Origin of the sequence: Streptomyces sp. NPDC051822 (assembly GCF_044452745.1) — a bacterium.
In the GTDB taxonomy this organism is placed as follows: Bacteria; Actinomycetota; Actinomycetes; order Streptomycetales; family Streptomycetaceae; genus Streptomyces.
In genome coordinates this window covers 168,036-268,330 of the sequence record NZ_JBITBZ010000013.1, presented here as the reverse complement: position 1 = coordinate 268,330, position 100,295 = coordinate 168,036, and the positions used below count along the sequence as shown (strand labels likewise).

95 protein-coding genes (1 of these 95 only partly in view) are annotated in these 100,295 nt (G+C 72.4%); 38 read left to right on the top strand and 57 right to left on the bottom strand.

The features are described from left to right. Positions 1-618 precede the first annotated feature (618 nt). Positions 619-1,617, top strand: coding sequence for a tryptophan--tRNA ligase (gene trpS, locus ACIA8N_RS32250; RefSeq protein WP_365784839.1), 999 nt, complete (start codon positions 619-621; stop codon positions 1,615-1,617). On the opposite strand, the gene ACIA8N_RS32245 is transcribed toward trpS, so the two are convergent. Then, positions 1,584-2,627 carry a helix-turn-helix domain-containing protein gene (locus tag ACIA8N_RS32245; RefSeq protein WP_365784841.1) on the bottom strand — a complete coding sequence of 348 codons (1,044 nt, stop codon included), beginning with the start codon at positions 2,625-2,627 and terminating at the stop codon, positions 1,584-1,586. The two genes, trpS and ACIA8N_RS32245, sit on opposite strands and share 34 nt — an antisense overlap. A gap of 45 nt (positions 2,628-2,672) precedes the next feature. On the opposite strand from ACIA8N_RS32245, the gene ACIA8N_RS32240 reads away from it, so the two are divergent. Next, positions 2,673-3,269: a cysteine hydrolase family protein gene (locus tag ACIA8N_RS32240; RefSeq protein WP_365784843.1), complete on the top strand. Its 597-nt coding sequence runs from the start codon at positions 2,673-2,675 to the stop codon at positions 3,267-3,269. 23 nt (positions 3,270-3,292) lie between these two features. On the opposite strand, the gene proC is transcribed toward ACIA8N_RS32240, so the two are convergent. The 5 genes from proC to ACIA8N_RS32215 all read right to left on the bottom strand — a co-directional run bounded on the left by proC (position 3,293) and on the right by ACIA8N_RS32215 (position 6,699). Then, the gene (gene proC, locus ACIA8N_RS32235; protein ID WP_365784845.1) at positions 3,293-4,102 is read right to left on the bottom strand and encodes a pyrroline-5-carboxylate reductase; all 810 of its coding nucleotides are present in this window, start codon (positions 4,100-4,102) and stop codon (positions 3,293-3,295) included. 84 nt (positions 4,103-4,186) lie between these two features. Next, positions 4,187-4,924, bottom strand: coding sequence for an ABC transporter permease (locus ACIA8N_RS32230; RefSeq protein WP_030554592.1), 738 nt, complete (start codon positions 4,922-4,924; stop codon positions 4,187-4,189). Then, positions 4,921-5,760 (bottom strand): ABC transporter ATP-binding protein, encoded by an 840-nt coding sequence (locus ACIA8N_RS32225; protein ID WP_365784847.1) that lies wholly within the window; start codon positions 5,758-5,760, stop codon positions 4,921-4,923. The genes ACIA8N_RS32230 and ACIA8N_RS32225 overlap by 4 nt, the downstream gene beginning before the upstream one ends. Before the next feature lie 88 nt (positions 5,761-5,848). Further along, positions 5,849-6,364, bottom strand: a complete 516-nt coding sequence (locus ACIA8N_RS32220; protein WP_365784849.1) for a hypothetical protein — start codon at positions 6,362-6,364, stop codon at positions 5,849-5,851. 35 nt (positions 6,365-6,399) lie between these two features. Continuing rightward, the gene (locus tag ACIA8N_RS32215) at positions 6,400-6,699 is read right to left on the bottom strand and encodes a peptidase (RefSeq protein WP_365784851.1); all 300 of its coding nucleotides are present in this window, start codon (positions 6,697-6,699) and stop codon (positions 6,400-6,402) included. A gap of 156 nt (positions 6,700-6,855) precedes the next feature. On the opposite strand from ACIA8N_RS32215, the gene ACIA8N_RS32210 reads away from it, so the two are divergent. Next, a complete protein-coding gene (locus tag ACIA8N_RS32210; RefSeq protein ID WP_365784853.1) occupies positions 6,856-9,027 on the top strand; it encodes a serine/threonine-protein kinase in 2,172 nt (723 codons plus the stop codon). 84 nt (positions 9,028-9,111) lie between these two features. Here ACIA8N_RS32210 and ilvD read toward each other — a convergent pair whose 3' ends face one another. The 4 genes from ilvD to ACIA8N_RS32190 all read right to left on the bottom strand — a co-directional run bounded on the left by ilvD (position 9,112) and on the right by ACIA8N_RS32190 (position 13,575). Next, entirely contained in the window at positions 9,112-10,965 is a 1,854-nt protein-coding gene (gene ilvD / locus ACIA8N_RS32205; RefSeq protein WP_365784855.1) for a dihydroxy-acid dehydratase, read from the bottom strand. 122 nt (positions 10,966-11,087) lie between these two features. After that, positions 11,088-11,699, bottom strand: coding sequence for a TetR family transcriptional regulator (locus tag ACIA8N_RS32200; RefSeq protein WP_030554585.1), 612 nt, complete (start codon positions 11,697-11,699; stop codon positions 11,088-11,090). Then, the gene (locus tag ACIA8N_RS32195) at positions 11,696-12,532 is read right to left on the bottom strand and encodes a sugar phosphate isomerase/epimerase (protein ID WP_365784857.1); all 837 of its coding nucleotides are present in this window, start codon (positions 12,530-12,532) and stop codon (positions 11,696-11,698) included. The genes ACIA8N_RS32200 and ACIA8N_RS32195 overlap by 4 nt, the downstream gene beginning before the upstream one ends. A 110-nt stretch (positions 12,533-12,642) precedes the next feature. Beyond that, positions 12,643-13,575: a Ppx/GppA phosphatase family protein gene (locus ACIA8N_RS32190; protein ID WP_365784859.1), complete on the bottom strand. Its 933-nt coding sequence runs from the start codon at positions 13,573-13,575 to the stop codon at positions 12,643-12,645. Between the two features lie 206 nt (positions 13,576-13,781). On the opposite strand from ACIA8N_RS32190, the gene ACIA8N_RS32185 reads away from it, so the two are divergent. Then, complete coding sequence (locus ACIA8N_RS32185) at positions 13,782-14,537, top strand: hypothetical protein (RefSeq protein ID WP_365784977.1); 756 nt, start codon at positions 13,782-13,784, stop codon at positions 14,535-14,537. Between the two features lie 9 nt (positions 14,538-14,546). Here the strand turns inward: ACIA8N_RS32185 and ACIA8N_RS32180 are convergent, their stop codons facing one another. Continuing rightward, on the bottom strand, positions 14,547-16,358 hold the full coding sequence (locus ACIA8N_RS32180; RefSeq protein ID WP_365784860.1) for a hypothetical protein: 1,812 nt from the start codon (positions 16,356-16,358) through the stop codon (positions 14,547-14,549). A gap of 161 nt (positions 16,359-16,519) precedes the next feature. Between ACIA8N_RS32180 and radA the strand changes: the two genes are divergently transcribed. Continuing rightward, complete coding sequence (radA, locus tag ACIA8N_RS32175) at positions 16,520-17,923, top strand: DNA repair protein RadA (RefSeq protein WP_365784862.1); 1,404 nt, start codon at positions 16,520-16,522, stop codon at positions 17,921-17,923. A 276-nt stretch (positions 17,924-18,199) separates the two neighbouring features. Beyond that, a complete protein-coding gene (gene disA / locus ACIA8N_RS32170; protein ID WP_365784864.1) occupies positions 18,200-19,324 on the top strand; it encodes a DNA integrity scanning diadenylate cyclase DisA in 1,125 nt (374 codons plus the stop codon). Between the two features lie 34 nt (positions 19,325-19,358). On the opposite strand, the gene ACIA8N_RS32165 is transcribed toward disA, so the two are convergent. Continuing rightward, positions 19,359-20,219, bottom strand: coding sequence for a hypothetical protein (locus tag ACIA8N_RS32165; RefSeq protein WP_365784866.1), 861 nt, complete (start codon positions 20,217-20,219; stop codon positions 19,359-19,361). Positions 20,220-20,476: 257 nt separating this feature from the next. Here ACIA8N_RS32165 and ACIA8N_RS32160 point away from each other — a divergent pair, with 257 nt between their 5' ends. The 6 genes from ACIA8N_RS32160 to cseC all read left to right on the top strand — a co-directional run bounded on the left by ACIA8N_RS32160 (position 20,477) and on the right by cseC (position 25,908). After that, positions 20,477-21,148 (top strand): phosphatase PAP2 family protein, encoded by a 672-nt coding sequence (locus tag ACIA8N_RS32160; RefSeq protein ID WP_365784868.1) that lies wholly within the window; start codon positions 20,477-20,479, stop codon positions 21,146-21,148. Between the two features lie 70 nt (positions 21,149-21,218). After that, a complete protein-coding gene (locus ACIA8N_RS32155) occupies positions 21,219-22,253 on the top strand; it encodes an A/G-specific adenine glycosylase (RefSeq protein ID WP_365784870.1) in 1,035 nt (344 codons plus the stop codon). A 174-nt stretch (positions 22,254-22,427) separates the two neighbouring features. After that, on the top strand, positions 22,428-23,000 hold the full coding sequence (locus ACIA8N_RS32150; protein WP_365784872.1) for a SigE family RNA polymerase sigma factor: 573 nt from the start codon (positions 22,428-22,430) through the stop codon (positions 22,998-23,000). Then, the gene (locus ACIA8N_RS32145; protein WP_365784874.1) at positions 22,988-23,797 is read left to right on the top strand and encodes a hypothetical protein; all 810 of its coding nucleotides are present in this window, start codon (positions 22,988-22,990) and stop codon (positions 23,795-23,797) included. The genes ACIA8N_RS32150 and ACIA8N_RS32145 overlap by 13 nt, the downstream gene beginning before the upstream one ends. Positions 23,798-23,880: 83 nt before the next feature. Then, on the top strand, positions 23,881-24,582 hold the full coding sequence (gene cseB, locus ACIA8N_RS32140) for a two-component system response regulator CseB (protein ID WP_365784876.1): 702 nt from the start codon (positions 23,881-23,883) through the stop codon (positions 24,580-24,582). 9 nt (positions 24,583-24,591) lie between these two features. Then, positions 24,592-25,908 carry a two-component system sensor histidine kinase CseC gene (gene cseC, locus ACIA8N_RS32135; protein WP_365784878.1) on the top strand — a complete coding sequence of 439 codons (1,317 nt, stop codon included), beginning with the start codon at positions 24,592-24,594 and terminating at the stop codon, positions 25,906-25,908. 69 nt (positions 25,909-25,977) lie between these two features. Here the strand turns inward: cseC and ACIA8N_RS32130 are convergent, their stop codons facing one another. After that, the gene (locus ACIA8N_RS32130; RefSeq protein ID WP_365784880.1) at positions 25,978-27,561 is read right to left on the bottom strand and encodes an MDR family MFS transporter; all 1,584 of its coding nucleotides are present in this window, start codon (positions 27,559-27,561) and stop codon (positions 25,978-25,980) included. Positions 27,562-27,663: 102 nt separating this feature from the next. Here ACIA8N_RS32130 and ACIA8N_RS32125 point away from each other — a divergent pair, with 102 nt between their 5' ends. After that, a complete protein-coding gene (locus ACIA8N_RS32125) occupies positions 27,664-28,233 on the top strand; it encodes a TetR/AcrR family transcriptional regulator (protein WP_030554563.1) in 570 nt (189 codons plus the stop codon). Here ACIA8N_RS32125 and ACIA8N_RS32120 read toward each other — a convergent pair. After that, positions 28,230-28,964, bottom strand: a complete 735-nt coding sequence (locus ACIA8N_RS32120; RefSeq protein WP_365784882.1) for a M23 family metallopeptidase — start codon at positions 28,962-28,964, stop codon at positions 28,230-28,232. The two genes, ACIA8N_RS32125 and ACIA8N_RS32120, sit on opposite strands and share 4 nt — an antisense overlap. A gap of 477 nt (positions 28,965-29,441) precedes the next feature. On the opposite strand from ACIA8N_RS32120, the gene ACIA8N_RS32115 reads away from it, so the two are divergent. Beyond that, the gene (locus ACIA8N_RS32115; protein WP_365784884.1) at positions 29,442-32,396 is read left to right on the top strand and encodes an NACHT domain-containing protein; all 2,955 of its coding nucleotides are present in this window, start codon (positions 29,442-29,444) and stop codon (positions 32,394-32,396) included. Between the two features lie 69 nt (positions 32,397-32,465). On the opposite strand, the gene ACIA8N_RS32110 is transcribed toward ACIA8N_RS32115, so the two are convergent. After that, complete coding sequence (locus ACIA8N_RS32110) at positions 32,466-34,988, bottom strand: ATP-dependent Clp protease ATP-binding subunit (RefSeq protein ID WP_365784886.1); 2,523 nt, start codon at positions 34,986-34,988, stop codon at positions 32,466-32,468. Positions 34,989-35,462: 474 nt separating this feature from the next. On the opposite strand from ACIA8N_RS32110, the gene ACIA8N_RS32105 reads away from it, so the two are divergent. Further along, positions 35,463-36,053, top strand: coding sequence for an SCO3374 family protein (locus ACIA8N_RS32105; RefSeq protein WP_365784888.1), 591 nt, complete (start codon positions 35,463-35,465; stop codon positions 36,051-36,053). Here ACIA8N_RS32105 and ACIA8N_RS32100 read toward each other — a convergent pair. The 10 genes from ACIA8N_RS32100 to ACIA8N_RS32055 all read right to left on the bottom strand — a co-directional run bounded on the left by ACIA8N_RS32100 (position 36,032) and on the right by ACIA8N_RS32055 (position 44,103). Beyond that, on the bottom strand, positions 36,032-36,367 hold the full coding sequence (locus ACIA8N_RS32100) for an Lsr2 family protein (RefSeq protein ID WP_030219825.1): 336 nt from the start codon (positions 36,365-36,367) through the stop codon (positions 36,032-36,034). The genes ACIA8N_RS32105 and ACIA8N_RS32100 overlap by 22 nt on opposite strands. Positions 36,368-36,547: 180 nt before the next feature. Then, positions 36,548-37,093: an amino-acid N-acetyltransferase gene (locus tag ACIA8N_RS32095; RefSeq protein ID WP_030219827.1), complete on the bottom strand. Its 546-nt coding sequence runs from the start codon at positions 37,091-37,093 to the stop codon at positions 36,548-36,550. A 10-nt stretch (positions 37,094-37,103) separates the two neighbouring features. Next, positions 37,104-37,523 (bottom strand): BlaI/MecI/CopY family transcriptional regulator, encoded by a 420-nt coding sequence (locus ACIA8N_RS32090; protein WP_365784891.1) that lies wholly within the window; start codon positions 37,521-37,523, stop codon positions 37,104-37,106. Between the two features lie 136 nt (positions 37,524-37,659). Continuing rightward, entirely contained in the window at positions 37,660-37,839 is a 180-nt protein-coding gene (locus ACIA8N_RS32085) for a hypothetical protein (RefSeq protein ID WP_030554556.1), read from the bottom strand. Between the two features lie 14 nt (positions 37,840-37,853). Beyond that, positions 37,854-38,429: a hypothetical protein gene (locus ACIA8N_RS32080; protein ID WP_365784979.1), complete on the bottom strand. Its 576-nt coding sequence runs from the start codon at positions 38,427-38,429 to the stop codon at positions 37,854-37,856. A 211-nt stretch (positions 38,430-38,640) separates the two neighbouring features. Beyond that, positions 38,641-39,447 (bottom strand): type III pantothenate kinase, encoded by an 807-nt coding sequence (locus ACIA8N_RS32075; RefSeq protein WP_030219841.1) that lies wholly within the window; start codon positions 39,445-39,447, stop codon positions 38,641-38,643. Next, the gene (gene nadC, locus ACIA8N_RS32070; protein WP_365784893.1) at positions 39,447-40,466 is read right to left on the bottom strand and encodes a carboxylating nicotinate-nucleotide diphosphorylase; all 1,020 of its coding nucleotides are present in this window, start codon (positions 40,464-40,466) and stop codon (positions 39,447-39,449) included. The genes ACIA8N_RS32075 and nadC overlap by 1 nt, the downstream gene beginning before the upstream one ends. After that, the gene (locus ACIA8N_RS32065; RefSeq protein ID WP_365784895.1) at positions 40,467-42,161 is read right to left on the bottom strand and encodes an L-aspartate oxidase; all 1,695 of its coding nucleotides are present in this window, start codon (positions 42,159-42,161) and stop codon (positions 40,467-40,469) included. Then, positions 42,158-43,228 carry a pantoate--beta-alanine ligase gene (gene panC / locus ACIA8N_RS32060; RefSeq protein ID WP_365784897.1) on the bottom strand — a complete coding sequence of 357 codons (1,071 nt, stop codon included), beginning with the start codon at positions 43,226-43,228 and terminating at the stop codon, positions 42,158-42,160. Before panC ends, ACIA8N_RS32065 begins: the two co-directional genes overlap by 4 nt. Continuing rightward, entirely contained in the window at positions 43,225-44,103 is an 879-nt protein-coding gene (locus tag ACIA8N_RS32055; RefSeq protein WP_365784899.1) for a DUF2520 domain-containing protein, read from the bottom strand. The genes panC and ACIA8N_RS32055 overlap by 4 nt, the downstream gene beginning before the upstream one ends. Positions 44,104-44,339: 236 nt before the next feature. On the opposite strand from ACIA8N_RS32055, the gene ACIA8N_RS32050 reads away from it, so the two are divergent. After that, the gene (locus ACIA8N_RS32050) at positions 44,340-45,572 is read left to right on the top strand and encodes a threonine aldolase family protein (protein ID WP_399416848.1); all 1,233 of its coding nucleotides are present in this window, start codon (positions 44,340-44,342) and stop codon (positions 45,570-45,572) included. 129 nt (positions 45,573-45,701) lie between these two features. Here ACIA8N_RS32050 and ACIA8N_RS32045 read toward each other — a convergent pair whose 3' ends face one another. Then, on the bottom strand, positions 45,702-45,908 hold the full coding sequence (locus ACIA8N_RS32045; protein WP_365784903.1) for a hypothetical protein: 207 nt from the start codon (positions 45,906-45,908) through the stop codon (positions 45,702-45,704). Positions 45,909-46,055: 147 nt separating this feature from the next. Here ACIA8N_RS32045 and ACIA8N_RS32040 point away from each other — a divergent pair, with 147 nt between their 5' ends. Beyond that, a complete protein-coding gene (locus tag ACIA8N_RS32040; RefSeq protein WP_399416847.1) occupies positions 46,056-47,144 on the top strand; it encodes a DUF5937 family protein in 1,089 nt (362 codons plus the stop codon). Positions 47,145-47,175: 31 nt separating this feature from the next. On the opposite strand, the gene ACIA8N_RS32035 is transcribed toward ACIA8N_RS32040, so the two are convergent. Together ACIA8N_RS32035 and ACIA8N_RS32030 are read right to left on the bottom strand one after the other, a co-directional pair. Continuing rightward, positions 47,176-47,856 (bottom strand): response regulator transcription factor, encoded by a 681-nt coding sequence (locus ACIA8N_RS32035; RefSeq protein ID WP_365784905.1) that lies wholly within the window; start codon positions 47,854-47,856, stop codon positions 47,176-47,178. 18 nt (positions 47,857-47,874) lie between these two features. Next, positions 47,875-49,077: a sensor histidine kinase gene (locus ACIA8N_RS32030; RefSeq protein WP_365784907.1), complete on the bottom strand. Its 1,203-nt coding sequence runs from the start codon at positions 49,075-49,077 to the stop codon at positions 47,875-47,877. 88 nt (positions 49,078-49,165) lie between these two features. On the opposite strand from ACIA8N_RS32030, the gene ACIA8N_RS32025 reads away from it, so the two are divergent. Both ACIA8N_RS32025 and ACIA8N_RS32020 read left to right on the top strand, forming a co-directional pair. Beyond that, entirely contained in the window at positions 49,166-50,206 is a 1,041-nt protein-coding gene (locus ACIA8N_RS32025; RefSeq protein ID WP_399416851.1) for an SAM-dependent methyltransferase, read from the top strand. Positions 50,207-50,276: 70 nt separating this feature from the next. Continuing rightward, entirely contained in the window at positions 50,277-51,419 is a 1,143-nt protein-coding gene (locus ACIA8N_RS32020; RefSeq protein ID WP_365784911.1) for an NADH-quinone oxidoreductase subunit D, read from the top strand. 69 nt (positions 51,420-51,488) lie between these two features. Here ACIA8N_RS32020 and ACIA8N_RS32015 read toward each other — a convergent pair whose 3' ends face one another. From ACIA8N_RS32015 to ACIA8N_RS32000, 4 genes are all read right to left on the bottom strand, one after another. Further along, a complete protein-coding gene (locus ACIA8N_RS32015) occupies positions 51,489-52,628 on the bottom strand; it encodes a hypothetical protein (protein WP_365784913.1) in 1,140 nt (379 codons plus the stop codon). A gap of 130 nt (positions 52,629-52,758) precedes the next feature. Further along, a complete protein-coding gene (locus ACIA8N_RS32010; RefSeq protein WP_365784915.1) occupies positions 52,759-53,736 on the bottom strand; it encodes an ABC transporter substrate-binding protein in 978 nt (325 codons plus the stop codon). 18 nt (positions 53,737-53,754) lie between these two features. After that, a complete protein-coding gene (locus ACIA8N_RS32005) occupies positions 53,755-54,486 on the bottom strand; it encodes an ABC transporter permease (protein WP_365784917.1) in 732 nt (243 codons plus the stop codon). Positions 54,487-54,490: 4 nt separating this feature from the next. Beyond that, complete coding sequence (locus tag ACIA8N_RS32000; RefSeq protein WP_365784919.1) at positions 54,491-55,177, bottom strand: ABC transporter permease; 687 nt, start codon at positions 55,175-55,177, stop codon at positions 54,491-54,493. A gap of 152 nt (positions 55,178-55,329) precedes the next feature. Between ACIA8N_RS32000 and ACIA8N_RS31995 the strand changes: the two genes are divergently transcribed. Further along, the gene (locus tag ACIA8N_RS31995) at positions 55,330-56,301 is read left to right on the top strand and encodes an ABC transporter ATP-binding protein (RefSeq protein WP_365784921.1); all 972 of its coding nucleotides are present in this window, start codon (positions 55,330-55,332) and stop codon (positions 56,299-56,301) included. A 24-nt stretch (positions 56,302-56,325) separates the two neighbouring features. Here ACIA8N_RS31995 and ACIA8N_RS31990 read toward each other — a convergent pair whose 3' ends face one another. Next, on the bottom strand, positions 56,326-57,438 hold the full coding sequence (locus ACIA8N_RS31990) for an alpha/beta hydrolase-fold protein (RefSeq protein ID WP_365784923.1): 1,113 nt from the start codon (positions 57,436-57,438) through the stop codon (positions 56,326-56,328). A gap of 165 nt (positions 57,439-57,603) precedes the next feature. Between ACIA8N_RS31990 and ACIA8N_RS31985 the strand changes: the two genes are divergently transcribed. The 6 genes from ACIA8N_RS31985 (at position 57,604) to ACIA8N_RS31960 (ending at position 62,493) form a co-directional block, all read left to right on the top strand. Further along, a complete protein-coding gene (locus tag ACIA8N_RS31985; protein WP_365784925.1) occupies positions 57,604-59,448 on the top strand; it encodes a phosphatidylglycerol lysyltransferase domain-containing protein in 1,845 nt (614 codons plus the stop codon). A gap of 50 nt (positions 59,449-59,498) precedes the next feature. Further along, positions 59,499-60,359: a dihydropteroate synthase gene (gene folP / locus ACIA8N_RS31980; protein WP_365784927.1), complete on the top strand. Its 861-nt coding sequence runs from the start codon at positions 59,499-59,501 to the stop codon at positions 60,357-60,359. Further along, positions 60,356-60,877 (top strand): nuclear transport factor 2 family protein, encoded by a 522-nt coding sequence (locus tag ACIA8N_RS31975; protein ID WP_365784929.1) that lies wholly within the window; start codon positions 60,356-60,358, stop codon positions 60,875-60,877. Before folP ends, ACIA8N_RS31975 begins: the two co-directional genes overlap by 4 nt. 120 nt (positions 60,878-60,997) lie before the next feature. Further along, complete coding sequence (gene folB, locus ACIA8N_RS31970; RefSeq protein ID WP_365784931.1) at positions 60,998-61,357, top strand: dihydroneopterin aldolase; 360 nt, start codon at positions 60,998-61,000, stop codon at positions 61,355-61,357. Further along, entirely contained in the window at positions 61,354-61,953 is a 600-nt protein-coding gene (gene folK, locus ACIA8N_RS31965; RefSeq protein WP_365784933.1) for a 2-amino-4-hydroxy-6-hydroxymethyldihydropteridine diphosphokinase, read from the top strand. Before folB ends, folK begins: the two co-directional genes overlap by 4 nt. A gap of 60 nt (positions 61,954-62,013) precedes the next feature. After that, entirely contained in the window at positions 62,014-62,493 is a 480-nt protein-coding gene (locus ACIA8N_RS31960; protein WP_365784935.1) for a DUF3180 domain-containing protein, read from the top strand. Between the two features lie 5 nt (positions 62,494-62,498). Here the strand turns inward: ACIA8N_RS31960 and ACIA8N_RS31955 are convergent, their stop codons facing one another. The 8 genes from ACIA8N_RS31955 to dacB all read right to left on the bottom strand — a co-directional run bounded on the left by ACIA8N_RS31955 (position 62,499) and on the right by dacB (position 70,907). Continuing rightward, positions 62,499-63,023: a hypothetical protein gene (locus tag ACIA8N_RS31955; protein ID WP_365784937.1), complete on the bottom strand. Its 525-nt coding sequence runs from the start codon at positions 63,021-63,023 to the stop codon at positions 62,499-62,501. Positions 63,024-63,044: 21 nt separating this feature from the next. Next, on the bottom strand, positions 63,045-63,491 hold the full coding sequence (locus tag ACIA8N_RS31950) for a hypothetical protein (RefSeq protein WP_365784939.1): 447 nt from the start codon (positions 63,489-63,491) through the stop codon (positions 63,045-63,047). Positions 63,492-63,562: 71 nt separating this feature from the next. Further along, positions 63,563-64,168, bottom strand: a complete 606-nt coding sequence (folE, locus tag ACIA8N_RS31945; RefSeq protein WP_365784941.1) for a GTP cyclohydrolase I FolE — start codon at positions 64,166-64,168, stop codon at positions 63,563-63,565. Positions 64,169-64,269: 101 nt separating this feature from the next. Then, the gene (gene ftsH / locus ACIA8N_RS31940) at positions 64,270-66,288 is read right to left on the bottom strand and encodes an ATP-dependent zinc metalloprotease FtsH (protein ID WP_365784943.1); all 2,019 of its coding nucleotides are present in this window, start codon (positions 66,286-66,288) and stop codon (positions 64,270-64,272) included. Between the two features lie 171 nt (positions 66,289-66,459). Continuing rightward, the gene (gene hpt, locus ACIA8N_RS31935; protein WP_030219931.1) at positions 66,460-66,999 is read right to left on the bottom strand and encodes a hypoxanthine phosphoribosyltransferase; all 540 of its coding nucleotides are present in this window, start codon (positions 66,997-66,999) and stop codon (positions 66,460-66,462) included. A gap of 41 nt (positions 67,000-67,040) precedes the next feature. After that, a complete protein-coding gene (tilS, locus tag ACIA8N_RS31930) occupies positions 67,041-68,039 on the bottom strand; it encodes a tRNA lysidine(34) synthetase TilS (RefSeq protein ID WP_365784945.1) in 999 nt (332 codons plus the stop codon). 208 nt (positions 68,040-68,247) lie between these two features. Next, a complete protein-coding gene (locus ACIA8N_RS31925) occupies positions 68,248-69,387 on the bottom strand; it encodes a zinc-dependent metalloprotease (RefSeq protein ID WP_365784947.1) in 1,140 nt (379 codons plus the stop codon). A gap of 104 nt (positions 69,388-69,491) precedes the next feature. Further along, on the bottom strand, positions 69,492-70,907 hold the full coding sequence (gene dacB / locus ACIA8N_RS31920; RefSeq protein WP_365784949.1) for a D-alanyl-D-alanine carboxypeptidase/D-alanyl-D-alanine-endopeptidase: 1,416 nt from the start codon (positions 70,905-70,907) through the stop codon (positions 69,492-69,494). A 102-nt stretch (positions 70,908-71,009) separates the two neighbouring features. Here dacB and ACIA8N_RS31915 point away from each other — a divergent pair, with 102 nt between their 5' ends. Together ACIA8N_RS31915 and ACIA8N_RS31910 are read left to right on the top strand one after the other, a co-directional pair. After that, positions 71,010-71,501, top strand: coding sequence for an inorganic diphosphatase (locus tag ACIA8N_RS31915; RefSeq protein WP_024758444.1), 492 nt, complete (start codon positions 71,010-71,012; stop codon positions 71,499-71,501). Positions 71,502-71,618: 117 nt separating this feature from the next. Beyond that, positions 71,619-73,289, top strand: a complete 1,671-nt coding sequence (locus ACIA8N_RS31910) for a threonine/serine exporter family protein (protein ID WP_365784951.1) — start codon at positions 71,619-71,621, stop codon at positions 73,287-73,289. Between the two features lie 30 nt (positions 73,290-73,319). Here the strand turns inward: ACIA8N_RS31910 and ACIA8N_RS31905 are convergent, their stop codons facing one another. Next, entirely contained in the window at positions 73,320-74,039 is a 720-nt protein-coding gene (locus ACIA8N_RS31905; RefSeq protein WP_365784953.1) for a VTT domain-containing protein, read from the bottom strand. Between the two features lie 152 nt (positions 74,040-74,191). On the opposite strand from ACIA8N_RS31905, the gene ACIA8N_RS31900 reads away from it, so the two are divergent. The 3 genes from ACIA8N_RS31900 (at position 74,192) to ACIA8N_RS31890 (ending at position 77,477) form a co-directional block, all read left to right on the top strand. Further along, on the top strand, positions 74,192-74,560 hold the full coding sequence (locus tag ACIA8N_RS31900) for a YbjQ family protein (RefSeq protein WP_030554503.1): 369 nt from the start codon (positions 74,192-74,194) through the stop codon (positions 74,558-74,560). 161 nt (positions 74,561-74,721) lie between these two features. After that, a complete protein-coding gene (locus tag ACIA8N_RS31895; protein ID WP_365784955.1) occupies positions 74,722-76,011 on the top strand; it encodes an ion channel protein in 1,290 nt (429 codons plus the stop codon). A 47-nt stretch (positions 76,012-76,058) separates the two neighbouring features. Continuing rightward, positions 76,059-77,477 carry a glutamate decarboxylase gene (locus ACIA8N_RS31890; RefSeq protein WP_365784957.1) on the top strand — a complete coding sequence of 473 codons (1,419 nt, stop codon included), beginning with the start codon at positions 76,059-76,061 and terminating at the stop codon, positions 77,475-77,477. Positions 77,478-77,481: 4 nt separating this feature from the next. Here ACIA8N_RS31890 and ACIA8N_RS31885 read toward each other — a convergent pair whose 3' ends face one another. From ACIA8N_RS31885 to ACIA8N_RS31855, 7 genes are all read right to left on the bottom strand, one after another. After that, positions 77,482-78,765 carry a sialidase family protein gene (locus ACIA8N_RS31885; RefSeq protein ID WP_365784959.1) on the bottom strand — a complete coding sequence of 428 codons (1,284 nt, stop codon included), beginning with the start codon at positions 78,763-78,765 and terminating at the stop codon, positions 77,482-77,484. Between the two features lie 92 nt (positions 78,766-78,857). Continuing rightward, positions 78,858-79,622, bottom strand: a complete 765-nt coding sequence (locus ACIA8N_RS31880; protein WP_359205631.1) for an ABC transporter permease — start codon at positions 79,620-79,622, stop codon at positions 78,858-78,860. Then, complete coding sequence (locus ACIA8N_RS31875; protein WP_365784962.1) at positions 79,619-80,593, bottom strand: ATP-binding cassette domain-containing protein; 975 nt, start codon at positions 80,591-80,593, stop codon at positions 79,619-79,621. Before ACIA8N_RS31875 ends, ACIA8N_RS31880 begins: the two co-directional genes overlap by 4 nt. 92 nt (positions 80,594-80,685) lie before the next feature. After that, complete coding sequence (locus ACIA8N_RS31870) at positions 80,686-81,348, bottom strand: PadR family transcriptional regulator (RefSeq protein ID WP_365784964.1); 663 nt, start codon at positions 81,346-81,348, stop codon at positions 80,686-80,688. A gap of 47 nt (positions 81,349-81,395) precedes the next feature. Continuing rightward, positions 81,396-81,935, bottom strand: a complete 540-nt coding sequence (locus ACIA8N_RS31865; protein WP_365784966.1) for a DinB family protein — start codon at positions 81,933-81,935, stop codon at positions 81,396-81,398. Between the two features lie 116 nt (positions 81,936-82,051). Continuing rightward, on the bottom strand, positions 82,052-83,509 hold the full coding sequence (locus tag ACIA8N_RS31860) for an aldehyde dehydrogenase family protein (RefSeq protein ID WP_365784968.1): 1,458 nt from the start codon (positions 83,507-83,509) through the stop codon (positions 82,052-82,054). 85 nt (positions 83,510-83,594) lie between these two features. After that, the gene (locus ACIA8N_RS31855) at positions 83,595-84,467 is read right to left on the bottom strand and encodes a helix-turn-helix transcriptional regulator (protein ID WP_365784970.1); all 873 of its coding nucleotides are present in this window, start codon (positions 84,465-84,467) and stop codon (positions 83,595-83,597) included. Between the two features lie 351 nt (positions 84,468-84,818). Here ACIA8N_RS31855 and ACIA8N_RS31850 point away from each other — a divergent pair, with 351 nt between their 5' ends. After that, positions 84,819-85,328: an ATP-binding protein gene (locus ACIA8N_RS31850; RefSeq protein ID WP_030209330.1), complete on the top strand. Its 510-nt coding sequence runs from the start codon at positions 84,819-84,821 to the stop codon at positions 85,326-85,328. Between the two features lie 94 nt (positions 85,329-85,422). Here the strand turns inward: ACIA8N_RS31850 and ACIA8N_RS31845 are convergent, their stop codons facing one another. Both ACIA8N_RS31845 and rpmG read right to left on the bottom strand, forming a co-directional pair. Continuing rightward, positions 85,423-85,635: a DUF397 domain-containing protein gene (locus ACIA8N_RS31845; RefSeq protein WP_030209327.1), complete on the bottom strand. Its 213-nt coding sequence runs from the start codon at positions 85,633-85,635 to the stop codon at positions 85,423-85,425. Positions 85,636-85,848: 213 nt separating this feature from the next. After that, positions 85,849-86,013 carry a 50S ribosomal protein L33 gene (rpmG, locus tag ACIA8N_RS31840; RefSeq protein ID WP_030209324.1) on the bottom strand — a complete coding sequence of 55 codons (165 nt, stop codon included), beginning with the start codon at positions 86,011-86,013 and terminating at the stop codon, positions 85,849-85,851. 64 nt (positions 86,014-86,077) lie between these two features. Between rpmG and rpmB the strand changes: the two genes are divergently transcribed. Beyond that, positions 86,078-86,314 carry a 50S ribosomal protein L28 gene (gene rpmB, locus ACIA8N_RS31835; protein WP_030209322.1) on the top strand — a complete coding sequence of 79 codons (237 nt, stop codon included), beginning with the start codon at positions 86,078-86,080 and terminating at the stop codon, positions 86,312-86,314. Next, positions 86,314-86,619 carry a 30S ribosomal protein S14 gene (rpsN, locus tag ACIA8N_RS31830; protein ID WP_365784973.1) on the top strand — a complete coding sequence of 102 codons (306 nt, stop codon included), beginning with the start codon at positions 86,314-86,316 and terminating at the stop codon, positions 86,617-86,619. The genes rpmB and rpsN overlap by 1 nt, the downstream gene beginning before the upstream one ends. Positions 86,620-86,699: 80 nt before the next feature. On the opposite strand, the gene ACIA8N_RS31825 is transcribed toward rpsN, so the two are convergent. From ACIA8N_RS31825 to ACIA8N_RS31815, 3 genes are all read right to left on the bottom strand, one after another. Next, a complete protein-coding gene (locus ACIA8N_RS31825) occupies positions 86,700-88,847 on the bottom strand; it encodes an FUSC family protein (protein ID WP_365784975.1) in 2,148 nt (715 codons plus the stop codon). 869 nt (positions 88,848-89,716) lie between these two features. Continuing rightward, on the bottom strand, positions 89,717-90,859 hold the full coding sequence (locus ACIA8N_RS31820; protein ID WP_365782015.1) for a DUF2786 domain-containing protein: 1,143 nt from the start codon (positions 90,857-90,859) through the stop codon (positions 89,717-89,719). Beyond that, positions 90,856-91,305, bottom strand: coding sequence for a helix-turn-helix domain-containing protein (locus tag ACIA8N_RS31815; protein WP_365782013.1), 450 nt, complete (start codon positions 91,303-91,305; stop codon positions 90,856-90,858). The genes ACIA8N_RS31820 and ACIA8N_RS31815 overlap by 4 nt, the downstream gene beginning before the upstream one ends. A 73-nt stretch (positions 91,306-91,378) precedes the next feature. Between ACIA8N_RS31815 and ACIA8N_RS31810 the strand changes: the two genes are divergently transcribed. From ACIA8N_RS31810 to ACIA8N_RS31800, 3 genes are all read left to right on the top strand, one after another. Beyond that, the gene (locus tag ACIA8N_RS31810; protein WP_365782011.1) at positions 91,379-92,197 is read left to right on the top strand and encodes an NAD(P)H-binding protein; all 819 of its coding nucleotides are present in this window, start codon (positions 91,379-91,381) and stop codon (positions 92,195-92,197) included. Between the two features lie 70 nt (positions 92,198-92,267). After that, positions 92,268-93,164, top strand: coding sequence for an ABC transporter ATP-binding protein (locus tag ACIA8N_RS31805; protein WP_365782009.1), 897 nt, complete (start codon positions 92,268-92,270; stop codon positions 93,162-93,164). After that, positions 93,158-95,278 carry an ABC transporter permease gene (locus ACIA8N_RS31800; RefSeq protein WP_365782007.1) on the top strand — a complete coding sequence of 707 codons (2,121 nt, stop codon included), beginning with the start codon at positions 93,158-93,160 and terminating at the stop codon, positions 95,276-95,278. Before ACIA8N_RS31805 ends, ACIA8N_RS31800 begins: the two co-directional genes overlap by 7 nt. 130 nt (positions 95,279-95,408) lie before the next feature. Here the strand turns inward: ACIA8N_RS31800 and ACIA8N_RS31795 are convergent, their stop codons facing one another. Both ACIA8N_RS31795 and ACIA8N_RS31790 read right to left on the bottom strand, forming a co-directional pair. Beyond that, positions 95,409-96,017 carry a GNAT family protein gene (locus ACIA8N_RS31795; RefSeq protein WP_365782005.1) on the bottom strand — a complete coding sequence of 203 codons (609 nt, stop codon included), beginning with the start codon at positions 96,015-96,017 and terminating at the stop codon, positions 95,409-95,411. Between the two features lie 87 nt (positions 96,018-96,104). After that, the gene (locus ACIA8N_RS31790; RefSeq protein WP_365782003.1) at positions 96,105-97,034 is read right to left on the bottom strand and encodes an NADP-dependent oxidoreductase; all 930 of its coding nucleotides are present in this window, start codon (positions 97,032-97,034) and stop codon (positions 96,105-96,107) included. Positions 97,035-97,447: 413 nt separating this feature from the next. Between ACIA8N_RS31790 and ACIA8N_RS31785 the strand changes: the two genes are divergently transcribed. Then, complete coding sequence (locus ACIA8N_RS31785; RefSeq protein ID WP_365782001.1) at positions 97,448-99,139, top strand: bifunctional 3'-5' exonuclease/DNA polymerase; 1,692 nt, start codon at positions 97,448-97,450, stop codon at positions 99,137-99,139. Between the two features lie 48 nt (positions 99,140-99,187). On the opposite strand, the gene ACIA8N_RS31780 is transcribed toward ACIA8N_RS31785, so the two are convergent. Continuing rightward, positions 99,188-100,295: the 3' portion of a hypothetical protein gene (locus ACIA8N_RS31780; protein WP_365781999.1), read on the bottom strand. Its footprint extends 170 nt past the window's final position; only the last 1,108 of its 1,278 coding nucleotides appear in the window; the start codon falls outside the window, past its right edge — the gene reads right to left on this strand; it ends in the stop codon at positions 99,188-99,190.

Genomic DNA, 100,295 nt, shown 5'->3' with positions numbered 1-100,295 from the left:
GAACCTCGCCATCCGAAGATGGACGGGGTATCAACTAATCTGGCGTTGATTTTTGGCACGCTGTTGAGTTCTCAAGGAACGGACGCTTCCTTCGTTCCTGTTTCCAGGCCCTCCGGGCGCTTCCTTCGTTTCCGACTCTATCAGATCCTTTCGGCGTCTGATTCCCGGTCAGCGGGATTTGTCTTTCCGGCTGTTGGGCCGTTCCGACGAGTGAGACTTTAGCGGATTCCCTGCCTCCGACGCTAATCGGAGGCTGCGTCCAAACTTCGAACGCGGATTCCTCATTTCGCAAAAACGCACGGAAGCAGAACGGCACGGCAAAGCACCATCAGTTCTGTGGATCTTGCGGGATGGCTGTCCGGGGCCGACCGGGGTCGGTGCTCACGTCGGACAACTCGGAGAACCTTACGGACCGGGTAATCCCGTGTCAACCCCGGCCCTGGGGCGTAGCCTCTGCCTATGACTACGCGTGCGCACACCACCCAGTGGTGGGCCGCCTGACGGCGGCCCGCACTCGCGCATGCACCACGCGGCCGCCGCCTCGGCGGCCGTTCGCGTATCCCCCTCCGGGAGGCGGCCGTCGGGTCGGCGCCCAGGAGAAGAGGGAGAACGAACGCGATGACCAGGATCTTCAGCGGGGTCAAGCCGACCGGGCACCTGACGCTGGGCAACTACCTCGGGGCCGTCCGGCGGTGGGTCGAGGTCGATCAGCATCGGGCGGAGGCGCTGTTCAGCGTCGTGGACCTGCATGCGCTGACCGTGGAGCACGATCCGGCGCGGGTCCGTCGGCTCAGTCGGCAGGCGGCCACTCTGCTCCTCGCCGCCGGACTCGATCCGCAGCTGTGCACCTTGTTCGTACAGAGTCATGTGGACGAGCACGCGAGGCTGTCGTACCTGCTGGAGTGCACGGCCACGGACGGCGAGCTGCGGCGGATGATCCAGTACAGGGAGAAGAGCGTCCAGGCGCAGGCCTCGGGGCAGGGGGTGCGGCTGTCGTTGCTGACGTATCCGGTGCTGATGGCGGCGGACATCCTGGCGTACGGGGCCGAGGAGGTGCCCGTGGGTGAGGACCAGACGCAGCACGTGGAGCTGACCCGGGACCTGGCGGTGCGGTTCAACCAGCGGTACGGGCACACGTTCACGGTGCCGAGGGCGACGCGGCCGGAGGTGGCGGCGCGGGTCATGGATCTTCAGGACCCCACGTCGAAGATGGGGAAGTCCCACGCGAACGGGGCCGGGATCGTCTATCTGCTCGATGACGCGGAGACCGTGCGGCGGAAGATCATGCGGGCTGTCACGGACAGCGGGCGGGATGTGGAGTACGACCGGGAGGCCAGGCCCGGGGTCGCGAACCTGCTCGATGTGATGGCAGCCGCGACAGGTGGGAACCCCGAGGAGCTGGCCGGTGTATTCAAGACGTACGGAGCGTTGAAGAAGGACACGGCGGACGCGGTCGTCGAGCTGCTGAGGCCCGTGCGGGAGCGGCATGCCGAGCTCGCGGCGGACCCCGGCTTCGTGGATCAGGTGCTACGGGACGGGGCCGAGCGGGCCCGGGGAGCGGCGCGGCCGCTGGTGGACCGTGCCTATCGGGCGATCGGGCTGCTGCCTGCCGGGTGACGGAAGGCGTTGCGGTAGTCGCGCGGGCTGGTGGCGAGGTGCGAGGCGAAGTGCTGGCGCATCGTGACCTCGCTGCCGAAGCCCGCGCGGCGGGCCACCTCGGGGAGGGGGTGGTCGGTGAGTTCGAGGAGTTTCTGGGCGGCGGCGACGCGCTGGGTGATGAGCCAGTGCAAGGGGGTGGTTCCGGTGGTGGCCTGGAAGTGGCGGGCGAAGGAGCGGGGGGACATGCCGGCGCGGGCGGCCAGGGTCGCGACGGTGTGGGGCTCGTCGAGGTGGGCGAGGGCGTGGGCGCGGACGTCGGCGAGGGCGTCGGCGTCGCGGTCGGCGCGGGGGGTGGGGTGCTCGATGAACTGGGCCTGGGTGCCCGTGCGGAAGGGGGCGGTGACCATCGAGCGGGCGATGGAGGCGGCGGCTTCGGCTCCGTGGGCGGTACGGACGAGGTGGAGGCAGAGGTCGATGCCGGCGGCGGTGCCGGCGGAGGTCCAGACGCCGGTGTCCTCGACGAAGAGGGCGTCGGGTTCGACCTGGATCTCCGGGTGGCGGGCGGCCAGGGTGTCGGCGAGGTGCCAGTGGGTGACGGCGCGGCGGCCGTCGAGGAGTCCGGCGCGGGCGAGGACGAAGGCCCCCGCGCAGAGCGAGGCGACCGGGGTGCCCGCGGTGTGGACGCTGCGGAGGGCGTCGAGGACGGGGGCCGGGATGTCGGCGTCGGGGTCTTCGATGCCGGGGACGAGGACCAGGTCCGTGGGGGTGAGCTCGTCGAGCCAGGTGAGCGGGCGGTCGGGGGTGAGTGTGAGGCCGCCGCGCAGCGGGATGGGGGTGCGCGGGTCGGCGGCGGTCCTGCGGAGCTCGAAGGGCGGGACACCGCGGAGGGTGCGGTCGCTGTCCCAGACCTCGGTGATGACGGAGAGGTCGAAGGCGCGGATGCCGGGGAAGGCGAGGAGTGCGATGCGCTGGGGCCGGGGTGCGGGGGTGGTCGCCACGTTTGGCAGTAAACCATCGATCGCTGTCATGCACCCCTCTGGGAGACGGGGCGGGCCGGCGGAAGGATCGGGGGTATGGAGATCGCGGAGAACGCAGCGCTGGTTGTCATCGACGTACAGAAGGGCTTCGAGGAGGAGTTCTGGGGGAAGCGGAACAACCCGGCCGCGGAGGGGAACATCGCGGTTCTGATCGACCTGTGGCAGGAGACGGGGCGCCCGGTCGTCTTCGTGCGGCACGACTCGGTGGAGGGCTCGCAGTCGCCGCTGCGGAAGGGCTACGTGGGGAACGACTTCAAGGACTTCGTCGAGGAGCGGCGCGGGAAGGGTGCCGGGCCCGAGCTGCTGGTGACGAAGTCCGTGAACTCGGCCTTCTACGGGGAGCCGTCGCTGCAGGAGTGGCTCACCGGGCAGGACGTCGCGCAGATCGTGATCGTCGGGATCCAGACGAACATGTGCAACGAGACGACGGCCCGGATGGGCGGGAACCTCGGCTTCGACGTGGTGTTCCCGCTGGACGCGATGCACACCTTCGACCTGGAGGGGCCGTTCGGATGGTCTCGGAGTGCCGATGAGCTGGCGCAGGCGACGGCCGTGTCCCTGCACGGGGGGCGGTTCGCGAAGGTCGTGTCGACGGAGGAGGTCGTGAAGGGGGCGTCCGCCGGGGTCCGGTGACCCCGGCGGGGGGAGCAGGCTGCTCAGCTGTTGCCGGAGGCGAGTTCGCGGCTGCGGTCGCGGGCGGCTTCGAGGGCGGCGATGAGGGCGGCGCGGACGCCGTGGTTCTCCAGCTCGCGGATGGCGCTGATGGTGGTGCCGGCCGGGGAGGTGACGGCCTCGCGGAGCTTGACCGGGTGCTCGCCGCTGTCGCGGAGCATCACGGCGGCGCCGATGGCGGCCTGGACGATGAGGTCGTGGGCCTGGGCGCGGGGGAGGCCGAGGAGGATGCCGGCGTCGGTCATGGCCTCGACGAGGAAGTAGAAGTAGGCCGGGCCCGAACCGGAGAGGGCGGTGGCCGCGTCCTGCTGGGACTCGGGGACGCGGAGGGTCTTGCCGACGCCGCCGAAGATCTCCTCGGTGTGGACGAGGTGCTCGGGGGTGGCGTGGCTGCCGCCGGAGATGACGGACATGCCTTCGTCCACGAGGACGGGGGTGTTGGGCATGACGCGGACCACGGGGGTGCCGTTGGTGAGGCGGTCCTCGATGAAGGAGGTGGGGATGCCGGCGGCGGCGCTGATGACCAGGCGGTCGGCGGCGACGTGCGGGGCGAGCTCGTCGAGGAGGCGGCCCATGTCCTGGGGCTTGACGGCCAGGATGAGGGTGTCGGCGCGCTTGGCGGCCTCGGCGTTGGTGACGGTCTCGACGCCGTAGCGGGCGCGCAGTTCCTCGGCGCGTTCGGCGCGGCGGGCGGTGACCAGGAGGTTCGCGGGGCGCCAGCCGGCGCGGATCATGCCGCTGAGGAGCGCTTCACCGATCTTGCCGGTGCCGAGGACTGCGACGGTCTGGGTCATGGCTCTGTTCACCTCGACGGAGGGGGTACGTGTCGTCATCCTCGCACCGGCGGGCCCGGTGGTGCGCGGGTGTCCGAGGGGCGGTCACGCGGTGCGGCGGCGGAGGGTGGCCGCGCCGAGGCCCAGGACGAGGAGGGCGCAGCCCGCGACGACGAGGGCGTCGCGGACGAAGTCGCCGGTGACGTCGGGGTGGCGGAGGACCTGGTTCATGCCGTCGACGGCGTACGACATGGGCAGGACGTCCGAGATCGCTTCGAGGGCGGGGGCCATCCGGTCGCGCGGGGTGAAGAGTCCGCAGAGCAGCAGCTGGGGGAAGATCACCGCCGGCATGAACTGGACGGCCTGGAACTCGGAGGCGGCGAAGGCGGAGACGAAGAGGCCGAGGGCGGTGCCGAGGAGGGCGTCGAGGAGGGCGACCAGGAGGAGGAGCCAGGGGGATCCGATGACGTCGAGGCCGAGGAACCAAACGGCGAGGCCGGTGGCCAGGGTGGACTGGACGACGGCGAGGAGTCCGAAGGCGAGGGCGTAGCCGGCGATGAGGTCGGCTTTGCCGAGGGGCATGGCGAGGAGGCGTTCCAGGGTGCCGGAGGTGCGTTCCCTGAGGGTGGCGATGGAGGTCACCAGGAACATCGTGATCAGCGGGAAGATGCCGAGGAGGGAGGCGCCGATGTTGTCGAAGGTGCCGGGGCTTCCGTCGAAGACGTACCGGAGCAGGAAGAGCATCAGGCACGGGACGAGGAGCATCAGGGCGATCGAGCGGGGGTCGTGGCGCAGCTGACGCAGGACGCGGGCGGCGGTGGCCAGGGTGCGGGCGCTGCTCATGACCGGGGCTCCTCGTGGGTGGTCGGGGGGTGCGGGTACGCCGCTCGGGCGGCGGCGGCGTCGACAAGGCGGAGGAAGGCCTCTTCGACGGTGGCGGTGTCGTTGCGTCGGCGGAGGGCTTCGGGGGTGTCGTCGGCGAGGATCTCGCCCTCGCGCATGAGGAGGAGCCGGTGGCAGCGTTCGGCTTCGTCCATCACGTGGGAGGAGACGAGGAGGGTCGTGCCGCGGTCGGCGGCGATCTGGTGGAAGAGGTTCCACAGGTCGCGGCGGAGGACGGGGTCCAGGCCGACGGTGGGTTCGTCGAGGACGAGGAGTTCCGGGGTGCCGAGGAGGGCGACGGCGAGGGAGACGCGGCTGCGCTGGCCGCCGGAGAGCCGGCCGGCGAGGGAGTCGGCGTGCGAGGCGAGGTCGACGTCGGCGATGGCCCGGTCGACGGCCGTGCGGCGGTCGTGGCGCAGGGCGCGGCCGGGGAGCAGGACGGCGGCGAAGTAGTCGAGGTTCTGGCGGACGGTGAGGTCGTCGTAGACGGAGGGGGCCTGGGTGACGTAGCCGATGCGGGAGCGGAGGGCGGGGTCGCCCGCGGGGCGGCCGAGTACCTGGAGGGTGCCGTCGACCTTGGCCTGGGTGCCGACGACGGCGCGCATGAGGGTGGACTTGCCGCAGCCTGAGGGGCCGAGGAGGCCGGTGATCCGCCCGGCCGGGACGGTGAAGTCGAGGCCTCGGAGGACGGTGCGGTCGCCTCGGACGGCGGTGAGGGCGTGGGCGGTGATGGCCGGTTCGGCGGCGGGTTCGTCCTCGGCCCTGGCGGCGGCCTCATCCGCCGGGTAATTCATCATGTGATGAATAGTGCGCCTGGGGGTGCCGGTCGTCAAGGACCGTGCGGTCGGCGACGGGGGCTTCGCGGGGGTGGGCTACGCGGTGGGGTTACCTGCGCTTGGGCTTCTTGCGGGCCGAGGGGTTGCCCGTCCGGGTGCCCCGGCGCTTCTCGTAGCGCGTGAGGGCCGTCTCGTACTCCGCGCGGCGCAGCTTCTCGCCGGGGGCCTCGACGAAGCAGCGGAAGCAGTAGGCGAGGAGCGAGCCGATGAAGCCGATCGCCTTGAGGCTGCGCAGGGAGTCCTCGCGGGCCGGGTCCGCGGGCCGGCGGAGGAAGCCCTCCCAGGTCTTGCGGAAGGCGATGGCGCTGCAGACCGCGAACATGACGACGACCAGCGTGTTGACGATGCCGCCGACGTCCGCGATCTCCAGGCCCTCATAGGCGAAGCGCAGGACGAAGCCGGACGCGACGGCGGCGGCGAGCGCGCCCACTGCCAGGCCGGCGCGGCGCAGCGCGTAGTGGCCGCTGTGGTCGACCCAGGTCGTGCCGAAGAAGCGGATCTCTTCGGGCCGGGGACCGGCGGGGGTGCCGCCGGTCGTGCTGGGGCTCTTCTCTTCGTCGCTCACGAGGTCGATTATCCCCGGGGCGACGGAGGAGGGTCTCAGGCGCAGCGCGCCGCGACGAAGCCGTCGCTGCCCGTGCGCACGTAGGCGTCGGAGACGTACTCGCCCGGCGCTATGTTGTCCCAGATGCGTGTGGTGCCGTACGGGCCGCTGATCCACTCGCCGTACTTCTGGCAGGAGATCGCCACGGTGGCGTCCAGGGGCAGGACCCGGACGATCGGGTACTGGGTGCTCGGGCCCGAGCGCACGTTGATCCGGTAGCCCGGCGCGACCGCGTAGCGCGTCGCGCTCAGCGTGGTCACGGCGTCGTCGGTCATCTTCTTCTCGTCCGTACCCATGGTGTTCTCCCCCTGGCGCAAAAGCGCTCCACTGAGTTTCACTCTCCGCGACGCGCAGGCTAGCAAGCCCCACCGACATCGGGTGCCCCATGGACTAGGCTCCGTCGGGTCGCGCGGGTGCGCGCCAGGTGACGGTGAATCACACGGGGGTGGGCGATGCCGCCGTTGCGCGGTACCGGTGCCGACCGGGAAGCGGAGGGGCCCGAGTTCGCGGGCGGCTACCGTCTCCAGGCATGTCTGGGCTCCGGCGGCATGGGGGTCGTACACCTCGCGGCCTCGGCCTCGGGGCTGCGGCTCGCGGTCAAGGTCGTGCACGCACGGTATGCGGAGGACCCCGAGTTCAGGGCGCGTTTCCGCCAGGAGGTCGCCGCCGCCCGCCGGGTCAGCGGAGCCTTCACCGCACCGGTCGTCGACGCCGACCCGGATGCCGTGCGTCCCTGGATGGCCACCCTCTACGTACCCGGTCCCACGCTCGCCGACCAGGTGAAGCGGAACGGCCCGCTGGCCCCCGCCGAGCTGCGCCGGCTCACCGCCGGGCTCGCGGAGGCCCTGCGCGACATCCACCGCGCCGGGGTCGTGCACCGCGATCTGAAGCCGAGCAACGTCCTGCTCACCGACACCGGCCCCAAGGTCATCGACTTCGGCATCTCCCGGCCCGTCGACAGCGACCTGCGCACCGAGACGGGCAAGCTCATCGGCTCGCCGCCGTTCATGGCGCCGGAGCAGTTCCAGCGGCCGAGGGAGGTCGGGCCCGCGGCGGACGTGTTCGCGCTGGGCTCCGTGCTCGTGCACGCGGCGACCGGACACGGACCGTTCGACTCGGACAGCCCGTACATCGTGGCGTACCAGGTCGTGCACGACGAGCCGGATCTGACGGGGGTGCCGGCGGAGCTGGCGCCTCTGGTCGCCCGCTGCCTCGCCAAGGATCCGACCGAGCGGCCGACGCCGGGCCAGATCATGGCGGCGCTGCTGCCGCCCTCGTACGCGGCGGAGGCCTTCATACCGGCGCAGCGGAGGCGGCCCGCCCTGCCGGAGGGGGAGGCCGGGGCCGGACCCTCCGCCGCGTGGGACGCCGACACGCCGGTACGTGCTCCCGCGCCTCCCGAACGCCGCCGGAGCCCGCGCCTCGGCCTCCCGCGCCTGCGGCCCCGCCTGACCATCGCCGTCGCCGCCGCGCTCGCCCTGACCGGCGCCGGCCTCTACACGGCCCTGAGCCCCACGGCACCCGGCGACCACAGAACCCGCACCCGCCCGGCCGAGGTGGCCACCGCCTTCGCCGGCTGGCAGACCACCCTCCAGAAGCACGGCCCCACGGCCGCGCCCGCGTGCGGGCACGGCGGGGGCGCGCTGTACTGCTCGGCCCGGGGCGTCGGCCTTGCCCGGCTCGACCCCGTCACCGGCCGGGTCCTCTGGTCGCGGACCGCCCCCGTCAAGGCGGAGTCCCCCACCGCTCCCGTCCTCCTCACGGACGGTCTCGTCGGCGCCGCCGCCCCGACGGGCCCGCTGCGTGCGTACGCGGCCACCGGCGGCACACTCGGCTGGAGCGCCGAGTCGGACCTTCCCGAGTGGTACGTACCGGCCGGCTCCGCCGTCGTCCTGTCCGACGGGCAGGGCGGGATCCGGGCCGTCGACAGCCGCACCGGAAAGGAACTCTGGCGGCACGCCCTGGCCGGCTTCGGGGTCCCGCGGCCGGGGCCGTACGACGCCGCGACGGGGCTGGTCACCGTGTCGGAGACCTCGTTCGACGGGGCCCGCACGCGGGTCGGCGCCGTCCACCCCCGGACCGGTGAGATGGCCTGGCAGCACGACCTGGAGGGCGACCTCGATCCGCGGGGCCGCACCCGCGACGGAACGCTGCTGCTCAGCTCGCTCCGCGAGGCCGGCCTGATCGACGCCCTCGTCCTCCTGGATCCGGCGGACGGCACGGTACGTCGGCTCCCCCTCCCCCACCGGATCGACGTCCGGGGCGTCGCCGTGCGCGGTACGGCCGTCCACATCCTCGACGCGAACGGGCACCTCACCGCCTTCGACACGGCGGCGCCGAAGGGGCGGGTGCTGTGGGAGCTGGAGACGGGCGCGGGCAACGTCTCCGAGCCCGCGCTCGGGCCCGGCGACCGGCTCTACTTCTCCGTCCAGGACGGACGGCTGCTCGCCGTCGACACCGTACGCGGGGCCCTGATCGGCCAGACCCGGCCGAGGCTGCTCAACGGCCGGCTCGAGTACGCGCCGCGGGTGCCGCAGCCGCTGGTCGTCGGGGACCGGGTGTTCGGGACCGCTCCGGACGGCTCGGTCTTCGCGGTGGACGCGCGCGACCCGGCGTCCTGGTGAGCCACGCGCGCGTGGAGCCCGTACCCGTACACACGCCTACGGGCTCCACGTACTGATCCGGCGCGGACACCGCGCCGGGGGGGGTCAGCCCAGCTTCGACACGTCGCGGACCGCGCCCTTGTCGGCGCTCGTCGCCATCGCCGCGTACGCGCGCAGGGCGGCCGACACCTTGCGCTGGCGGTTCTTCGGCGCGTACACGCCGTTCAGCGCCTCACGGCGGGCGGCGAGGGTGGCCTCGTCGACGAGGAGTTCGATCGACCTGTTCGGGATGTCGATGCGGATGCGGTCGCCGTCCTCGACGAGGGCGATCGTGCCGCCCGACGCCGCCTCCGGCGAGGCGTGGCCGATGGACAGGCCCGAGGTGCCGCCGGAGAAGCGCCCGTCCGTGACGAGGGCGCAGGTCTTGCCCAGACCACGGCCCTTGAGGAAGGACGTCGGGTAGAGCATCTCCTGCATGCCGGGGCCGCCGCGCGGGCCCTCGTAGCGGATGACGACCACGTCGCCGTGCGTGACCTGCTTGTTCAGGATCTTCTCGACGGCCTCGTCCTGCGACTCGCAGACCACGGCCGGGCCCTCGAAGGTCCAGATCGACTCGTCGACACCGGCCGTCTTGACGACGCAGCCGTCGGCGGCGAGGTTGCCGTGCAGGACGGCGAGGCCGCCGTCCTTCGAGTACGCGTGGGCCGCGTCGCGGATGCAGCCGCCGGCCGCGTCCACGTCGAGCGCCGCCCAGCGCTCGGACTGGGAGAAGGCGGTCGCCGAGCGGACGCAGCCGGGGGCCGCGTGGAACAGCTCGACGGCCTCGTCGGACGGGGAGCCGCCGCGCACGTCCCAGGTGTCCAGCCACTCCTTGATGGAGCGGGCGTGGACGGCGTGGACGTCCTCGTTGAGCAGACCCGCGCGGTAGAGCTCGCCCAGGATGGCCGGGATGCCGCCCGCCCGGTGCACGTCCTCCATGTAGTACGTGCGGTCCTTGGCGACGTTCGGGGCGACCTTGGCCAGGCAGGGCACCCGGCGCGAGACCTCGTCCATGTCCGGCAGGCCGTAGTCGAGCTCGGCCTCCTGGGCGGCGGCGAGCAGGTGCAGGATCGTGTTGGTCGAGCCGCCCATGGCGATGTCGAGGGCCATCGCGTTCTCGAAGGCCGCGCGGGTCGCGATCGAGCGGGGCAGGACGGAGGCGTCGTCCTCGTCGTAGTACCGGCGGGTGATGTCGACGACCGTGCGGGCCGCGCTCTCGTACAGGTCCTTGCGGGCGGTGTGCGTGGCGAGCAGCGAGCCGTTGCCCGGGAGGGAGAGGCCGATGGCCTCGGTCAGGCAGTTCATGGAGTTGGCCGTGAACATGCCGGAACAGGAGCCGCAGGTCGGACAGGCGTTCTCCTCGATCCGGAGCATGTCCTCGTCCGAGATCTTCGGGTTCACGGCGTCGGACATGGCGTCGACCAGGTCGAGCGTGCGGACCGTGCCGTCGACCAGGGTCGCGCGTCCGGCCTCCATCGGGCCGCCGGAGACGAAGACCGTCGGGATGTCGAGGCGCAGGGCGGCCATCAGCATGCCGGGGGTGATCTTGTCGCAGTTGGAGATGCAGATCAGGGCGTCGGCGCAGTGCGCCTCGACCATGTACTCCACGCTGTCCGCGATCAGGTCGCGGGAGGGCAGGGAGTAGAGCATGCCGCCGTGGCCCATCGCGATGCCGTCGTCGACGGCGATCGTGTTGAACTCGCGCGGGATGGCGCCGGCGGCCGTGATGGCCTCGGAGACGATCCGGCCGACGGGCTGGAGATGGGTGTGGCCCGGGACGAACTCCGTGAAGGAGTTGGCGACCGCGATGATCGGCTTCCGGCCGATGTCCGCGCCGGGTACACCGGAGGCGCGCATAAGGGCGCGTGCGCCCGCCATGTTGCGACCGTGGGTGACTGTGCGGGACCTCAGCTCGGGCATCGTCGCTCGCTCCTCGTGATGGGTGTGCTTGCATTCGAGCGTACGCCGACGGCCCAAGATCTGGACAGCGCGTCCGCATGACGGACGGAGTGTTCAGCTTTCGGTCGGTTCGCCGGGCCGGCTCAGGCTTCGGTCAGGTACCGCTGGAGGGTCGGGGCGACCATCGCCACGATCTTCTCCGGGTCCGCCGAGGCCAGCGGCTCCACCTGGATCACGTACCGCATGATCGCGATCCCGATCATGTGGGAGGCGGCCAGCTCCGCGCGGAACTTCGGGTCCGGTACGTCGAGGTCGTCCGCGATCCGCTCCAGGAGCCGCCGCAGCACGAAGGTCCGCAGCACCTTGGCCGCCGCCTCGTGGGTCAGCGCGGAACGGACGATCGCGAGCAGCGGGGCCCGGCTGACCGGGTTCTCCCAGACGCCGATGAAGAACCGCGCGAGCCGCTCCCCGATGGCCTCGCGCGGACCGCCGACGATCGCGGGGACGACGAGCGCCGGCTCGAAGGAGACCTCGATCGCGGCGGCGAAGACCTCGTCCTTCGTACCGAAGTAGTGGTGGACGAGCGCCGGGTCGACTCCGGCGGCCTTGGCGATGCCCCGGACCGAGGCCTTGTCGTAGCCGCGCTCGGCGAACTGACCGCGGGCGGCCTCCAGGATGCGTTCGCGCGCGCCCGGTCCGCTCTCCTCGCCGGTACGGGAGGGGCGGCCGCGCCTGCGCGGAGCCGGTTCGGTCACGGTCGCGGGACCCGGGAGGGGCGGCCGGCCGCCGACGCCAGGTGGAGCCGGGTGAAGGCGAGGGCCTCCGCGAGGTCGGCCTCGCGTTCGGCGGCTGACATCGCGCGGCGGGTGTTGACCTCGATGACCACATGGCCGTCGAAGCCGGTGACGGCGAGGCGCTCCAGGAGTTCGGCGCACGGCTGGTTGCCGCGTCCGGGGACGAGGTGCTCGTCCTTCGCCGAACCCCTGCCGTCGGCGAGGTGGACGTGGCCGAGCCGGTCGCCCATGCGGTCGATCATCGCGAGGGTGTCCGTGCGGGCGGTCGCCGTGTGCGAGAGGTCGAGGGTGAAGTGCCGGTAGTCGTCCTTGGTGACGTCCCACTCAGGGGCGTACGCGAGCATCTCGCGGTCCTTGTACCGCCACGGGTACATGTTCTCGACGGCGAACCGTACGTCGGTCTCGTCGGCCATCCGCCAGATGCCGGTCACGAAGTCCTTGGCGTACTGGCGCTGCCAGCGGAACGGGGGATGGACGACCACGGTGGACGCGCCGAGCTTCTCGGCCGCCGCCTGGGCGCGCTGGAGCTTGACCCACGGGTCGGTGGACCAGACGCGCTGGGTGATGAGGAGGCAGGGGGCGTGCACGGCCAGGATCGGGACCTGGTGGTAGTCGGAGAGCCGGCGCAGCGCCTCGATGTCCTGGCTGACCGGGTCGGTCCACACCATGACCTCGACACCGTCGTAGCCGAGGCGCGCGGCGATCTCGAAGGCCGTCGCCGTCGACTCCGGATAGACCGAGGCCGTCGACAGGGCGACCTTCGCATCCGGGACGCGCACCGCTGGTTCTGCCACGCAGACAGGGTACGGGGCGGGCCGGGGGGTCGTGGGGTGGTTCCGGTCACGCCGGGACCACCACCGCACCGCCTCCTGCCGGAGAACCGACCCGCCCGGCCGGGGCCGGGTCAGTTCTCCGGCAGGTGGTCCAGACGTCGCAGGATGACGCCCTCGCGCAGGGCCCAGGGGCAGATCTCCAGGTTCTCCACCCCCAGCAGGTCCATCGCGCCCTCCGCGACGAGCGCGCCCGCCAGGAGCTGTCCCGCACGGCCCTCCGAGACGCCCGGCAGGGCCGCGCGCTCGGGAATGGTCATCCCGGCGAGGCGCGGGACCCACTCCTCCAGGGACTTGCGGGTCAGGGTCCGCTGGACGTAGAGGCCCTCGCCCGAGCCGGGGGCGCCGGCGATCCTGGCCAGCTGCTTGAAGGTCTTGGAGGTGGCCACGACGTGGTCGGGGCGGCCGGAGCGGCTGAACTCGCCGACCGTGCGGGCGATCTGCGCGCGCACATGGCGGCGGAGCGCCTTCACGTCGTCGAGGTCGGCCGGGTCGCCCGGCAGCCAGCCGGCGGTCAGCCTGCCCGCGCCGAGCGGCAGGGAGACCGCCGTGTCGGGGTCCTCGTCCATGCCGTAGGCGACTTCGAGGGAGCCGCCGCCGATGTCGAGCAGGAGCAGCTTGCCCGCGGACCAGCCGAACCAGCGGCGGGCGGCGAGGAAGGTGAGCCGGGCCTCCTCCTCGCCGGTGAGGACCTGGAGGTCGACCCCCGTCTCGTCCTTCACGCGCGCGAGGACGGCGTCGGCGTTGCTGGCCTCGCGGACCGCGGAGGTCGCGAACGGCAGCACCTCCTCGCAGCCCTTGTCCTCGGCGGCCAGGAGCGAGTCCCGGACGGTCGCGATGAGCCGCTCGACGCCGTGCGGCGCGATGGCGCCGCGCTCGTCGAGGAGCTCGGCGAGCCGCAGCTCCGCCTTGCGGGAGTGGGCGGGCAGCGGCCGGGCGCCCGGGTGGGCGTCCACCACCAGGAAGTGCGCTGTGTTCGAACCGACGTCGAGGACTCCGAGTCTCATGGGCGGAACGCTACTGCGCGCGCCCGCATACGCTTGGTGTTGTGCCAAAGACGAAGAAGGCGAAGCCGGGCAGGGCCATCGACGACGACACCGCTGTGACGGGCGTGACGGGTGTGGCTGCGGGCCGGGCCGGCAAGGCGGCCAAGGCCGGTAAGGCCACCAAGGCGGGCAAGTCCGTGACGAGCGGCAAGAAGCGGGGCAAGGGCATGGAGCCGGACGAGAAGGGCCTCGACTTCGCGCGCGCGTGGGTCGAGTTTCCGGACCCGGCCGACGAGGAGCAGGTCTTCCGCTGCGACCTGACCTGGCTGACCTCGCGCTGGTCGTGCGTCTTCGGCAGCGGCTGCCAGGGCATCCAGGCGGGCCGGGCCGACGACGGCTGCTGCACGCTGGGCGCGCACTTCTCCGACGAGGACGACGAGAAGCGGGTCGCGACCCATGTGGCGCGCCTCACGCCGGAGCTCTGGCAGTTCCACGACGTCGGTACGGACTCCGGCTGGACCCAGCTCGACGAGGACGGCGACCGGCAGACCCGCCGCTGGGAGGGGTCCTGCATCTTCCAGAACCGTCCCGGGTTCGCGGGCGGCGCGGGCTGCTCGCTGCACATCCTGGCCCTGAAGGAGGGCAAGGAGCCGCTGGAGACCAAGCCGGACGTCTGCTGGCAGCTGCCGGTGCGGCGCACGTACGACTGGATCGAGCGGCCCGACGACACGAAGGTCCTCCAGGTGTCGATCGGCGAGTACGACCGCCGCGGCTGGGGTCCGGGCGGCCACGACCTGCACTGGTGGTGTACCTCGGCCACCTCCGCGCACGGCGCCGGGGAGCCGGTCTACGTCACGTACCGGCCCGAGCTCACCGAGATGATGGGCACGGAGGCGTACGAGGTCCTGGCGGAGCTGTGCGCGGCGCGGCTCTCCTCGCAGCTGCCGCTGGTGGCGCCACACCCGGCCGACCCGAAGGTCTGAGCCGGCGCTTCACGACGTGGACGGCGGGGGCGGTTCCTCCGTCGTCGGCGGGTTCGTCGGCTCGGTCGGGCCCGGGTCCGTCGTGGTCGGAGGGGGCTCCTCCGTCGTCGGCGGCGGGGTCGTCGGCTCCGTGGTCGGCGGACTCGTCGGCGGGGTGGTGGGCTCGGTCGGGCCCGGGTCCGTCGTGGTCGGGGGCGGCTCCTCCGTCGTCGGCGGCGGGGTCGTCGGCTCCGTGGTCGGCGGACTCGTCGGCGGCGTCGTCGGCTCGGTGGTCGTCGGCGGCCTGGGGACGGGGCCCGCGGCCGGCGGCGGGGCGGCGACCCCGTGGCCGTCGATCCGGACCACCGCGCCCGAGGGGTTCACCCCGAGCCTGGCGCTCCAGGCGCCCCGCGGTTCGCGCGCGTGGTCGACGCGGACGGCGACCGTGACCGTCTCCCCGGGGCGGAGCGTGCCGGAGGCCCGGTTCACGTACAGCCAGGGCGCGTCCGTCCACAGCGACCACTCGACCGGGGAGCCGCCCGAGGCGGTGAGGGTCAGCAGCGTCAGGTCGCCCTGGCCGCGCGCGGAGACCGTGATCCAGCCGGGGGCCGCCTCGCCGGGCACTGAGGGTCCCGGGCCGGTGGGGCCGCCGGGGCTGAGCACCTCGACGGAGACGTCGGGGGCGCGGCTGCCCCGGGTGAAGCGGGGCTCGGGGGTGGTGCGGGCGTTGCCCGCGTTCTCGTAGCGGTCGTGGGGGCGTCCGTCCGGGCCGACCGGCTCGTCCGCCTCGCGCGCGCTGATCCGGGAGCCGTCGCGGGCGCTCGCGTCGGCCACCGGCGCTCCCCGGTAGGACGTCCACAGGGCGAGGACGGGCGCGGCGACCACGGCCGCGACGACGGTGGTCGTCACCGCGCGGGCCCGCATCCGGTCGCGGCGGGCCACATGGTCCTTCGGGTCCATCGGGAAGCCGGTCGGGGTGAAGCGCGGGGCTCCGGCACGCGCGCGTGGAACGTGCAGCATCGCCATGTACGCGGCGGCCCGGGGCGCCTCGACGAGCGGCAGCCGGACCGGGGGCAGGCCTCCGGCCCCCGGCCAGGAGCCGGTGGCGCCGACGCGTTCGGCGGCCCGGCGGCAGCGGGGGCAGTCGTCGACGTGCCGGACGAGTTCGGCGCGCAGGGCGGCCGAGAGGAGTACCTGGTGGTCGCCGGTGAGCCGGGCGACGGTGGGGCAGCTGCCGGTCTCGACGACGGCGAGGGCGGCCCTGGTGCGTTCGACCTCGCAGCCGGCGGTGGCGAGGAGTTCGCGGGCGGCGAGCGGGTCGAGGGAGAGGACGGCGGCGACCTGACGGTGGCTGAGGCCGTGCCGTACCGCGAGCTCCAGGGCCTCGCGCTGCTCGGGCGTGGTGCCGGCGGCCTCGGGCCAGGCGAGCAGCGCGAGTTCGGCGCGGCGCCGCTCGGCGGTCTCCTCGGGGATCCGGGGCGGCTCGGGCGCGGTGACGGCGGGGCGGCCGGTGTGGGCGCCCTGGCGCTTGCGACGCTGCTCGCCGAGGCTGCGCAGACAGGCCCAGCGGGCGAGGGCGTACAGCCAGGCCGTGCGGCCGTCCTCGTCGGAGGGGCAGCGGCCGTGGTGGCGCTCGGCGACGGCGAGGACGTCGCCGAGGACGGCGGTGGCCGTGTCGTGGTCGCAGAGCACGGAGAGGCAGTACGTGAAGAGCCCGTCGAGTGCGGCCTCGTAGCGGGCGGGGGGCCGTCGGCCGAGCGTGCGCGGTCCCTCGTCCGCGGCGGGGTGCGCCCGGTGTGCGCCGGTGGTGCGTGCGGGAGATTCCAGCCTGCTGCTCGTCACCCGGTGACCCTAGGCAGCGCGGGGGGCACTTTTCGTACCGGTCGCGTTCTTCTCATTCTTACGGGTGAAGGTATCGCTCGAAAGGGGACAGGAACCGAGGATCCCCCGGCCCTCGACCGGCCCGGGGTCCGTTGTCGGTGGGGGCCGCTACGGTGGGCGACATGGCTGCCCGTACGAAATCGACCAAGGACCGGCCGTCCTACCGCTGCACCGAGTGCGGCTGGCAGACGGCCAAGTGGCTCGGCCGCTGTCCCGAGTGCCAGGCCTGGGGGACGGTCGAGGAGTACGGCGCGCCCGCCGTCCGCACGACCGCGGCGGGCCGGGTCTCCACCGCCGCCGTGCCCATCGGACAGGTCGACGGCCGGCAGGCGACCGCCCGCTCCACCGGCGTCGACGAGCTGGACCGGGTCCTCGGCGGGGGTCTGGTGCCCGGCGCCGTCGTGCTGCTCGCGGGAGAGCCGGGCGTCGGGAAGTCCACGCTGCTGCTCGACGTGGCGGCCAAGGCGGCGAGCGACGAGCACCGCACGCTGTACGTGACGGGCGAGGAGTCCGCGAGCCAGGTCCGGCTGCGCGCCGACCGGATCAACGCGCTCAGCGACCATCTCTACCTCGCGGCCGAGACCGATCTGTCGGCCGTCCTCGGGCACCTGGACGCCGTGAAGCCCTCCCTGCTGATCATGGACTCGGTGCAGACCGTCGCCTCCCCGGAGATCGACGGCGCGCCCGGCGGCATGGCGCAGGTCCGCGAGGTCGCCGGAGCGCTCATCCGGGCCTCCAAGGAGCGCGGCATGTCCACGCTCCTCGTCGGCCACGTCACCAAGGACGGGGCCATCGCCGGTCCCCGGCTCCTGGAGCACCTGGTCGACGTCGTCCTGAGCTTCGAAGGCGACCGGCACGCGCGCCTGCGCCTGGTCCGGGGCGTCAAGAACCGGTACGGGGCGACCGACGAGGTCGGTTGCTTCGAGCTGCACGACGAGGGCATCACCGGGCTCACCGACCCCTCCGGGCTCTTCCTGACCCGGCGTGACGTGGCCGTTCCCGGCACCTGTCTGACGGTCACCCTGGAGGGCCGCAGGCCGCTCGTCGCCGAGGTCCAGTCGCTGACCGTGGACTCCCAGATCCCGTCCCCGCGCCGGACCGTCTCCGGCCTCGAGACCTCCCGGGTCTCGATGATGCTGGCGGTCCTGGAGCAGCGCGGCCGGATCAGCGCGCTGGGCAAGCGGGACATCTACAGCGCCACCGTGGGCGGTGTGAAGCTCACCGAGCCCGCCGCCGACCTGGCGATCGCGCTCGCCCTCGCCTCCGCGGCGAGCGACACCCCGCTGCCGAAGAACCTGGTCGCGATCGGCGAGGTCGGGCTCGCGGGCGAGGTCCGGCGGGTCACGGGCGTCCAGCGCCGGCTGGCCGAGGCGCACCGGCTGGGCTTCACGCACGCGCTGGTCCCCACGGACCCGGGCAGGGTCCCGGCGGGCATGAAGGTGACCGAGGTCGCGGACATGGGCGACGCGCTGCGGGTGCTGCCCCGCAGTCGGCGCGCGAAGGCCCCGGAGGCGGCGGAGGGGTAGGGGGTGTCTTGCCGATCAGGCCGGGCTCGCGGCGTGATCGGCAAGACACCCCCCAAGCCTGATCCGAACGGGAGACCCCCACCCCACGCGCGGGCACCCCGTGCGTGGAGTGACAGGTTCGCTCCGTACGCTTCGCAAAGGCGCGGAGGGTTAGGTCCGCGTCAGGGCGGGGACCCCTTTCGGACCACCCGGGATCGGTCGGGGGCGGAGGGCGGCGGGGTGGTGTCGCTAGACTTTGCCCTGGTCTCGCCCATCCGTACGAGCCGGAGGAGTGCAGTGGCAGCCAAGGACGGGGCAACAGGTCCTGGAAAGTCCGGCGCGGGCTCCGGCAACGAAGCACTGATGCGTGCCGCGCTGAGCGCGGTCGCGCCCGGCACCGCGCTGCGCGACGGCCTGGAGCGGATCCTGCGCGGCAACACCGGTGGTCTCATCGTGCTCGGCCTGGACAAGACGGTCGACTCGATGTGCACCGGCGGTTTCGTGCTGGACGTCGAGTTCGCCGCCACGCGCCTGCGTGAGCTGTGCAAGCTCGACGGCGCGCTCGTCCTCGACAAGGACATCACCAAGATCCACCGCGCGGGTGTGCAGCTGGTCCCGGACGCCTCCATCCCCACGGAGGAGACCGGCACCCGGCACCGTACGGCGGATCGGGTCTCCAAGCAGTGCAACTACCCGGTCGTCTCCGTCTCCCAGTCGATGCGGCTGATCGCGCTGTACGTGAACGGGGAGCGCCGGGTCCTGGAGGAGTCGGCCGCGATCCTGTCCCGCGCCAACCAGGCGCTCGCGACCCTGGAGCGGTACAAGCTGCGTCTCGACGAGGTGGCCGGCACGCTCTCCGCGCTGGAGATCGAGGACCTGGTCACGGTCCGGGACGTCACCGCCGTCGCCCAGCGTCTGGAGATGGTCCGCCGGATCGCCACCGAGATCGCGGAGTACGTGGTCGAGCTCGGTACGGACGGGCGGCTCCTCTCGCTCCAGCTCGACGAGCTGATCGCGGGAGTGGAGCCGGAGCGCGAGCTGGTGATCCGGGACTACGTGCCGGAGCCCACCGCCAAGCGCGCGCGTACGGTCGCCGAGGCGCTCACCGAGCTGGACGCGCTCACCCACACCGAGCTGCTCGAACTTCCGGTGGTGGCGCGCGCCCTGGGGTACAGCGGTTCGCCCGAGACCCTCGACTCGGCGGTCTCGCCGCGCGGCTACCGGCTCCTCGCCAAGGTGCCGAGACTGCCGGGCGCGATCATCGAGCGGCTCGTGGAGCACTTCGGCGGGCTGCAGAAGCTGCTCGCGGCCAGTGTCGACGACCTGCAGACGGTCGACGGTGTCGGCGAGGCCCGTGCCCGCAGCGTGCGCGAGGGCCTGTCGCGGCTCGCGGAGTCCTCGATCCTGGAGCGGTACGTCTGATCCCTGCCCCGGGTGTCCGGGGCCGTACCGCCCGTCAGTCCTTGGCGAGCGTGAACGAGGCCGGGAGCACCTTCGCGCCCGGCATCGTCGCCTCCACGAGGTAGGTGCCGGGGCCGGCCTGGCCCTTCGGGGCGGTGGCGCACCGCGGTGCGCTCTGCCCGCGGTCCCACTCCACGGTGTGGGTGACGGTGGCCTTCGCGGGGACGCGCAGCAGGATCGGGGTGCCGGGGCGCGGGCAGTCGGCGGAGGACCAGATCTGCTCGTCCTGGGCGTCACTGATCGTCAGAACCGCGTTGCGGGGTCCGAAGTCCGCCTTGCAGTCGGCGTTCGAGGTGCTCTTCGCGACGAGGTGGAACCGGGGCTTCTCCCCCGCCTCGTAGCTGACCTTGGCGGTGCGGAGCGTCAACTGAAGTGATCCGGCCGGGCAGTTCGGGAGCGGCGAGTCGGCCGGTACCTGCCGGCCCGCGCCGGTGCCCGCTCCCCCGTCGCCGCCCGCGCCGTCGGTGTCGCCGTTCTTGCCGCCGTCACCGGTGCCCGCCGCGGTACCGGCGGCCGTACCGGAGTCGGCGCCCGACCCGGCGTCCGTACCGGAGTCGCCCGGGTCGCCGTCGCCGCCCGCGGAGTCGCCGGAGTCCTCGGAGTCGTCCGACTCGTCGCGTCCGCCGGGCTGTTGGCTGATCGCCGGCCCGCTGCCGGAGGGGCCGGGGGTGATCGAGGGAGGGGTGGGAGACGAGCCGTTGGCCGCGTCGTTCGACTTCTTCCCGCCCCCGTCGCCCGAGGTGACGGCCCATACGGCGAGGAGCACGAGAAGCGCCACCAGGCACGCCGCCACCGCCCTCCGTCGCCAGTAGATGGTGGAGGGAAGCGGCCCGACCGGATTGCGCAAAGATCCCACGACCCGAACCTTACGAGAGATCCGGGCCAACTCCCGCCCCACCCGCCGCCCGAGGCATCAAGTTTTGCCGATGATCACATCCGTCGGTTCCGGGAACTTTTCCGGTGAGGCGGCCCCGGCCGCCTCGCGAACTCAGCCGAAACCGGCGGGAAACGGACGGAAGCGCGGGGCGGGTGACGACCCCCACTTTCGTAGGGGGTCGTTCTGGCCGTTGGCCCGGGGCGAGGGGCTCCGGATTCCGGTTAGCGTCGTCCACCATGAACACGCTCCTCGACCTGTCCGACCGGCTGTACCTCGACGTCGCCGACTTCGCCCACTCCACCCCCCACTGGTTCCAGTGGCTCGCCGAGGTCTGGACCGAGGCAGGACTCCTGCTGTTCGGCGCGCTGTTCCTGGCCGGCTGGTGGCGCTCCCGCGAGGGTTCGAGCCGTGCGATGTCGCTCGCGCTGCTCGCGCCGCTCGCCACCGCCTTCGGATACGTGGTGAGCGAGGCGCTGAAGTCGCTGATCGACGAGGAGCGTCCGTGCCGCGCGGTCGTCGGGGCACCCGCGTCACTGGTCACCTGTCCCCCCTACGGCGACTGGTCCTTCCCCAGCAACCACTCCGCCATCGCGGGTGCCGCGGCCGTCGCGCTCGCGCTGTCCTGGCGCGGGATCGTCTGGCTGACCGTGCCGATGGCCGTCCTCATGGCCTTCTCGCGGGTCTTCGTCGGCGTGCACTACCCGCACGACGTGACCGTCGGTCTGCTCCTCGGCGGCCTGGTGGCGTTCCTCGTCATGAGGGCGGCGGTCCGCCCGGTGGGCTCCCTGGTGGAGACGGCCAGGTCGAGCCGCAGCTCGGCCGTGGTGTGGTGCGCGGGGCGCGGGCCCCTGACGCACGCCTCCTCGCGCGCTGAGGAACCCCGGCGCGCGCGCCACGGCGCGTACTGAGCCGCTCGCCCGGAGCCCGAGCCACGGCACGTACGGTTCGCGTCGTGGACGTGCCAGGATCGGGGGTGCCATGACTTCCATCGACGCTCCCGTCACCCCTGACGCCCCCGCCCCCGCCGCCGCTCCTGCCTCCGCCGCCTCCGCTCCTGCCTCCGCCGCCTCCGCTGCCTCCGTCGCTTCTGAGGCTCGCGAAGTTCTTGGGGCCGAGGCCGCCTCCGCCCTGCCCACGCCCCCGGCCGAGCTGCACGGGCCGGTCCTCGCCTGGTTCGACCGGCACGCCCGTGACCTGCCCTGGCGCCGCCCCGAGGCCGGTGCCTGGGGCGTCATGGTCAGCGAGTTCATGCTCCAGCAGACCCCGGTCGTCCGGGTGCTGCCCGTGTACGAGCAGTGGCTCGCGCGCTGGCCGCGCCCGGCCGACCTGGCCGCCGACGCCCCCGGTGAGGCGGTCCGCGCCTGGGGGCGGCTCGGCTATCCGCGGCGGGCCCTGCGGCTGCACGCCGCCGCCGTGGCCATAACGGAACGGCACCGGGGCGACGTGCCGAGCGATCACGGCCAGCTGCTCGCGCTGCCCGGCATCGGCGAGTACACGGCGGCCGCGGTGGCCTCCTTCGCGTACGGGCAGCGGCACGCGGTCCTCGACACCAACGTGCGCCGGGTCTTCGCCCGGGCCGCGACCGGCGTCCAGTACCCGCCGAACGCGACCACCGCCGCCGAGCGGCGGCTCGCCCGCGCCCTGCTGCCCCAGGACGAGGCGACGGCCTCCCGCTGGGCCGCCGCCTCCATGGAGCTGGGCGCGCTGGTCTGCACGGCGAAGAACGAGGACTGCGGGCGCTGCCCGATCTCCGGGCAGTGCGCCTGGCGGCTCTCCGGGAAGCCGGCCCACGACGGCCCGCCGCGGCGCGGCCAGACGTACGCCGGGACCGACCGTCAGGTCCGCGGCCGGCTCCTCGCGGTGCTGCGGGACACGAGCGACCCGGTGGCGCAGGCGGCCCTGGACGCGGTCTGGGACGAGCCGGTGCAGCGGGCCAGGGCCCTGGACGGGCTGGTCGCGGACGGACTCGTGGAGCCGCTGGACGGCGGGTACTACCGGCTTCCGGTGTCCTAGGGAACGGCGGAGGCGCCCGCGGCCGCGAAACCTCCGCCGTTCCCTCTGTTACACAACCGATGGACAGCCGTGCGTCCACCGACGGCTGCCCCGCACAGCCCCGTGACAACAGCTCCGTAGCGTCGTCCACGACACGAGGAAAAAGCTGGTCACGGGGTTGTGGAGGCGGTTCGGATGAGGCATGGCGAGGTACTCGACTTCGAGGAGTACGTACGCACGCGGCAGGAGGCGCTGCTGCGCAGTGCCCGCCGTCTCGTCGCCGACCCCGTCGACGCCCAGGACCTTCTGCAGACGGCCCTCGCCCGCACGTTCGGACGCTGGGACGGCATCGCCGACAAGTCCCTCGCCGACGCCTACCTGCGCCGGGTCATGATCAACACCCGGACCGAGTGGTGGCGCTCCCGCAAGCTCGAAGAGGTGCCCACCGAGCAGCTTCCCGACGCCTGCGGCGACGACCCCACCGAGCAGCACGCCGACCGGGCCCTCCTCATGGACGTCCTGAAGGTGCTCGCGCCGAAGCAGCGCAGCGTCGTGGTCCTGCGCCACTGGGAACAGATGAGCACCGAGGAGACGGCGGCGGCGCTCGGCATGTCGACGGGTACGGTGAAGTCGACGCTCCACCGCGCGCTCGCCCGGCTCCGCCAGGAGCTGGAGAGCCGTGAGCTCGACGCCCGGGCCCTGGGGCGGCCCGGGGAGCGGACGAGCGGACGAGGCGACGAACGGGAGCGGGAGCGGTGCGCGGCCTAGACGGCGAAGCCGACGGCAGCAGACACGACGACGGCCGGCACGACTCCGACGGACACGACGGCGACGGACACGTCCTCGGCGGAGACCTCGGCAGCGGCAGCGGTGGGGATCCCGGTTCCGGCCGGGGCGGTGCAGGGGGCCGTCGTCGGCGCCGTACCGTCAAGGCGGCGAGCATCACGGCGGCGGCCGGGCTCGTCGCCCTCGGGCTGTCCATGGCCGCCTGTTCCACCGGCGGCACCGGATCCCGTGACGAGGGCGCGGCCGGCACCCACGACGTGGCCGCGGCGGCCCCCACCCCCTCCGGGTCCGCCGACGGTGAGCCCCGGTCCGCCGAGCGGGTCGACCCGATCGCGCTGCTCAAGGCCGATCCGAAGATCGGCTCTCGCCTCAAGGCCGATCTGAAGCCGTGCGTGGCGGACGCCTACCCGGTCGACGCCTCCTACGGCAATCTCACCGACGGCCCCGCCCCCGATGTCGTCGTCAACGTGATGACCTGCGGCGATGCCGTCGGCATCGGTACGTACGTCTACCGGAAGCAGAGCGATCGGTACGAGAACGTCTTCATGGCGGAGGACGCGGCGGTCTACGCCACGATCGACCGGGGCGAGCTCGTCGTCACCAAGCAGGTGTACGCGAAGGGCGACCCGGTCGCGTATCCCTCGGGTGAGGACGTCATCACGTACCGCTGGTCGGGGAACAGGTTCACCCAGCACGACTGGGTGCACAACGACTACAGCCGGGCGGTCGGCGACGGCGGCATCGAGGAGCCCGCGCCGAGCGAGCCCCCGGCCGACTGAGCCCCTCCTCCCGCCTCCCCCTCCCCTCCTCCCGCCTCCCCCACGACCGCACAAGCAGCGCACGCACCCGAAGGGCACGCACGATGGCCGAGACCCATGTCCTGTTCGTCGAGGACGACGACGTCATCCGTGAGGCCACCCAGCTCGCCCTGGAGCGGGACGGCTTCCGTGTCACGGCCGTACCCGACGGGCTCTCGGGCCTGGACGCCTTCCGGGCCCAGCGGCCGGACATCGCCCTGCTCGACGTGATGCTGCCGGGCATGGACGGGGTCAGCCTCTGCCGCCGCATCCGCGACGAGTCGACCGTGCCGGTGATCATGCTGTCGGCGCGCGCCGACTCGATCGACGTCGTCCTCGGCCTGGAGGCCGGCGCCGACGACTACGTCACCAAGCCCTTCGACGGCTCCGTGCTGATGGCCCGCATCCGCGCCGTACTGCGCCGCTTCGGGCACGCGGGCGGACCCGGCGCGGGCGAGCAGGGCGGGGAGGGGCCGGGCTGCGGGCTGCTCGTCTTCGGCGACCTGGAGGTCGACACCGAGGGCATGGAGGTCCGCAGGGACGGGACGCCGGTCGCGCTGACCCCGACCGAGATGCGGCTGCTCCTGGAGTTCTCGTCCGCGCCCGGCACCGTGCTGTCCCGCGACAAGCTCCTCGAACGGGTCTGGGACTACGGCTGGGGCGGCGACACCCGGGTCGTGGACGTCCATGTCCAGCGGCTGCGCGCCAAGATCGGCCAGGACAGGATCGAGACGGTCCGCGGCTTCGGCTACAAGCTCAAGGGTTAGGGCCGGGGTGTGAGACCGTTCCCGCTCCGTACCGGGGTCCGCTGGAAGATCGCCGTCGCCATCGCGGCGGTCGGCGCGCTGATCGCGGTCACCCTGAGCGTCGTCGTGCACAACGCCGCCCGGATCTCGATGCTCGACAACGCGCGCGAGGTGCAGATGGAGCGGCTGCTCTTCGCCCAGCGGATGTACGAGACGTCCAAGCCCAAGGAACCGCGCTTCGGCACGAAGATCAACGACCCGTCGCTGCCCACCCAGCTCGACCAGCTGATGCGGGACGAGCGGCGCGGGACGTACGTGCAGGAGCACCGGGACGGCGGGCCGCCGGACGTGTGGGCGGCCGTACCGCTCGCCAACGGCGACGTGCTCTCACTGCACATCCCCTTCGCCGACCGCAGCGCGACGATCATGAACGATCTGGACCGGGCCCTCGTCATCGGCTCCGTCTCGGTGGTCTTCGGCGGCTGCGCGCTCGGCGTCCTCATCGGCGGCCAGCTCTCGCGGCGGCTGCGGAAGGCCGCCGTCGCGGCCGGGAGGGTGGCCCAGGGCAACACTGACGTCCGGGTTCGGGAGGCCGTCGGCGGGGTCGTACGGGACGAGACCGACGACCTGGCGTGGGCGGTCGACGCCCTCACCGACGCCCTCAACGAACGGATCGAGGCCGAGCGGCGGGTCACCGCGGACATCGCGCACGAGCTGCGCACCCCGGTGACCGGGCTGCTCACCGCGGCCGAGCTGCTGCCGCCCGGGCGCCCCACCGAGCTGGTACGGGACCGGGCGCAGGCCATGCGGACCCTCGTCGAGGACGTCCTGGAGGTGGCCCGGCTCGACAGCGCGTCGGAGCGGGCCGAGCTCCAGGAGATCGCGCTCGGCGAGTTCGTGGAACGGCGGGTGCGGGCGCTCGACCCGGAGGTGGTCGTCCAGGTCGTCCACGAGTCCTGGGTGAACACCGACCCGCGGCGCCTGGAACGGGTCCTGGGCAACCTCCTCGCGAACGCGGCCAAGCACGGCAGGCCGACGGTGGAGGTCACCGTCGAGGGCCGGGTGGTCCGCGTCCGCGACCACGGGCCGGGCTTCCCCGAGGCGCTCCTCAAGGAGGGGCCGAGCCGCTTCCGTACGGGATCGAGCGACCGGGCGGGCCAGGGCCACGGCCTGGGTCTCACGATCGCGGCGGGCCAGGCCCGGGTCCTCGGCGCCCGGCTGACCTTCCGGAACGTGGCCTCCGAGAGCGCGCCGAACGGTGTGGGCGGGGCCATCGCGGTGCTGTGGCTGCCGGACCACGCGCCGACGAACACGGGCAGCTTCCCGGTGCTGCGGCAGCCGGTCTGAGCCTCCGCCCGCCTACGCGAGGGGCCGGTCCCGAACGGGACCGGCCCCCTTTTCGTACCCCTGCCGCGGTCAGACCGTCTCGGCGACCTTCGCGTGGTCGTCGCCCGCCGTCTTCGGGGCCTCCGGCACGGGGCCGGCGCCGCGGAGCGCGACCTCCTTGACGAGGAAGGCGAGGGCGAAGCCGAGGACGGAGACCGCGGCGGCGACGAGGAAGGCGCTGTGCGTGCCCGAGGCGACCGCGTGCTGGTAGGCCTCGCGGAGCGCCTCCGGCAGCTTGGCCAGGCTCGCCGCGTCGAGCTGGGCGGTCTGTTCGGTCAGCCCGGATCCGCCGCTCGCCGCCATCTCGTCCTGGACGCGGCTCGTGAAGAGCGCGCCCATGATCGCGACGCCGAAGGAGGAGCCGAGGGTCCGGAAGAGGGTGGTGGAGGACGAGGCGACGCCCATGTCCTTCATCTCGACGCTGTTCTGGGCGACGAGCATGGTGATCTGCATGAGGAAGCCCATGCCGGCACCGAGGACGGCCATGTAGATCCCGGAGGTCAGCCGGGAGGTGCCGGTGTCCATCTGGGACAGCAGGAAGAGTCCGACCGTCATGAGGGCGCCGCCCGCGATCGGGAAGATCTTGTACTTGCCGGTGCTGGTGGTGAAGCGGCCGACGAGCAGCGAGACGAGCATCATCGCGAGGAGCATCGGCAGGAGCAGCAGACCCGAGTTGGTGGCCGAGGCGCCCTGGACGGACTGCTGGAAGATCGGCAGGTAGAGGACCGCGCCGAACATCACGAAGCCGGTGATGAAGCCGATCAGGGACATCACGGTGAAGTTGCGGCTGCGGAAGATGTGCAGCGGCATGATCGGGTCGCTCGCCCGCGTCTCGACGTATAGGAAGGCGGCGAGCGCGGCGGCTCCGCCGATCCCGAGGCCGACGATGGTGGCCGAGCCCCACGCGTACTCGGTGCCGCCCCAGGTGGTGACGAGGACGATCGCGGTGATGCCGACGGTCAGCAGCGCGGCGCCGAGGAAGTCGATGCGGGTGCCCGTGGCGCGCTGCTTCTTCGGCAGGTGCAGGACGGTGGTGACCATGGCGAGGGCGACGGCGCCGAGCGGCAGGTTGATGTAGAAGGACCAGCGCCAGCCCCAGTGGTCGGTGATGGTGCCGCCGACGAGGGGGCCGCCGATCATGGCGAGGGCCATCACGCCGGCCATCATGCCCTGGTACTTGCCGCGCTCGCGGGGCGGTATGAGGTCGCCGATGATGGCCATGACGCCGACCATGAGGCCGCCGGCGCCGAGGCCCTGGATCGTACGGAAGCCGATGAGCTGGCCCATGTCCTGGGCCATGCCGCTCAGCGCCGAGCCGATCAGGAAGATCACGATCGAGGCGAGGAAGACGCCCTTGCGGCCGAACATGTCGCCGACCTTGCCCCAGAGGGGGGTGGAGGCGGCGGTGGCCAGGGTGTAGGCGGTGACGACCCAGGAGAGGTGTTCGAGGCCGCCGAGTTCGCCGACGATCGTCGGCATCGCGGTGCCGATGATCATGTTGTCCAGCATCGCGAGGAGCATCGCGATCATGAGGGCGAGGAGGACGACGCGGACGCTGCGCGGCGCTTTACCCGGTTCCTCTGGTGCCGGCTTCGCTGTCGCTGGCGCTGTCATCGGTGTCCCCTTACTTGCCGCCCGGCTAGTTACTACACTGGGGACGGTAGACGCGTAACTTGCCGGTCGTCAAGTAAGTTTTCTGGAAAGTGGAGAGCAGCCATGGCCCGAGGCAACACCCGCCAGCGGATCCAGGACGTGGCCCTGGGACTCTTCGCCGAGCAGGGGTACGAGAAGACCTCGCTGCGCGAGATCGCCGAGCACCTCGACGTCACCAAGGCCGCGCTGTACTACCACTTCAAGACCAAGGAAGACATCATCATCGGCATCTTCCAGGACCTCACACGGCCCGTGGACGAGCTGATCGACTGGGCGCGGGAGCAGCCGCGGACGCTGGAGGTCAGGGAGGAGATCCTGCGCCGCTACCAGGAGTCCCTGATCGGCGCGTACCCGCTGTTCCGCTTCATGCAGGAGAACCAGGCGGCCGTCCGCGAGCTGAGCATCGGCCTGACCTTCAAGGAGCGGATGCTCGAACTGAGCGGCCTGATCCAGGAGCCGGACTTCACCGTGCGCGACCGGGTGCGCTGCGTCAGCGCGATCTTCACGCTGCACGCGGGGATGTTCTTCATGGACAACGTCGAGGGCGACCCCGAGGAGAAGCGCGAAGCCGTCCTCGAGGTCGCCCTCGATCTGCTGAGCCAGGCCCACGGGGGGCCGGTGGCGGGAGCTTAGATGCTCACGCCGTGGGACCGCAGGAAGGCGGCCGGGTTCACGGAGGAGCCGTAGTTCGGGGTCGTACGGATCTCGAAGTGCAGGTGCGGGCCGGAGGAGTTGCCGGTGTTGCCCGAGAGGGCGATCTGCTGGCCGGCGCCGACCTTCTGGCCGACGTGCACCTTGATCTTCGACAGGTGGGCGTACTGCGAGTACGTGCCGTTGGTGTGCTTGACGACGATCGCGTTGCCGTACGCGGGGCCGTCACCGCCACCGTTCGGGCCGGCCTTCACGACGGTGCCCGCACCGGCGGCCTTGACCGGGGTGCCGACCGGGACGGCGAAGTCCTGGCCGGAGTGCTTGTGGGACCACATGGCGCCGCCCTGGTTGTAGCTGGCGGTCAGGGTGTACGAGGTGACCGGCTTGACCCAGGACGGGGCCTTCTTGGCGGCGACGGCCTTCGCGGCGGCCTGCTTGACGACGGCGGCCTGCTTGGCGGCCGAGGCCTTCGCGGCGGCGGCCTTGACCTGGGCGGCCTTGGCGGCGGCCTTGACCTCGGCGGCGACGTGGGCCTGGGCGTCGGCCTGGGCGGCGACGGCGGCGGACGCCGTGACCGCGACCGGAGCGGCGGCGGCGTTGCCCTCGGCGGCGAAGGCGGACCCTGCTCCGGCCACCATCGTCGCTCCGAGACCCGCGGCGGCGAGAGCGACAGCGGTGATACGGGCGGCGGGGTTCATGACGCGCTTCGACATACGGGGGAAGACCTCCGGGAAGTACGGGACCCGACGCGGACGGTGCTGCGCCGGGCTGCTTGCTCATCCTTGGTAACCCGGACCCCCACCCCGGCCAAAACACCCCATCTACGACATCGCGTCGTAGCGATCTCCGGGGAAGTTCAGCCCTTGACGACCTCCGGAGCCCTCCTTCAAATCGGACATACCGACACAAGAGAATCGGTTTATTCGCATGTCGCGGGTGGCCGGAACCGCCCAAAAGGCCGTGCTACGTCCGGTTCGGGTCCCCTCGGGACCAAAGGCCCGGCGGTTCAGCCCTGAACGTCCCGAATCGACACCAAAGGTCGCCACTATTCCGGTTAGTACCCCTCGAAACCCCTGTGCGCCTTGTCACCAGACGCCGGCCCGGAAAGCGACCTGGGTCACGCAACCGAGCCGTCCGGAAGGCCGTCCCGCACTACGCTGACCGCATCGGGGACCCACGGGGGGACACACATGGAACCGGCACTCATCGGCGCGCGCCTCGCCTCTGCTGCGATCGCCCCTCTCCTGAAGAAACTGCTGGTCAGCGACGAGCCGGGGGCCGGTCTCACGGGCAAGGCGTCCAAGGTCCGGCTCTCCGGCCTCGTCTCCTTCCGCGGTGAGAAGCGCACCCTGACCGAGAAGGACGTCCGCAAGCTCGCCAGGACGCTGGTCGAGCGCTCCCTCGACGGGCCGGGAGAGGCGCCGTTCCCCGCCGACGAGACCGAGGCCGTCATCCACACGCTCGGGACGACGCTCCTGTCGCTCGGCGACCTCGACATGGACGACGTCCAGGCCGTCCGCCTCGGCCACCGCGCCCTCGCCCGGCGCCTGCGCGCGGCGGCCCCGGCCCCCGACGGCCTGTCGACGGACTCCGTTCTCTACCTGGACTCGATGACGGAGTGGGCCGCCCTCCACATCCTGGACTTCTTCAGCCGTCGCTCCACCTTCATCGCCCGCAGCCTGGTGGAACAGACCCGCGGCCAGACCGAACTCATCGCGAAGATCGACGAGGTCATCCGCCGGACTCCCCGGGCGGACGGCAGGGACGCGGAGTTCGAGCGGCGCTACCTGGCCCACCTGGCGAAGAAGCACGGGCGCCTGACGATCTACGGCGTCGACCTGCACGACTCGCCGGACCGGTGGCCGCTGGACATGGCGTATCTGTCGCTGGAGGCGACGGGGCGGGAGTCCGCGTCCGGGGTGCCCGACGAGAACGGGCAGCCGGCCTCGCCCCCGAACGAGCAGGCCCCGACCCGCGCCGACCTCGCCCTCACCCGCCACGACAAGCTCCTGCTGCGCGGCCTCGCCGGCTCCGGCAAGACGACGCTCATCCAGTGGCTGACGGTCTCGGCGGCGGCCGAGGAACAGCCGGAAGGCATGGCGTACCTGGCCGGGCGTATCCCCTTCGTCCTCCCCCTGCGCACCCTCACCCGCCACGGCGAGCGGCTCCCCGCCCCCGACCACTTCCTCTCGGCCGCCGGCTGCCCGCTCACCCCGCCCGAGGGCTGGGCCGACCGGGTCCTGGCCGCCGGGCGCGGCCTGGTCCTCGTCGACGGCATCGACGAGATCCCCGAGGCCGAACGCGGCCGGGCCCGCGACTGGCTCCGCGGCCTCCTCGACGCGTACGAGGGCAACCGCTGGCTCGTGACCTCGCGCCCCACGGCCGTACGGGACGACTGGCTGGCCCCCGACGGCTTCACCGAGCTGACGCTCGCGCCCATGTCACGTGCCGACGTCGCCACGTTCGTCCGCCGCTGGCACCGGGCCGCGGGGCCGGAGGCGCAGCCGTACAAGCAGCCGCTCCTCGACTCCCTCCGCACCAGCGAGCACGTCGCCCAGCTCGCCACCAACCCCCTGATGTGCGGCCTCATCTGCGCCCTGCACCGCGACCGGCGCGGCTACCTGCCCCGGGGCCGCAAGGCGCTCTACGAGGCCGCCCTGTCCATGCTCCTCACCCGCCGCGACCGCGAGCGGGACATGGGCACCCCGTACGGGATCGCCCTCGACGAGGCCCCGCAGATCCAGCTGATCCAGCGGCTCGCGTACTGGCTGACGCTGAACGGCCGCCTCCAGATGGACCGCTCCCACGCGGAGTCGGTGATCGCAGAGGCCGTCCCCGCCGTCGTGGAGGCCTCGGGGCACGAGCCCGGCACGGTCTTCACCCATCTCCTCCACCGCAGCGGCCTGCTGCGGGAACCGACGGCGGACACGATCGACTTCGTCCACCGCACCTTCCAGGACTACCTGGCGGCCAAGGCCCTGGTGGACCACTGGGACATCGGCGTCCTGGTCCGCCACGCCACGGACGACCAGTGGGAGGACGTCATCCGCATGGCGGTGGGCCACGCGCGCCCACGCGAGTGCGCGGAGATCCTGCGGGAGCTGCTGGCCGCGGCGGACCGCGCCGAGGACCGGGAGACCAGCCTGCGCCTGACGCTCCTCGCGGCGACGGCCCTTGAACACGCGACGGAAGTGCCCCCGGCGGTACGGGACGCGGTCCTGAGCCGCACGGCCGAGGTGATCCCCCCACGCGATCCGGACGAGGCCCGCGAGCTCGCGCTGGTGGGCCGGCTTGTCCTCGACCTGCTCCCGGGCCCGGAGGGCCTGAGCGACGAGGCGGCCCAGATGGTGGTGATCGCCGCGAGCCACATCACCGTCGACGCGGCCATCCCGTACCTGTCCCGGTTCGCCTCCCACCCGGCGCTGGACGTCAGGTCCCAGCTGATCTGGGCCTGGCGGCGCTTCGCAGCCCGGCCGTACGCGGAGGCGGTCGTCGCCCACCTGGACCCCACCGACCTGCACTTCGTCCTGCAGGACGACCTGCGGGCGGACGAAGTCCTCCGCCTCGGCCTCGCTCCGGAGGGACTGCAGATCGGCAGGGGCGTCTCGTCCACCCGGCTCTCGGCACTGATCGACCGCTGCGACCTGCGACAGCTGTTCCTCACCCGGGGAGCCGAGGACCTGGCTCTGCCCGCGCTGGAGTCACTCGGCCGCCTCGAAGCCCTCTCCGTCAGCCTTCCCCACCACACCCCGTGGCGGCTCGGCGACCTGCCGGCCACGGCGCCGCTCAAGGAGCTGTACTTCGCCTCACCGCCGGAGGAGGGGACGCGGGGCCTCGCCCACTACCGGGACCTGCGCCACCTCACCCTGGGGCTCGTCCGCCTCACCCCCGACTCATGGCGGGACCTGGCCGCGCTGACCCGCCTCGCGGGCCTCACTGTCGAGGCCGACTCCCTGAACTCCTGCCCCGCCGACGTCGTACTCCCGTCAGTCGTCACCCTGCATCTCCTGCCGGGCAGCCGCAGCTCCCACTCGCTGGAACCGGTCACGACGGCATTCCCCGCCCTGCGGAAGATCATCGGACGCGGCCTCGCCCTCCACGGAGCCGAGCACCTTCCGCCCGACATCGAGATCGCCCTCTCCTGACCCCACGCAAAGGGGCGGCCCCGGAACCATCAGGTTCCGGGGCCGCCCCTTGTGCTCAGGCGCTACGCCTTACGCGTCCTTCGACAGGTTCGGGCCGGTGCCGCCCGTCGCCTCGATCGGAGGAGCGTCCGGCAGAGCCGTCTTCTCCTCGCCGCGGAAGGTGAACTTCTTCTCCTCACCCTCGCCCTCGGTGTCGACGACCACGATGTGGCCGGGACGCAGCTCGCCGAAGAGGATCTTCTCCGACAGCGTGTCCTCGACCTCGCGCTGGATCGTCCGGCGCAGCGGCCGGGCACCCATCACCGGGTCGTAACCCTTCTTGGCGAGCAGCTCCTTCGCGGACTGGGAGAGCTCGATGCCCATGTCCCGGTCCTTGAGGCGCTCGTCGACGCGGCCGATCATCAGGTCGACGATCTGGAGGATGTCGTCCTGGGTCAGCTGCGGGAAGACGATGACGTCGTCCACACGGTTGAGGAACTCCGGGCGGAAGTGCTGCTTCAGCTCGTCGCTGACCTTCGCCTTCATCCGCTCGTAGTTGGACTTCGTGTCGCCCTGGGCGGCGAAGCCCAGGTTGAAGCCCTTCGAGATGTCCCTGGTCCCGAGGTTGGTCGTCATGATGATGACCGTGTTCTTGAAGTCCACGACCCGGCCCTGGGAGTCGGTCAGGCGACCGTCCTCCAGGATCTGGAGAAGGGAATTGAAGATATCGGGGTGGGCCTTCTCGACCTCGTCGAAGAGGACGACGGAGAACGGCTTGCGGCGCACCTTCTCGGTGAGCTGGCCGCCCTCTTCGTAGCCGACGTATCCGGGCGGCGAACCGAAGAGACGGGAAACCGTGTGCTTCTCGCTGAACTCCGACATGTCGAGGGAGATCATCGCGTCCTCGTCGCCGAAGAGGAATTCGGCGAGCGCCTTGGAAAGCTCGGTCTTACCGACACCGGACGGACCGGCGAAGATGAACGAGCCACCGGGGCGCTTCGGGTCCTTCAGACCGGCCCGCGTACGGCGGATGGCCCGCGAGAGGCCGATGACGGCGTCCTTCTGCCCGATGACGCGCTTGTGGAGCTCGTCCTCCATGCGGAGCAGGCGGCTGGACTCCTCCTCGGTCAGCTTGAAGACCGGGATGCCCGTGGCGGTCGCGAGGACCTCGGCGATCAGGTCGCCGTCGACCTCGGCGACGACGTCCATGTCGCCGGCCTTCCACTCCTTCTCCCGCTTGGCCTTCGCGGCGAGGAGCTGCTTCTCCTTGTCCCGGAGAGAGGCGGCCTTCTCGAAGTCCTGCGAGTCGATCGCGGACTCCTTGTCGCGGCGGACGCCGGCGATCTTCTCGTCGAACTCGCGGAGGTCCGGCGGCGCGGTCATCCGGCGGATGCGCATCCTGGAGCCGGCCTCGTCGATCAGGTCGATCGCCTTGTCCGGGAGGAAGCGGTCCGAGATGTACCGGTCGGCCAGGGTCGCGGCCTGGACGAGGGCCTCGTCGGTGATGGAGACCCGGTGGTGGGCCTCGTACCGGTCGCGCAGGCCCTTGAGGATCTCGATGGTGTGCGGCAGCGACGGCTCGGCGACCTGGATGGGCTGGAAGCGGCGCTCGAGGGCCGCGTCCTTCTCCAGGTACTTCCGGTACTCGTCGAGCGTGGTGGCACCGATGGTCTGGAGCTCACCGCGGGCCAGCATCGGCTTGAGGATGCTGGCGGCGTCGATCGCGCCCTCGGCGGCACCCGCACCCACGAGGGTGTGGAGCTCGTCGATGAACAGGATGATGTCGCCGCGGGTGCGGATCTCCTTGAGGACCTTCTTCAGGCGCTCCTCGAAGTCACCGCGGTAGCGGGAGCCGGCGACCAGCGCGCCGAGGTCCAGGGTGTAGAGGTGCTTGTCCTTGAGGGTCTCGGGCACCTCGCCCTTGACGATGGCCTGCGCCAGGCCCTCGACGACGGCGGTCTTGCCGACGCCGGGCTCGCCGATGAGCACCGGGTTGTTCTTGGTGCGGCGGGACAGCACCTGCATGACCCGCTCGATCTCCTTCTCGCGCCCGATGACCGGGTCGAGCTTGGATTCGCGGGCCGCCTGGGTGAGGTTGCGGCCGAACTGGTCGAGGACCAGGGACGTCGAGGGGGTGCCCTCGGCAGGGCCGCCGGCCGTGGCGGCTTCCTTGCCCTGGTAGCCGGAGAGCAGCTGGATGACCTGCTGCCGCACCCGGTTGAGGTCGGCGCCCAGCTTCACGAGGACCTGGGCGGCGACGCCCTCGCCCTCGCGGATCAGGCCGAGCAGGATGTGCTCGGTGCCGATGTAGTTGTGGCCGAGCTGGAGGGCCTCTCGGAGCGACAGCTCCAGGACCTTCTTGGCACGCGGGGTGAAGGGGATGTGCCCGGACGGGGCCTGCTGCCCCTGCCCGATGATCTCCTCAACCTGCTGGCGGACCGCCTCGAGCGAAATCCCGAGGCTCTCCAGGGCCTTAGCGGCGACACCCTCACCCTCATGGATAAGGCCCAGAAGGATGTGCTCGGTGCCGATGTAGTTGTGGTTGAGCATCCGGGCTTCTTCCTGAGCCAGGACGACAACCCGCCGCGCGCGGTCGGTGAACCTCTCGAACATCGTTAATCGCTCCTCAGAGCGGTCAGTCAGTTAGGGGTCGATCCCCTCCCTGTCCTTCCGCAGCTTAGTCCCGCAAGCGGGGACCGCTCATTCCAACTGCCGACATCCGTCCGGATCACCCCCTCTTCCGCGGGGAGACCTGCTGCCGAACAGCCGACAAATGCTCCAACCCGATGGTGCGAGACGATGTTCCCGCAGGCCAAGTAGTTAGCCACGTCATCAGTACGCCGATGGCGAACGTGAGACGCCGAAGCCTGCGACTCGCCCCTCTCCACTAGGAATGTCTTACCCGTAAGGACTGACACTCCATGCGGCGCACCCCGGTTCCCTCCGCTACCAGCGAACACCCTTGCGCTCCCGAATGCACGCGTACGCCCCATCACGGACACATTGCGTGTGCGGCGGCCGACCGAACGTCACTTCGGGGACCCGTCCCGGGCGTAACCAACGCGCCCCCGACGGAGTTCCACGGACATGGCCATCACCGTCCCGCTTCCCCGTACGCCGCCCGACGGCGGCCTCGCGCGGTGGTACGAGCACGAGCTCGGCTGGGCGACGGTGGCGGGCCCGCCGGTGCAGCTGGTCACGGGGCTGCGCTTCGACGTCCTGGAGCTGCCCGCCGAGGCCGGCAGGGGCGTGCTGCGGCGGATCGGCCCGGCGACCGGTCCCGTGGCCCTGCTCGGGCGCCGGATGCGGCTGCTCGTGGCCGCGGGTAGCGCGGAGGAGCTACCGGGCCTGCTCGACTGGCTCGAGTGGGGCGGGATCTCGCTCGATCTCGCGGTACTCGGCGCCGACGGCCGGATGACCGCGCCCCTTCCCCCGGGGCGGGGCGGATCCGGCGCGCCTGGCGCCGCCGTGTGGCTGCGGGCCCCGGCACCGGGCCGCGAGGTCGAGTCCTCGCTGCCGGCGCTGCGGTCCGCGCCCTGGGGCGACGCGGGTGCCCCCTGCCTGGTACGTCTCGTGGCAGCCGCCGCCGCGGAGTGCCACCGGGTGCGGCTGCTGAGTGCCCGGGCCCGGAGGCCTGAGGCTCAGCAGCTGCCGCCTCAGCGGTTCGCGTCCTCGTAGGCAGCCTTGATGTCGGCGGGAACGCGACCACGGTCGTTCACGTTCATGCCGTTCTCCTTGGCCCACGCGCGAATCTTCGCGGTGTCCGGGCTGCCCGCCGCCACGGCACGGCCCTTGCCGCGCCCACCGGTGGTGCGGCCGCCGGTGCGACGACCGCTCTTGGTGTACGGCTCGAGCAGGCCACGGAGCTTTTCCGCGTTGGCGGTGGTGAGGTCGATCTCGTAGGTCTTGCCGTCCAGCGCGAACGTCACGGTCTCGTCCGCCTCGACGCCGTCGAGGTCGTCGACAAGAAGGACCTGAACCTTCTGTGCCACCGGATTTCCTTTCATCGAAAATGCAGTACGCGGAAAGGAAACCGCTTTTCCCGGAAAAACACAAACCCCTGGCAGAGGTTCAGAACCTCGGCAACGCGGGAAACGTGCGCGATTCGGACATAGGGTTCCGTGCGGCGTTCCATGTGGCGTTCCATGTGGCGTTCAGGGCCGGGTTCCGGGTCACAGGTGCAGAAGCATCCGGCTGTTGCCCAAGGTGTTCGGCTTCACTCGTTCGAGACCGAGGAACTCGGCGACTCCCTCGTCATAGGAACGGAGCAGCTCGCTGTAGACATCTCCGTCGACCGGGGTCTCGCCGATCTCGACGAAGCCGTGCTTCGCGAAGAAGTCGACTTCGAAGGTCAGGCAGAATACCCGCCGCACCCCGAGCCATCGGGCGGTGTGCAGCAACTTGTCCAGCACCTGATGTCCGACACCGGCTCCCTTGAACTCGGGATCGACGGCGAGAGTGCGTACTTCGGCGAGGTCTTCCCACATCACATGGAGGGCGCCGCAGCCGACGACGGTGGCGTCCTCGTCGCGTTCCGCGACCCAGAACTCCTGGATGGACTCGTAAAGGGTGACGGTCGCCTTGTCGAGCAGGATGCCGCGCCGGACGAACGGTTCGACGAGACGCTGGACCGCGGCGACATCGCCGGTGCGGGCCCTTCGTACGGTGACGGTTTTGGCGGAGGCCCCGGAAGCGGCCCGGGAAGCAGACGGCGACATGGGGGGGACGCTATCGCTCCTGCGCTCCGGTGCCTTCGGCGCCCTGCTCGGGCGGGGTGGCGATCGGGTTGTCGCGCTGGACGATTCGGATGGCGTCGTTCAGGGCTTCGCGCTGGTCGTGGGACATCATCCCGAAGAAGGCGATGAGCGCCGCCGCCGGGTTGTCGCTCTGGGCCCAGGCCTCGTTCATCAGCGCGGCGGCGTATGCGGCGCGGGTGGAGACCGCCGTATATCGATAGGCGCGGCCTTCGACTTCTCTGCGGACCCAGCCCTTCTGATGAAGATTGTCCATGACGGTCATGACGGTGGTGTAGGCGATGGACCGTTCCCGCTGAAGGTCCTCCAGAACTTCCCGGACGGTCACCGGACGGTTCCATTGCCAGACGCGCGTCATGACGGCGTCTTCGAGATCTCCCAATGGACGGGGCACAACGTCACTTTAGTGCGAAAAACGCCGATAAGGGGCTATTGAGCGAGGGAGACACAGCAAAAGGACGTACGACCGTGAAGGGTCGTACGTCCCGGGCGGTGCGGTGCCGGCGGCCGCCAGGTGGCGCTGCCGTCGGCTAGGAGGTGGCGGGGCCGTCCGCCTGGCGGGTGGCCTCGGCGCGGGCGAGGGCGGCGTCCACGACCGCGTCCTCCTTGGCCTTGTTCGGGCCGCCCTGGCTCTTGACGATCGTGACGACGAGGCCGATGAAGAACGCGGCCATCACGACGGGGGGCAGGAGCGCGGATACGTAGTCCATGCCGACCAGAGTAGCTATCCTGCGGCCCGTTCCTCGGGCGGGGGCGGGGGTACGGGCCTCCGGCGCGGCGGGAACACCTCGGAGGGCTTGGGCACCGGGCGCTCCGCCGGGGCGGGTGGCGTCGGCTTGGGCTCGTCGGCCGCGGCGCGTCCGCCGGGCAGGGCGAGCAGCCTGGCCCTGGGGGCGGTGGTCCGGCTGGGGGTCTCGGTGGCCTGGGAGACCCGCGCCAGGCGCGCGCGTACGGAGCGCTCGGCGAGGGTCTGGCAGCGGGCGAGCAGTCCGGCGGCCCTGGGGTCGTGGCGCAGCGCGCGCAGGGCGGCGAGGTCGTCGGCGGCGGGGTCGTACCCGGCGGCCAGCGCGTCCTGGAGGAGCCCCAGGTAGCCGCTGAGGGAGCCGGGGAGCGCCTCGCGGTAGCGGGCCAGGTCGTCGAGGAGGAAGGCGCGCAGCCGGCCTGCCTCCTGTACGGCCTCGTCCACGGCTGCGGCCAGGTGCAGCGCGTCCCGGACGTCCTCGTCCTGGAGGGGGGCGGGGTGGAGGGCGATGGCGAGGGCACGGCGGAGCACACGCAGCTCGTCCGCGCTGAACGCCATGCCGCCGCGGGATCCGTATGGCGTGGGCATGGGCCGACGATACGCGCTAATCGGACAATTTTCTCTTAGCGATCATTCCGGCGCGCCGACGGCGGCCCCCGGTGGGGGCCCCGGCTCGTCGACCGCGGGCCTCGCCGGGCGCCGTCCCTCACCTGCGGGAGACGGTCACGGAAACGGTCACACGCGGGAGACGTTCACATGCGAATCACGATCACATGCGGGAGACGTTCCGCTCGTAGACCAGGCGCAGGCCGATGAGGGTCAGCCAGGGCTCGTGCTCGTCGATCTCCTTGGAGTCGGCGAGCACCATCGGCGCCAGCCCGCCCGTCGCGATCACCGTCACGTCCGACGGGTCGCCGTTGGGGCCGACGAGCTCCCGCTTCATGCGGGCGACGACGCCGTCGACCTGGCCCGCGTAGCCGTAGACGATGCCCGACTGCATGGCCTCGACCGTGTTCTTGCCGATCACGCTGCGCGGCCTGGCCAGCTCGATCTTGCGGAGCATGGCCCCCTTCACCCCGAGCGCCTCGACCGAGATCTCGATGCCCGGCGCGATCGCGCCGCCCGCGTACTCGCCGCGCGCGGTGATCGCGTCGTACGTCGTCGCCGTGCCGAAGTCGACGACGATCGCCGGGCCGCCGTAGAGCTCGACGGCGGCGACCGCGTTGATCACGCGGTCCGCCCCGACCTCCTTGGGGTTGTCCGTGAGGACCGGGACGCCGGTCTTGACGCCCGGCTCCACCAGGACCGCGGGGACGTCCCCGTAGTACCGCCGCGTCACCTCGCGCAGCTCGTGCAGCACCGAGGGGACCGTCGCGCAGATCGCGATCCCCTCGATGCCGTCGCTCAGCTCGACGCCGAGGAGCGGGTGCATGCCCATGAGGCCCTGCAGCAGGACCGCCATCTCGTCGGCCGTGCGGCTCGGATCCGTGGAGATCCGCCAGTGCTCGACGATCTCGTCACCGTCGAAGAGACCGAGGACCGTGTGCGTGTTGCCGACGTCGATGGTGAGCAGCATCAGGCCCGCACCTCGCGCAGGTCGAGGCCGATGTCGAGGATCGGGGAGGAGTGGGTGAGCCCGCCGACCGCCAGGTAGTCCACGCCCGTCGCCGCGTAGGCCGCCGCGTTCTCCAGGGTCAGCCGGCCGGAGGACTCCAGGACAGCGCGGCCGGCGACCAGCGCGACGGCCTCCTCCGTCTCGGCCGGGGTGAAGTTGTCGAGCAGGATCAGGTCGGCGCCCGCGTCCAGGACCTCGTGGACCTGGCGCAGGGTGTCGACCTCGACCTCGATCGGCAGTTCGGGGAACTGCTCGCGCACGGCCTTGAAGGCCTCGGCGACACCGCCGGCCGCCACCACGTGGTTGTCCTTCACCAGGGCCGCGTCGGACAGCGACATGCGGTGGTTGACGCCGCCGCCGCAGCGGACCGCGTACTTCTCCAGGGCGCGCAGGCCCGGCGTCGTCTTGCGGGTGTCGCGGACCTTGGCCTTCGTGCCCTCCAGGGCGTCCGCCCACGCGCGTGTGGCGGTGGCGATGCCGGAGAGGCGGCACAGGATGTTGAGCGCGCTGCGCTCGCCGGTGAGCAGGTCGCGGGTGCGGGCGGTGACGCTGAGGAGCAGGTCCCCGGCCTCGACGCGGTCGCCGTCCTCGACGTGGCGCTCGACCTCGAACTCGTCCGCGCACACGATGGACAGCACGGCCTCGGCGACCCGCAGACCGGCGACGACACCGGCCTCGCGGGCGGTGAAGTCGGCGGTGGCGACGGCGTCCTCGGGGACGGTCGCGACCGTCGTCACATCGACCCCGCCGTCGAGGTCCTCGGCGATCGCGAGGTGGGCGATGTCCTCGACCTGGACCGGGTCGAGACCGGCGTCCGCGAGGAGCCCTGCGAGCGCGGGGTCGAGCCCGCACTCGAACTCCTCGCCGCCGTCGCAGGCGCAGCCGTCGCCGCAGCCTTCGGTCTCGTCGGAGGAGACCGTGTTGATCTGGATCAGAGGGACGTCCACGGGCTCGGGACGGGCTTCCTCGGGCGTGGTCACTTACGGCTCCCTGGGGGCGTCGGCGGTGGGGGGAAGGTCATGGCTGGCGGTCGCCCGGACGTCGAGGTTCCGCTCGGGCGTCAGGCGTACGACGAGATGGCGGCGCCAGTCCGTGTCGTCGCGGTCCGGGTGGTCCTCGCGCCAGTGGCAGCCGCGGGTCTCCTCGCGGCGGCGGGCGGCGGCGACGAGCACCCGGGCGACGCACAGCAGGTTGGTGGTCTCCCAGGAGTCCACGCCCGGTTCGGCCGCCTTGGTGTCGTCGGTGCCGCCCGCGAGGGCGTCGCCGTGCAGGGCGTCGAGGGCCTCGGCGGCCTCCCGCAGGCTGGCCTCGGAGCGCAGCACGCCGGCGCCGGCCGTCATGATCCGCTGGATACGGGTCCTGGCGCCGCCCACGGGCAGCGGCAGGGTCACCGGGGCCGGGTGCGGCACCGGGGCACCGGCCACGCGCGGGGCGGCGGCCGTGATGTCGTCGGCGATCCGCTCGGCGAAGACCAGGCCCTCCAGGAGCGAGTTCGAGGCGAGCCGGTTGGCGCCGTGGACGCCCGTGCAGGCGACCTCGCCGCAGGCGTACAGGCCGGGGACGGTCGTCCGCCCACGCAGGTCCGTACGGACGCCGCCGGAGGCGTAGTGGGCGGCGGGTGCCACCGGGATGGGCTCCGTCACCGGGTCGATGCCGTGGGAGCGGCAGGCCGCCAGGATCGTCGGGAAGCGCTGCTCCCACATCTCGGCGCCGAAGTGGCGGGCGTCGAGGTACATGTGCTCGGTGCCCTGCTCCTGCGTCCGGCGCATGATCGCCTTGGCGACGATGTCCCGGGGCGCCAGCTCGGCCAGCTCGTGCTGTCCGGTCATGAAGCGGACGCCGTCGGCGTCGACCAGGTACGCGCCCTCGCCCCGTACCGCCTCGGAGACCAGCGGCTGCTGGCCCTCGGATCCGGCGCCCAGGAAGAGCACCGTGGGGTGGAACTGGACGAACTCCAGGTCGGAGACCTCGGCGCCGGCGCGCAGCGCGAGCGCCACGCCGTCGCCGGTGGAGACGGCCGGGTTGGTGGTGGCGGAGAAGACCTGGCCCATGCCGCCGGTCGCGAGGACCACCGCGGGCGCGTGGACGGCGCCGACGCCGTCGTGCTGCCCCTCGCCCATGACGTGCAGCGTCACGCCGGCCGTACGGCCCTCGGCGTCCGTCAGGAGGTCCAGGACGAGGGCGTGCTCGATGGTGCGCACGCCCCGGTCCCGTATCGCCTCGACGAGGGCGCGGGAGATCTCGGCGCCGGTCGCGTCACCACCCGCGTGGGCGATGCGGCGGCGGTGGTGGCCGCCCTCGCGGGTCAGCGCGATCTCGCCGTCGGCGTTCTTGTCGAAGTCGGCGCCGGTCGCGATCAGGCGGCGGACGGCGTCGGGACCCTCGGTGACGAGGGCCCGCACGGCCCGCTCGTCGCAGAGGCCGGCGCCGGCGACCAGGGTGTCGTCGAGGTGCTGCTCGGGGGTGTCGCCCTCGCCGAGCGCGGCGGCGATGCCGCCCTGCGCCCAGCGGGTGGATCCGTCGTCGAGGGTGGCCTTGGTGACGACGACCGTACGGAGCCCGGCGGCGGTGCAGCGCAGGGCGGCGGTGAGACCGGCGACGCCGGAGCCCACGACGACGACGTCGGCTTCGATGGCCCAGCCGGGCGCGGGGGCGTGCAGCCGTATTCCGGTCACTGGGTGGCTCCGAAGGTCAAGGGGGTGTTGTCGATGAGCCGGGTGGTCCCGACCCGCGCGGCGACGGCGAGGATCGCGTCCCCCGCGTGGTCGTCGGCGACCTCCGTGAAGTCGGCCGGATCGACGAGGGCCAGGTAGTCGAGGACGAGCGGGGGATCGGCCTTCGCCGCGTCGTCGAGGACGGCACGGGCGGCGGCCCGTACGGCCCCCGCGCCGTGGCCCTCGGCCGCCTGGGCGACCGCGTGGGCGTCGGCGGCGGCCCGCGCCTCGCCGAGCCGGGAGAGCGCCTCCGCGCGGTTCTCGGCCCGGTTCTGGGCGCCGGGCAGGGACGCGGCACGCGCGCGCAGTGCCTCCTGGGCGGCGAGCCGGTCACTGGCGGAGAACAGCGCGTGCGACAGCGCGAGCGCGGTGCGGCGCTCCTGTGCCGACAGGTAGCGGTTGCGGCTGGAGAGGGCGAGGCCGTCGCTCTCCCGGACGGTCGGCACGCCGACGATCTCCACCGGGAAGTTCAGGTCGCGGGCCATGCGGCGGATCAGGGCCAGCTGCTGCGCGTCCTTCTGGCCGAAGAAGGCCAGGTCGGGCGCGGTGAGGTGGAGGAGCTTGGCGACGACGGTCAGCATGCCGTCGAAGTGGCCGGGCCGCGAGGCGCCTTCGAGGCGCTCGCCCATGGGTCCCGCGGTGATCCTGACCTGGGGCTCGCCGCCCGGGTAGACCGCGTCGACGGAGGGCGCGAAGACGACGCTCGCGCCCGCGGCGAAGGCCAGTTCCAGGTCGGCTTCGAGGGTGCGCGGGTAGCGGTCGAGGTCCTCGCCCGCGCCGAACTGGAGGGGGTTGACGAAGACGGTGACGACGACGAAACCCTTGTCGCCGACGCGCTCGCGGGCGGTACGGATCAGGGTGGCGTGGCCCTCGTGGAGGGCGCCCATGGTCATCACGACGGCGTTGCGGCCGGGCAGCCCGTGGTGGGCGGCGGCGTACTTCAGGTCCTCGACCTCGGACACCAGCTCGGCGGGCCGGTGACGGACAGGGAGGCCGCTCCCGGCGCTCGTACGGGCGGACTGGCTCATCGGTCGTCTCCTTGCGGCCCGTCGGCCGCGGTGGTGCCCGCGGCCAGTACGCCGAGCAGGTCCTCGGCCAGTTCGGGCTTGAGCAGACCGTGCGCGAGCGCCCGGTCGGCGGTCGTGCGGGCCATCGCCAGATACCCGGCGACGGTGCCGGGAGCGTGCTTGCGCAGCTCGGCGACATGGGCGGCGACCGTACCGGCGTCACCGCGCGCGACGGGTCCCGTGAGGGCCCCGTCACCGGACCGCAGGGCGTTGTCCAGGGCGGCGCCGAGCAGCGGCCCGAGCATCCGGTCGGGCGCGGCGACCCCGGCCTTGCGCAGCAGCTCCATCGACTGGGCCACCAGGGTGACCAGGTGGTTCGCGCCGAGGGCGAGGGCCGCGTGGTACAGCGGACGGGCCTCCTCCGCGATCCACTCGGGCTCGCCGCCCATCTCGATCACCAGGGCCTCGGCGGCGAGCCGCAGCTCCTCGGGCGCGGTCACCCCGAAGGAGCAGCCGGCCAGGCGCTGGACGTCGACCTCGGTGCCGGTGAAGGTCATCGCGGGGTGCAGGGCGAGCGGCAGGGCGCCGGCCCGCCGCACCGGGTCGAGGACGTGTGCGCCGTACCGCCCGGAGGTGTGCACGATCAGCTGTCCGGGCCGTACGGCTCCGGTGTCGGCGAGGCCCTCGGCCAGACCGGGCAGCGCGTCGTCCGGCACGGTGAGCAGGACCAGGTCCGCGAGGGCGAGGACGCGCGCGGGCTCGACGACCGGGACCTCGGGCAGGAGGGCCGCGGCTCGACGCCTGGAGGCGTCGGAGACGGCGGAGACGGCGACGGGGCGGTGCCCGGCGAGCCGGAGGGCGGCGGCGAGGGCGGGGCCCACGCGGCCGGCGCCCACGACCCCGACGGTGAGGCGGGCGGGTCGGTCCTCGGCGCGGGTCTCCGAAGTTCGGGGCTCCGTGGCTCGGGGTTCCGCGGCTCGGGGCTCTGGCGCTGCTGGTGCGTTCACGGTGGGGACGGCCTTCCGTTCCAGTCCTCGGCGGGTACCGGACGATTTCTGGTCATGCTACGCCAGCGTTTCGCGCTGCCATGTGGCTGTCCACAGGGTGTGGGCGGTGGTGTGATGATCGGCCCATGAAACCTGCGAGCCCTGCGGAGAATCCTGTGGAGAGTCCTGAGGAAGGTTCTGTGGAGAGTTCCGGGGAGAGTTCGGAGGAGAGTTCCGTGGACGAGGAAGCGGTCCGGCTCCGTCAGGCGAAGGCGTGGGCCGGCGCCGACCGCAAGCTGTGGGTCGCCCCGTCGGACAGCACGGTGAGCACGCGCCTGCGTGAGCTCGCCGACTGGACGGAGGCGTCCGCGCACGGCGAGGGGCCGGTCGACATGTACGGGGACGGGCCGGTCGAGGAGCTGGAGCAGCGCGTCGCCGAGCTGCTCGGCCACCCCGCCGCCGTCTTCTTCCCCACCGGCACCATGGCCCAGCAGGTGGCGCTGCGCTGCTGGGCGGGCCGGACCGGCAGCCCCGTCGTCGCCCTCCATCCGCTTGCCCACCCCGAGGTCCACGAGGGCGGCGCGTTCGGGGCCGTCTCCGGGCTCCGTACGGTCCACCCCACCGACGCGCCCCGGCTGCCGACGGCCGAGGAGGTACAGGACCATCCCGAGCCCTTCGGGACGCTGATGCTGGAGCTGCCGCTGCGGGAGGCCGGTTTCGTCCTGCCGTCCTGGGACGAGCTGACCGATGTGGTGGAGGCGGCCCGGGAGCGGGACGCGGTGGTCCACTTCGACGGGGCGCGGCTCTGGGAGTGCCCGACGCGTTTCGGCCGTCCGCTCGCGGAGATCGCGGGGCTCGCCGACAGCGTGTACGTCTCGTTCTACAAGTCCCTCGGCGGACTGTCAGGCGCCGCGCTCGCCGGCCCCGAAGACGTCATGGCGGAGGCGCGGGTCTGGCGGCACAGGTACGGGGGCCTGGTCTTCCAGCAGTACCCGGCGGCGCTCTCCGCGCTCCGGGGCCTGGACGTCGAGCTGCCCCGGCTGCCCTCGTACGTGACCCACGCGCGCGTGGTGGCCGACGCGGTGCGGGAGGCGTTCGAGGAGGCCGGCACGGGCTGGTTCCGGGTCCACCCGGAGACCCCGCACACCCACCAGTTCCGGGTCTGGCTGCCGTACGACGCCGAGACCCTGACGGCGGCGGCCCTCGCCCAGGCCGAGGCCACCGGCACGGTTCTCTTCCGCCGCTGGTTCACCCCGGACCCGGGCGGTCCGCCGGGCGTCGCCGTGACCGAGCTGACGGTGGCGGGGCCCGGCCTGGAGTGGACGGCGGAGGACGTGAAGACGGCGGTACGGGACTTCCTGACCCGCATCGAGGGCTGAGCACCGGCCTGTCGGCGGGCCGGGAGGCGGGGCCCGAGGCGAGGCCGGGAAGCGGGGCCGGAAGGCAGGGCCCGGAGGCGAGGCCGGGAAGCGGGGCCGGAAGGCAGGGCCCGGAGGCGAGGCCCGCCGTCAGGACACGCTCCCGTTCCTTCGGTGCCACAGCGCCGTGCGGAGACGGCCCCGCGCCCGGCGGCCCGCCAGGACCCGCTCGAAGCGGCGCCGTGCGCGGACCGCCCGCAGGACGGCGATGTCATGGGTGCCGGGCGCCGGGGGTGCCGGCTCCCCGAGCCGATCGGCGCGGTACGTGTCGAAGAGGTACTGATGCAGCGCGTTCATGGCCTCACCGTGCGCCGCGCCCCGGCCTCCTCGCGCGCCGATTGACCGCACCCGTCAAACGGCGCCCGAGGTCCTGCCGGCCCGTCGATTGACGGCCCTCGTCAAACGGCGCGACACCACCCCTGCCGCACCCCTCACCATGGACGGGTGAGCGTGACCATCGACATCACAGGACTGCCGCAGGAGCGCATCGTCTTCTGCCCCTCGCCCCTGGCCGAGCTGGGCGCCGCCCTGCACGCCCTTGCCGAGCCCGCGCACCACCCCCGGCTCCACGCCTGGACGACCACGACCTCCGCCGCCCTCAAGCCCGAGCTGGCGGACCGGCTCCACGAGGCCGACTTCATGTGGAACTCCACCCGCTCCGACATCCTGCTGCCCGCGCGGCCCCGGGAGACCCTCGCCGAGGAGCTGGACGACCTCGACCGCATGGACGACGAGAAGTTCGTCGGCTCCGCCCTGGAGATCTCCTGCAACAGCAAGTACAAGCAGGGCGCCCCCTCGCCGCTCGTCGACGAGCGGATGCGCCGCCGCGCCCTCGACCTGGCCGCCGCACGGGGGCCCCGGCAGACCGCCTTCGTGGAGCGGATGCTGGCCGATCCGCCCGGCACGCGCGCGTGGATCCGGCGGCTCCTCGAGGACTGCGAGGAGGCGTTCTTCGCCGACACCTGGCGCCGGGTCGGCATCCAGCTCGCCGCCGACGCCCGCCACAAGACCGAGCTGATGCGCCGCAAGGGCCTCGCCCACGCCGTCTCCGCGGCCTCGTCCGCGATGGCCCTCGAGGAGGACGAGCAAGGGTCTCGGATCGTCGTCGACAAGCTGGTCCAGGGGTACACGAGCGCCGAGGGCACCGGTGTGACGTTCCTGCCGACCGCCTTCGGCTGGCCGCACCTCTTCGCGCTGCACGCGCCCGGCTGGCAGCCGGTCGTCCAGTACCCGGTGCCCGCCGGCGACGTCGGCGGCGCCGCCGCGACCGAACTGGTCACACTGCGCCTGGACGCCCTCGCCCACCCCATGCGAATGCGGCTCTGCCGCAGCCTGGCCCGCGGCTCGAACACGACGAGCGAGCTGGCCGACGCGTACAACATCACCGCCCCCGAGGTCTCCCGGCACCTCGCCGTCATGAAGAAGGCCGGGCTGCTCACCACCCAGCGCCGCGGCCGGTACGTGCTCCACCAGCTCGACGTCTCCGTCGTCGCCCGCCTCGGCAGCGACTTCCTGGAGTCGGTGCTGCGGTAGCGGGCGAGGCGCGCGCGAGGAAGGGCGGGCCCTACACCGCGCCGCCGCCCGCCCGGACGAGCCCCGACTCGTACGCGAGGACGACGACCTGAACACGGTCGCGCAGCCCCAGCTTGGTCAGGATCCGGCCGACGTGGGTCTTCACCGTCGCCTCCGACAGGACCAGCCGGGCGGCGATCTCGCCGTTCGACAGGCCCTGCGCGACGAGCATCATCACCTCGCGCTCCCGGTCCGTGAGCCGTGCGAGGGCAGTGTCGACGGCGCGGGTCTCCGTGCCCGTCGACGGCAGCATCGGCGAGAAGCGGTCGAGCAGCCGGCGGGTGGTCGAGGGCGCCACCACGGCGTCGCCGCTGTGCACCGAGCGGATCGCCCCGAGCAGCTCCGCCGGGGGCACGTCCTTCAGCATGAAGCCGCTCGCGCCCGCCTTCAGCCCCGAGAACGCGTACTCGTCGAGGTCGAACGTGGTCAGGATCAGCACCTTCGGGGCGTCCGGCTGCGAGCAGATCCGCCGGGTCGTCTCCACCCCGTCGAGCTTGGGCATGCGCACGTCCATGAGGACGACGTCGACCGCCGTCGCCCGCAGCACCTCGAGGGCCTCGACCCCGTCGCCCGCCTCCGCCACGACCTCCATGTCCGGCTGGGCGGCCAGCACCATGCGGAAACCGGTACGCAGGAGCACCTGGTCGTCGACGAGCATCACGCGGATGGACATCTGATTCCTTCGGGGTCGTCAGTGAGCGGGCTTGAGGGGAAGCAGTGCGCTGATGCGGAAGCCGCCGCCGGGACGCGGTCCCGCGTCCAGCGTGCCGCCGACCATGCCGACCCGCTCCCGCATGCCGATCAGACCATGGCCCCGGCCGTCGGCGCCCCCGTCCTCGTACATCTCCTGGGGCGCGCCCCGGCCGTCGTCCTCGACGAGCAGCCCGAGGCCGTCGTCGAAGTAGACCAGCCGGACGGCGGCACCGACGTCGGGACCGCCGTGCTTGCGCGTGTTCGTGAGGGCCTCCTGCACGATCCGGTACGCGGTGAGCTCGACGCCGCTGGGCAGCGGGCGCGGGCTCCCCTCGATCGCGAAGTCCACGGTGAGACCGGCGCCGCGCACCTGCTCGACGAGGTCCTCGATCTGCTTCACGTCCGGCTGCGGCACGTACTCCCCGGCCTCCTGGTGCTCACCGGTGCGCAGGATGCCGAGGAGTCTGCGCATCTCGGCGAGCGCCTGCCGGCCCGTGGTGGAGATGGTCTCCAGAGCCTGCTTGGCGGTCTCCGGGGAGGAGTCCATGACGTAGGCGGCGCCGTCGGCCTGCACGACCATCACCGACACGTTGTGCGCGACGACGTCGTGCAGCTCGCGGGCGATCCTGGCCCGCTCGGCGGCGACCGCGACCTTGGCCTGGGCCTCGCGCTCCTTTTCCAGACGGGAGGCCCGCTCCTCCAGCTGCGCGAAGTAGGCGCGGCGGGTGCGGAGCGAGTCGCCGAGGACCCAGGCGAGCGCGAACGGCACGGTCATGATCACCGTGAAGAAGACCTTGGCCGCGCCGGACCCGGCCTCCTCCATGGGCCATCTCAGCTGGGAGAGCGTGGAGGCGCTGAGGCCGCCGGCGAGCGCGAGACGGGACGCCCAGCGGGGTCCGTCGTGCGCCGCGACGGTGAAGACGATCACGAGCATGGCGAAGTCGGCGATGAACGGCATCAGGCCGAAGCCGAGCTGCGCGACACCGAGGCCGACCGCGAGGAGCAGCATCTTCTCGGGGGCGCGCCGCCGCAGGGCCACCACCAGGGAGTAGAGCGCGGACACGACGCCGTACCCGACGAGGTTCCCGCTCTCGGGGTCCGAGGACCCCACCCACAGCAGGGACAGCCCGAGGAGGACGACGGCCCAGAAGGTGTCGACGCCCGTCGGGTGTCTGCGGATGAAGTCGTAGAGGCGCTGCACGTCACCCAGAGTAAAGAAGAGGGGGAGGCACACGGATCAACCGTGGGGTCGATCCTTGACACGGGACCCGTACTCCCCGGGGTGGAGACTGGGGCCCGTGACGGATGAGACGTGTCAGTGGCAGGGGTGGCGCCAGGCCACGGAACGGGCGTTGTACGGCCCCGGAGGCTTCTATCTGCGCCCCGAGGGGCCCGCGGGGCACTTCCGCACCTCGGTGCACGCCTCGCCGCTCTTCGCGGCGGCCGTGGCGCGGCTGCTCCGCGAGGTCGCGGAGGAGCTGGGGACGGCGGAGGCCGACATCGTGGACGTCGGCGCGGGCCGCGGTGAACTGCTCGCGGGGGTGCTCGCCGCGACGGAGGGCAGCGGCCTCGCCGTCCGGGCGTACGCCGTCGAGCGCGCCGCCCGCCCGGCCGGGCTCGACGACCGCGTCGTCTGGACCGACCGGCCGCCCCAGGGGGTACGGGGGCTGCTCTTCGCGAACGAGTGGCTCGACAACGTGCCGGTGGACGTGGCCGAGGCGGACGCGGAGGGCACGGTCCGGTACGTGGAGGTCCGCGCCGACGGCGCCGAGCGGCTCGGCGCGCCCGTCGCGGGCCCTGACGCGGAGTGGCTGGCCCGCTGGTGGCCGCTGCGGGAGCCGGGTGCGCGGGCCGAGATCGGCCGGCCGCGGGACGAGGCCTGGGCGGCGGCGGTGGCCTCCCTGTCGGCGGGCCGCGCGGTGGCCGTCGATTACGCGCACGTACGGGACTCCCGGCCGCCCTTCGGCTCCCTGACCGGCTTCCGCGCGGGCCGCGAGGTGCCGCCGGTCCCGGACGGCAGCTGCGACCTGACCGCCCACGTGGCACTGGACGCGTGCGCGGATCCGGCGGCGGGCCCGGTCGGCGAGGGGCACGCGCGAGCGTCCGGGGCGGCGGGTCCGGGGCTTCCCGCGGCCGAGCTGCTCACCCAGCGGGAGGCGCTGCGGCGGCTCGGGGTGTCCGGGGAGCGGCCGCCGCTCGCGCTCGCCTCGACCGATCCCGCCGGGTACGTCCGCGCGCTCGCCGCCGCCGGCGAGGCCGCCGAACTCACCGCCCGCGGCGGTCTCGGCGACTTCCTCTGGCTGACCCAGCGGGTCCCCGCGGCGAACTGACCCCGGGGTCCGCCTCCGCGGCTTCGTGGGCGGGACTTCCGGGGGCCGGGGCGCGGGGGATACTGGCCGCATGACGGAGACGACGGTCGGCATCGGCGGCGCGGCGGAGAGCACCGACATGGTGCTGAACATCGGGCCGCAGCATCCCTCGACCCACGGTGTGCTCCGGCTCCGGCTCGTGCTCGACGGCGAGGTCGTCCGGCAGGCCGAGCCGGTGATCGGCTACATGCACCGCGGCGCCGAGAAGCTCTTCGAGGCGCGGGACTACCGGCAGATCATCATGCTGGCCAACCGTCACGACTGGCTGTCCGCCTTCTCCAACGAGCTGGGCGTCGTCATGGCCGTCGAGCGGATGCTGGGCATGGAGGTCCCGGAGCGCGCGGTGTGGACCCGTACGCTCCTCGCCGAGCTGAACCGGGTCCTCAACCACCTCATGTTCCTCGGTTCGTACCCCCTCGAACTGGGCGGGATCACTCCCGTCTTCCACGCCTTCCGGGAGCGCGAGGAGCTCCAGGCGGTGATGGAGGAGGTCTCCGGCGGCCGGATGCACTACATGTTCAACCGGGTCGGCGGCCTCAAGGAGGACCTGCCCGCCGGCTGGCTCGGCCGGGCGCGGCAGGCCGTCGCGGACGTGCGCTCGCGGATGGACGTGTACGACCGGCTGGTCCTCGGCAACGAGATCTTCCGGGGCCGTACGCGCGGGGTCGGCGTCCTGTCGCCTGCCGCGGTCCACGCGTACGGCGTGTCGGGTCCCATCGCCCGCGCCTCCGGCGTCGACTTCGACCTGCGCCGCGACGAGCCGTACCTCGCCTACGGGGAGCTCCAGGACACCCTGCGGGTCGCCGTGCGCCAGGAGGGCGACTGCCTGGCCCGGTTCGAGTGCCTGCTCGACCAGACGCACAACTCGCTGGACCTGGCGGACGCCTGCCTGGACCGGATGGCGGAGCTGCAGCCGGGGCCGATCAACCAGCGGCTGCCGAAGGTGCTGAAGGCGCCGGAGGGCCACACGTACGCGTGGACCGAGAACCCGCTCGGCGTCAACGGCTACTACCTGGTGTCGAAGGGCGAGAAGACCCCGTACCGGTTGAAGCTGCGCTCGGCCTCGTTCAACAACATCCAGGCGCTGGTCGAGCTGCTGCCCGGGACGCTCGTCGCGGACATGGTGGCGATCCTGGGTTCGCTGTTCTTCGTCGTCGGCGACATCGACAAGTAGCCGAGCGGCCGACGAGCCGAGCAGCTGAGGAGCGGACGAGCGGAGCCGGCTCGTCCGCCCTCCGGTCCGTCAGGAGTTGACCGCTCCGCGCAGCTCGGCCAGGTCGAGCTGCTCGGTCTCGTCGTGCGCGGTCAGGTCGATGACGTGACCGACCGCCTGGGACGGGGCCGTGACGCCCGGGGCGAGCGGGTTGCCCGCGGTGCCGCCGGGGGTGACGACCGGGGTGAGGAGCGGCGTGCCGAGCGCCGTCCGGGCCGCCAGGACCTCTTCGAGGACCTCCTCGCCCACGACGTCGGCGAGGTCCGTGTTCTGTACGGCCTCGATGGCCGCCGCCGCCTTCTGCGTACCGAAGAAGTCGAAGCCGCCCTCGGGGCGCGGGACGGGCCTGCGCGCCGCGTACGGGACGATCGCGGTCGCGGTCGGCACCGCCGGCACCCTCGTGGAGGCGGGCGGGACGGGCGCGGCCGGCGGGAGCGCGAGGGCGGGGGCGGCCGGGCGGGAGTGCTGCTCGGATCCGGCGGCCGCCGCGTGCTTCCCCTGCGGCTCCTCCGTCTCGCGGGCCCGCTCGGCGAGGTCACGCGCGCGTGCCGCCTCCGCGGTACGGCGGGCCTGCTGTGCGGCGGCGTTGCGCGGGAGGTCGCGCAGCGCCTGGGCGGCGCGGCGGTAGGCCTCGGGGGTGGGCTTGGAGCCACCGGCCGGCAGCGCCCTGGCGGCGCCGGAGGCCGCGTCGGATCCGGCGCCGGACTCCTTGTCCGTCGTCTCCAGGGCGAGGACGCGACGGCCTTCGAGGGCGCTGGCCCGCTCGGTCTCGGCGGTGGCGTACCGGCGGAGCAGGTCGGCGTGCTCGCCGCGCAGCCCGGCGAGCTCCACGCGCTTGGCGCGGAGCTTGGCGTCGAGCCGGGAGCGCAGCGCGCGGGACTCCTCCAGGTCGGACTCCAGCTCGGCGAGCCGTTCCTCCGCCTTCCACTGGTCGGCGGTGCGGGCCCGGTCGAGCTCGGCGACCCTCAGGCCGGCGCCCCGGTCCCAACTGCGCATGAGGACGGCACCGGTGACGGCCGCGACCGCCGCCGCCACGGCGAGCAGGCGCACGACCAGCAGATCGCCGGGCAGCCAGGCGGCCGCGGCACACACGACCGCGGCGCCGGCGACCGCTGAGGGCGGCAGCAGCTTGTGCAGAGGCGGGGAATGGCGGTGGCGTCCACGTGGCATGGCCTGAAATTTACCGTGCGTAGGGGCTGTGTGGGGCGTCGGCCCGGCAATCTCTTGGCCACTTCTCGCCATCAGAAGTGGAAATCCGTCGTTCCGGTTCCGTTTCGGGCCGACTCCCCTCAGCCGTCGCCTACTTGTTGAGCAGCCCCTTCGCCGTCAGGTACTCCTTGGCGACGTCCGCCGGCTTCGCCCGCTCGGCATCCACCTTGCGGTTGAGTTCGGCGAGATCCGCTGTGGTCAGCGCCTTGGTGATCTTGTCGAGGGCGGCGGCTATCTCCGGTGCGCCGGCGTCCTTCGCGTTGACCACGGGCACCACGTTGTCGGCGTTCTGCAGGTTCTTGTCGTCGTCGAGGAAGACAAGGCCGTAACTGTCGATCGTGGCGTCGGTGGTGGTCGTCAGGACGAGCTGGTCCACCCCGTCCTTGACCGCCTGCTTGGCCTGCGGGGTGCCGACACCCTTGGGGTCGATCCCGGCCACGTCGATCCCGTACGCCTTCTTCAGGCCCGGCGCGCAGAACGGCCGTACCGCGCATTCGTCACCGGCGGCGATCTTCACCTTCAGCTTCGCACGGCCGAGATCGGAAAGCGTCTTCAGCTTGTTCTTCTCGGCGAATTCCTTCGTCACCGCGAACGCGTTCTGATCGACCGCCTCGCCGAACGCCAGCACCTTCAGACCGCGCGGTTCGGCGAGCTTCCGCAGCGCGTCGACCGTGGCCGCCGCGTCACCGGACGCGACCGGCTTCTCCTCCGGCGCCTTCGGCCCGTTCACCTTCGCGTTGAGGAATTCCGCGATCGTCGCCGCGTATTCCGGTACGACGTCGATCTCGCCCTTCTCGAGGGAGGGCTCGTACAGCTCGCGATTCTTCACGGTGGTGATGGACACGGAGTATCCGGCGTCCCGCAGCACCTGCGCGTACAGCTCGGCGAGGACCTTGGCCTCGGTGAAGGCGGCCGCGCCGACCACCAGCGATCCGGCGCCGGGAAGCCCTGCGCTCCCGGAACCCTTCTCCTTGCCCTGCTCCAGGCTTTCACCGCCGCACGCGGCGAGCGCGACGGTCAGCGCCGTCGTACCCAGCACCGCGCCCGCGATACGCGAGACCCTGTTCACGAGATCACCCAATTCCAGTCAGCTTTTGATCGCTCTTGCACGTCTCGGTTCTGCACGCGTCGGTTTCGCACGCTTCGGTTCTGCACGCTTCGGTCCCGCGCGTCGTCCCACGAGCCGGTCCACGCCCACGAGCACGCCCTCCACCAGGAGGGCCAGCAGGGCCACGAGCACGGCGCCCGCGACGACCCGCGGGGTGTCGTACGTGGCGAAGCCGGCCGTGATGATCCGGCCCAGACCGCCCTGGCCGACCATCGCCGCGACCGTCGCCGTGGCGACCACCTGCACCGCGGCCGAACGCACCCCCGTCATCACCACCGGCCTGGCGAGGGGGAGTTCGACCTGCCGGAAGAGCTGGCCGCCTGTCATCCCCATGCCCCGCGCGGCCCGCACCGCGGCCCGGTCGACCTCCCGCACCCCCACGTACGCGTTGGTGAGGAGCGGCGGTATCGCGAACAGCACCAGGGCCACGACGGTCGGCACATAGCCGGCGTTCCGCAGGGGCGACACCATGAACAGGGCGAGGACCGCGAAGACGGGGATCGCCCGCCCCACGTTCGACACGTTCACCGCGAGCGCCCCGCCCCGGCCGAGATGCCCGAGCCACAGCCCCAGCGGCAGCGCCAGCGCCGCCGCGATCAGCAGCGCCGCCCCGCTCACGTACACGTGCTCGGCGAGCCGCTGCCCGACCCCCTCCTCGCCCGTCCAGTGCGCGCCGGTGGTGAGCCAGCCCCAGGTGTCCGTCACGATCACCGTCTCACCCACCTCCCGGCGCGGTCCGTATCCGGGTCCACGGCGTCAGCAGCCGCTGGAGTCCCAGGAGCAGCAGGTCGGCGGCGACGGCGAGCAGCACGCACAGCACCGAGGCCGCGAGCATCTGCGCCTTGAAGAAGGCCGGCAGCGCGTCCTCGATGAGGTTGCCGAGGCCGCCGCGTCCGACGACCGAACCGACCGTGGTCAGCGCGATCGTGGAGACCGTCGCCATCCGTATGCCGGCCATCAGCACCGGCAGCGCGAGCGGCAGCTCGACCTGCCAGAGCAGCCGCAGCGAGCCGTACCCCATGCCCCGGGCGGCCTCGCGCGTCTCGGCGGGCACCGCCGCGAGGCCCGCCAGGGTGTTCCGCACGAGGATCGTCAGCGCGTACAGCACGAGGCCGGTGACCACGAGCGCCGCCGACAGTCCGAAGAAGGGCAGCAGCAGGGAGAACATGGCGAGCGACGGAATCGTGTAGAGCAGGGTGGTCAGGCCCAAAACCGGTCCGGCGAAGCGGGGTCGGGCCCGGACGAGCAGCGCGAGCGGCACCGCGACGGCGAGCGCGATCAGCACGGACACGACCGTGATTCCCACATGCTGGAGCGTGGCGTCGACCAACTCCTGGGCGCGGGTGCGGAGATACTCCCCGCAGACCCAGTCGTTCGTGACCAGACAGTTCGGTGCGCTCATCCGTCCTCCCCCCGGGGCCGTCGATGTCGTCGATCTTCCGAACGCATGTGTGACGACCCTAACCCCCGCCACCGACAATCCCCGAGACCCGCCACAATGCGGCAACACGCCCTTCACACGCTCCCGGTGTCCAGGGGACAGAATGGGGAACCATGATCCGGTTCGAGCACGTGACCAAGCGGTACGCGGACGGCACCACCGCCGTCGACGACCTCTCCTTCGAGGTCGCCGAGGGTGAACTCGTCACTCTGGTCGGCCCGTCCGGCTGCGGCAAGACGACCACGATGATGATGGTGAACCGGCTCGTCGAGCCGACCTCGGGCCGCGTCCTCGTCGACGGGGAGGACATCTCCGGCGTCGACCCCGTCGCCCTGCGCCGAAAAATCGGCTACGTGATTCAGCAAGTCGGGCTCTTCCCCCACCGCACCGTCCTCGACAACACCGCGACCGTCCCCGCCCTCCTCGGCTGGAAGAAGGCCGCGGCACGCGCGCGTGCCGCCGAACTCCTCGACCTCGTCGGCCTCGACCCGGCCACGTACGGCTCCCGCTACCCCGCCCAGCTCTCCGGCGGCCAGCGTCAGCGCGTCGGCGTCGCCCGGGCCCTCGCCGCCGACCCGCCCGTCCTCCTCATGGACGAGCCCTTCGGCGCCGTCGACCCCGTCGTCCGCGAGCGCCTGCAGAACGAGTTCCTCGCCCTCCAGGCCACCGTCCGCAAGACCGTCCTCCTCGTCACCCACGACATCGAGGAGGCCGTCCGCATGGGCGACCGCATGGCCGTCTACGGGCAGGGCCGCATCGAGCAGTTCGACGCCCCCGCGACCGTCCTGGGCTCCCCCGCCACGCCGTACGTCGCCGACTTCGTCGGCAGCGACCGCGGCCTCAAGCGGCTCGCCGTCACGCCCGTCACCGAGGCCGACCTCGACCCCGTACCGCTGGAGAAGCCGGGTGGCGCGGGCGGCGCCCCCGACCCCCTACCCCTCGGGACCTCCCTCAAGGACGCCCTCGCCGCGCTGCTCCAGCACGACACCGGACGGCTCACGGTCACCGGAGCCGACGGCCGCCCCGTCGGCGTCCTCACCCCGGCAGGCGTCCACCGCGCCCTGCGCCGGGCCACCGTGGAGTAGGGCTCCCACACCTTTCGCGAGGCGTCAGGTCGCGCTGAGCTTGGCGCCCATCCAGACCATCCCCGGCGGGATCTCCCGGTTCCACGTGTTGAAGTTGTGGCCGCCGCTGTCCAGAGTGATGGACGAGACCCGCGCCGGGCTCTTCACCTTCTTGATGAACTCCAGCGTGCCCCGCCGGTTGTCCTCGCCCTGCTTCGACGTCGTCACCAGGAACGACGTCCTCCCCTGCGGCAGATGGTCCAGGCTCCACAACAGGTCCGCCCGCTTGCGCAGCCGGTCGTCCCCGTGGAAGAGGTCGCCCGTCGTCACGTCCTCCGCCGCCCGGTAGTACGCGGAGAACCCCGCCCCCGCAGCGAACCGGTCCGGGTGGTGCAGGGCGATCTTCAGCGCGCAGTACGCGCCCGTGGAGTTGCCCATGAACCCCCAGTTCCGGGGCTTCGTGCCCACCCGGTACGTCTCCGAGACCGCCTTCGGCAGGTCCTGGGCGAAGAAGGTCTCCGTCTGCGGCCCCCCGGGCACGTCCACGCACTCGGTGTCCCGCGGCGGCGCCACCGTCGGACGCAGCATCACCAGGATCATCGGCTGCATCCGCCCCTCCTTCGCCTGGAGGTACGCGGTCTTCGGGTACTTCAGCCCCTTGATCAGGTTCTCCGCGGTCCCCGGATACCCCGTGAGCACCACCGAGGCCGGGAAGGTGCGCTTCGCGTAGCGCTCCTGGAAGTACTCCGGGGGCAGGTACACATAGGCCGGCGAGACGATCCCCGACCGCTCCCCCGCCACCACGACCTTCTGTATCTGGCCGCCGATCGCGGGATGCCCGCCGCCGGGCACGTCGAGCGCCCGGGTCCCGACGACCCGTACGTCCTTCGAGCCGCCCGCGTGGTCGACGACCACGCCCATCTCCTGCTCCTGGCCGAACAGATCGGCCCACGAGCCGTAGAAGAGGAAGGAACGATTCGCCGCCAGACCCACCGCCGCGAACAGCGCCACCTGCGTGACGAGAAGCAGCCCCACCCGGCCCGCGTACGCCCCCCAGCCCCGGCGTGCGAGGCGCGGCCACAGCCACACCGTGGCGAGAAACAGCGCCACGGCCAGCGTGACCGCCACCACGAGGACTTTGCTGCTGGTGAGACCCATGGGACGACCGAGCCTTCTTTCCGAGATTTTCCTGTGAACCGATGAACCCGACTCCGCACTGCTCCGTCCTAGAAGGCGCACCAGCCGGAACGGCCCGCCGAACGCGCCGCAGGGCCCGACCGGAGTCAAAGACCCTCCGCAGGACCACGGGAAGCACGGGAAGCCATGTCTGTCACGCAAGATGGGGACAAATCAGGATTGGTTCCTGTTCGGGTACGTCGGATTCTCCGCGGGCCACGCCCCGAGAAGGTCCCCGCGCTCGTCGGCACGGCCTGCACCCTCATCGGTCTCATCGACATCGCCGCCGGCGTCTTCCCCCGCTTCCGCGCCAGCCGCATGCACGCCCTCGCGGAGGTCCTCCCCGGCACCCTCGGCCCCCTCTCCGCCGCCCTCTCCCTCAGCGCCGGCGTCCTCCTCCTGCTGCTCGCCCACGGCCTCAAGCGCCACAAGCGCCGCGCCTGGCGCGCCGCCGTCGTCCTCCTCCCGCTCGGCGCCGCCGCCCAGTTCGTCTGGCGCCACTCCGTCCTCGGCGCCCTCCTCTCCCTCGTCCTCCTCGCCCTCCTCCTGCGCCACCGGGCCGAGTTCGCCGCCCTGCCCGACCCCCGGAGCCGCTGGCGGGCACTCGCCAACTTCGTCGTCATGGGCGGCGGATCCATCGCCCTCGGCCTCGTCATCGTCAGCGCCCACCCGCGGCGCGTCCTCGGCAGCCCCAGCCTCGCCGACCGCCTGGAGCACGTCCTCTACGGACTCTTCGGCGTCGAAGGACCCGTCGGCTACAGCAACGGCGTGGACTGGACCGTCGGCTACTCCCTCGGCGCCCTCGGCATGCTCACCGCCCTCACCACCATCTACCTCGCCTTCCGCCCCGAACACCCCGCCGCCCGCCTCACCGACGAGGACGAACACCGGCTGCGCGCCCTCCTCGACCAGCACGGCGGACGCGACTCCCTCGGCCACTTCGCCCTCCGCCGCGACAAGGGCGTCGTCTTCTCCCCCAGCGGCAAGGCCGCCGTCTGCTACCGCGTCGTCTCCGGCGTCATGCTCGCCAGCGGCGACCCCATCGGCGACGTCGAGGCCTGGCCCGGCGCCATCGAACGCTTCATGGACGAGGCCAAGGCCCACTCCTGGACCCCCGCCGTCATGGGCTGCTCCGAGACCGGCGGCCAGGTCTGGACCCGCGAGACCGGCCTCGACGCCCTCGAACTCGGCGACGAGGCGGTGGTCGACGTCGCGGATTTCTCCCTCTCCGGACGGGCCATGCGCAACGTCCGACAGATGGTCAAGCGCATCGAGCGCAACGGTTACACCACCCAGGTCCGCCGCGTCCGTGACCTCGACGACGCCGAACTCGCACACGTCCGCCACGCCGCCGCCGACTGGCGCGGCACCGACACCGAGCGCGGCTTCTCCATGGCCCTCGGCCGCATCGGCGCCCCCGGCGACGGCGACGCCGTGATAGCGACCGCCCACAAGAAGGACGACGGCGACGCCCCCGACTCGCCCTACGGCGACCTGAAGGCGATCATTCACTTCGTCCCCTGGGGCCCGGACGGCATGTCCCTCGAACTCATGCGCCGCGACCGCTCCGCCGACCCCGGCATGAACGAGCTCCTCATCGTCGCCGCCCTCCAGGCCGCCCCCGGCCTGGGCATCCACCGCGTCTCCCTCAACTTCGCCATGTTCCGCTCCGCCCTCGCCCGCGGCGAGAAGATCGGCGCAGGACCCGTCCTGCGCGTCTGGCGCGGACTCCTCGTCTTCCTCTCCCGCTGGTTCCAGATCGAATCGCTGTACAAGTTCAACGCCAAGTTCCGGCCACGCTGGGAACCCCGCTTCGTCGTCTACCGCACCAGCCGCGACCTCCCCCGCATCGGCTTCGCCGCCCTGCAGGCCGAAGGCTTCCTGAACCTCTCCCTGCCCCGGCCCCTCACCCGCCGACGCCCCGCAGCCGCCCCCCGGCCCTGCGCCCACATCATCCCCGCGCCCGCCGAGCGCGAGGTCCGCGCGGCCTGACCGGGGAATCCGCGCGGCCCGATCTCGCCCCTGGGCCCTACGCTGGACACATGAGTACGACGATCGACCGGGGTACCGCCCGGGGCCTGCCGGAGTGGGACCGCTGCGCGGTCATGGGCGTGGTCAACGTGACCCCCGACTCCTTCTCCGACGGCGGCCGCTGGTTCGACACCACGGCCGCCGTCAAACACGGCCTCGACCTCGTCGCCGAAGGCGCCGACCTCGTCGACGTCGGCGGCGAGTCCACCCGCCCCGGCGCCACCCGCGTCGACGAGGAGGAAGAACTCCGCCGCGTCGTCCCCGTCGTCCGCGGCCTCGCCGCCGAAGGCGTCACCGTCTCCGTCGACACCATGCGCGCCAGCGTCGCCGCCCGCGCCGTCGAAGCCGGAGCCGTCCTCGTCAACGACGTCAGCGGCGGCCTCGCCGACCCCGCGATGGTCCCCGCCGTCGCCGCCGCCGAAGTCCCCTTCGTCGTCATGCACTGGCGCGGATTCAGCCAGGACATGAACAGCCTCGCCGTCTACGGCGACGTCGTCCCCGAAGTCCTCGCCGAACTCCGCACCCGCCTGGACGCCGTCGTCGCCGGCGGGATCGACCCCGAGCGCATCGTCGTCGACCCCGGCCTCGGCTTCGCCAAGCTCGCCCCCCACGACCTCGCCCTCGTCGCCCACCTCCCCGAACTCCGCGCCCTCGGCAGGCCGCTCCTCGTAGCCGCCTCCCGCAAACGCTTCCTCGGCCACGTCCTCGCCCGCGAGGGCGCCTCCCCGCCGCCCGCCCGCGAACGCGACGCCGCCACCGCCGCCGTCTCCGCCCTCGCCGCCCACGCGGGCGCGTGGGCCGTCCGCGTCCACGAGGTCCGGGCCACCGCCGACGCCGTACGCGTCGCCCGGGCCGTCGAGGGAGCCGCGTGAGCAGGGACGAAAGGGACGACTGGGAGGAGGAGAGCCCCAAGGCCCGCACCGTCGAGGAGACGGCCGTCGAAGCCGCCAACACCGCCTTCTACGAGGCGATGGAATCCGGCGACTTCGAAGGCCTCTGCGACCTCTGGCTCGACGACGGAGCCACCCCCATCACCTGCGTCCACCCCGGCTGGCCCGTCCTCACCGGCCGCGGCGAGGTGCTCCGCTCGTACGCGCTGATCATGGCGAACACCGAGTACATCCAGTTCTTCCTCACCGACCTGAAGACCTCCCTCGCCGGACCCACCGCCGTCGTCACCTGCACCGAGAACATCCTCAGCGGCGGACCCGCCGAGGACGGCGACTCGCTGGGCCCCCTCGTCGGCCAGCTCGTCGTCGCCACCAATGTGTTCCGCCACACACCCGACGGCTGGAAGATCTGGTCCCACCACGCCTCCCCCGTCCTTGCGGAGACCGGGGAAGCCGAGGGAGGCGGGCCCGGCGCCGACGAGACCGAACCGCCCTCCTGACCCGCCCACGGCCCCCACGAGCAAGCGCTGTCGGCCCCCGCAGGTAGATTCGATGGCGGACACCCGGCCGTCCGCACCCGGCTGCGTGGCCACCGAACTACGACAGCAGGAGTGATTCGCGTGGATCGTGTCGCGCTGCGCGGCCTCAAGGCCCGGGGCCATCACGGCGTCTTCCCCAAGGAGCGCGAGGAAGGCCAGACCTTCATCGTGGACCTGGTCCTCGGCCTGGACACCCGCCCGGCCGCCGCCGCCGACGACCTGACGAAGACCGTGCACTACGGGATCGTCGCCGAAGAGGTCGTCGACGTCGTCCAGGGCGAGCCCGTCGACCTCATCGAAACCCTCGCCGAGCGCATCGCCCAGCAATGCCTCAGCCACCCCGGGGTCCAGGAGGTGGAAGTCGTCGTCCACAAACCGGACGCGCCCATCACCGTGCCCTTCGACGACGTGACCATCACGATCACCCGGAGCCGACGATGAAGCCGACGCAGAGCGACCCCACCGTCCAGCCCGTACCGGCCTCCGTCGTCGCCACCGTCGACGCGGCCGACGTGACCCTGTCCAACCCCCGCTGGGCCGTCCTCGCCCTCGGCGCCAACCTCGGCAACCGCCTGGAGACCCTCCAGGGGGCCGTCGACGCCCTCGCCGACACCCCGGGCCTCCGGGTCAAGGCCGTCTCCCCCGTGTACGAGACGGAGCCCTGGGGCGTCGAGCCCGGCACCCAGCCCTCGTATCTCAACGCGATCGCCCTCGTGAAGACGACGCTGCCGCCCTCCTCCCTCCTGGAGCGGGCCCACGCCGTCGAGGAGGCCTTCCACCGCGTTCGCGAGGAGCGCTGGGGCGCCCGCACGATCGACGTCGACATCGTCGCCTACGCGGACGTGGTCTCCGACGACCCCGTCCTCACCCTCCCGCACCCCCGCGCCCACCAGCGCGCCTTCGTCCTCGCCCCCTGGCACGACGTCGACCCCGACGCCCAGCTCACCGGCCACGGCCCGGTCGCGGCCCTCCTCGCCGCCGTAGGCAGCAGCGGCGTCACTCCCCGTACCGACCTGGAACTCCGTCTGCCCGAGTAGTCGTTACGCTTCGTGGCAGACCACCACAAGCACGACCGACGACCACGCGAAGGACATCCGGTGAAACAACTGCGGCTCAAGGTGCTCGCCGGACTGTTCCTCGTCGCCGGCATCCTCTCCTGGGGTGCCGCCCGCCTCTGGGACTCGGTCGGCACCCTTCCCAGCGTGCCGATCGCCGCGCCCATCGTCCTCGCCGTGATCGCGGCGGTCCTCAGCGCGACCGCCCTCTCGATCCGCGCCCGCCTCAAAGCCCAGCGCGAGCGCCGCCCCGGCGCCAAGGGCGTCGAACCCCTCATGGCGGCCCGCGCGGTCGTCTTCGGCCAGGCGAGCGCCCTGGTCGCCGCCCTCGTCGCCGGCATGTACGGCGGCACGGGCGTCTACCTCCTCGCCTTCCTGGACGTCCCGGCCCGCCGCGACCAGGCCCTCTACGCGGCCCTCGCGGTCGCGGCGGGCATCGGCGTCATCGCCGCGGCCCTCTTCCTGGAACGCGTCTGCAAGCTCCCGGAGGACGACGACGAGAACCGGGCGCCGGCTGCGTAGCACCTCTACCAGGGCTCGCGCACGAGGTGCCCGTTCACCAGGAAGGTGGGGTACGGGGCCAGCCGGTAGCTGTAGAAGGTGAAGGGCTTGGCGCCGAGGGCGGGGCGGGGACGGACCTCTTTGACCGGGACCCAGGACGACTCGGGCGGATCCAGGGGGTGGTGCTCGGGGAAGTACGTACCTCGGGTCTGCCAGCGGTCCGACACATAGAGCTGTGACCGAATCCCTCTCTTCGAGGGCGTGAACCGTGCCCCGATGATCTGTGCCAACTCCGCCAGGAAGGGAACATTGGCGCTGACGACTTGGCGGCCGTTCCACCCCTTGACCCGGCAACCGTCGCCTTCGATGTATCCGTCCAGGAACCCCTGGAAGGTCGCGGCGTCGCGAAGAACAACCCTGGGAAGGCGCTGCCGCATGTGGTGCGCGTCCCCTCCGACGTAGTGGCGCAGGGCGTCGTTGAGGTACGAGGAGACCACCCGGACCCGAAAGCCGGGCAGGTCCCGCTGCAGATAGCCGGACGGCCGGGACACGGCCTCCAAGCGGGCAGGCAGTCAAGTGCAGGCCGTCAGCGCGGTGGCGTACCGGGTCGCAAAGGCTTCCTCGTTCACCACCAACGAGACATAATTCTTGCCAACCGTCCCATCCGCACACGTGGCACCGATGAAGTAGCCGAACTCGTACCCCGGCCTTATCGTGGGTCGCTCCCGGCACAGCTTCTTCGCGTGCGTCCACGCGATTGCCGTCCCCGCCGCGTCGGCCGCGCGCTCCCACCCGTCCGGGGTGAGAAGCAGCAGATCCGGGCTGGCAGTGAAGGTCATGCGGTCCGTGACCACGTCGACGGCCTGCCGTCCCTTCACCGCCGTCACGCCCACGACCGTGGTCTGCACCGTCCGATCCCCGTCCAGCGTCCACATCGCGCTACCAGGAGCCACATTCTTCGCCTGGACGCAGCCGTCCACCAGGTTCACCAGCATCTTGCTGGTCAGCCCGTACCCCATACCGATCCCCCTTGATCAGCGATCAACTCCACTGATCGGGGACGGTATGGAGCAAGGCGGGCAGCCCGCTACTAACGGGCCAATATCAGGGACATAGCCTCAGCGCGTGTAGTAGCGTCACGAAGTTGACCACGCACCGCCGAGGTCGTGGTCTTGGCACCCGGCTTGCGGATGCCTCGCATCGACATACACATGTGCTCCGCCTCGATGACGACGATCGCACCGCGGGCGTCGAGAATTCGCATAAGCGAATCTGCGATCTGTGTAGTAAGTCGCTCCTGCACCTGCGGGCGGCGTGCAAACACGTCCACCAGTCGGGCCAGCTTGGACAGGCCTGTGATCTTTCCGGATTCCGCAGGGATGTAGCCCACATGAGCCACCCCATGGAACGCCAAGAGGTGATGCTCACAGTTGCTAACGAATTCGATGTCCTTGACCAGGACCATCTCATCGTGGCCCAGGTCGAACGTCGTCGTCAGAACATCCTCGGGCTTCTGCCACAACCCCGCGAAAAGCTCCTTGTACGCCCGCGCCACGCGCGCCGGCGTCTCCTTGAGCCCCTCGCGGTCCGGGTCCTCGCCGACCGCGATGAGGAGCTCTCGTACGGCGTTCTCGGCGCGCTTCTCGTCGAATACGCCGATCGTGCCCTCGCCGTCCAGCGTCACCGGGTCGGTCATCCTGTGCCTCGTTCCGTCTGACTGTGTGCGCGCGAAATGGCCGCGCCCCCACAGGCTAGAACCTGTGGGGGCGCGGCAGCCATTCCGGGGTGCCGGGGGTGTCAGTCCTCGGGAGTCTCCACGGGGGCGATCTCGATGCCCTTCGTGGTGTCGACCGTCGGGGTCGCCGAGCCGTTCGCGCTGTTCGTCAGGGCGAGCTCCTTGGGGGAGAGCACCGGCGGACGCGTGGACGGGGTACGGCGGCTGGAGCCGGTCCAGGCCGGGCGGGCCGGGCGCTTGACGATGGTGGAGAAGATCTCGGCGATCTCCTCCTTGCCCAGCGTCTCCTTCTCCAGGAGGGCGAGGACCAGGTTGTCGAGGACGTCACGGTTCTCGACGAGGATCTCCCAGGCCTCGTTGTGCGCGGTCTCGATGAGCTTCTTGACCTCTTCGTCGACCAGCGCCGCGACCTCTTCCGAGTAGTCGCGCTGGTGCGCCATCTCACGGCCGAGGAAAGGCTCGGTGTTGTCGCCGCCGAACTTGATGGCGCCGAGACGCTCGGTCATGCCGTACTGCGTGACCATCGCGCGGGCCGTGGCGGTGGCCTTCTCGATGTCGTTCGCCGCGCCCGTGGTCGGGTCGTGGAAGACGAGCTCCTCGGCAGCGCGGCCGCCCAGCATGTAGGCCAGCTGGTCGAGCATCTCGTTGCGCGTGGTCGAGTACTTGTCCTCGTCCGGCAGGACCATCGTGTAGCCCAGGGCGCGGCCGCGGGACAGGATGGTGATCTTGTGGACGGGGTCGGAGTTCGGCGAGGCCGCAGCCACCAGGGCGTGTCCGCCCTCGTGGTACGCGGTGATCTTCTTCTCCTTGTCCGACATGATCCGGGTCCGCTTCTGCGGGCCCGCGACCACACGGTCGATCGCCTCGTCGAGCGAGTGGTTGTCGATCAGCTTCTTGTCCGAACGGGCGGTGAGGAGCGCCGCTTCGTTGAGGACGTTGGAGAGGTCCGCGCCGGTGAAGCCGGGGGTGCGTCGGGCGACGGCGCCGAGGTCGACGTCCGGGGCGACCGGCTTGCCCTTCTGGTGGACCTTGAGGATCTCCAGGCGGCCGATCATGTCCGGACGGTCGACGGCGATCTGCCGGTCGAAGCGGCCGGGGCGCAGGAGCGCCGGGTCGAGGATGTCGGGCCGGTTCGTGGCGGCGATCAGGATGACGCCGCCCTTCACGTCGAAGCCGTCCATCTCGACGAGGAGCTGGTTGAGGGTCTGCTCGCGCTCGTCGTGGCCGCCGCCGAGGCCGGCACCGCGGTGGCGTCCGACGGCGTCGATCTCGTCGACGAAGACGATGGCGGGCGCGTTGGCCTTGGCCTGCTCGAAGAGGTCGCGGACCCGGGAGGCGCCGACGCCGACGAACATCTCGACGAAGTCGGAGCCGGAGATCGAGTAGAACGGCACGCCGGCCTCGCCGGCGACGGCGCGCGCGAGGAGCGTCTTGCCGGTTCCGGGCGGGCCGTAGAGCAGGACGCCCTTGGGGATCTTGGCTCCGACGGCCTGGAACTTCGCGGGCTCCTGGAGGAATTCCTTGATCTCGTGGAGTTCCTCGACGGCCTCGTCCGAGCCGGCGACGTCGGCGAAGGTGGTCTTCGGCGTGTCCTTGGTGATGAGCTTCGCCTTGGACTTGCCGAACTGCATGACGCGGGAGCCGCCGCCCTGCATCTGGTTCATCAGGAAGAGGAAGACGACCACGATGAGGACGAAGGGCAGGAGGGAGAGCAGGATCGAGACGAAGGGCGACTGCTTCGTCGGGGAGACGGTGTAGCCCTTCTCGATCTGCCCGGCCTCGAACTTCTCCTGGAGCTTGTCGGCGATGTCCACGCCCTGGCTGCCGATGTAGCTGGCCTGGACCTTGCTGCTCTTGTCGATCTTCTGGCCGTCGATGAGCTCGATCTTGATGATCTGCTCGTCACCGGTGGTGACCTTTGCCTGCTTGACCTGGTTCTTGTCGATCGCCTGGACGACCTTGCCGGTGTCCACCGTCTTGTAGCCCTCGGACGAGCCGACGACCTGCATCAGCACGACCACGGCGAGGACGGCCAGCACGATCCACATGACCGGCCCACGGAAGTATCGCTTCACGTCCATCCATACGGAGCGAGAACGCTCCGTCCCTCCTGCCCGTAGGAAAATGCTGCTGTGAGAGCTGCAGTGTGAAAAAGCTGTTCTTCGGACGGTACCTCAGCATCGACGCCGACGACCGCCTTCCCGTGGTTCAACGGAGGGAAGGCGGCCGGGGTTCCCCGTACGGGCGGATGTTCAGCCGCCGTAGACGTGCGGGGCGAGCGTGCCGACGAACGGAAGGTTCCGGTACTTCTCGGCGTAGTCGAGGCCGTAGCCGACGACGAACTCGTTGGGGATGTCGAAGCCGATCCACTTGACGTCGATCGCGACCTTGGCGGCCTCGGGCTTGCGCAGGAGCGTGCACACCTCGAGGGAGGCGGGCTCGCGCGAGCCGAGGTTCGAGAGCAGCCAGGACAGCGTCAGGCCGGAGTCGATGATGTCCTCGACGATCAGGACGTGCTTGCCCTTGATGTCGGTGTCGAGGTCCTTGAGGATGCGGACGACGCCCGAGGACTGGGTGCCGGCGCCGTACGAGGAGACGGCCATCCAGTCCATGGTGACGGGGGTGGAAAGGGCGCGAGCCAGATCCGCCATCACCATCACGGCGCCCTTGAGGACGCCGACGATGAGCAGGTCCTTGCCCGCGTATTCCGCGTCGATCTTCGCGGCCAGCTCTGCCAGCTTGGCGTCGATCTCTTCCTTGGTGATGAGCACCGACTGGAGGTCGGTGCCCATGTCCTTCTCGTTCACCCGGGTCACTTTCGTTGCAGCGTGCGTCAGCCTTGCCGGATGACCAGTCTGCCACCCTGCCGACGGGCTTCGACGCGACCGGGCAGGTTGATGGCCCCCTGGCCGCGCCAGCCGGTGATGAGCCGGTCGACTTCTTCGATGTGCCGGGCGAAGAGCGAGCCGGCGGGCGCGCCCTCGGCGATGACGGCGCGGCGCAGGACGCGGCGGCGCACGGCGGGGGGCAGGCCGAAGAGCTTGGCGCATTCGAGGGCGCCCGCCTCGTCGCGCACGGAGGTCTCGGCGTCGGCGGCCCATGTGTCGAGGGCGTCGGCGTCGTCGCGGGAGAGCTGGGCCGTTCGGGCGAGGGCTTCGACGACGCCTTTGCCGAGGGCCTTCTCGAGGGCGGGGAGGCCTTCGTGGCGGAGCCGGGAGCGGGTGTAGGCGGGGTCGCTGTTGTGGGGGTCGTCCCAGACGGCGAGTTCCTGTGCGACGCAGGCCTTGCGGACGGTCTGGCGGTCGAGCTGGAGGAAGGGCCGCCGGTAGCGGCCGGCGGCGCCCGAGATGGCGGCCATGCCGGAGAGCGAGCGGATGCCGGAGCCGCGGGCGAGGCCGAGCAGGACGGTTTCGGCCTGGTCGTCGCGGGTGTGGCCGAGGAGGACCGCGGCGGCTCCGTGGCGCTCGGCGGCGGCGTCGAGGGCCGCGTACCGGGCGTCGCGGGCGGCGGCCTCGGGGCCTCCTTCGCGGCCGACGGTGACGGCGACGGCCTCGACGGGGGTGAGGCCGAGGGCGGTCATGCGTCCGGCGACGTCGTCGGCGCGGGTGTCGGAGCCGTGCTGGAGGCCGTGGTCGACGGTGATGCCGCCGGCGCGCACGGGGAGCTTGCGGGCCTCGAAGGCGAGGGCGGAGGCGAGCGCCATCGAGTCGGCGCCTCCGGAGCAGGCGACGAGAACGAGCGGTTCGTCGCCGGTGGTGTGTTCGGTGAGGACGTCGTGGAGTACGCGGCGGACCGCCAGGCGTATCGCCGCGACCGCAGGATGGGGACCCATGTCCGGTGCCCTTCGTGATGGGGGTGGGGTGCCTCGGTCGGAGTCTTAACGGTCGGAAAGGGGGGTTCGGTCACTCAGAGTGCGTCGATGGTGACAGAAACCCGGCCGTTACCCGAGCATTGCACGCCTCACCCCATGCTCAGGGTCCCTCGGATGGGTGATTGGTGGGCTGTTCCGACGTGTCCCCGTGTCGTCTGCCGCACCCGCCTCAGGAGTCTGCTTTACGGTGCACCCTCGCGATCCAGTCGGCGGGGGCGGCGATCTCGGACTTGGTGGGGAGCGTGTTGGGGGAGGTCCACACGCGGTTGAAGCCGTCCATGCCGACCTGGTCGACGACGGCGCGTACGAAGCGCTCGCCGTCGCGGTACTGGCGGAGCTTGGCGTCGAGGCCGAGGAGCTTGCGCAGGGCGAGGTCGAGGCGGGAGGCGCCGCGGGCCCTTCGTGCCTGGAACTTCTCGCGGATCTCGGCGACGGTGGGGACGACCTGGGGGCCTACGCCGTCCATGACGTAGTCGGCGTGGCCTTCGAGGAGCGACATGACGGCGGTGAGGCGGCCGAGGATCTCGCGCTGTTCGGGGGTCTGGACGAGTTCGACGAGGGACGGGGAGGGTTCGCCCTCCTCGCCTTCTGGGCGTCCGCCGGCGAGGGTCTGGGCGGCTTCGCGGAGGCGTTCGACGACGGTGCCGGGGTCGACGTCGGTGGCGGCGAGGAACGACTGGATCTCGCCCTGGAGGTGGTCGCGGAGCCAGGGGACGCCGGTGAACTGGGTGCGGTGGGTCTCCTCGTGGAGGCAGACCCAGAGGCGGAAGTCGTGCGGAGTCACGTCGAGTTCGCGTTCGACGTGGACGATGTTCGGGGCGACGAGGAGGAGCCGTCCGCCGCCGTTGGCGCCTGCGGGGAGTTCGCGGGTGGCGGGGGCGAAGGTCTCGTACTGGCCGAGGATGCGGGAGGCCAGGAACGACAGGAGCATGCCGAGTTCGACGCCGGTGACCTTGCCGCCGACGGCGCCGAGCACGGCGCTGCCGGGAGTGGCGGAGCGGCGCTCCTGCATCTTGCCGATGAGCGGGGTGAGGAGTTCGCGGAAGCCGGCGACGTTGGCCTTGATCCAGCCGGCCCTGTCGACGACGAGGACGGGGGTGTCGTGCGGCTCCATGCCCTCGGGGATCATCCGCGTGTAGGCGCGGACGTGTTCCTCCGAGGCCTTGGCGTGCCTGCGGAGTTCGGCGACGACCTCGCGGGCTTCGTCGCGGCTGACTTCGGGTCCGGGCCGCACGAGGCGGGTCGCGGTCGCGACCGCGAGGTTCCAGTCGACCATCCCGGATGTGCCTGCGCCACCGATGCTCGTCATGCGTCAACCGTACGGTCTCGGCGCCTGTTCGGTGAGGGTTCGGGGCGGGTCGGACACGGGTGGAGTGCGGGTGGCCGGGGGTCCCGCGGGTGGTGAGCGCGGGGTCAGCGCTGTCCGGCGAGGGCCGCGGAGAGGCGGTCGAGGGCGGGCTGTGCCTCGTACGGGGAGAGGGTGCGGCCGGCGAGGAACGCGAAGGCGAGGAGGCGGCCGTCGGCGGTGACGACGGTGCCGGCGAGCGTGTTGACGCCCGTCAGGGTGCCGGTCTTGGCGCGGACGAGTCCGGCGCCCGCGGTGGCGGGTGCGGTGCCGAAGCGGTCGGCGAGGGTGCCGGTGAAGCCGCCGACGGGCAGTCCGGTGAGGAGGGGGCGCAGGGCGGGGTGCGCGGGGTCGGCCGCTCGGGTGAGGAGGGCGGTGAGGAGGGCGGCGGAGACGCGGTCGCGGCGGTCGAGTCCGCTGCCGTCGGCGAAACGGGCTCCCGCGACGGGGAGGCCGAGCCGGGCGAGTTCGTCATGTACGGCCCTGGCGGCGCCGTCGAAGCTCGCGGGCTGCTTCCGGGCGAGGGCGGTCTGCCGGGCGAGGGCTTCGGCGAGGTCGTTGTCGCTGTGGGTGAGGGTGCGCTCGACGAGGTCGGTGAGGGGGGCCGAGTCGGTACGGGCGAGGGGGGCGGCCTTCGGGGCGCGGCCGGGGGTGGGCTCGCCGGTGACCTCGGTTCCGGCCTCGGTGAGGAGGCCGGCGAAGGCTCTGGCGGTGTCGCCCGCCGGGTCGGCGGTGCGGGGTGCGGGGCCGCTGTGGCTGTCGTCGAGGCGGCCCCCGGCGGTCATGAGGGCGACGACGGGGGCGATGTTCTCGTTGGGGCCGATGGGGTGGAGCGTGGGGCCCGGGTAGAGGCTCGTGTCGTAGGCGAGGCGTACGGAGGTGTGGCCGCGCTTCTTCAGGGCCCGGGCGGTGTCGGCGGCGAGGGCTTTCAGGCGGGCCGGGTCGAGGGTCGGGTCGCCGCCGCCGGTGAGGGTGACGGTGCGGCCGTCGGGGGCGGCGGTGACGGTGGTGGGGATGCGGTGGTCGGGTCCGAGGGCGGAGAGGGCGGCCGCCGCGGTGGCGATCTTGACCGTGGAGGCGGGGGTCATGGGGGTGCCGGCGCCCTCGCCGTACAGCTGCCGGCCGGTGGCGGTGTCGACGACGGAGGCGGTGCGGAGGGGTCCGAGGCCGGGGTCGGCGAGGAGGGGGACGAGGACGGCGGCGAGGTCCGCCGGGCGCCCGCCGGGGGCGGGGGCGTGCAGGGCGGTCAGGACGCCGGGCGCGCTGGGGGCGGGGGCGGGGACGGGGCGCCGGGGCGGGGCGGGCGCGGGGGCCGGGGCCGGGGCGTGATGTGCGCCACCCGTCTCCGGGGCGGCGGCGCGGGCCCGCTCGGCCGTACGCTGACCCGAGTCCCACGGACCGGCCGCGGTCACCGCTACGGCGGCCAGGGCCAGTCCGAGGGCGGCGGAGCCCGCCGTGAGCTGCCACATCCTCGGCTCGGGCATTGCTGACCAGCCCCTTTCGCGATCACACACATGCGTGAGGGACACTTAATCACCGCGCGTCGTCGCGAGCATTCACTTGTGTTGATTCAGGAGGAGCCACCCGTGGAGTTCGACGTTCTCATCGAGATCCCGAAGGGATCGCGGAACAAGTACGAGGTCGACCACGAGACGGGTCGCATCCGCCTGGACCGTCGTCTCTTCACGTCGACGGCCTACCCGACCGACTACGGCTACGTCGAGAACACCCTCGGCGAGGACGGCGACCCGCTGGACGCGCTCGTCATCCTCGACGAGCCCACGTTCCCGGGCTGCCTGATCAAGTGCCGCGCCATCGGCATGTTCCGTATGACGGACGAGGCGGGCGGCGACGACAAGCTGCTCTGCGTCCCGGCCACGGACCCGCGCATGGAGCACCTGCGGGACATCCACCACGTGGCGGAGTTCGACCGCCTGGAGATCCAGCACTTCTTCGAGGTCTACAAGGACCTGGAGCCGGGCAAGTCGGTCGAGGGTGCCGACTGGGTCGGCCGCGCCGAGGCCGAGGAAGAGATCGAGAAGTCGTACGCACGCGCCAAGGAGCAGGGCGGCCACTGAGCCCCCCGTTCCGATCGTGTGAAAAGGCGGTGCACCTCTGGGGGTGCACCGCCTTTCGCACGTCCGTCGCATGCCCATACTGGAATCCACGATTCCCTGGGGAGTGAGGCGGACAGAGTGGTGGCGGAGCCGGACGGCTCGAAGAACGGTCCGGAAGAGGCTCCGGAGGACCGGAAGCCGCAGTCGGACGAGGCGCGGAGCGCGTTCGTGCCGCCGGCCGGCGTGGAGCAGCCCGCGCCGCCGGAGGAGGAGCATCCGACCTCCGAGTTCGCCCTCCCACCAGGACTCACCACGGAGCCACCGGCCGAGCCGGAGGGTTCGGCGTTCGCGACGCCCGCGACCTACTCGGCGAAGAACTCGCCGCCCGCCTTCACTCCGGCGTACGGGGTGCCGCTGGTGCGGATGTCGCAGGACGCGCCGTGGCAGGACCGGATGCGGACCATGCTGCGGCTGCCGGTGGGTGAGCGGCCGGTGCCGGAGGCGCCGCGCAAGGAGGACGAGTCCGGTCCTTCGGTGCCGCGCGTGCTCGACCTGACGCTGCGCATCGGCGAGCTGCTGCTCGCGGGCGGGGAGGGCGCGGAGGACGTCGAGGCGGCGATGTTCGCCATCTGCCGTTCGTACGGTCTCGACCGGGTCGAGCCGACGGTGACCTTCACCCTGCTGGCCGTCACGTACCAGCCGTCCCTCGTGGACGATCCGATCACGGCGAACCGGACGGTACGGCGCCGGGGAACGGACTACACGCGGCTCGCGGCGGTGTACACGCTGCTCGCCGACATCAACGCGCAGGCCCACGAGGTGACGCCCGAGGAGGCCTACCGGCGGCTCGCGGAGATACGGCGCAACCGGCACCCGTACCCGGGCTGGGTCCTCACGTCGGCGGCCGGGGTGCTGGCCGGTGCGGCCTCTGTGCTCCTCGGCGGCGACACGACGGTCTTCTTCGTGGCGGCGCTCGGCGCGGTGCTCGGCGACCGGCTGGCGTGGTTCTGCGCGGGGCGCGGGCTGCCGGAGTTCTACCAGTTCCTGGTGGCGGCGATGCCGCCGGCGGCGATGGGTGTGCTCCTGACGCTGCTGCACGCGGATCTGCGGCCGTCGGCGGTGATCACGGGTGGCCTGTTCGCGCTGATCCCGGGGCGGGCGCTCGTGGCGGCGGTGCAGGACGGTCTGACCGGTTTCTACATCACGGCGTCGGCCCGGCTCCTGGAGGTCGCGTACTTCTTCGTCGCGATCGTGGTGGGTGTGCTGTCGGTGCTGTACGTCGCCGTGCAGTTCGACGCGCAGCTCAATCCCGAGGGCACGCTGCGGGCGGTGGAGCGGCCGGTGACGCAGATCCTGGCGTCGATGGTGCTGTGCGCGACCTTCGCGATCCTGTTGCAGCAGTCGCGGTCGACGGTGCTGTTCGCGACCCTGAACGGCGGGGTGGCGTGGGTGATCTACGCGTCGATCGCGGTGACCGCGGAGGGCTCCGCGGTGATGGCGACGGCGGTGGCGGCGGGTCTTGTGGGGCTCTTCGGGCAGCTGATCGCCCGCTACCACCACACGTCGTCGCTGCCGTACGTGACGGCGGCGATCGGCCCGCTGCTGCCCGGTTCCGCGACGTACTTCGGGGTGCTCGCGATCGCCCAGAACAACCTGGACCAGGGCTTCGCGTCGCTGGCGAAGGCGGCGGCCCTGGCCCTGGCGATCGCGATCGGGGTGAACCTGGGAGGCGAGCTGGCCCGCCTCTTCATGCAGGCCCCGGGTGCGGCCGCGGCGCGGCGCGCGGCGAAGCGCACCCGGGGGTTCTGACGGCTTCTTCGGGGCGTCGGCCCCTCGGCCTCAGCGCTTGGCGTGGCGTCCGCGCGGGTTCTGGGGGTTCTGGGGGTTCTGCGGGTTGGGGGTGCCGGGGGCGTCGTGGTCGCCCCGCGCCTGCTCCTTCTTGGACTGGGAGCGGGCCCTGAGGAACTCGATCACGATCGGGACCACGGAGATCAGGACGATGCCGATCAGGATCATCTCGATGTGCTTGTGCACGAAGTCGATCTTGCCGAGGGAGGCGCCGAGCAGGGTCACGCCCGCGCCCCACAGCACGCCGCCGATGATGTTGAACGTGATGAACGAGCGGTAGTTCATGCGGCTGACGCCGGCGATGATCGGCGTGAACGTCCGCACGATGGGGACGAAGCGGGCCAGGATCAGCGACTTCGGGCCGTGCTTCTCGAAGAACTCGTGGGCCTTCTCGACGTTCTCCTGCTTGAAGAGCTTCGAGTCGGGCCGCTTGAAGAGGGCCGGGCCCACCTTCCGGCCGAAGAGGTAGCCGACCTGGTCGCCGATGATCGCGGCGGCCACGATCAGGGTGCAGACCATCCACAGCGGCTGGTCGAGCTTTCCTGTGGTGACGAGCAGGCCGGTGGTGAAGAGCAGCGAGTCGCCGGGCAGGAAGAACCCGATGAGGAGTCCGGACTCGGCGAAGACGATGACGAGGACACCGATCAGACCAAAGGTCTGGATCAGATAGTCCGGGTCCAGCCAGCTCGGTCCGAGGGCAAGCGTGTTCACGGGTTCCGGGCTCCTGCGGTCGGTGGGGGCATGGGGGACGGGCTGGCCCCAAGCTATCAACGCGAGGGGAACGCGCCCGGTTCCACCCGGGGCCTACCGGATGCGGACGGGCCGCCCGCCCCTGAGGCTGGGGGGTCAGGAGGTGTATGCCAATGGGCATCGAGGAGTACGGAGGCGGCCAGGGGCCGCATCCCGACGTGCTGGTCGTGACGACGAACGACGTGCCGGGGTTCGAGGTCCGGCAGGTGATCGGCGAGGTCTTCGGCCTCACCGTCCGCTCCCGCCATCTGGGCAGTCAGATCGGCGCCGGTCTGAAGTCGATGATCGGCGGGGAGCTGAAGGGCCTGACGAAGACCCTGGTGGAGACCCGGAACCAGGCGATGGAACGCCTGGTGGAACAGGCTCAGGCACGCGGCGCGAACGCCGTGCTGATGTTCCGCTTCGACGTGACGGAGGCGGCGGACGTGGGAACGGAGGTGTGCGCGTACGGCACGGCCGTGGTCATCGCGCCACGCGCCTGAGCCGGGCTCGGCGGATCGGCGAGCGGTCCCGGCGGGCGGCCGGCGGGCGGCTCTTCGGGGCCGGTCCGGTTCGTGTGGCGGCCTGACGTGTCGTGAGGTGCACGTCCGTTCGGTGACGGTTTCGGGATGTTACGCGGCATTCATCCACTTATGGTGGGGCGGTGGCTACCGATCATGCTCCGCCCCCGTCGTCACCCTCCTCCCACGAGGCCCCGCTGCGGGTCCTCCTGCCGCTGGTGCTTCCCGCGCTCGTGGTCGGGGTCGGGGCGGGCCTGTTGTTCCTCGGGATCACCGCGCTCTCGGAGGAGTTCCAGGAGGTCCTCTGGGACGACCTGCCGGACGCCCTCGGCATCGGCGGCTACTCCTCCCTCTGGATCATCACCATGCTCACGGCGACCGGCATCGCCGTGGGCCTGGTCATCTGGAAGGTGCCCGGGCACGCCGGTCCCGACCCGGCCTCCGAGGGCCTCGGCGGAGCGCCGCTCGCTCCCGTGGTCGTACCGGGACTGCTGCTCGCGAGCGCGCTCGGGCTCGCCGGCGGCGTCAGCCTCGGCCCCGAGAACCCCATCATCGCGTGCAACATCGCCCTCGCCTACTGGCTCGGCCGCAAGGCCGCTCCCGCGATGCCGGGCGCCGTCTGGGTCTCCCTCGCCACGGCCGCCACCATCGGCGCCCTCTTCGGCACCCCCGTCGCCGCCGCCCTCGTGATCTCCGAGGCCCTCACGGCGCAGCCGGGGCCCGGCTCCCTCTGGGACCGGCTCTTCGCCCCGCTCGTCGCCGCCGGCGCCGGCGCGATGACCACCCAGCTCCTCGCCGACCCCAGCTTCGACCTGGGCCTCCCGCCCCTCACCGACCCCGGCTGGGGCGACCTCCTCGCCGCGCTCGTGATCGCCTCCGCCGCCGCCGTCTTCGGCCTCGCCGCCTGCTATCTGTTCCCCTACGTCCACGCCGCCTTCCAACGCCTGCGCCACCCGATGGTGATGCTGCCCCTCGGCGGCCTCGTCCTCGGCCTCCTGGGGGCCCTCGGCGGGCAGCTGACCCTCTTCAAGGGCCTGCAGGAGGTCAAGGAACTCACCGCCTCGATCGGCGCCTGGTCCTCCGGCGAGCTCGCCAAGTTCGCCGTGATCAAACTCCTCGCCCTCCTCGTCGCCGCCTCGTGCGGCTTCCGGGGCGGCCGGATCTTCCCCGCCGTCTTCATCGGCGCCGCCTTCGGGCTCCTCGCCCAGGCCCTCGTCCCCGAGGTCCATCCGGCGGTCGCCGTCTCCTCCGCGGTCCTCGGCGTCCTGCTCGCCACCACCCGGCAGGGCTGGATCAGCCTCTTCACCGGCGCCGCCCTCGCCGCCTCCCCCGCGATGCTCGCCCTGCTCTGCCTCGCCTCCCTCCCCGCCTGGCTGATCGTCACCGGCCGCCCCCAGCTCGAACTCGACAAGCAGGGCCACGCCCTGCGCTGAGCCCTCTCCCCGCGCCGACCCCGCCCCACCGGACCGAAGGAGTTCCCATGCCGCTGCACCAGGGTCCCGCCGCCTCACCCTCCCAGCCGGAACGACGGCTCGCGCTCAACCCCTTCTTCGGGGAGGCCGACCCGGTCGGCGGCATGACCGAGGCCCCGCCCCACCACCGGCTGCCCGACGGCCCCCTGCCCCCGGCGAGCGCCTATCAGCTCGTCCACGACGAGCTGATGCTCGACGGCAACTCCCGGCTCAACCTCGCCACCTTCGTCACCACCTGGATGGAGCCCCAGGCCGCGGTGCTGATGGCCGAGTGCCGCGACAAGAACATGATCGACAAGGACGAGTACCCGCGCACCGCCGAACTGGAGCGCCGATGCGTGGCCATGCTCGCCGACCTGTGGAACGCCCCGGACCCGGCCACGGCCGTCGGCTGCTCCACCACCGGCTCCAGCGAGGCCTGCATGCTCGCCGGCATGGCCCTCAAGCGCCGCTGGGCCCAGCGGAACGCCGACCGCTATCCGGGCTCGGCCCGCCCCAACCTGGTGATGGGCGTCAACGTCCAGGTGTGCTGGGAGAAGTTCTGCAACTTCTGGGAGGTCGAGGCCCGGCTCGTCCCCATGGAGGGCGACCGCTTCCACCTCGACGCCGAGTCCGCCGCCGCGCTCTGCGACGAGAACACCATCGGAGTCGTCGCCGTCCTCGGCTCCACCTTCGACGGCTCCTACGAACCGGTCGCCGAGATCTGCGCCGCTCTGGACGCGCTCCAGGAACGGACCGGTCTCGACATCCCCGTCCACGTCGACGGCGCCTCCGGCGCCATGGTCGCCCCCTTCCTCGACGAAGACCTGGTGTGGGACTTCCGGCTCCCCCGCGTCGCCTCCATCAACACCTCCGGTCACAAGTACGGCCTGGTCTACCCGGGCGTCGGCTGGGCCCTGTGGCGCTCACCCGCGGAACTGCCCGAGGAACTCGTCTTCCGCGTCAACTACCTGGGCGGCGACATGCCCACCTTCGCCCTCAACTTCTCCCGGCCGGGCGCCCAGGTCGTCGCGCAGTACTACACCTTCCTCAGGCTCGGCCGGGAGGGCTACCGGGCTGTGCAACAGACCTCCCGGGACATCGCCCGGGGCCTCGCCGAACGCATCGAGGCCATGGGCGACTTCCGGCTCCTCACCCGCGGCGACCAACTGCCCGTCTTCGCCTTCACCACCGCTCCCGACGTCACCTCGTTCGACGTCTTCGACGTGTCACGGCGGCTGCGCGAACGGGGCTGGCTGGTCCCCGCCTACACCTTCCCCGCCGACCGCGAGGACCTGTCCGTCCTGCGCGTGGTCTGCCGCAACGGCTTCTCGGCCGACCTGGCCGGGCTCCTCGTCGAGGACCTGAACCGGCTGCTGCCCGAACTACGGCGCCAGTCGAGCCCCTTCACCCACGACAAGAGCGCGGCGACCTCCTTCCACCACTGACCGGTCAGGACGCCCGGTTCTCACAGGCCAGACCGAACTCCGACCACCGCACCCCGTCGCGGGTCAGCTCGTACCGGCAGCTCGACGACTCACGCAGCAGACCGAGCGGGGTGCGGCGGGTGTAGTGGCCTCCCTCGTCGAGCCGGACGAAGGTACGGCCGCCGTCCAGGCTGCGGTAGCCCCCCTGCTCCCCGCCTATCTCGACGCGGCCGCCGGGCCCCGGGACCGGCAGGCCCAGGAGCGTACGCGGCTGAGCGGTCGGGCCCGTGGTCCACATCCGCTGCCACGTCCTGCCGCCGTCCAGAGACCTGTGCAGCGCCCGCATCGGGTTCTTGACGGGCTCACCGCCCGTCAGCTCCCCCATCTCCGCCGCGTACACCGCGTCCGGGCCCACCACGACCGACGTGTACCACCCAGGGCCGGTGGCAGGCGGACTCGGCAGCCGGCCGACTGTCCAGGCGCGCCCCCCGTCCCGGGAGACGGCGACCGCCGCCCGCCCCGACAGCGGGTCCGTGCCGGAGACCCACCAGGACCCGTCGGGCTCCGGCTGCCCCGCGGGCAGGGGGTGCGCCCCGAGCAGCGGCACCCTGGCCAGCGCCCGGCGCCGCCCGTCCTCGGGCGAGACGACCACGAGACGCTCCCGCTCGCACGCGTCGGGATGGCCCCCGGGGGGCGAGGCGCAGTCGGTGGTGAGCACCGCGCCCGCGGGTATCTCCGGGGTCGTCCCGACCGTACGCCGGTCCACCGCCCTCCAGGTGCGGCCGCCGTCCCGGGTGAACCAGTGCCGCCCGCCCGGGGGCTCGACGCCCCCGTCCTCGACGAGCGCCCGGCCCGGCCCGAGCGCGAGCAGGTGGGCCGAGATGCCGTCCGTCCCCGTGGTCCGGGGCAGCGGGGACTTCCGCAGCACCCACTCCTTCGCCCCGGCGTCCCGCACGGCCACGTGCTGTCGGCAGAAGCCGGTCTCCGGCGCCGCAGGGTCGCTCACGCACTCGGCGAGCAGCGCGAACCCGCTGCCGTCCCGCGCGAGGCCCAGGCTGTGCGCCTCACCGGGCAGCCCCGGCGCGGACGGTATCCGCGACGGCGCCCCGAACGCCCCCGGCGACGCGGAAGCCGCCGAACCGGAGGGACCCGAACCCCCCTGGGCACCCGACGAACCCGAGGCCCCCGAACCCGCCCCCGTCCCCGCTCCCGTCCCCTTACCCGTGCACCCCGCCAGTACCACCAACGCCAACACCGTCACCAGCGCCGCCACGACGGCGCCCGCCGCCACACCCACCGGCCTGCGCATCGCACGTCCCCCTGTCCTCCCCGGGGCGGTCCGCGGTGAACCGCTGCTTTCAATACACCGCTCGCCGCCCCCGGGTTCCCTCCTCCGCGCCGCTACTTCCCCAGCCGCCCGAACCTCCGTACCGCGAGCGGGAAGAAGAGCACCAGGAGCACCACGGGCCACACCACCGCCGCCCAGACCTGCCCTGGTTCGCCGCCCGGGTTCCCGAAGAGCTCACGGACCGCCGTCGCCGTCGCCGACATCGGGTTCCACTCGACGAACGTGCCGAGCCAGCCCGGCATCGAGTCCGGCGACGCGAAGGCGTTGGACAGGAAACCGATCGGCCATACGAGGATCTGCACCGCCTGCACCAGCTCGGCCCGCCCCGCGACCAGCGCGAGGAAGATCCCGATCCACAGCATCGCGAAGCGCAGCAGGAGCAGCAGCCCCAGCGCCCCCAGGGTGCTTCCGAGACCCCCGTTCGCCCGCCAGCCGATCGCGTAGCCGACCCCGACCATCACGAGGAGCCCGACCGTCGACTGGAGCATGTCGGCGGCGGACCGCCCCACCAGCACCGCCCCGTCGGTCATCGGCATCGAGCGGAACCGGTCGATCACGCCCTTGTTCAGGTCCTGCGTCACCGCCGTCATGGTGCCTTCGAGCCCGAACACCATGGTCAGGGTGAGCATCCCGGGCACCAGGAAGTCGACGTAGTCACCCTCGACGCTCCGCCCGCCGCCGACCAGGTAGCCGAACATCAGCAGCATCATCACCGGAAACACGAGCCCGACCAGGACCTGCACCGGCTGCCGTGCCCAGTGCGCCAGCTCCCGGCGGGTCATCGTCCAGCAGTCGCTCACCACGTAGGCCGCGCTCATGCCGCCACCTCCTTCCGCCGGGACGCGTCCCGGCCCGGTTCCCCGTCGGTCAGATGCAGGAAGACCTCGTCGAGCGTCGGCCGCCGCAGGGCGATGTCCTCCGCCTCGATCCCGGCCTCCCCCAGGGCCCGTACGGTCGCGGTGAGCGAGGCCATCCGGTCCGCCACCGGCGCGCTGAGCCGCCGTCGGTCGGCGTCCACGCCGACCTCGGCCCGCGCCGCGGGCAGCAGCCCGGCCGCCTCTTCGAGCCGCGCCGCGTCCCGTACGACCACGTCGATGCGGTCCACGCCGACGCGCGCCTTGAGCTCGTCGGCCGTGCCGTCCGCCACGACCCTGCCCTGGTCCACGACCGAGATCCGGTCGGCGAGCTGGTCGGCCTCCTCCAGGTACTGGGTGGTGAGCAGCACCGTGGTGCCGCCGCCGACGAGGGACCGCACCGACTCCCAGACCTCGCCGCGGCCCCGGGGGTCGAGACCGGTCGTCGGTTCGTCGAGGAAGAGCACCTCGGGCTCCGTGATCAGCGAGGCGGCCAGGTCGAGCCGCCGCCGCATGCCACCACTGAACTGCTTGACGGGCTTGCGGCCGGTGTCGGCGAGGCCGAAGCGCTCCAGGAGCTCGTCGGCCCGGATCCCGGCGCGGCGCGCGCCCAGCTGGTGGAGCCTGCCGAACATCTCCAGGTTCTGCCTGCCCCCCAGCTCCTCGTCGAGGGCCGCGTGCTGTCCGAGCAGCCCGATCCGCCGCCGTACCTCCCGGGCCTCGGTCCGTACGTCGTGCCCCGCCACCCGCACCAGGCCCTCGTCGTGGCGCAGCAGGGTCGCCAGGATCCGTACCGTCGTGGTCTTGCCGGCGCCGTTGGGGCCGAGCAGGCCGTGGACGGTGCCGCGTCCGACGGTGAGGTCGAGGCCTGCGAGGGCGTCCTTCTCGCCGTACCGCTTGCGGGCGCCCTCTACGAGGATCGCGTCCCTGTCCATTTCCGATTCCTCCCGAAAAAGCCTTAGTCAAATTTGACCACTTGCCGCCGACGGAGGAAGGTATGCCCTCCCGGGCTTCTAGTCAACCTTGATTACTCGACGGAATCCGTCGGCTCGACCCCTGCCGTCGACTCCGGCCGCCCGGCCGCGAACGGGTTCTCCTGGCCCTCGGCGAGTACGCCCACGAAGGGCTCCCCCTCGCCCGCGAACACGTACGCCCCGCCCTCGATCCGCTCGATCAGACCGAGCGTCCACTCCTTGCCCGCGTCGGCCGAATGGACCCACAGGTGCATGATCTCGCCGATGTGCCCGAGCTGGCCGGGGCCGCCCTCCGGCGTGTAGTACTCGGTGACCGCCGCCCGCCACTCGTCGAGCGCCCGCACCCGCCGGCGCAGCAGCTCCGCCGCCTCCGCGCGGGGCAGGTCCACGATGAAGCCGATGCCCGCCGACAGGACGTCCATCTTCTGGTCGTACGTGGTCAGCGCCTCGCGCAGCAGCGTGAAGTACTCCTCCGTGCCGAGGTCCGTCAGCTCGTACTCGACGCGCGGCGGCCCGCCCACCGTGCTCGGCGCCACCTCGTACGCGTGCAGCAGTCCCTGCTTGGCCATCTGCTTCAGCGCGTGGTAGATCGAGCCGGGCTTGGCGTGGGACCACTCGTGCGCGCCCCAGTACTCCAGGTCGTTGCGCACCTGGTAGCCGTGGGCGCGGCCGTGCTGCTTGACCGCGCCCAGGACGAGAAGACGGATCGCCGACATCCCACGTACCTCCTAGTCAATTTTGACCAGGGTACGCGCGCGGGGGCTCACCGCCCCTGCTCCTCCGCGATCAGGTCGAAGGAGCCCTTGCCGTCCAGGGACTCGCGGATGATGTCCGCGTGGCCGGCGTGCCTCCCCGCCTCCTGGACGAGGTGCAGCAGCATCCAGCGGACCGACACCCGGCCGTCCTTCGGGAACCACGGCGCCTCCGGCAGCGGGAAGGTGTCGTCCAGGTCCGGCACGGAGCGGACGAAGTCCTCGGTCTCCTTCGCCACGCCCGCCCAGAACTCCGTGATCTCCGGGATCGTCTCCTCGCCCACGAGCCGGAAGGCGTCGCCCCAGGTCTCCTGGGTGCGCTGTCGCTCGTTCGGCCGCCGCTGCGCCAGCCGGAGCCAGTTCAGCTCGACCTCGGCGACGTGCTTGAGCAGGCCGGAGAGGCTCAGCTCGCTGGCGCTGGGCCGGCTCGCCGCCTGCTCCTCGGTGAGACCGAGGAGCGAGCGGCGGATCGCGGCACGCTGGGCCTCGATGAAGTTGAGGAGCGCGCCGCGCTCGTCACCGTGGGCCTCCGTGGGAACAAGGGCAACCATGCTGTCCGCCTTCCGTACGTCCGTGTCCGTGGCCGGATCCGTGTCCGTGTCCGTGGACCTTCTCGACACCGACCACGCTACGGAGGCTTGCGGACAGCCCGGGTCCTAAAGAGGGATCAGAAGGGGAACCGGCTCCGGCCGTGCTGGATCGAGATCCACTTCTGGGTGGTGAACACGTCCACCATCGCGTCGCCGTTGAGCCGTCCGATGCCCGAGTGCTTCTCGCCGCCGAAGGGCACGATCGGCTCGTCGTGCACGGTGCCGTCGTTGATGTGGATCATGCCGGTGTGGATGCGCTTGGCGATCCGTACGCCCCGCTCGACGTCCGCCGTGTGGACGGCGCCGCTGAGCCCGTACGGAGTGTCGTTGGCGATCCGTACGGCCTCCTCCTCGCCGTCGAAGGGGACGATCAGGGCCACCGGGCCGAAGATCTCCTGACCCAGGATGGGGGCGTCCGGCGCGAAGCCGGTGAGGACCGAGGGGGAGACGAGGTTGCCGTCCACCGTGCCGTGCAGGAGCGCGGTCGCACCGGCCGCGACCGTCTGGTCGACGAGCGAGGAGACGGCTTCGGCCTGCTGGGAGTTGATGAGCGGACCGATGTGGGTGGCGGGGTCGGCCGGGTCGCCGACGCGCAGGGTCTTCACCTTCGCCACGAACTTCTCGGTGAACTCCTCCTCAAGCGTGCGGTCCACCAGGATGCGGTTGGCCGCCATGCAGACCTGGCCCTGGTGCACGAAGCGGCTGAAGACGGCCGCGTCCACCGCGTAGTCGACGTCGGCGTCGTCGAGGACGATCAGGGCGCTGTTGCCGCCGAGTTCGAGGACGGCGTGCTTGAAGTTCTGCGCGCAGACCGTGGCGACGTGACGGCCGACCTTGTCGGAGCCGGTGAAGGAGATGACCTTCGGGACCGGGTGGGTCAGGAGCGCGTCGCCGATCTCGGCGATGTCGGTGACCACGACGTTGAGCAGACCGGCCGGCAGACCGGCCTCCTCGAACACCTTGGCGACGAGGGTGCCGCCGCAGATCGGGGTGTTCTGGTGAGGCTTGAGGACGACCGCGTTGCCGAGCGCGAGCGCGGGCGCGACCGACTTGATCGAGAGGAGGAAGGGGAAGTTGAACGGGGAGATGACTCCGACGACGCCGACCGGGACGCGGTAGACGCGGTTCTCCTTGCCGTCGACCGGCGACGGCAGGATCCGGCCCTCGGGGCGCAGCGCGAGCTGCACCGCCTCGCGCAGGAACTCCTTGGCGAGGTGCAGCTCGAAGGCCGCCTTGAGACGGGTGCCGCCGAGCTCGGCGACGATCGTCTCGGCGATCTCCTCCTCGCGGTCCTCGATGATCCGCAGCGCTCGCTCGAAGACGAGGCGGCGGGCGTACGGGTTGGTCTCGGCCCACTCGGTCTGGGCGCGCTCGGCCGCCCGGTAGGCGCGGTCGACCTCACCGGCGGTGGCGACGGTGATCGACGCGAGCTTCTCCCCGGTGTACGGGTTGAAGTCGATGATGTCCCACGAGCCGCTGCCCGGCTTCCACTCGCCGTCGATGTACTGGTGGGCCAGGTCGGTGAAGTGCGACATGGATCGAGACCCCTCTACCCGCTCTACCTCTGCACGGATGACAGAAGTGACGTCGGAACTGATGTCACGTCATCGTACTGATGTGTCAGGTGAGTTGAAGGATGCCCCGGAGAAGGTCACGACTTTCGGCCGGATCCGGCCCGTCCTTCTGGAGCCGCTCCATCACCCGCTCGTACTGGGCGACCTCCTCGCGCTTGTCGAGGTACAGGGCGCTGGTCAGCTGCTCCAGGTAGACGAGGTCGGACAGGTCGGACTCGGGGAAGCGCAGCATCGTGAAGGCGCCGCTCTCGCCCGCGTGGCCGCCGAAACTGAAGGGCATGACCTGGAGCGTGACGCCCGGGTGCTCGGACATCTCGATGAGGTGCCTCAACTGGCCCTGCATGACGCCCCGGTCACCGTAGGGGCGGCGCAGCGCGGCCTCGTCCAGGACGGCGTGGAACTGAGGGGCGCGCTCGGAGACGAGGACCTTCTGCCGTTCGAGGCGCAGGGCGACCCGACGGTCGATCTCGGCGCTCGGGGCGCCGGGCATGCCCCGGCTGACGACGGCCTGGGCGTACGCCTCGGTCTGCAACAGGCCGTGGACGAACTGCACTTCGTAGACGCGGATGAGGGAGGCGGAGCCCTCCAGGCCGATGTACGTCTGGAACCAGCCCGGCAGGACGTCGCCGTAACTGTGCCACCAGCCCGCGATGTTGGCCTCGCGGGCGAGCCCGAGGAGCGAACCACGCTCCGCCTCGTCCCCGACCCCGTACAGCGTGAGCAGATCTTCGACGTCCCTGGCCTTGAAGCTCACCCGTCCCAACTCCATACGACTGATCTTGGATTCGGACGCGCGGATGGAATAGCCGGCCGCCTCGCGGGTGATCCCGCGCGACTCGCGCAACCGCCTCAACTGGGAGCCCAGCAGGATGCGCCGCACCACACTCCCGCTCGTTCCGCTCGATTCGCCTGCGGTCACGGCTCTCAGCCTCCCCTTTACGGTGTCGAGCCCCCGTCGAGCCCCGGATTCTGCCACCAAACGCTTCAGCGCGTACACATTCGATTACGGAAAGGCGGCGAGTTCCGGGCACCCGCGGTGCGGCGCGGGCGGATTCCGGGGTCGGCGCCCCGAAGTTTCCCGGAAGTTTCCCGGAACCTGTGGATGACTTATGCACAGATTAGGCACGGGGGCGGACAGGTCAGGCGCGTGCACGTGCATCTGCCCTTGCATCCAGTGGTCGCATTCGGAACCATGGAGCCCGCGCAGCCGCGTACTCGTTCGTGTTGTCGTGTTGTCGCACCACAGTCGCGATTCCCGGGAGTGCCTCGCATGGGGACGAATGGATCGACCGTGCTCGAGCCGTTACGGCAGGGCCTTCCGCCGATCGATCCCGGCGCCGTCTCCACCTCCGCCTCCTGCGCTCTGCCCGCACGGTACGAAGCCGTGCGGGGTGCCCGGAAGTTCACCAGCGCGACGCTGGACCGCTGGGAACTCACCGAGCGCTTCGACGACGTGGCCCTGGTCGTCTCCGAACTCGTCACCAACGCGCTCCGCCACGCGGTGCCCGCCGACGCGCCTCCGGAAGAAGGCCAGAACCCACCGGTTCGGCTGCACCTGATGCGCTGGTCCTCGCGCCTGGTGTGCGCCGTGCGCGACCCGAGCCAGGAGAGCCCGGAGGCGCGCGCCGGCGAGGAGGACTTCGCCGCCGAGTCGGGACGCGGACTGTTCCTCGTGGACTCGTTCAGCGACAGCTGGGGGTGGCACCCACTCGCCGGAACCCTGCGGGGCAAGGTGGTGTGGGCGCTGTTCCGGGTCGGGCCGGAGCAGGGCACGACCTGAGCGGAACGTGAGTACGCGATCTCCGCAGGACATGGGAAGGGCCCGGGCGACATCGCCCGGGCCCTTCTCGTGTCCGGTCCGCACGTGCGCACGCTCAGACCAGGTGGTCGAACTCCCCGTCCTTGACGCCCAGCAGGAGCGCCTCTATCTCCGCGGGCGTGTAGACGAGGGCGGGGCCTTCGGGGTGACGCGAGTTGCGTACGGCAACGTTTCCCCCCGGCAGTTTGGCGAACTCCACGCAGGATCCCTGGGAGTTGCTGTGCCTGCTCTTCTGCCACTGGACACCTCGCAGCTCCGTGGCCGCCATGCCGTTGTACGCGTGATGCGCAGGATGCACTGGTAGCTCCCCGAGTTGCGTGGTGCAGTAGTCAACTTCCTCGGATCATAGCCGTGTTCATCAGGTCGATGCATGAGCAGATGCACGTGCACGCGGGGTGGCGTAGTGGCTACGCCACTCAGCGTGCTACCCACCGGTAGGCGAGAGCCGTGCAGGTACGCCGACAGGGGCACCCCTGGACGGTCAGCGCTCCTCCCTGAAGTCGACGTGACGGCGCACGATCGGGTCGAACTTGCGCAGGGTGAGGCGGTCGGGGTCGTTGCGGCGGTTCTTCCGCGTGACGTAGGTGAATCCGGTACCGGCGGTGGACCGGAGCTTGATGACGGGGCGGAGTTCGTTGCGTGCCATGGTGTGTAGAGTAAATGAAAATGGTTCCCATTTTCTAATGTCTCGACGGAGAGGTAGGTCACCCGTGTCCGCCCACTGCCAGCTGACCGGAGCGCGCCCCGGATTCGGCAACCGGATCTCGCACTCACACCGGCGCACCTCACGCCGCTTCGACCCCAACATCCAGCACAAGCGCTACTGGCTGCCCGGCGAGGGCCGGTACGTCCGGCTCACCCTCAGCGCCCGCGCGATCAAGACCGTCGACACCATCGGCGTCGAGGCCGCCGTGGCCCGCATCCGGGCGCGCGGAGGAAAGGTCTGATGGCCAAGCGCAGCAAGATCGCACGCAACGAACACCGGAAGGCGGTCGTGGCGCGGTACGCCGAGCGGCGGGCCGAGCTGAAGGAGGCAATCCGCCGCCCCGGCACCCCCGCCGCGGAACGCGAGGCGGCGGTACGGGAACTGAACCGCCAGCCCCGGGACGCGAGCGCCACCCGGATCCGCAACCGCGACGCCGTGGACGGCCGCCCGCGCGGTCACCTGCGGAAGTTCGGCCTGTCCAGGGTCCGGGTCAGGGGGCAGGCGCACGCGGGGTTCCTTCCGGGGGTGCGCAAGGCGTCCTGGTGAGGGGTGGTCGTCGCCCGGCCGGGCCGCGTGGCTCCGCGCAGCCCCGCGGGCGACGAGCCGCCCGGCCAGGGCCGCCGGGCTCACCGCGCGCGCGTGGACTCCATCAGCGCCGTCGTGACCTCGTCCAGGGCCTCCAGGAGCAGCGTGGCGCCCTTGTGCAGCAGGAAGTGGTCCGGCGGGTCGTCCGACCAGGCGTCCAGCGTCTCGCGCAGGTCGTCCCAGTGCGGCTCCTTGTGTTCCCGTACCTCCTTGGCGCCCCGTTCCGTCGCCCGGTGCAGGGACTCCGCGAGGGTCGCGGCGGGCGGCAGGGGCGGAGCGTCGTGTTCCGGCAGGTGTGCCTCCAGGAGCATCGCCACCCGCCCGAACTGCGCGAGCGCGTGGTCGGCCTGTTCCACCGCCGCGTGCGAGAGACCCCGGTGCCGGACCGGCTCGTGCGTCGCGCGCTCCACCGCCTCCTGCCAGGCGATCCTGGCCGTACGGGTGGCGAGCAGCGCCTCCCGTACGTCGGGGGCGGCCGAACCAGCGGGATCGGCGTACCGCGCCGTGACGACCGCCGCGTACCGGCCGACGGACGCGAGCCAGTCCGCGAGCCGGCCGCGCAGCCTGGGCGTCTCCCAGGCCGGGTAGACGGCGTACGCGAGCATCGCGAGAACCCCGCCGAGCAGGGTCAGCGTCACCCGCTCTTGAACGGTCTGGGTCAGGCCCGCGCCCTCCATGCCGAGCAGGAACACGACGTACGCGGCGACGAAGACCTGACCGGCCGCGTACCCCGTCCGCATCAGCAGGTACATCGCGAAGGCGCACACCACCGCGAGCGCCGCCGACAGGTACGTGCCCGGGTCCGCCGACCGCACCACCGCCGTCGCCAGGGCGACGCCGACCAGGGTCCCGCCGAACCGCGCCACCGAGCGCGCGTACGTCTGCGAGAAGTCCGGGCGCATGACCATCACCGAGGCCATCGGCGCCCAGTAGCCGTGCCCGAAGGGGAGCACCGCGCCGAGGAGGTAGCCGGCGGCGGTGACCACCGAGACGCGGATCGCGTGGCGCAGCACCGGGGAGTCCGGGCGCAGCTCGGCGCGCACCTTCGCCACGACGAGGGGCGCCAGGCGGATGAGGGTGGGGCGGGCGCGGGTGGGTGCGGGGCCGCGCTGTGTGGGTGCAGTGGTTGCCGTGGCCTCTGTGGGCTCCGTGGCCCCCGTGGCCCCCGTGGCTTCCGTGGCTTCCGTGGCTTCCGTGGTCTCTGTCCTCGGCTCCGCCGTCTCGACGACGTCGCCGAGCAGCGCGGCGAGCCGGAGAGCGGCGCGGCGGGACGGGCCGGTGAGGATCGCGTCCGTGTCCGGGGTCCGCAGGACGGCGACGGCGGGCGGCGGGAGGGTGACCGGTTCGCCGTGCCGGATCGCGTGCGCCGCGGCGTCCAGCACCGCTGCCGCCGCCGCGAGCAGCTCCCGTACCCGGGCCCGTTGCGGGCCCTCCTCCGGCACGCCGACCGCCGGGTCCGCGAGCGAGGCGAGCACCGGTCGGATGCGCTCCGCGAGACCCCGCGCCCCGTGCAGTTCCGCCGGGCGGCGACGGGCCTGCCGGGGCGTCACGGCGGCGGCGCTGCGGGCCGTCATGAGCGGTACGGGGTCGAACGGGGCCACCGGGTCGTGGCGGAGCCTGCGGGCGTAGTCCGCCTCGGCGGCGAGCGCGTCCGCGAGGGCGTCGCGCTGGGCGCCCCAGCGGCGGACCGGCAGCACGACGACCAAGGCGGCCTGGACGACACCGCCCGCGAAGATCATGACGGCGTGGCCGGCGGCGGTGGCGACGGATGTGGGGAGGGTGACCGTCACCAGCATCATCGCCACGTTCGAGGAGGCGATGATGCCGGCGGTCGGGCCTGCGGCCCAGGCGAGCCCCGAGAGGAACGTCCAGAGGAGCAGCAGGGCGAGGAAGAAGGCCTGGTGGGCGCCCGTGAGATAGCCGAGGAACGTCGACACGGCGAGGCTGGCGCCCGAGGCGAGGGCGAGGGTGGGGCGGGGGCGCCAGGAACGCTGGAAGGTGGCGATGGCCGCCTGGAAGGCGCCGAAGGCGGAGGAGACGGCTACGGCGGGGCCGAACAGGGCGAGCGAGAAGCCGACGACGAGGGCGAGGCCGAGGGCGGCGCGGGCGGCGATGGCGGGCTCGAGCCGCCGCCGCTCGACGGTGAGCCCGGAGCGGGCGGTCTCCTTCAGGGCCCGGAGCCAGCTCATGGCCTGAGCGTAACCAGGATCGGGGCAGAACCATCTATTTCCCCCGCCCCGCCCCTTCCCGAAACCCTGCCGGGGGCGGGTGGGGGTTGCGGGGGGATGGGGGCGGGGACCACGTCGCCTGAGGCGGGACGGGGCGGGGCCGATCACGGCACCGGCCGGGGCTCGGGGCGGCGCCCGCGCGCTGGCGGGGCGGCCCGCCAGGGGCAGGGACTCGGCGGGCACTCGCGGGGCGGCGGGGGCGGGGGGGGAGGCGATCGCCGGACCCCGGTAAGCGCCGCGCCCCGGTGGGAGACGCACGGGGCGGTGCGGGTTCCGGGTGGGCTCTGGGGTGGCCGGGGCCCGGCGGCGCGGCAGCGCGGCAGCGCCGCGGCGGCGCGGCCCGGCAGCGCGGCAGCCCGGCGGCGCGGCGGGCCGGCAGCGCGGCGGCCCGGCGGCGCGGCGGCCCGGCAGCCCGGCAGCCCGGCAGCCCGGCAGCCCGGCAGCCCGGCAGCCCGGCAGCCCGGCAGCGCGGCAGCGCGGAGGCAGGCCCCGGCGGCTCAGGCCTGCGACCTGGTCGGTGTCGACCCTGCGGCATTCGGCAGGACGACCCTCAAGCGCCACAACCACCCGGGGGGGGCAGGCCCGGCGGCGCAGGCCACCGCCCAGCGGCCCCCCGCCTGGCGCGCCGGCCCCGTCGGCCTCGTAGGCCCGCTCAGCCTCGTAGGCCCCGGCGGCCCGGCGGCCCGGCGGCCCGGCGGCCCGGCGGCCCGGCGGCGTCCCGACGAAGCGAGTCCCCGGGCGCAGGCCACGGCGGGCCCGGTGGGGCCCGCCGGTCGCCCCGACCGGCCGGGGCACCTTCGTAGGCCCCGGCGGCCCGGGTGTAGGCCCGCTCAGCCTCGTAGGCCCCGGCGGCCCGGGTGTAGGCCCGCTTTGTCCGCTGCCGACGCGCCGTGGGTCCAGCCCGCCTCGTCCCAGGCCGCCCTGACCCGGGTCGCGCGGGTCTCCGGGAAGAGTTCGTCCGTCCGGGTGGTGACCGCGAGGTCGCGGGAGGCCAGGGCCGGGAGGAGGGTCGGCGTCTCGGCGGCGACCCGGCGGGACGTCGTCGAGAGGCGGGTGCCGAGCCGGTTCGCGTACGCAAGCAGGAAGGACTGCCGGAAGGACTTCGTGCGCTTGCGTCCGCCGGCCCGCTGCTCCGCCTCCGCCCGCGTCATCGCCGCCGTCCCCTGCACCAGCAGCGACGTGTACAGCAGTTCCACCGGGTCGAGGTCCCCCTCGAAGCCGACCACCGTCGAGAAGCCGTACCCCTCGTTCCACACCGCCCGGCAGTGGTTCGCCGTCGCCACCGCGTCGAGGAGGATCGCCTTCGCCTGCTCGTACGGCGGCTCGACCCCGATCCTGATCGCCCCCGGCGTCTCCGGCGACGGCGCCCCCGCCGCGAGCGTCACCTCGTCCAGGCTGTGCCGGGCCATCAGCTCCTGCGCCTTGGCGGTGAGCGCCTCCGCCTCCTCCGGGTACCCGGTCGCCTCCGCCTTCGCGAGCAGCGCCCTGATCCGGCTGAGCATCCGGGGCTCCCCGGCCGCCGGCGGCGGCAGCGTCTCGCCCGGAACGGGGCCGACGGCGTCCAGGCGCGGCAGCCGGACCAGGAGTCGGTACAGCTCCAGGACGGTCGTCGCGTACGAGAAGCGGTCCGTCGGCCTGGCGGGTACGGCGTCGAGCGCGTCGAGCTGGGCCTGCCAGCGGCGCGGCAGCGTCCCGTACCGGGCCGTCTCGGACCGGATCAGGCCGGCGAGCACCCGGACGTGCTCCTCCGACAGGTCGCGGCGCGCCATCCGGACGACGTCCGCCGGCTGCCAGCCCCTCGTCCACAGGGTGCGGAGGAACTCCTCGCCCCGCCCCGCCAGTTCCGCGTCCGCGCCCGGGTCGGCGGCCAGCAGCGACGCCGCCGTGTCGAGCGACCCGTCGTCGCTCGCGTACAGCGCCTCGAAGGCCTTGCCGATCGTCGCACCGATGGTCGCGCCGTCGCCCGTACTCACGCCGTACCCCTCGTCGTGCCCGTCGCCTCGCCCGCCACCGCGCCCGTCGCCGCGCCTCCCGCGCCCCTCGCGTCCCACTGCTCGCGCGAGCGGGCGATCACCGCGCGGTGGTCGAGCGACCAGTCCACGAGCTGCTTGATCAGATGGGTCATGCTGCGCCCGGTCTCCGTCAGCGCGTACTCCACCTGCGGCGGCGTCGTCGGGTACACCGTCCGCGAGACGAGGCCGTCCCGTTCGAGGCGGCGCAGCGTCAGGGTCAGCATCCGCTGCGATATGCCCGTGACCAGCCGCTGCAGTTCCCTGAACCGCCTCGCTCCGGCGGCGAGTTCGACGACGACGAACACGCTCCACTTGTCGCCGAGCCGGTCCTGCACGTCTCGTACCCCGCAGTCCTCGGCACAGCTCACCAAGGGCTCGGTGGTTACCTCCGTGTGCCCCTCCGACATCAATGTGCCTCCTTCCGCGATCTTCCCCGTCCCCCCACGATGGTCTCAGCCATCACGACCCCCGGGGGAATCCATGCTGCTCGTCACCGGCGTCTCCGGCGCCCTCGGCTCGCTCGTCGCCGAACGGCTCGCCGGCCGTGCCGACGTCGTCCTCGGTACGCGCGCGGGCCTGCCCGGCACCCGCCGCGTCGACTTCGACGCGCCCGAGACCCTTCCGGCGGCCTTCGCCGGGGTGGACACGCTCCTGCTGATATCCGCCGGCTACGGGGAGGACGACACGGTCGTCGCCCGGCACGGGGCCGCGATCTCGGCCGCCGAGCGGGCCGGCGTCCGGCACGTCGTCTACACGAGCCTCTCCGGTGACGGCGACCACCTCACGTACGCGCTCGCGCACCGCTGGACCGAGCGGCGGCTGCGGCGCTCCACCACCCTCGGCTGGACGATCCTCCGCAACGGCCTCTACGCCGAGTTCCTCCCCTGGATCGCCACGCCCGACGCCGACAAGCGCATCACCGGCCCCCTCGGCGAGGGCCGGCTCGCCGCCGTCGCCCGCGCCGACCTCGCCGACGTCGCCGTGTCCGTGGCGACGGAACCGGCCGCCCACCGGAACCGGGTGTACGAGCTCGTGGGCGAGCGCGCCCTCGGCGGCGCCGACCTCGCGGCGGCCCTGGGTGCCACGTACGCCCCCGGCTCCCTCGCCGACGCCCGCGCCGCCGTCGCCGCCTCCGGGGCCGCGCCCTTCCAGGTGCCGATGCTGGCGAGCACGTACTCGGCCATCGCCCACGGCTTCATGGACGGGACGGGCGTCGAGAGCGATCTGCGGGCGCTGCTCGGCGGTCGCGAACCCCTCGACGCGCTCGACGTGTTCGTGAAGGCCGTACGGGAGGGGTAGGGCCAGGCCTACCTCGCGGACGCCCGGCAGTGGTCGTGATCGGCGGCGGCGGAAACGGTTGGCTTGAGCCATGACCTCGACCGCTGCCGCTGCCGCTGCCATCGCCACCGCCCCCACCACCGCCACCGCCACCGCCCCTGCCGTACGGCTCCGCGGGCTCACCCGGCACCACCGGGGCGTCCGCGCCCTCGACGGCGTCGACCTCGACTTCCACGCCGGGACCTTCACCGCCGTCATGGGCCCCTCGGGTTCCGGCAAGTCCACGCTGCTCCAGTGCGCGGCGGGGCTCGACCGGCCCACCGCAGGGCGGGTCGAGGTCGGCGGCACGTCCCTCGAAGGGCTCGGCGAGCGGCGGCTGACCCTGCTGCGGCGGGACCGGATCGGCTTCGTCTTCCAGTCCTTCAACCTCCTGCCCGCCCTGACGGCCGCGCAGAACGTGGCCCTGCCCCTCCGGCTCGCCGGCCGCCGCCCGTCCCGTACGGAGGTACGGGAGGCGCTGGCCCGCGTCGGGCTCGCGGGGCGGGAACGGCACCGGCCCGGCGAACTCTCCGGCGGGCAGCAGCAACGGGTGGCCATCGCCCGGTCGTTGATCACCCGGCCTGCCGTCCTCTTCGGCGACGAGCCGACCGGCGCGCTCGACTCGACGACGAGCCGCGAGGTGCTCGACATGCTGCGGGAGCTCGTCGACCGCGATGGGCAGACGATCGTCATGGTCACCCACGACCCGGTGGCGGCGGCCCGCGCGGACCGGGTGGTCTTCCTGGTGGACGGCCGCGTGGCGGGCGAGCTGCGGGCTCCGAGGGTGGAGACGGTCACGGCACGGATGACGGCCCTTGAGACCGGAACGGGGACGGGAACGGGAACGGGGACGGCGACGGCGACCGCGGCCTCGTCCGGAGCGACCACCACCTCCTCCTTCGGAACGGTCAACTCCCCTTCCACCACCGCCCGGAGGTCCTCGTGCTGACCGTCGTCCTCTCCGGGCTCCGGGCCCGCTGGGCCTCCTTCCTCGGGGGATTCGTGGCGCTCGCCCTCGGTGTCGGGCTGCTCGCCGCCATGGGGCTCGGCCTCTCCGCCACCTTTCACGCGCCCGAACGCTCTCCCCAGCGATTCGCCTCCTCGCCCGTCGTGGTGCAGGGTCAGGACCGGCTGACGCTCGACGTGCGGCGCGGGCCGTCGACCGTGTCCGTGGAGCGGCGGCTCGACCGTCCACAGCCTGTGGACAACGATGTGCTCCGCGAGCTGCGCGCCCGCTGGACGGTCACCCCCTCGGATTCCGGCCGCCCCGACGCCGTCGGCGTCGACGCCCCCGCCGCCGAGGTCCGGGCCCTCGTGGGCGACCGCGCCCAGGTCCTCACCGGTGCCGACCGGGTCCGCGCCGACCCCGGCCCCGAGCGGGACGCCTCCGCGCTCGTCGCCCTCAACGCCCTCCTCGGCACCTCCGGCGGTGTCACCGCCTTCGTCTCGGTCTTCGTCGTCGCGTCCACCTTCGCGTTCGCCGTGGCACTGCGCCGGCGCGAGTTCGGGCTGCTCAGGACCGCCGGGGCCACCCCCGGACAGATCCGGCGGCTCCTCCTCGCCGAAGCCACGGTGCTCGGCGTACTCGCCTCCGCCGCCGGGTGCGCGCTCGGCGCCCTGGGGGCGCCCCTGCTCGCGAAATCCCTGGTCGACGGCGGTCTGGCGCCCGCGTGGTTCGCGGTCGGCGGGGCGACCTGGCCCTTCCACGCCGCCTTCTGGACGGGTGTGACCGTCGCCCTCGTCGGCGCCGTGGCCGCCTCCCGGCGCGCCGGGAAGGTCGGCCCGACGGCGGCGCTCCGCGAGGCGGACGTCGACGCCGACACCCTGCCGCTCGGCCGCGCCCTCCTCGGTACGGGCCTGTTCCTGTCCGGTCTGGGGCTCCTGGTCTGGACGTACGCCACCGACCCGTCCGCGCTGCTCAAGCGGAAGACGTACACGACCCTTCCGATGCTCCTGATCACCGGTGTCGCCCTGCTCTCGCCGCTGCTCGTCCGGCCGGTGGCCCGGCTCCTTCGGCTGCGGGGCGCGGTGGGGACGCTGGTACGAGAGAACAGCGCGGCCTCCGTACGCCGTACCGCAGCCGTCGCCGCGCCCGTCCTCGTGACCGTGGCTCTCGCGGGGACGCTCTTCGGCTCGGCGACGAGCGTCACGCGGACGAAGGGGGTCGAGGCGCGGGAGCAGACGGCCGCCGAGTACGTCGTGGCCGGCGACGGTCTGCGGCCGGTGACGGCCCCGCCCGGGGCCCTCGTGTCGGCCACCGGGACGACCTCCGTCTTCGTACGGGACGGGGCCGAGGCCGTCGTGAAGTACCAGGCGCGGGCGGTGACCGACCCGGCGGCCTTCGCCGGCCTGGCCCGGCTGCCCGTGGTCGCCGGCGACCTGCGGGACCTCGACGACCGGTCGATCGTCGTCAACGAGGAGTTCGAGCGGCACCGGGTGGGCCAGACCGTCGAGGTCTGGCGCGCGGACGGGACCGGACCTGTACGGCTCCGGGTGGCGGCCGTCCTCGCCCTGGGGACGGGCGACAACGGGCCGTACGTCACCCGGGCGAACGCGCCCGGCTCCGCCCCCGACCGGATCGACGCACGCGGCGGCGGTACGGCCACGGTCAGGGCCCTGGAGGCGAGCGGCGGCACCGTCAGGTCCGCCGACGCGTGGGCCGCCGCGAGCCACCGGGAGGGCGGCAACCCGCAGAACCGTCTCGGCATGATCCTCGTCCTCGGGATCGCCCTGGTCTACACGGTGATCGGCCTGGCCAACACGCTGCTCATGGCGACCTCCGTACGCGGCGGGGAACTGTCCTCGCTGCGGCTCGCCGGAGCCACCCGGGCGCAGATCCTGCGGGTCGTGACGGGCGAGGCGACGCTCGCCGTCGCGATCGGCACGCTGCTCGGCCTCGCGGTGACCGCGCTCGTCCTCGGCACCCTGGGCGCGGGCCTGGCCGCCCTGTCGGCGCCGGTGGCCCTGGCCCTCCCCTGGGGCACGGTCGGCGCGGCGGCGGGGGCGTGCGCGACGGTCGCGGTCGCCGCGTCGGCCCTCCCCGCGTGGCGCCTGACCCGCTGACCGGCGAAGGTGGACGGACGGGGCGGTGACCGGGGTCGGAGCCGGGTCACCGCCCCACCTACGCGCGCGTGCGCGGCGCCATACGCGCACGGATCCGCCGAACGCCCGGCCCACGCGCGCGTGCACGGCGCTATGCGCCGCCCACGTCTCCCGGGGCGCCCCAGGCCTTGGCCACCGCCGCGGACTCGGACTTCGCCGCCCGCCACTCCGGTGCGAGGACCGACCAGACCTCCATGTCGTGGCGCTTTCCGCGGTAGGAGTAGTCCTCCCTCAGGACGCCGTCCCTCGTCATGCCGAGGCGTCGGGCCACGGCGATGCTGGGCCCGTTGCCGGAGGCCACCACCCACTCCACCCGGTGGATGCCCCGTACCTCGATCGCCCAGTCGACGAGCGCCCGTGCCGCCCGGGTCACCAGGCCCTTGCCGACACCCGCCGGCTCCAGCCAGCAGCCCGCCTCCGCCTTGCCGGCGCGGGTGTCCAGGGTCCGGAGGATCACCGCGCCGACGAGGGTGCCGTCGGACCAGATGCCGTGGATCCGGCCCGTGTCGGCGGCCGCCTTCTCGGCGTACGTACGGAGGAAGGCGCGGCTCGACTCCAGGTCGGTCACGACGTCGGGGAGTCCGTTGCGCGCGCCGATGAACTCGCGTCCCCGGTCCATGTGCGCCAGGAACTCCTCGGCCTGCCACGGTTCGAGCGGGCGCAGTTCCGCGCCGTCGTCCCCCAGAGACATCGCGTACATCATCGTCGTTCGCACCTTCCACGCGCGGATCCGGCAGTCACGGCGGACGGATCCTCTCACCTGTCCACCGCGACCTGTCGGGGGCCCTCACGGAATCAGGACCAACTTGCCCCGCACGTGCCCCGATTCGCTCAGTTCCTGAGCCCGCGCCGCCTCCTTCAGGGGCAGCGTGTCCGCGAGCCGGACCGCGAGGGTGCCCTCCGCCGCCCGGCGGGCATGGGCCGCGAGCCCGGCCCGTACGGCGTCCGGGTCGCCCATCACCCCGGAGAACGCGATCCCGTACTTCTCCGCCTCCACGTCCGCGATCGTCGCGATCCGCTCCTTCCGCGCCGCGTCCTCCCCGCCGAGGAGTTCGACCGCGACCGGCAGCACACCGTGCCCGGCCGCGTCGAAGACCGCGTCGACGCCGTCGGGGGCGGCGGCCCGCACCCGTTCGGCCAGGCCCTCCCCGTACGTCACCGGGATCGCGCCGAGCCCGCGCAGATAGGCGTGGTTGGCCTCGGACGCGCTGCCGACGACCGTGATCCCGGCCGCGACGGCGAGCTGGACGCCCACCGAACCGACGACACCCGCGGCGCCGTGCAGGAACAGCGTCTCGCCCGCCCGGACGCCGATCAGGTCCAGGACGCGCTGTGCCGTCTCCCCCGCCACCGGGAGGCTCGCGGCGGCCTCCCATGAGAGCCCGGCCGGCTTGGGGGCGACGATGCCGGCGACGGCGTACTCGGCGTAGGCGCCGGTCTTCGTCCAGCCGAGGACCTCGTCGCCCACGGCGAGACCGGTGACGCCCTCGCCGAGTCCGTCGACGGTGCCGGCGAACTCCAGGCCGGGGACGGCCGGGAAGGTCGTCGGGTAGAACTCCTCGACCCAGCCGTGACGGCGCTTCCAGTCCACCGGGTTGACCCCGACCGCCGCGACCCTGACGCGGACCTCGCCGGGGCCGGGCTCCGGCACGGCGACACCGGTCGTGTGGCGCAGCACCCCGGGGCCACCGAACTCCTCGTACACGATCGCTTCCATCTCAGCCTCCAGCGCTGCCTGTTCACGCATCCCGCTCGTCGATCTCTTCGACGAGCCCAAGACTGCGCTCTCGGACACCCGCTCCCAGCCCTCCCAACGGCCAGTACCACCTGGCCGGAAGACCAGCCGCTACCCGCCCCTCGCCCCGTACGCTCCCCGTATGGACGCGCTCACGCTGGCCACCGCGTACGAGATCATCCGGCAGCCGCTGGGGGAGATCCTCCCGACGGTGTCGGCCGCCCTCGGCCCCCTCGTCCCGCACGTGGACGCGGCCGAACTCCCGGGGCGAGGCGGCGGCGCTGTTCCACGCGGCGGCGTAGGGCCTGCCTCCGGGGCGGCGCAGGGCGTGCCCTCCCGGCGGCGCAGGGCCTGCCTCCGGGGCGCTGTCAGTGGCGGGTGCCAGACTCGTACCCATGAGCGAGAGGTGGGCGCTGGCGGCCGAGGCCGAGGGGGACGGAGCGCTGCTCGTGCCCCTCGGACCGGACGGGCTGCCCGCCGGTGAGGTGCGGCGGGAGCCGGACCTCGTGGCGGCCGTACGGGCCCGGCCCGAGGTGGCCCGCTGGGTGTGGCGGTCGACGGCCGAGGTGTACCCACGGCTGCTCGCCGCCGGGGTGCGGGTCGAGCGGTGCTACGACATGGAGGACGCCGAGCAGCTGCTCCTGGGGCACGAGGGGCGGCTCGGCGAGCCCCGTTCGGCGGCGGCGGCCTGGGCGCGCCTGCACAACGGGCCGGTGCCGCCCGATCCGCCGCAGCGGGGCGCCGAGCCGGGTTCACAGGACTCCCTCTTCGAGCCCCGTCCCGTCGTCTCCGTCCCCTTCGACGGCCTCCTCGCGGTCTACGCGGAGCAGCTGCGCCGCCACGACCGGGCGGAGCACCCGGGCAGGATGCGGCTGCTCACGGCCGCCGAGTCGGCGGGAATGCTGGTCGCCGCCGAGATGCACAGGGCCGGGCTTCCGTGGCGGGCGGACGTGCACCGGGACCTGCTGCACGAGCTGCTGGGCGAGCGGTACGCGGGCGGGGGCGAGCCGCGCCGCCTCGCCGAGCTGGCGGACGAGGTGTCCGCGGCGTTCGGCCGCCGGGTCCGGCCCGACCTGCCCGCCGATGTGGTGAAGGCCTTCGCGGGGGCCGGCGTCCGGCTGAGATCCACCCGGCGGTGGGAGCTGGAGGAGCTGGACCACCCGGCGGTGAAGCCGCTGATCGCCTACAAGAAGCTGTACCGGATCTGGACGGCGCACGGCTGGTCGTGGCTGCAGGACTGGGTGCGGGACGGGCGCTTCCGGCCGGAGTACCTGCCGGGGGGCACGGTCAGCGGGCGCTGGACGACCAACGGCGGCGGGGCCCTGCAGATCCCGAAGGTGATCCGGCGGGCGGTGGTCGCGGACCCGGGCTGGCGCCTGGTGGTGGCCGACGCCGACCAGATGGAGCCGCGGGTGCTGGCCGCGATCTCCCGCGACCCGGGCCTGATGGAGGTGGCGGGGCACCCCGACGATCTGTACACCCGGCTGTCGGACCGGGCGTTCTCCGGCGACCGCGCGCACGCGAAGCTCGCGCTCCTCGGCGCGATCTACGGGCAGACCAGCGGTGACGGCCTGAAGAACCTGGCGGCGCTGCGGCGCCGGTTCCCGCGGGCGGTGGCCTATGTCGACGACGCGGCGAAGGCGGGCGAGGAGGGCCGGCTCGTACGGACCTGGCTGGGCAGGACCAGCCCGCGCGCGGTGGGCGCGGGCGAGGACGAGGAGGCGGGCCTGCCGCAGGAGGGCGGCGAACCGGAGGCGGCGGAAGCGGAGTTCACGCCGGGGTACGCATCGGGGAACGCGCGGGCGCGGGGCCGGTTCACCCGTAACTTCGTGGTGCAGGGCAGCGCGGCCGACTGGGCGCTGCTGATGCTGGCGGCACTGCGGCGGTCCCTCACGGGGATGCGGGCGGAGCTGGTGTTCTTCCAGCACGACGAGGTGATCGTGCACTGCCCCGCGGAGGAGGCTGAGGCGGTCACGGAGGCGATCCGGGGCGCCGGGGACGAGGCGGGCCGGATCGCGTTCGGCGAGACGCCGGTGCGGTTCCCGTTCACGACGGCCACGGTCGAGCGGTACGCGGACGCGAAGTAGACGTGCGCCGGAACCTCCCCGGGCACGCCCCTTCCGGATGCTCGGCGGCTACTTCAGCGGCAGCTTCCGCCACGTGGGGCTCAGCGCGATCGCCTTCAGCTGCTCCATCGTGAGCGCCGGCTCGGCGCGCGTGGCGTCCTCGTGCTGTGCCCCGGTGTTGAAGGCGGAGACCACGACGCGGAAGCCCTCCGGCGTGATCGTGTCGACGCTCCACCACACGACGCCGGCGCCTCCCTTCTCACCGGGCTGCTTGGTGGCTTTGACCTTGCGGCCGTCGGGCAGGGTGACGACGTCCGCACCGCCGAAGAGGGCGCCCGCGTACTTCTTGGCGGAAGGCTGGACGTCGACCCCGACGTAGCTGAGGCCCTTGCCGTCGTCGACGACGAGGTGGGCGTGTCCGTCACCCGCGTTCTTGCCGTGGATGGTGAGGCTCTCGGGCAGGAGGCTCCGCAGGGTGGCCTGTACGGCGGTACCGCTCGGCGCCGGAGGCAGCTTCGTGTCGCCGGGCTTCTTGGACGGATTGGCGACGAGTCGCTTCAGCAGCGGGCTCCAGGCGTCGGCTGTGACGAGGGCCTTCATCTGGGCGGGCGTGAACGGCGGGTTCTCGCGGCTGACCTCGGCGCCCTTCTCGGCGGCGGCGTTGTACGCGCTCGCGTCGACGAGGAAGCCGTCCTTGGTGAGCAGGACCGCCCGCCAGTGCTTCGTCTCCTCACGCCGGTCGGGGTACTCGTACCCCTGGAAGACCATGAGGCGCGCGCCGTTCGGCAGTCGCTCGCTGGTGCAGTCGTCGTGGGGGACGTCGGCCATCGAGGGGCAGGTCACCTGCCCGGCGCCCGACTCGGCGGTGCCGCCGGCGCGGAAGAGGCCGACCGTGACGCCCGCCTTGCCTTTGCCGTCGTCGTAGACGCCCGCGACGGACTGGCCCGTGCCACCCAGGTTGTCGATCTCCCACGTCCCGGCCGGGGTGTTGGCCTTGAGGACGGTCGCGAGCTCCTCGACCGGGATCTCGGCCAGTCCCGGCTTGCCCTCCTCGGGCCCGGCCGGGTCGGCGGTGGGCCTGGGCCCCGCGACGGAGACCTGCTCGGACCCGCCGACGGGCGAGAGCAGCGAGCCTCCGTACACCCCGCCGATGCCGATGGCGGCGAGCGCGAGGGCG

Bases quoted from the DNA above. Each gene is read 5' to 3' on its own strand.
- ACIA8N_RS31870 (WP_365784964.1), bottom strand. From the start codon at position 81,348: ATGTCGGCGATCCGTCTTCTCGTCCTGGGCGCGGTCAAGCAGCACGGC.
- ACIA8N_RS31790 (WP_365782003.1), bottom strand. From the start codon at position 97,034: ATGGAAGCGATCGTGTACGAGGAGTTCGGTGGCCCCGGGGTGCTGCGC.
- ACIA8N_RS31860 (WP_365784968.1), bottom strand. From the start codon at position 83,509: ATGTCGCACTTCACCGACCTGGCCCACCAGTACATCGACGGCGAGTGG.
- ACIA8N_RS32020 (WP_365784911.1), top strand. From the start codon at position 50,277: ATGACGGAGACGACGGTCGGCATCGGCGGCGCGGCGGAGAGCACCGAC.
- ACIA8N_RS31885 (WP_365784959.1), bottom strand. From the start codon at position 78,765: ATGCGCAGGCCGGTGGGTGTGGCGGCGGGCGCCGTCGTGGCGGCGCTG.
- ACIA8N_RS32015 (WP_365784913.1), bottom strand. From the start codon at position 52,628: ATGCCACGTGGACGCCACCGCCATTCCCCGCCTCTGCACAAGCTGCTG.
- ACIA8N_RS32185 (WP_365784977.1), top strand. From the start codon at position 13,782: ATGGAGCCGGACGAGAAGGGCCTCGACTTCGCGCGCGCGTGGGTCGAG.
- ACIA8N_RS32125 (WP_030554563.1), top strand. From the start codon at position 27,664: ATGGCCCGAGGCAACACCCGCCAGCGGATCCAGGACGTGGCCCTGGGA.
- ACIA8N_RS32080 (WP_365784979.1), bottom strand. From the start codon at position 38,429: ATGGCGTTCAGCGCGGACGAGCTGCGTGTGCTCCGCCGTGCCCTCGCC.
- ACIA8N_RS31875 (WP_365784962.1), bottom strand. From the start codon at position 80,593: ATGGACAGGGACGCGATCCTCGTAGAGGGCGCCCGCAAGCGGTACGGC.
- ACIA8N_RS32000 (WP_365784919.1), bottom strand. From the start codon at position 55,177: ATGAGCGCACCGAACTGTCTGGTCACGAACGACTGGGTCTGCGGGGAG.
- ACIA8N_RS31990 (WP_365784923.1), bottom strand. From the start codon at position 57,438: ATGGGTCTCACCAGCAGCAAAGTCCTCGTGGTGGCGGTCACGCTGGCC.
- radA (WP_365784862.1), top strand. From the start codon at position 16,520: ATGGCTGCCCGTACGAAATCGACCAAGGACCGGCCGTCCTACCGCTGC.
- ACIA8N_RS32085 (WP_030554556.1), bottom strand. From the start codon at position 37,839: ATGGACTACGTATCCGCGCTCCTGCCCCCCGTCGTGATGGCCGCGTTC.
- ACIA8N_RS32045 (WP_365784903.1), bottom strand. From the start codon at position 45,908: ATGAACGCGCTGCATCAGTACCTCTTCGACACGTACCGCGCCGATCGG.
- ftsH (WP_365784943.1), bottom strand. From the start codon at position 66,288: ATGGACGTGAAGCGATACTTCCGTGGGCCGGTCATGTGGATCGTGCTG.
- trpS (WP_365784839.1), top strand. From the start codon at position 619: ATGACCAGGATCTTCAGCGGGGTCAAGCCGACCGGGCACCTGACGCTG.
- ACIA8N_RS31995 (WP_365784921.1), top strand. From the start codon at position 55,330: ATGATCCGGTTCGAGCACGTGACCAAGCGGTACGCGGACGGCACCACC.
- ACIA8N_RS31815 (WP_365782013.1), bottom strand. From the start codon at position 91,305: ATGTCGGAGGGGCACACGGAGGTAACCACCGAGCCCTTGGTGAGCTGT.
- ACIA8N_RS31805 (WP_365782009.1), top strand. From the start codon at position 92,268: ATGACCTCGACCGCTGCCGCTGCCGCTGCCATCGCCACCGCCCCCACC.
- rpsN (WP_365784973.1), top strand. From the start codon at position 86,314: ATGGCCAAGCGCAGCAAGATCGCACGCAACGAACACCGGAAGGCGGTC.
- ACIA8N_RS32215 (WP_365784851.1), bottom strand. From the start codon at position 6,699: ATGGGTACGGACGAGAAGAAGATGACCGACGACGCCGTGACCACGCTG.
- ACIA8N_RS31865 (WP_365784966.1), bottom strand. From the start codon at position 81,935: ATGGTTGCCCTTGTTCCCACGGAGGCCCACGGTGACGAGCGCGGCGCG.
- ACIA8N_RS31810 (WP_365782011.1), top strand. From the start codon at position 91,379: ATGCTGCTCGTCACCGGCGTCTCCGGCGCCCTCGGCTCGCTCGTCGCC.
- ACIA8N_RS32230 (WP_030554592.1), bottom strand. From the start codon at position 4,924: ATGAGCAGCGCCCGCACCCTGGCCACCGCCGCCCGCGTCCTGCGTCAG.
- ACIA8N_RS32115 (WP_365784884.1), top strand. From the start codon at position 29,442: ATGGAACCGGCACTCATCGGCGCGCGCCTCGCCTCTGCTGCGATCGCC.
- ACIA8N_RS32035 (WP_365784905.1), bottom strand. From the start codon at position 47,856: ATGTCCATCCGCGTGATGCTCGTCGACGACCAGGTGCTCCTGCGTACC.
- cseB (WP_365784876.1), top strand. From the start codon at position 23,881: ATGGCCGAGACCCATGTCCTGTTCGTCGAGGACGACGACGTCATCCGT.
- ACIA8N_RS32150 (WP_365784872.1), top strand. From the start codon at position 22,428: ATGAGGCATGGCGAGGTACTCGACTTCGAGGAGTACGTACGCACGCGG.
- ACIA8N_RS32210 (WP_365784853.1), top strand. From the start codon at position 6,856: ATGCCGCCGTTGCGCGGTACCGGTGCCGACCGGGAAGCGGAGGGGCCC.
- ACIA8N_RS31785 (WP_365782001.1), top strand. From the start codon at position 97,448: ATGAGCGAGAGGTGGGCGCTGGCGGCCGAGGCCGAGGGGGACGGAGCG.
- ACIA8N_RS31900 (WP_030554503.1), top strand. From the start codon at position 74,192: ATGGGCATCGAGGAGTACGGAGGCGGCCAGGGGCCGCATCCCGACGTG.
- ACIA8N_RS32225 (WP_365784847.1), bottom strand. From the start codon at position 5,760: ATGATGAATTACCCGGCGGATGAGGCCGCCGCCAGGGCCGAGGACGAA.
- ACIA8N_RS32245 (WP_365784841.1), bottom strand. From the start codon at position 2,627: ATGACAGCGATCGATGGTTTACTGCCAAACGTGGCGACCACCCCCGCA.
- rpmG (WP_030209324.1), bottom strand. From the start codon at position 86,013: ATGGCACGCAACGAACTCCGCCCCGTCATCAAGCTCCGGTCCACCGCC.
- ACIA8N_RS31950 (WP_365784939.1), bottom strand. From the start codon at position 63,491: ATGGGGTACGGGCTGACCAGCAAGATGCTGGTGAACCTGGTGGACGGC.
- folK (WP_365784933.1), top strand. From the start codon at position 61,354: ATGAAGCCGACGCAGAGCGACCCCACCGTCCAGCCCGTACCGGCCTCC.
- hpt (WP_030219931.1), bottom strand. From the start codon at position 66,999: ATGGGCACCGACCTCCAGTCGGTGCTCATCACCAAGGAAGAGATCGAC.
- ACIA8N_RS31925 (WP_365784947.1), bottom strand. From the start codon at position 69,387: ATGACGAGCATCGGTGGCGCAGGCACATCCGGGATGGTCGACTGGAAC.
- ACIA8N_RS31850 (WP_030209330.1), top strand. From the start codon at position 84,819: ATGGGGACGAATGGATCGACCGTGCTCGAGCCGTTACGGCAGGGCCTT.
- ACIA8N_RS32050 (WP_399416848.1), top strand. From the start codon at position 44,340: ATGAAACCTGCGAGCCCTGCGGAGAATCCTGTGGAGAGTCCTGAGGAA.
- ACIA8N_RS31880 (WP_359205631.1), bottom strand. From the start codon at position 79,622: ATGAGCGCGGCCTACGTGGTGAGCGACTGCTGGACGATGACCCGCCGG.
- folP (WP_365784927.1), top strand. From the start codon at position 59,499: ATGAGTACGACGATCGACCGGGGTACCGCCCGGGGCCTGCCGGAGTGG.
- proC (WP_365784845.1), bottom strand. From the start codon at position 4,102: ATGACCCAGACCGTCGCAGTCCTCGGCACCGGCAAGATCGGTGAAGCG.
- panC (WP_365784897.1), bottom strand. From the start codon at position 43,228: ATGAGCCAGTCCGCCCGTACGAGCGCCGGGAGCGGCCTCCCTGTCCGT.
- ACIA8N_RS32130 (WP_365784880.1), bottom strand. From the start codon at position 27,561: ATGACAGCGCCAGCGACAGCGAAGCCGGCACCAGAGGAACCGGGTAAA.
- ACIA8N_RS31890 (WP_365784957.1), top strand. From the start codon at position 76,059: ATGCCGCTGCACCAGGGTCCCGCCGCCTCACCCTCCCAGCCGGAACGA.
- ilvD (WP_365784855.1), bottom strand. From the start codon at position 10,965: ATGCCCGAGCTGAGGTCCCGCACAGTCACCCACGGTCGCAACATGGCG.
- ACIA8N_RS31985 (WP_365784925.1), top strand. From the start codon at position 57,604: ATGTCTGTCACGCAAGATGGGGACAAATCAGGATTGGTTCCTGTTCGG.
- ACIA8N_RS31795 (WP_365782005.1), bottom strand. From the start codon at position 96,017: ATGTACGCGATGTCTCTGGGGGACGACGGCGCGGAACTGCGCCCGCTC.
- ACIA8N_RS32155 (WP_365784870.1), top strand. From the start codon at position 21,219: ATGACTTCCATCGACGCTCCCGTCACCCCTGACGCCCCCGCCCCCGCC.
- folE (WP_365784941.1), bottom strand. From the start codon at position 64,168: ATGACCGACCCGGTGACGCTGGACGGCGAGGGCACGATCGGCGTATTC.
- ACIA8N_RS32120 (WP_365784882.1), bottom strand. From the start codon at position 28,964: ATGTCGAAGCGCGTCATGAACCCCGCCGCCCGTATCACCGCTGTCGCT.
- ACIA8N_RS32190 (WP_365784859.1), bottom strand. From the start codon at position 13,575: ATGAGACTCGGAGTCCTCGACGTCGGTTCGAACACAGCGCACTTCCTG.
- dacB (WP_365784949.1), bottom strand. From the start codon at position 70,907: ATGCCCGAGCCGAGGATGTGGCAGCTCACGGCGGGCTCCGCCGCCCTC.
- ACIA8N_RS32105 (WP_365784888.1), top strand. From the start codon at position 35,463: ATGGCCATCACCGTCCCGCTTCCCCGTACGCCGCCCGACGGCGGCCTC.
- ACIA8N_RS32240 (WP_365784843.1), top strand. From the start codon at position 2,673: ATGGAGATCGCGGAGAACGCAGCGCTGGTTGTCATCGACGTACAGAAG.
- ACIA8N_RS32110 (WP_365784886.1), bottom strand. From the start codon at position 34,988: ATGTTCGAGAGGTTCACCGACCGCGCGCGGCGGGTTGTCGTCCTGGCT.
- tilS (WP_365784945.1), bottom strand. From the start codon at position 68,039: ATGGGTCCCCATCCTGCGGTCGCGGCGATACGCCTGGCGGTCCGCCGC.
- ACIA8N_RS32160 (WP_365784868.1), top strand. From the start codon at position 20,477: ATGAACACGCTCCTCGACCTGTCCGACCGGCTGTACCTCGACGTCGCC.
- ACIA8N_RS31825 (WP_365784975.1), bottom strand. From the start codon at position 88,847: ATGAGCTGGCTCCGGGCCCTGAAGGAGACCGCCCGCTCCGGGCTCACC.
- ACIA8N_RS32075 (WP_030219841.1), bottom strand. From the start codon at position 39,447: ATGCTGCTCACCATCGACGTCGGCAACACGCACACGGTCCTCGGTCTC.
- ACIA8N_RS31845 (WP_030209327.1), bottom strand. From the start codon at position 85,635: ATGGCGGCCACGGAGCTGCGAGGTGTCCAGTGGCAGAAGAGCAGGCAC.
- ACIA8N_RS32095 (WP_030219827.1), bottom strand. From the start codon at position 37,093: ATGTCGCCGTCTGCTTCCCGGGCCGCTTCCGGGGCCTCCGCCAAAACC.